At 44.0% G+C, this 115,343-nt stretch carries 94 protein-coding genes and 1 tRNA gene (1 of these 95 only partly in view); 43 read left to right on the plus strand and 52 right to left on the minus strand.

All coding sequences use genetic code 11. The features are described 5' to 3' along the window. Both FHS68_RS24160 and FHS68_RS24165 read right to left on the minus strand, forming a co-directional pair. Window positions 1-876, minus strand: partial view of an MBL fold metallo-hydrolase gene (locus tag FHS68_RS24160; protein ID WP_167276138.1) — the 5' portion only. Its footprint begins 516 nt before the window's first position; the window shows 876 of its 1,392 coding nt (coding positions 1-876); its start codon is at window positions 874-876; the stop codon falls past the left edge of the window. A 197-nt stretch (window positions 877-1,073) separates the two neighbouring features. Continuing rightward, window positions 1,074-2,459, minus strand: coding sequence for an MATE family efflux transporter (locus FHS68_RS24165; RefSeq protein ID WP_167276141.1), 1,386 nt, complete (start codon window positions 2,457-2,459; stop codon window positions 1,074-1,076). A 337-nt stretch (window positions 2,460-2,796) separates the two neighbouring features. On the opposite strand from FHS68_RS24165, the gene hflX reads away from it, so the two are divergent. The 5 genes from hflX to FHS68_RS24190 all read left to right on the plus strand — a co-directional run bounded on the left by hflX (window position 2,797) and on the right by FHS68_RS24190 (window position 8,736). After that, window positions 2,797-4,032, plus strand: a complete 1,236-nt coding sequence (gene hflX, locus FHS68_RS24170; protein WP_167276144.1) for a GTPase HflX — start codon at window positions 2,797-2,799, stop codon at window positions 4,030-4,032. A 119-nt stretch (window positions 4,033-4,151) separates the two neighbouring features. Beyond that, window positions 4,152-4,223, plus strand: a tRNA-Arg gene (locus FHS68_RS24175). Between the two features lie 184 nt (window positions 4,224-4,407). Then, window positions 4,408-4,755 carry a PadR family transcriptional regulator gene (locus FHS68_RS24180; RefSeq protein ID WP_167276147.1) on the plus strand — a complete coding sequence of 116 codons (348 nt, stop codon included), beginning with the start codon at window positions 4,408-4,410 and terminating at the stop codon, window positions 4,753-4,755. 17 nt (window positions 4,756-4,772) lie between these two features. Beyond that, on the plus strand, window positions 4,773-7,457 hold the full coding sequence (locus FHS68_RS24185) for an FtsX-like permease family protein (RefSeq protein WP_167276148.1): 2,685 nt from the start codon (window positions 4,773-4,775) through the stop codon (window positions 7,455-7,457). An 82-nt stretch (window positions 7,458-7,539) separates the two neighbouring features. Continuing rightward, entirely contained in the window at window positions 7,540-8,736 is a 1,197-nt protein-coding gene (locus FHS68_RS24190) for a L,D-transpeptidase family protein (RefSeq protein ID WP_167276150.1), read from the plus strand. Here the strand turns inward: FHS68_RS24190 and FHS68_RS24195 are convergent. The 3 genes from FHS68_RS24195 to FHS68_RS24205 all read right to left on the minus strand — a co-directional run bounded on the left by FHS68_RS24195 (window position 8,694) and on the right by FHS68_RS24205 (window position 11,692). After that, window positions 8,694-9,479: a murein L,D-transpeptidase catalytic domain family protein gene (locus FHS68_RS24195; RefSeq protein WP_167276152.1), complete on the minus strand. Its 786-nt coding sequence runs from the start codon at window positions 9,477-9,479 to the stop codon at window positions 8,694-8,696. The two genes, FHS68_RS24190 and FHS68_RS24195, sit on opposite strands and share 43 nt — an antisense overlap. 169 nt (window positions 9,480-9,648) lie before the next feature. Next, window positions 9,649-10,506 (minus strand): prephenate dehydrogenase, encoded by an 858-nt coding sequence (locus tag FHS68_RS24200; RefSeq protein WP_167276154.1) that lies wholly within the window; start codon window positions 10,504-10,506, stop codon window positions 9,649-9,651. Window positions 10,507-10,534: 28 nt separating this feature from the next. Then, window positions 10,535-11,692, minus strand: coding sequence for a pyridoxal phosphate-dependent aminotransferase (locus tag FHS68_RS24205; RefSeq protein ID WP_167276156.1), 1,158 nt, complete (start codon window positions 11,690-11,692; stop codon window positions 10,535-10,537). Window positions 11,693-11,852: 160 nt separating this feature from the next. On the opposite strand from FHS68_RS24205, the gene modA reads away from it, so the two are divergent. The 4 genes from modA to FHS68_RS24225 all read left to right on the plus strand — a co-directional run bounded on the left by modA (window position 11,853) and on the right by FHS68_RS24225 (window position 15,169). Then, a complete protein-coding gene (gene modA / locus FHS68_RS24210) occupies window positions 11,853-12,611 on the plus strand; it encodes a molybdate ABC transporter substrate-binding protein (protein WP_167276158.1) in 759 nt (252 codons plus the stop codon). Window positions 12,612-12,869: 258 nt separating this feature from the next. Continuing rightward, on the plus strand, window positions 12,870-13,544 hold the full coding sequence (modB, locus tag FHS68_RS24215; protein ID WP_167276166.1) for a molybdate ABC transporter permease subunit: 675 nt from the start codon (window positions 12,870-12,872) through the stop codon (window positions 13,542-13,544). A gap of 46 nt (window positions 13,545-13,590) precedes the next feature. Next, window positions 13,591-14,421, plus strand: coding sequence for a sulfate/molybdate ABC transporter ATP-binding protein (locus tag FHS68_RS24220; protein WP_167276167.1), 831 nt, complete (start codon window positions 13,591-13,593; stop codon window positions 14,419-14,421). 70 nt (window positions 14,422-14,491) lie between these two features. Next, window positions 14,492-15,169, plus strand: coding sequence for an SGNH/GDSL hydrolase family protein (locus FHS68_RS24225; protein ID WP_167276169.1), 678 nt, complete (start codon window positions 14,492-14,494; stop codon window positions 15,167-15,169). A 4-nt stretch (window positions 15,170-15,173) separates the two neighbouring features. Here the strand turns inward: FHS68_RS24225 and FHS68_RS24230 are convergent, their stop codons facing one another. The 4 genes from FHS68_RS24230 to thrA all read right to left on the minus strand — a co-directional run bounded on the left by FHS68_RS24230 (window position 15,174) and on the right by thrA (window position 20,017). Then, window positions 15,174-16,073 (minus strand): nucleotidyltransferase family protein, encoded by a 900-nt coding sequence (locus FHS68_RS24230; protein ID WP_167276171.1) that lies wholly within the window; start codon window positions 16,071-16,073, stop codon window positions 15,174-15,176. 129 nt (window positions 16,074-16,202) lie between these two features. Further along, window positions 16,203-16,529, minus strand: coding sequence for a HesB/IscA family protein (locus tag FHS68_RS24235; RefSeq protein ID WP_167276172.1), 327 nt, complete (start codon window positions 16,527-16,529; stop codon window positions 16,203-16,205). 78 nt (window positions 16,530-16,607) lie between these two features. Then, window positions 16,608-17,543, minus strand: coding sequence for a homoserine kinase (locus FHS68_RS24240; RefSeq protein ID WP_167276174.1), 936 nt, complete (start codon window positions 17,541-17,543; stop codon window positions 16,608-16,610). Window positions 17,544-17,560: 17 nt separating this feature from the next. Continuing rightward, a complete protein-coding gene (gene thrA / locus FHS68_RS24245) occupies window positions 17,561-20,017 on the minus strand; it encodes a bifunctional aspartate kinase/homoserine dehydrogenase I (protein ID WP_167276176.1) in 2,457 nt (818 codons plus the stop codon). Window positions 20,018-20,251: 234 nt separating this feature from the next. Between thrA and FHS68_RS26300 the strand changes: the two genes are divergently transcribed. Continuing rightward, window positions 20,252-20,407 carry a hypothetical protein gene (locus FHS68_RS26300; protein WP_208408430.1) on the plus strand — a complete coding sequence of 52 codons (156 nt, stop codon included), beginning with the start codon at window positions 20,252-20,254 and terminating at the stop codon, window positions 20,405-20,407. Here the strand turns inward: FHS68_RS26300 and FHS68_RS24255 are convergent. Next, a complete protein-coding gene (locus FHS68_RS24255; protein WP_208408432.1) occupies window positions 20,404-21,144 on the minus strand; it encodes a hypothetical protein in 741 nt (246 codons plus the stop codon). The two genes, FHS68_RS26300 and FHS68_RS24255, sit on opposite strands and share 4 nt — an antisense overlap. A 208-nt stretch (window positions 21,145-21,352) precedes the next feature. Between FHS68_RS24255 and FHS68_RS24260 the strand changes: the two genes are divergently transcribed. Next, window positions 21,353-21,595, plus strand: coding sequence for a hypothetical protein (locus FHS68_RS24260; protein WP_167276177.1), 243 nt, complete (start codon window positions 21,353-21,355; stop codon window positions 21,593-21,595). Window positions 21,596-21,598: 3 nt separating this feature from the next. On the opposite strand, the gene FHS68_RS24265 is transcribed toward FHS68_RS24260, so the two are convergent. After that, a complete protein-coding gene (locus FHS68_RS24265; RefSeq protein ID WP_167276179.1) occupies window positions 21,599-24,550 on the minus strand; it encodes an FAD-binding and (Fe-S)-binding domain-containing protein in 2,952 nt (983 codons plus the stop codon). Between the two features lie 126 nt (window positions 24,551-24,676). Here FHS68_RS24265 and FHS68_RS24270 point away from each other — a divergent pair, with 126 nt between their 5' ends. The 3 genes from FHS68_RS24270 to FHS68_RS24280 all read left to right on the plus strand — a co-directional run bounded on the left by FHS68_RS24270 (window position 24,677) and on the right by FHS68_RS24280 (window position 26,886). Beyond that, entirely contained in the window at window positions 24,677-26,134 is a 1,458-nt protein-coding gene (locus FHS68_RS24270; protein ID WP_167276182.1) for a TlpA family protein disulfide reductase, read from the plus strand. An 85-nt stretch (window positions 26,135-26,219) separates the two neighbouring features. Next, window positions 26,220-26,513 carry a type II toxin-antitoxin system HigB family toxin gene (locus FHS68_RS24275; protein ID WP_167276183.1) on the plus strand — a complete coding sequence of 98 codons (294 nt, stop codon included), beginning with the start codon at window positions 26,220-26,222 and terminating at the stop codon, window positions 26,511-26,513. A 4-nt stretch (window positions 26,514-26,517) separates the two neighbouring features. Then, window positions 26,518-26,886, plus strand: a complete 369-nt coding sequence (locus tag FHS68_RS24280) for a helix-turn-helix domain-containing protein (RefSeq protein WP_167276185.1) — start codon at window positions 26,518-26,520, stop codon at window positions 26,884-26,886. Window positions 26,887-27,000: 114 nt separating this feature from the next. On the opposite strand, the gene FHS68_RS24285 is transcribed toward FHS68_RS24280, so the two are convergent. From FHS68_RS24285 to FHS68_RS24295, 3 genes are all read right to left on the minus strand, one after another. Continuing rightward, window positions 27,001-27,576, minus strand: coding sequence for a DUF4136 domain-containing protein (locus FHS68_RS24285; protein WP_167276187.1), 576 nt, complete (start codon window positions 27,574-27,576; stop codon window positions 27,001-27,003). 208 nt (window positions 27,577-27,784) lie between these two features. Next, window positions 27,785-29,152, minus strand: coding sequence for a Gfo/Idh/MocA family protein (locus FHS68_RS24290; RefSeq protein WP_167276188.1), 1,368 nt, complete (start codon window positions 29,150-29,152; stop codon window positions 27,785-27,787). Between the two features lie 151 nt (window positions 29,153-29,303). Continuing rightward, complete coding sequence (locus FHS68_RS24295; protein ID WP_167276190.1) at window positions 29,304-30,299, minus strand: sulfite exporter TauE/SafE family protein; 996 nt, start codon at window positions 30,297-30,299, stop codon at window positions 29,304-29,306. A gap of 128 nt (window positions 30,300-30,427) precedes the next feature. On the opposite strand from FHS68_RS24295, the gene FHS68_RS24300 reads away from it, so the two are divergent. Continuing rightward, on the plus strand, window positions 30,428-30,697 hold the full coding sequence (locus FHS68_RS24300; protein ID WP_167276191.1) for a hypothetical protein: 270 nt from the start codon (window positions 30,428-30,430) through the stop codon (window positions 30,695-30,697). A gap of 58 nt (window positions 30,698-30,755) precedes the next feature. On the opposite strand, the gene FHS68_RS24305 is transcribed toward FHS68_RS24300, so the two are convergent. The 17 genes from FHS68_RS24305 to FHS68_RS24385 all read right to left on the minus strand — a co-directional run bounded on the left by FHS68_RS24305 (window position 30,756) and on the right by FHS68_RS24385 (window position 47,402). Then, on the minus strand, window positions 30,756-31,691 hold the full coding sequence (locus FHS68_RS24305) for a sugar ABC transporter substrate-binding protein (protein WP_167276193.1): 936 nt from the start codon (window positions 31,689-31,691) through the stop codon (window positions 30,756-30,758). 52 nt (window positions 31,692-31,743) lie between these two features. Continuing rightward, the gene (locus FHS68_RS24310) at window positions 31,744-32,694 is read right to left on the minus strand and encodes an ABC transporter permease (RefSeq protein ID WP_167276194.1); all 951 of its coding nucleotides are present in this window, start codon (window positions 32,692-32,694) and stop codon (window positions 31,744-31,746) included. A 31-nt stretch (window positions 32,695-32,725) separates the two neighbouring features. Further along, window positions 32,726-34,228 (minus strand): sugar ABC transporter ATP-binding protein, encoded by a 1,503-nt coding sequence (locus FHS68_RS24315; protein ID WP_167276197.1) that lies wholly within the window; start codon window positions 34,226-34,228, stop codon window positions 32,726-32,728. A gap of 71 nt (window positions 34,229-34,299) precedes the next feature. Next, window positions 34,300-35,460, minus strand: coding sequence for a Gfo/Idh/MocA family protein (locus tag FHS68_RS24320; protein WP_167276200.1), 1,161 nt, complete (start codon window positions 35,458-35,460; stop codon window positions 34,300-34,302). A gap of 60 nt (window positions 35,461-35,520) precedes the next feature. Beyond that, complete coding sequence (locus FHS68_RS24325; RefSeq protein WP_167276201.1) at window positions 35,521-36,558, minus strand: sugar phosphate isomerase/epimerase family protein; 1,038 nt, start codon at window positions 36,556-36,558, stop codon at window positions 35,521-35,523. Window positions 36,559-36,717: 159 nt separating this feature from the next. Next, window positions 36,718-37,932, minus strand: coding sequence for a hypothetical protein (locus FHS68_RS24330; protein ID WP_167276204.1), 1,215 nt, complete (start codon window positions 37,930-37,932; stop codon window positions 36,718-36,720). Between the two features lie 22 nt (window positions 37,933-37,954). Beyond that, window positions 37,955-39,022 (minus strand): aldose 1-epimerase family protein, encoded by a 1,068-nt coding sequence (locus tag FHS68_RS24335; RefSeq protein ID WP_167276206.1) that lies wholly within the window; start codon window positions 39,020-39,022, stop codon window positions 37,955-37,957. 85 nt (window positions 39,023-39,107) lie between these two features. Continuing rightward, entirely contained in the window at window positions 39,108-39,920 is an 813-nt protein-coding gene (locus FHS68_RS24340) for an alpha/beta fold hydrolase (protein ID WP_167276209.1), read from the minus strand. A 17-nt stretch (window positions 39,921-39,937) separates the two neighbouring features. Then, window positions 39,938-40,765 (minus strand): sugar phosphate isomerase/epimerase family protein, encoded by an 828-nt coding sequence (locus tag FHS68_RS24345; protein ID WP_167276212.1) that lies wholly within the window; start codon window positions 40,763-40,765, stop codon window positions 39,938-39,940. Between the two features lie 27 nt (window positions 40,766-40,792). Then, window positions 40,793-41,836 carry a ThuA domain-containing protein gene (locus tag FHS68_RS24350; RefSeq protein WP_167276214.1) on the minus strand — a complete coding sequence of 348 codons (1,044 nt, stop codon included), beginning with the start codon at window positions 41,834-41,836 and terminating at the stop codon, window positions 40,793-40,795. A 7-nt stretch (window positions 41,837-41,843) separates the two neighbouring features. After that, on the minus strand, window positions 41,844-42,695 hold the full coding sequence (locus tag FHS68_RS24355; protein ID WP_167276217.1) for a sugar phosphate isomerase/epimerase family protein: 852 nt from the start codon (window positions 42,693-42,695) through the stop codon (window positions 41,844-41,846). 101 nt (window positions 42,696-42,796) lie between these two features. Further along, on the minus strand, window positions 42,797-43,564 hold the full coding sequence (locus FHS68_RS24360; protein ID WP_167276220.1) for a 3-keto-disaccharide hydrolase: 768 nt from the start codon (window positions 43,562-43,564) through the stop codon (window positions 42,797-42,799). Between the two features lie 233 nt (window positions 43,565-43,797). Then, on the minus strand, window positions 43,798-44,352 hold the full coding sequence (locus FHS68_RS24365; protein ID WP_167276222.1) for a fasciclin domain-containing protein: 555 nt from the start codon (window positions 44,350-44,352) through the stop codon (window positions 43,798-43,800). 136 nt (window positions 44,353-44,488) lie between these two features. Next, on the minus strand, window positions 44,489-45,634 hold the full coding sequence (locus FHS68_RS24370; RefSeq protein WP_167276225.1) for a beta-1,2-mannosidase: 1,146 nt from the start codon (window positions 45,632-45,634) through the stop codon (window positions 44,489-44,491). A gap of 75 nt (window positions 45,635-45,709) precedes the next feature. Further along, the gene (locus tag FHS68_RS24375; RefSeq protein ID WP_229212048.1) at window positions 45,710-46,321 is read right to left on the minus strand and encodes a YceI family protein; all 612 of its coding nucleotides are present in this window, start codon (window positions 46,319-46,321) and stop codon (window positions 45,710-45,712) included. A gap of 99 nt (window positions 46,322-46,420) precedes the next feature. Continuing rightward, window positions 46,421-46,981, minus strand: coding sequence for an RBBP9/YdeN family alpha/beta hydrolase (locus FHS68_RS24380; RefSeq protein ID WP_167276228.1), 561 nt, complete (start codon window positions 46,979-46,981; stop codon window positions 46,421-46,423). A 40-nt stretch (window positions 46,982-47,021) separates the two neighbouring features. Next, window positions 47,022-47,402: a helix-turn-helix domain-containing protein gene (locus tag FHS68_RS24385; protein ID WP_167276232.1), complete on the minus strand. Its 381-nt coding sequence runs from the start codon at window positions 47,400-47,402 to the stop codon at window positions 47,022-47,024. 330 nt (window positions 47,403-47,732) lie between these two features. Between FHS68_RS24385 and FHS68_RS24390 the strand changes: the two genes are divergently transcribed. Both FHS68_RS24390 and FHS68_RS24395 read left to right on the plus strand, forming a co-directional pair. Continuing rightward, window positions 47,733-48,296 (plus strand): hypothetical protein, encoded by a 564-nt coding sequence (locus FHS68_RS24390; RefSeq protein WP_167276234.1) that lies wholly within the window; start codon window positions 47,733-47,735, stop codon window positions 48,294-48,296. 2 nt (window positions 48,297-48,298) lie between these two features. Further along, window positions 48,299-48,493: a hypothetical protein gene (locus FHS68_RS24395; RefSeq protein ID WP_167276237.1), complete on the plus strand. Its 195-nt coding sequence runs from the start codon at window positions 48,299-48,301 to the stop codon at window positions 48,491-48,493. Between the two features lie 681 nt (window positions 48,494-49,174). Here the strand turns inward: FHS68_RS24395 and FHS68_RS24400 are convergent. From FHS68_RS24400 to FHS68_RS24415, 4 genes are all read right to left on the minus strand, one after another. Next, a complete protein-coding gene (locus FHS68_RS24400) occupies window positions 49,175-50,263 on the minus strand; it encodes a formylglycine-generating enzyme family protein (protein ID WP_167276239.1) in 1,089 nt (362 codons plus the stop codon). 30 nt (window positions 50,264-50,293) lie between these two features. Next, a complete protein-coding gene (locus tag FHS68_RS24405) occupies window positions 50,294-51,730 on the minus strand; it encodes a phytoene desaturase family protein (RefSeq protein ID WP_167276242.1) in 1,437 nt (478 codons plus the stop codon). Between the two features lie 4 nt (window positions 51,731-51,734). Next, the gene (locus FHS68_RS24410) at window positions 51,735-53,306 is read right to left on the minus strand and encodes a sulfatase family protein (protein WP_167276245.1); all 1,572 of its coding nucleotides are present in this window, start codon (window positions 53,304-53,306) and stop codon (window positions 51,735-51,737) included. A gap of 158 nt (window positions 53,307-53,464) precedes the next feature. After that, window positions 53,465-54,028 carry a DUF4142 domain-containing protein gene (locus FHS68_RS24415; RefSeq protein ID WP_167276247.1) on the minus strand — a complete coding sequence of 188 codons (564 nt, stop codon included), beginning with the start codon at window positions 54,026-54,028 and terminating at the stop codon, window positions 53,465-53,467. Window positions 54,029-54,202: 174 nt separating this feature from the next. Between FHS68_RS24415 and FHS68_RS24420 the strand changes: the two genes are divergently transcribed. The 4 genes from FHS68_RS24420 to FHS68_RS24435 all read left to right on the plus strand — a co-directional run bounded on the left by FHS68_RS24420 (window position 54,203) and on the right by FHS68_RS24435 (window position 57,511). After that, on the plus strand, window positions 54,203-54,646 hold the full coding sequence (locus FHS68_RS24420; protein WP_167276250.1) for a response regulator: 444 nt from the start codon (window positions 54,203-54,205) through the stop codon (window positions 54,644-54,646). Between the two features lie 170 nt (window positions 54,647-54,816). Then, entirely contained in the window at window positions 54,817-55,908 is a 1,092-nt protein-coding gene (locus FHS68_RS24425) for a DNA topoisomerase IB (protein ID WP_167276252.1), read from the plus strand. 29 nt (window positions 55,909-55,937) lie between these two features. Then, a complete protein-coding gene (locus FHS68_RS24430; RefSeq protein WP_167276254.1) occupies window positions 55,938-56,906 on the plus strand; it encodes a lipid A deacylase LpxR family protein in 969 nt (322 codons plus the stop codon). A 137-nt stretch (window positions 56,907-57,043) separates the two neighbouring features. Continuing rightward, a complete protein-coding gene (locus FHS68_RS24435) occupies window positions 57,044-57,511 on the plus strand; it encodes a ferritin-like domain-containing protein (protein WP_167276257.1) in 468 nt (155 codons plus the stop codon). 85 nt (window positions 57,512-57,596) lie between these two features. Here FHS68_RS24435 and lolA1 read toward each other — a convergent pair whose 3' ends face one another. From lolA1 to FHS68_RS24450, 3 genes are all read right to left on the minus strand, one after another. Further along, window positions 57,597-58,247 (minus strand): outer membrane lipoprotein periplasmic chaperone LolA1, encoded by a 651-nt coding sequence (gene lolA1 / locus FHS68_RS24440; RefSeq protein ID WP_167276259.1) that lies wholly within the window; start codon window positions 58,245-58,247, stop codon window positions 57,597-57,599. 141 nt (window positions 58,248-58,388) lie between these two features. Further along, window positions 58,389-60,905 carry an FtsK/SpoIIIE family DNA translocase gene (locus FHS68_RS24445; protein ID WP_167276262.1) on the minus strand — a complete coding sequence of 839 codons (2,517 nt, stop codon included), beginning with the start codon at window positions 60,903-60,905 and terminating at the stop codon, window positions 58,389-58,391. Between the two features lie 38 nt (window positions 60,906-60,943). Continuing rightward, window positions 60,944-61,975 carry a quinone-dependent dihydroorotate dehydrogenase gene (locus FHS68_RS24450; protein ID WP_167276276.1) on the minus strand — a complete coding sequence of 344 codons (1,032 nt, stop codon included), beginning with the start codon at window positions 61,973-61,975 and terminating at the stop codon, window positions 60,944-60,946. A gap of 254 nt (window positions 61,976-62,229) precedes the next feature. On the opposite strand from FHS68_RS24450, the gene FHS68_RS24455 reads away from it, so the two are divergent. The 4 genes from FHS68_RS24455 (at window position 62,230) to tamL (ending at window position 73,131) form a co-directional block, all read left to right on the plus strand. Beyond that, window positions 62,230-64,656: a TonB-dependent receptor gene (locus tag FHS68_RS24455; RefSeq protein WP_310588643.1), complete on the plus strand. Its 2,427-nt coding sequence runs from the start codon at window positions 62,230-62,232 to the stop codon at window positions 64,654-64,656. 276 nt (window positions 64,657-64,932) lie between these two features. Continuing rightward, a complete protein-coding gene (locus tag FHS68_RS24460; protein WP_167276278.1) occupies window positions 64,933-65,646 on the plus strand; it encodes a hypothetical protein in 714 nt (237 codons plus the stop codon). A 128-nt stretch (window positions 65,647-65,774) separates the two neighbouring features. Beyond that, window positions 65,775-70,709: a translocation/assembly module TamB domain-containing protein gene (locus tag FHS68_RS24465; protein ID WP_167276280.1), complete on the plus strand. Its 4,935-nt coding sequence runs from the start codon at window positions 65,775-65,777 to the stop codon at window positions 70,707-70,709. After that, the gene (gene tamL / locus FHS68_RS24470) at window positions 70,699-73,131 is read left to right on the plus strand and encodes a translocation and assembly module lipoprotein TamL (RefSeq protein WP_167276294.1); all 2,433 of its coding nucleotides are present in this window, start codon (window positions 70,699-70,701) and stop codon (window positions 73,129-73,131) included. Before FHS68_RS24465 ends, tamL begins: the two co-directional genes overlap by 11 nt. 99 nt (window positions 73,132-73,230) lie before the next feature. Here the strand turns inward: tamL and FHS68_RS24475 are convergent, their stop codons facing one another. The 3 genes from FHS68_RS24475 to rsgA all read right to left on the minus strand — a co-directional run bounded on the left by FHS68_RS24475 (window position 73,231) and on the right by rsgA (window position 75,446). Next, window positions 73,231-73,926, minus strand: a complete 696-nt coding sequence (locus tag FHS68_RS24475) for a hypothetical protein (protein WP_167276297.1) — start codon at window positions 73,924-73,926, stop codon at window positions 73,231-73,233. Between the two features lie 166 nt (window positions 73,927-74,092). After that, the gene (gene mce / locus FHS68_RS24480; protein ID WP_167276299.1) at window positions 74,093-74,494 is read right to left on the minus strand and encodes a methylmalonyl-CoA epimerase; all 402 of its coding nucleotides are present in this window, start codon (window positions 74,492-74,494) and stop codon (window positions 74,093-74,095) included. A gap of 16 nt (window positions 74,495-74,510) precedes the next feature. After that, window positions 74,511-75,446: a ribosome small subunit-dependent GTPase A gene (gene rsgA, locus FHS68_RS24485; protein ID WP_167276313.1), complete on the minus strand. Its 936-nt coding sequence runs from the start codon at window positions 75,444-75,446 to the stop codon at window positions 74,511-74,513. Between the two features lie 340 nt (window positions 75,447-75,786). Between rsgA and FHS68_RS24490 the strand changes: the two genes are divergently transcribed. Further along, entirely contained in the window at window positions 75,787-77,010 is a 1,224-nt protein-coding gene (locus FHS68_RS24490) for an ROK family transcriptional regulator (protein WP_167276316.1), read from the plus strand. A 4-nt stretch (window positions 77,011-77,014) separates the two neighbouring features. Here FHS68_RS24490 and FHS68_RS24495 read toward each other — a convergent pair whose 3' ends face one another. Next, window positions 77,015-78,262 (minus strand): 3-deoxy-D-manno-octulosonic acid transferase, encoded by a 1,248-nt coding sequence (locus tag FHS68_RS24495; protein WP_167276318.1) that lies wholly within the window; start codon window positions 78,260-78,262, stop codon window positions 77,015-77,017. 212 nt (window positions 78,263-78,474) lie between these two features. On the opposite strand from FHS68_RS24495, the gene FHS68_RS24500 reads away from it, so the two are divergent. From FHS68_RS24500 to FHS68_RS24515, 4 genes are all read left to right on the plus strand, one after another. Beyond that, complete coding sequence (locus FHS68_RS24500; protein WP_167276321.1) at window positions 78,475-79,248, plus strand: hypothetical protein; 774 nt, start codon at window positions 78,475-78,477, stop codon at window positions 79,246-79,248. Between the two features lie 6 nt (window positions 79,249-79,254). Next, complete coding sequence (gene lipA / locus FHS68_RS24505; protein WP_167276323.1) at window positions 79,255-80,133, plus strand: lipoyl synthase; 879 nt, start codon at window positions 79,255-79,257, stop codon at window positions 80,131-80,133. 214 nt (window positions 80,134-80,347) lie between these two features. Then, window positions 80,348-81,628, plus strand: coding sequence for a methionine adenosyltransferase (gene metK / locus FHS68_RS24510; protein WP_167276326.1), 1,281 nt, complete (start codon window positions 80,348-80,350; stop codon window positions 81,626-81,628). A 47-nt stretch (window positions 81,629-81,675) separates the two neighbouring features. Then, window positions 81,676-82,758, plus strand: coding sequence for a fatty acid desaturase family protein (locus FHS68_RS24515; RefSeq protein ID WP_167276329.1), 1,083 nt, complete (start codon window positions 81,676-81,678; stop codon window positions 82,756-82,758). On the opposite strand, the gene FHS68_RS24520 is transcribed toward FHS68_RS24515, so the two are convergent. Both FHS68_RS24520 and FHS68_RS24525 read right to left on the minus strand, forming a co-directional pair. After that, window positions 82,755-85,871 (minus strand): efflux RND transporter permease subunit, encoded by a 3,117-nt coding sequence (locus tag FHS68_RS24520; RefSeq protein WP_167276331.1) that lies wholly within the window; start codon window positions 85,869-85,871, stop codon window positions 82,755-82,757. The genes FHS68_RS24515 and FHS68_RS24520 overlap by 4 nt on opposite strands. Before the next feature lie 52 nt (window positions 85,872-85,923). Further along, a complete protein-coding gene (locus tag FHS68_RS24525) occupies window positions 85,924-86,997 on the minus strand; it encodes an efflux RND transporter periplasmic adaptor subunit (RefSeq protein ID WP_167276334.1) in 1,074 nt (357 codons plus the stop codon). A 303-nt stretch (window positions 86,998-87,300) separates the two neighbouring features. Between FHS68_RS24525 and FHS68_RS24530 the strand changes: the two genes are divergently transcribed. The 3 genes from FHS68_RS24530 to FHS68_RS24540 are packed head-to-tail and all read left to right on the plus strand — an operon-like array spanning window position 87,301 to window position 94,688. After that, on the plus strand, window positions 87,301-93,408 hold the full coding sequence (locus tag FHS68_RS24530; protein WP_229212049.1) for an alpha-2-macroglobulin family protein: 6,108 nt from the start codon (window positions 87,301-87,303) through the stop codon (window positions 93,406-93,408). Between the two features lie 28 nt (window positions 93,409-93,436). Beyond that, window positions 93,437-94,219 (plus strand): hypothetical protein, encoded by a 783-nt coding sequence (locus FHS68_RS24535; RefSeq protein ID WP_167276339.1) that lies wholly within the window; start codon window positions 93,437-93,439, stop codon window positions 94,217-94,219. Further along, window positions 94,209-94,688, plus strand: coding sequence for a hypothetical protein (locus FHS68_RS24540; protein WP_167276342.1), 480 nt, complete (start codon window positions 94,209-94,211; stop codon window positions 94,686-94,688). The genes FHS68_RS24535 and FHS68_RS24540 overlap by 11 nt, the downstream gene beginning before the upstream one ends. A 22-nt stretch (window positions 94,689-94,710) precedes the next feature. Here the strand turns inward: FHS68_RS24540 and FHS68_RS24545 are convergent, their stop codons facing one another. Beyond that, entirely contained in the window at window positions 94,711-95,928 is a 1,218-nt protein-coding gene (locus tag FHS68_RS24545; RefSeq protein ID WP_167276343.1) for a DegT/DnrJ/EryC1/StrS family aminotransferase, read from the minus strand. A 154-nt stretch (window positions 95,929-96,082) separates the two neighbouring features. Between FHS68_RS24545 and FHS68_RS24550 the strand changes: the two genes are divergently transcribed. Further along, the gene (locus FHS68_RS24550) at window positions 96,083-97,369 is read left to right on the plus strand and encodes a hypothetical protein (RefSeq protein WP_167276346.1); all 1,287 of its coding nucleotides are present in this window, start codon (window positions 96,083-96,085) and stop codon (window positions 97,367-97,369) included. Between the two features lie 133 nt (window positions 97,370-97,502). Then, window positions 97,503-97,910 carry a DUF6855 family protein gene (locus FHS68_RS24555; RefSeq protein WP_167276348.1) on the plus strand — a complete coding sequence of 136 codons (408 nt, stop codon included), beginning with the start codon at window positions 97,503-97,505 and terminating at the stop codon, window positions 97,908-97,910. Window positions 97,911-98,009: 99 nt separating this feature from the next. On the opposite strand, the gene FHS68_RS24560 is transcribed toward FHS68_RS24555, so the two are convergent. From FHS68_RS24560 to FHS68_RS24585, 6 genes are all read right to left on the minus strand, one after another. Then, window positions 98,010-99,791, minus strand: coding sequence for a purple acid phosphatase family protein (locus tag FHS68_RS24560; protein ID WP_167276351.1), 1,782 nt, complete (start codon window positions 99,789-99,791; stop codon window positions 98,010-98,012). After that, window positions 99,788-101,146: a PhoPQ-activated pathogenicity-related family protein gene (locus tag FHS68_RS24565; RefSeq protein WP_167276354.1), complete on the minus strand. Its 1,359-nt coding sequence runs from the start codon at window positions 101,144-101,146 to the stop codon at window positions 99,788-99,790. The genes FHS68_RS24560 and FHS68_RS24565 overlap by 4 nt, the downstream gene beginning before the upstream one ends. Window positions 101,147-101,165: 19 nt before the next feature. After that, window positions 101,166-102,416 (minus strand): hypothetical protein, encoded by a 1,251-nt coding sequence (locus FHS68_RS24570; RefSeq protein WP_208408434.1) that lies wholly within the window; start codon window positions 102,414-102,416, stop codon window positions 101,166-101,168. A 161-nt stretch (window positions 102,417-102,577) separates the two neighbouring features. Then, window positions 102,578-104,221: a SusD/RagB family nutrient-binding outer membrane lipoprotein gene (locus tag FHS68_RS24575; protein WP_167276356.1), complete on the minus strand. Its 1,644-nt coding sequence runs from the start codon at window positions 104,219-104,221 to the stop codon at window positions 102,578-102,580. A gap of 37 nt (window positions 104,222-104,258) precedes the next feature. After that, a complete protein-coding gene (locus tag FHS68_RS24580) occupies window positions 104,259-107,663 on the minus strand; it encodes a SusC/RagA family TonB-linked outer membrane protein (protein ID WP_167276371.1) in 3,405 nt (1,134 codons plus the stop codon). 369 nt (window positions 107,664-108,032) lie between these two features. Continuing rightward, window positions 108,033-108,224 carry a hypothetical protein gene (locus tag FHS68_RS24585; protein WP_167276374.1) on the minus strand — a complete coding sequence of 64 codons (192 nt, stop codon included), beginning with the start codon at window positions 108,222-108,224 and terminating at the stop codon, window positions 108,033-108,035. 190 nt (window positions 108,225-108,414) lie between these two features. Between FHS68_RS24585 and FHS68_RS24590 the strand changes: the two genes are divergently transcribed. The 8 genes from FHS68_RS24590 to FHS68_RS24625 all read left to right on the plus strand — a co-directional run bounded on the left by FHS68_RS24590 (window position 108,415) and on the right by FHS68_RS24625 (window position 114,689). Beyond that, the gene (locus FHS68_RS24590; protein ID WP_167276377.1) at window positions 108,415-108,582 is read left to right on the plus strand and encodes a hypothetical protein; all 168 of its coding nucleotides are present in this window, start codon (window positions 108,415-108,417) and stop codon (window positions 108,580-108,582) included. A 110-nt stretch (window positions 108,583-108,692) separates the two neighbouring features. Continuing rightward, complete coding sequence (locus FHS68_RS24595; RefSeq protein WP_167276379.1) at window positions 108,693-109,037, plus strand: hypothetical protein; 345 nt, start codon at window positions 108,693-108,695, stop codon at window positions 109,035-109,037. 542 nt (window positions 109,038-109,579) lie between these two features. Next, a complete protein-coding gene (locus FHS68_RS24600) occupies window positions 109,580-110,233 on the plus strand; it encodes a hypothetical protein (protein WP_167276381.1) in 654 nt (217 codons plus the stop codon). A gap of 264 nt (window positions 110,234-110,497) precedes the next feature. Then, window positions 110,498-110,770 (plus strand): hypothetical protein, encoded by a 273-nt coding sequence (locus FHS68_RS24605; RefSeq protein WP_167276383.1) that lies wholly within the window; start codon window positions 110,498-110,500, stop codon window positions 110,768-110,770. A gap of 158 nt (window positions 110,771-110,928) precedes the next feature. Further along, window positions 110,929-112,344, plus strand: coding sequence for a BamA/TamA family outer membrane protein (locus FHS68_RS24610; RefSeq protein WP_167276386.1), 1,416 nt, complete (start codon window positions 110,929-110,931; stop codon window positions 112,342-112,344). Window positions 112,345-112,460: 116 nt separating this feature from the next. After that, window positions 112,461-113,057, plus strand: coding sequence for a hypothetical protein (locus tag FHS68_RS24615; RefSeq protein ID WP_167276388.1), 597 nt, complete (start codon window positions 112,461-112,463; stop codon window positions 113,055-113,057). 5 nt (window positions 113,058-113,062) lie between these two features. Further along, window positions 113,063-113,770 (plus strand): peptidylprolyl isomerase, encoded by a 708-nt coding sequence (locus FHS68_RS24620; RefSeq protein ID WP_167276391.1) that lies wholly within the window; start codon window positions 113,063-113,065, stop codon window positions 113,768-113,770. Between the two features lie 10 nt (window positions 113,771-113,780). Then, complete coding sequence (locus FHS68_RS24625) at window positions 113,781-114,689, plus strand: SDR family oxidoreductase (RefSeq protein ID WP_167276394.1); 909 nt, start codon at window positions 113,781-113,783, stop codon at window positions 114,687-114,689. Window positions 114,690-114,695: 6 nt separating this feature from the next. Here the strand turns inward: FHS68_RS24625 and FHS68_RS24630 are convergent, their stop codons facing one another. Beyond that, complete coding sequence (locus FHS68_RS24630) at window positions 114,696-115,280, minus strand: Uma2 family endonuclease (protein WP_167276396.1); 585 nt, start codon at window positions 115,278-115,280, stop codon at window positions 114,696-114,698. Window positions 115,281-115,343: the final 63 nt, after the last annotated feature.

Genomic DNA, 115,343 nt, shown 5'->3' on the forward strand with positions numbered 1-115,343 from the left:
AATTGAATTGGGGATGTAACCAGCGGCAAAATCCGAGGCATCTCTGGTATCCAGTAGTAATGCTCCGGTATTATTTGCCTTCGCTTCAAAAGCTTCGGCTGATAATGCCTGATCACCACGTTCCAAAACGTCATCAATACTTTCATATCCATCCCGGTTCATTTTAACATTCTCCGGAAAATATTGTGGGGGTTCAGGCAAGCCTGCGGTTACTTCCTTAATAAACTCTTCCCTGGACATATCCGCCCGTAATGCATAGTTGAATCGTTTTTGGTTGCCCAAAGTATCGGAAGTTTCCTTGCTCATATTTTTTCCGCAAGCCGAGCCGGCACCGTGCGCGGGAAATACAGTGATATCGTCAGGTAAGGTCATAATCTTGGAACGCAGGCTGTCAAATAGCAATCCTGCGAGATCGTCCTTCGTTAAATCGCATTTCTGCGCAAGATCCGGGCGACCTACATCTCCTATAAATAAGGTATCCCCACTGAAAAGTGCAGTTGGTTTTTTATCCTCATCAAACAGCAGATAACTTGTAGACTCCAATGTATGCCCGGGCGTATGTAATGCTTTTATCACAATGTCCCCCAATTTGAATTCCTCGCCATCCTTGGCTATATGTGCTTTGAAGCTGGTATTTGCATTAGGCCCATACACTATATCAGCGCCTGTTTTTTCTGACAAATCCAAATGTCCTGAGACAAAATCTGCATGAAAATGGGTTTCAAATACATACTTAATCTTAGCCCCAATTTTGGCCGCTTTTTGAATATACGGTTCAACTTCGCGCAACGGATCAATCACCGCCGCCTCTCCATTGGAAACAATAAAATAAGCGCCCTGAGCCAGGCATCCAGTATATATCTGTTCTATTTTCATGCAGTTTCTAACGTGTTTCGTAATATGTAAACCAAGAATATGGCATTTTTGTTTCGACCGACATCTCTACACGAGCAGTCATTAATAGTCATAAATTGTCATTCATAGCTCAAAAATATGATCTGCTATAAACTTATTGAAATCACATTTACACCCTTAACAATTTATGACTATAAATGACCACAAATGACTAAATTCTACACCTTCACCGCCTTCCAGCCACCAAGCCTGAAACGCCATATTCCCAAAGAAGCCAATGCAGACTCTGCGATAGGAACTGCCGCAAAAACACCTATCGGCCCCAGATCCAGAATGATGGCCAGCAGGTAGGCTGCAGGAATTTGAATCGTCCAAAAACAGATCAAATTCAGTACAGTCGGCGTTTTGGTGTCACCGGCTCCATTGAGCGACTGGATCACTACCATACCGTAGGCATAAAATCCATAACCAAGACATAAAACCCGAAGCGCCGTTTTTCCGGTTTCAACAACTTTTGCATTGGTACTGAACCAGCTAACAATGGTCTCAGCTCCCAAAAACATAAAAACGGACAATCCGACCAGGAAAATGAAATTGTAAAACGCACATTTCCAGACCGATGCCTCTGCCCTTTCCGGCTTTTCCGCACCCAAATTTTGACCAACCAGGGTTGCAGCAGCATTGGCCAATCCCCAGGCCGGCAATAATGTGAACATGATAACCCGGATTGCAATGGTATAACCCGCTACTACGTCGCTGCCGAACTCTGAGAGTATACGCGTCAGGAAAATCCAGCTGGCAGAACCAATCAGAAACTGAACCGTCCCTCCGGCTGCAACTTTAAGAATCACCCGGATCGTCTCCGGATTGGGCCGCAGATCTTCCCAAACAAGTCCCAGCATTTTGTTGACCCTGGTCAAGGAAAACAATTGGTAGCTTACGCCAATTGACCTGCCAATGGCCGTTGCAATAGCTGCCCCGGTTACACCCAATTCAGGAAAGGGCCCAATCCCAAAAATCAAAATCGGCCCGAGTACCATATTGAATCCATTGGCAATAATCAACGACCGCATGGCCGTGGCAGGAGACCCCGCGCCTCTTAAAGCGCCGCTCAATGAATATAACAAAACCACCACCGGGCTGCTCAGGAACTGTATTCTTGCGAAGTTGGTGCCGGTCGCGATGACCTTGTCGTCCGCGCCCATTAATCTCAGAATATCACCGGCCAGCACCGTCCCAACCACGGCAATGACAGATGAAATGGCAAGTGAAATGAGAATTACCTGACCAATTGCATGCCGCGCCTGGGCGGGATTGCCTTCACCAATGCGGCGGGCAATGGTCGCCGTAGCCGCGGTACTTAGGCCAATAGCAACGGAATACATTAAGGTAATCACGGACTCGGTAAGACCAACTGTCGCCACAGCCTCGGTACTTACTTTTGATACAAAAAAGATATCAACAACGGCAAACAATGACTCCATGACCATTTCCAGGATCATGGGAACGGAAAGTAAAAATATAGCGCGATTAATGCTTCCCTCGGTAAAACTTTCTTCGGAGCCACGAACGGCCTGACGAAGTAGTTGAAACCACTTTTTCATGGGTAAAAAAAAATTGAAATGAGTAAATAATGAAAATTTGTGACCCCGTTGGATACCCGGTTGGATCACCTAAAACAAAAACGGAAAGGAGACCGTGAAGGTCGGGGGACTAAGCTTGTAGTCCGAGTATTAAGAGCAGCATCGGCTTTCGGAATTTGCGCAAATATACAAAACGGATCTTTTAAGAATCAAACAAAAAAATGGTTTTGTTAAAACTAAATGTAATTTCACGGCTCAGGCCGGTGAACTTTTGAAGTTTGCAAACCGTTGCCACTCTACTCTTTCCCGGTTGCATTTGAATTCCGATTAAATTTTTAGTATTAAAAAAAAACAATGCATGATTGATAAAAAGAAACTGTACTCCACGGCTGAAAAACAAGAAACAGCTATTTTAGTGGCTGTTAGTACGCAAAAGCAACCCATTGAAAAAACAAAGGAATATCTGGAAGAGCTGGCTTTTCTGGCCACTACTCTTGGAGTTGAGACGGTTAAGACATTTACCCAAAACCTGGAAAGGCCCGATATCCGTACATACACTGGAAAGGGCAAACTGGAAGAGATTGTCACTTTCATAACCGCAAATCCAGTAGATATGGTCATTTATGATGATGACCTAACTACCTCGCAGGTAAGGAACCTGGAAGAAACTTTCTCTGAAATAAAAGTGATTGATAGAAGCCTGCTGATTCTAGCAATTTTTGCGATGCGGGCGCAAACTGCACAGTCTAAATTGCAGGTGGAATTGGCGCAGTACCAATATATGTATCCAAGACTAACCCGATTATGGACGCACTTAAGTCGTCAATCGGGTGCCGGCGTCGGGATGCGCGGACCAGGGGAAACTGAACTGGAAACGGATAGGCGGATCGTTAAAGACCGGATCGCATTTCTGAAAGAAAAACTGGAAAAAGTTGATAAGCAAAGTGTTACCCGGAGAAAAGAACGTGACCGATTGGTAAGGGTCGTGATTGTGGGATATACAAACGTCGGGAAATCGACGCTGATGCGCGGGCTGGCAAAAGCCGATGTTTTTGCTGAAAACAAACTATTTGCAACCGTCGACTCGACCGTAAGGAAGGTAAATATGGAAAACATCCCTTTCCTGCTGACTGATACAGTAGGGTTTATCCGTAAGCTCCCTACCATGCTGATTGAATCCTTTAAATCAACATTGGATGAAGTGCGTGAAGCGGATATTTTATTGCATGTTGTTGATATTTCGCATCCGTCTTTTGAGGAACATCTGGATGTTGTCAACAAAACGCTGGAAGAAATCGGTGCCGCAAACAAGCCTATTATTCTGGTCTTCAACAAAATCGATATCTATAATCCTTCTTTCAATGCAGACGATGAGGAAGAGGAAGATGTCCCGGTAAAGGAAACTACTTTGGAGCAATTGAAAAGAAGTTATATCGCTGACAAAGCGGATCATGTGGTTTTTATTTCGGCAGAAAACAAGGAAAATATTGACGAGTTAAAAAACACGTTATTTTCAATGGTTAAGGAAAAACACTTCTCTATTTATCCCAATTGGCTTGATCTGGGCTATACAGCAGTACAAACGGAAGAATAATCACTTGTAATTGAAATGATTTTTCGCAAGTTTTGCACCCCAATTGGGACTGCGGAGTTCAACGGATAGAGCGCGCGGCGCCCGATAGGAGTTTCCTAAACTCTAGATATGGTACAATAGACTGCGTAGTTCAACGGATAGAATAGGAGTTTCCTAAACTCTAGATATGGGTTCGATTCCCGTCGCGGTCACAAGCCAGGCATTTGCCTGGCTTTTTTTGTGCAGCGGCGGACATTTCCTGTCCGCTTTTGAACAATACTATAATTGAAGAAACAGCTTATCTGCTCACGATGGTGGTTTTTTTCTTTGGCAAAGTATTTGATATACGGAAATAGATGAAATAGATCACGATATTTATTTTTACTCGACATCGCAATGAGAAGAAGTGATTTAGGTGAATTCGAAGAAATTGTGCTGCTTACCGTAGCGGCGACGACCCCGATGGCGTATTCGGTCGCCATAGCTGAGGAACTGGAGAAAGAAACCGGCCATGCAGTCAGCACCGGTGCTGTCCACGCGGCCTTGCAGCGGCTGGAACAAAAGGGTTACCTGAGCTCTTACTTGGGCGAGGCAACGCAGGAACGTGGCGGCAGGAGAAAACGATTGTTTACAATGACAGCTTACGGGGGAAAAATCCTGAGCGACGTCCGTTCGGTGAGGAACAATTTATGGAGCCGCATTGAACCGGAGACGCTCACCAAAATAGGTCTTGATTTTTCTTAATTTCCAAAGCCACCTATATGACTCCTGACAAATCAAGTAAGCCCAATGCGCTGCCGCCTAGATGGCTGGATAAGCTTGCTTCAAAAATATGTGCGCCACATTTGCGTGAAGAATTGATCGGTGATCTTCAGGAACGCTACACCCTGCGTTTAAACCGCTACGGACGCCAAAAAGCGATTTTATTTTATGTTAAAGAAGTAATCGCGCTTCTTCAATTTTCTATTTTAAAAAGAAAACCTTCTCCATATCCTTCTCTTCCCTTATTCAGCTTTGAAATGATCAGAAACTACATCAAAATCGGCTCGCGGGTACTTTTAAAAAACAAAGGATATACATTTATCCACCTGATCGGCCTCAGTATAGGGCTTTGGGCCTGTATGATGGTCGCGACAGTGGTCATCGACAGCCTTTCTTATGACAAGCAATGGAGCCGTAGCAAAGACATTTACAGGATTGTTTCTGCAGACAAAAAAGGCGAAGGTATCGTTGAACGCATGTCTTCCTCTCACGAAGGATTGGCCCAAGAGTTGCAGAAACTCTATCCGGAAGTTCAGGCCTGGTCTATGTTCTCAAATCCGTCACGTTATTTCAAATTAAAAGGAACAGATCCGGAAGGCATAAAAACCCAGTTGCTGAGAATGGATACAACAGCATGGGGAATGCTGGATATAAAAGTATTGTCGGGCAATCCCCGACATTTTGTAGACGGAACCAACAACATTGTCCTAACCAAAAGTTACGCTGCCAAATTTTTCCCAGGGCAGGATTTGACTGGCAAAATCATTTATGATATCCCAAGTTATCAGTCAAAAGGCAATCCATATCTCATCACAGGTATCGTTGATGATTTACCTTATAATAGTCATTTACGGGCGGATGTGATCTGGGTGGAGCAAAATAAGCCAGAGGCATACGCAGCAGTAGGCTTTTATTCCTATTCTCAAAATTATGTGATGCTAAAACCCGGGACTGACATAGCGTCGTTCACATCCAGGGTTAACAAATGGTACTCGGCGGTAAATAAAGACAAGGGTGCCAAGCAAATTGAATTTCAGCCGATGGAAAGCATTTACCTGCATTCTGACTTTTCGGACGGCCAGCGGGTTAAGGGCGATGCGCGAATCATCCAGATTTTCTCGGGAACTGCATTGCTCCTTTTATTCATTGCTTGCGTCAATTTCGTCAATCTCAGCACCGCCCGGGCATTTGCGAGGCTCAAAGAAGCGGGAATGCGCAGGATATTGAGTGGCTCGCGTTATCAGCTGATCATACAATTCCTGACCGAAACATTGATCCTCTTTGCATTATCAGTCGCCGCCGCTGCCACGCTCTACTACCTTTCGCTACATTCCGTTGAAGATTTTCTGGGCCATCGGCTTGTGCAGACATTTACAACCAACCTGTCGCTGGCTGGATATGCCGTGCTTACCATTTTTGTAACCGGTTTGGTCACCGGCCTGTATCCTGCCTGGCTTATATCAGGTTTCAAACCTGCCAATACCCTGCGCGGGATCATTACCACAGCCGTGGGCCAAAATACTTTGCGAAAAAGTCTCGTGGTCCTGCAATTTTCAATTTCCATTGTAATCCTGCTTGCTACCATTGTCGTTTGGAAACAGCTAAGTCTGATGGAAAACAAGAATTTGGGTTATGATAAAAACAACCTGCTCAGCATTGGCTCTGTTTCCTGGGACGGGAAAGCCGACGCCTTCAAAACCGAGCTGCTGCGCATTCCGGGCGTTGTCCGTGCAAGCACATCGCAATGGTTGCCTACCCAAGGTGGCGGCTACATGACCAAGGAAGTCCCTGATCCGATCAATGCGGAAAGGAGAATCCAGGTTTGGTTTATAGCCGGAGATGTGGACCTGCCCGCAACATTGGGATTGAAATTAGTCAGTGGCCGAATGTTCAGCAGCAGCTTCTCAACGGATGCATTGAATGCGGACTCATTACAGCAAGCTGATTTCGCCAAATATGAGCAAAGCTCGCTGATGCAGGCGTCGTTGATGACTGCTACTGCCGCGAAATTGCTGGGCGTCAAACAATTAAATGAACAGATAGCAAGTACGAAAACAGTACCGATTGGGACGATTGCGGATTTTAACAATGAATCTTTATATGAGCCGGTTAAGCCAACATTGATCCTTGCGCACCGTTCGCCGCAATATGGCGGAATGCTTATTCGTGTTCAGCCGGGAACGGAACGTCAGGTTACTGCGTCTGTTCAGCGACTTTGGAAGCAATTTTATCCATCCAAACTATTGGATATCAATGAGGTTAATGATCTTCTATTCAAACAATATGAATCTGAAATCAAGCTTCAACAATTATTTATCTTTTTTAGCGGGCTTACCATGTTCCTGTCTGCATTAGGCATTTTTGGATTGGTGGTTCAGGCCGCCGAGCAACGTTCCAAGGAAGTGGGGATACGGAAGGTTTTGGGCGCGTCGGTTGCAGGCATCGTTGCGTTGCTTTCCAAAGATTTCCTCAAACTGGTCATGATCGCCATCGTCGTTGCTTCTCCGCTCGCCTGGCTCAGCCTGACCAAATGGCTTGAACACTATCCTTTCCGTACTGACATTAATTGGTGGATTTTCGTAGTGACAGGAATTGGCGCCTTGGCAATGACGCTGCTGACGATCAGTTTTCAGGCTTTACGTGCTGCATTGGCCGATCCGGTCAAGAGTTTGAGGAACGAATAGCACCGCGTTTTCAAAGTGAATTTCTCTTGCAAAGCATGGCACAACAATTGTATGTTGGTGGTATTACTTAAACCACGATACAATGCAAATGCTTTCAGGTCTGGGCAACGCCAGATATTTACCTCTCCTCATTCTCCTGTCGCTTGCCATTTTACAATCCTGCCGGAAAGATCCAAAGGAAATGTCTAATCAGGAACTGGCGGAAGAACTTAGTAAGAACAAGAGCTACGAGAAGCTGCTGGAATTCACCAAAAATGCGGGCATTGATACAAATAAATTTGCCTCAACAGGTGATACTGCCCCGGTTTTTGCGTTGCTGGAAGAAACAGGTTTTGGACATAAACCCACTATTCGATATACCGAAAAGGTGATCAAAGCAGACACCTCGTTGATCCGTGAGGTAGCAGAACAATTAGTGAAGGGTGAATCTGTTGAAAAGGCTTTTCAGAAACTGGAACCTGTTTTTCCGGTTTATCATAACCTTAAAATTCACTATGCCAGGCTTCTAAAAGAAAATAAAAGGGATAGTGCTGCCTATGTTGCGGAAGCTTTGAATGCTTACCGCTGGATCCACCGCCAAGCCAAAGGCGCGCCAAGATTCGTACTGGTCAACATTCGAGGGGCATATCTGACGGCGATGGATTCGGCCGGGCAACATAGATTGTCCATGCGGACTGTTGTTGGAAAAATGGATACGCCTACTCCTACCATTGATACTTATGCCACAAGCATTGTAACGCATCCTTATTGGAACGTGCCAAAAAGCATTGCAATCAAGGAAATTTTCCCAAAGGCAATGAAAGACGCTGAATATCTATCCAGAAACAAAATTGAGATTATTAATAACAAAGGCGAAGCGCTCAATCCGGAAGATATCGATTGGAAGGACTTAACTGCAGAGAAATTTCCATACCGTTTCAGGCAGGAAACGGGCGAAGACAATTCGTTGGGGTTATTGAAGGTCGAAATTAAAAATCCGCTCGCTATTTATTTGCATGATACCAATGCGAGATATCTGTTTGCAAGCGATTCGAGGTGGAGGAGTCATGGGTGCGTCAGAGTTCAAAGACCGACGGATCTAGCGAATTATATGGCTGGTACCAAATTGCTGGACAATGATTTCATGACTGAACCTGATACCGTCTCAGTTCCGCCGAAATGGCACAAGCTACAAGTCAGAATACCTGTTTTCTTGCTTTATCTGGGAGCTGATTGTAATGAAAAAGGGGAATTGCTTTACTTTCCTGATGTGTACAAAAGAGGATCTCCCAGGGTCTGACCCTGAATTTCAAGTTCAGGTAAAAGTCCTGACAAAAGAGGCGACGACTTGAAATATTTTTGGCTGGCAGAATAAATGAATAAACCTGCACCATTGTGCATCAGAGTAATCAGGTTTTTGGAATCCGCAATGGAAACAGCCGGACATCCCTGGCTTCTGCCCAGTCTGCCCGTATTTTTGATAAAATTTTCACTTACATAATCTGCTCCATGCATCACGATCGCCCGTTCCAACGCGCGGTCGTTGATTCCCTTTTCCAAACCTTCCAAACGAAGCGATAAGCCGTGCTTCCCCTGGTATGTGCCCAAAGTTTTATAAAAACCCAGGCTGGATTGAAAAGATGAATTATTATTAGAGAATTTATCAGCAAACTCCTCACCGGAATTACGTCCATGAGCCACGTAAGTGTTCAGTAAGACTTTTCTTTTGATCAAATCAATTACATAAAGTCTTTTGTTGCGGGAGGATTGGGTGAAATCAGCAATGGCCATGACGGAATTCTGCAATTTCATTTTTTGGAAGCCGTACCAGGCATAGTAAAATGCCTTTTCCGACAACCCTTGTTTTTTAAGGTTCAATGAATCGTAAAGCGCTATCCATTGTGGTTTTGCAATAGAGTCAGCCTTGATGACTGTGATGCCTTTTGAAGAAGAAAGATTGGAAAATGGATTGATCTGATGAATTCCGAAGGAAACGCTAAGCGCAATGAACGCTGCTACAAGAACCGCCTGAGCCTTTGTCATTTTTGATTGTTTAATTGAAAAATCTGCTTTCTTTCTTATGAAGGTAGGATCAAAAACAAGATGTCAGAGACGAAAGGTTAACAGCCACTTTTGCACCAATGGTTCCTAAAAGATGAAAATTAGAATGTAATTACCTAATTTTCAATTAATTAAGAAATAAAACAGTTCCTTATTTTTTTTCAATACCTGCCAGGATGCGGCCGATATCATTTGCCCGGTTCATGAAATTCAGGCTCATATCCAGGTCTTCGCTATCAATGGCTTCTTTAAATTTTTTCAGCAGTTCAATATAATCTCCCAATGCTTTTGACACATTGGTTTTATTCTGGTCAAAAATCGGGGCCCACATTTGAGGCGAACTTTTGGCTAGACGCACTGTGGAAGAAAAACCGGTGCTCGCCATATCAAAAATCGCCTTTTCATCGCGTTCCTTATCTAATACCGTCAATCCCAACGCAAAAGAACTAATGTGGCTAAGGTGTGAAACGTAAGCAAGGTGCAGGTCATGTTCCACAGGCATCATATAATGAATTTGCATCCCGCTGTCGCGCAGGAATGTTTCCACCAAACCCAGGGAATCGGGGTTGCTTTTCTCTTTATCGCAAATGATCACATTTTTGCCGGGTAGCAATTCCTTAAATGCAGCGCCCGGTCCTGAGTTTTCGGTACCAGCCATGGGATGGACCGCCACAAATTGTCCGCGTTTTGAATGTGTGTCGGCCAGTTTGCAAATCAGTTCTTTGGTTGAGCCTAAATCCATGATTGTCCGGCCTTCAGGCAAATGATCCAGCATATATGGTAGCAGGCTCGTGATAGCGTCCACAGGTGTTGCCAGCACATTGAGTTCCGAAATCTGTAACGCGGCTTCAAGGCTGACGATTTCATTCACAATACCTTTTGCAAGCGCTATTTTTTGATTTACAGAAGAGTTATCGACGCCCACAAACCTGATATTCGGGTATTTTTCCCTTAATGCCAGTGCAAATGACCCACCCAATAAACCAATACCAATAATGCTGATAACCATTTGAAAATATATCTTAATGAAAACAAGCCTAATCTTTTATCCTTTTTACCGCTTCCCAAATGCGCTCTTTTGGCATGCAGAGCGCGAGACGAATATAACGCTGTCCTTTTGGCCCAAAAATAAAGCCCGGCGCAATAAAAACATGCTTTTCAATCAAAAGTGTATTTACGAGAATTTCGGCGGATACGACCGTTTCAGGTAGCTTTCCCCAAAGGAACATTCCCTCCTGCTTTTGGTCCCAGGTGCAGCCCAATGCATTTAAAAGCGCCTCAGCCGCATCCAGTCGGCCTTGATACACTGCATTTCTCTCGGTATGCCATGCGTCTGAATTCTTCAAAGCTGTAACCGCAGCTTCCTGCATCGCCCAGAACATTCCGGAATCTACATTGCTTTTGATCGTAAGAACAGCATTGACATAAGCCTTTGAAGCCGAAAGCCAGCCTAGCCGCCAGCCAGCCATGTTGTGGGACTTGCTCATCGAATTAAGCTCAATCGCAACATCCTTTGCACCTTGGGTCGCCAGCAGACTTATAGGTGGCTTCTTGTTCAGTATCAGGCTATAAGGATTATCATGACAAAGCAAAATCTGATGTTTTTTTGCAAAAGCGACGGCATTTTCGAACAATTGTCTTGTAGCGGGCGCGCCGGTAGGCATGTGCGGGTAATTCAACCATATGATCTTGGTCCGCGGCGTTACCAGGGATTCCATCGCCTTCCAATCCGGTTGCCAGCCTTCCTGTTCAAGCAACGGATATTCTTTTACGATTGCACCAACCATTTGGCTCACTGCCCGGTACGCCGGATAGCCCAATTCTGGCACAAGTACCTCATCGCCAGGATCAAGGAAAGTTAAAGATATGTGGGTAATACCTTCTTTTGACCCCAATAACGGTAAAATTTCAGATCCCGGATCTAATTGGACACCATATGTATGCGCATAGAACCCTGCAATAGCATTGCGGAAAGCTGGTGTTCCGACATACGGCTGATAACCATGTGCCTGAGGCTTTTGCGCCGCTTCGGACAGCGCAATCAGTGTTTTCTGTGAAGGCATCATATCCGGGTTTCCGATCCCGAGATTGATCACATCATTTCCTTCTGCAATAAGCTTGCGTACTTCGGCCAGTTTGACGGAAAAATAGTATTCCGAAGTTTGCTTGGTACGTTGGGCGGTATCTATAATCATTTGTTATTGAAAGCTATTAGCTGCGGCCGTCGCACGGTAGCTATTAGCTTTTTACCGGGCCACGTTTGGCATATGCTGAAATGGGGCGCAATTTACGATAAATTCCTGTGCAGATATTTTTTGAAAGATGTGAAAGAGATGGTTTTCATTAAATTGCGATATGAACTTTCGACGCCTTCCTTTTTTACTCTTGCTGATTTTCACAGGCTGCTCAGAGCCTTCTGAAAAAATAATTATCGCTACCGCTGCCAATGTTCAGTACGTGATGAAGGAAATTCAGAGGGAATTCGAGAAAGAATCAGGTAAGCAAATTCAGATCGTGGTAGGCTCGTCCGGAAAGCTGACGACCCAGATTCGTGAAGGCGCACCGTTCGATGTTTTTGTGTCGGCAGATACAAAATATCCGCAGGAAATTTTCGATAACGGAGGCTCAGAAGACAAACCAAAAGTTTACGCATTGGGAACATTAGTACTCTGGTCTTCAACGATTCCTGAAAATGAACTTAGCCTAGAAATGCTGGCAACGGACCGATTAAAGAAAATTGCTATTCCTAACCCAAGAACAGCGCCTTACGGAGAAGCCGCAGTGCAGGTTTTAAAAGCCCGCGATCTTTTTGAAAAAACCGAAAAAAAATTGGTTTTCGGCGAAAGCATCGCACAAACCGCGCAATACATCACCTCCGGATCCGTGGAAGCAGGTTTTAACGCGTTATCCATTGTCCTATCTCCTGAAATGAAAGGCAAAGGCCACTACATAACCGTCGATTCAACCCTTTACAAATCCATCCAACAAGCCGCAATCCTCCTAAAACACAGCAAAGACTCCCCCAAAAAAGCAACCAGCGAAGCGTTTTACAAGTTTTTGTACTCCGAAAAAGCAAAAGCGATTTTCAGGAAATATGGGTATAGAAACGAATGAGTGACTGACGAGTGAATGAGTGAATTGTCATTTTGGTCACTGATCGTCATAATGTTGTCGGGGATGGTCAATTGTTGTTTTCAAAAACTATTACCAATTAAAAAAAATAAAACTTCATGACTGCAAATGACAATTTATGACTAGAAGTGACACTCAATTAAAATTCCATTCACTCATTCATTCACTCATTCACTCATTCACTCATTCAAAACTCCACTCATTAAAAATTCCACTCATTCACTCATTCAAAATTAAAAAATGGACCTCCAACCCCTCTGGCTTACTTTCCGACTGGCGACGATCACCTCCGTCATACTCCTGATCATTGCATTGCCCCTGGCTTACTGGCTTGCTTTTGGAAAGTTTAAGGGGCGGGGCATTGCAGAAGCGATTATTGGGATGCCTTTGGTTTTGCCGCCTTCTGTAATCGGGTTTTACCTGCTTTTGGCATTCAGCCCTTCCTATTGGTTTGGGGCATATATTGAGAAAATATTCGGTCTTCGACTGGTTTTTTCATTTCCTGGATTGGTGATTGCATCCGTTTTGTATAGTCTTCCATTTATGATCTACCCGATCCGGGCGGGGCTGCAATCATTGCCGCTATCACTGCGAGAAGCTTCTTACACATTGGGCAAAAGTGAATGGGACACGTTCTTCAAAGTGCTTCTTCCCAATTGCAAACCGGCCATACTGACTGCCTTCGTGCTTACATTCGCCCATACGGTTGGGGAATTCGGGGTGGTGCTGATGATTGGCGGCAACATTCCCGGCGTAACAAAAGTGGCCTCAGTCACCATTTATAATGAAGTGGAAGCGTTGAATTACACCGCCGCGAACCAATATGCGATGGTGCTTTTTGCCATAACATTCGTTATTTTGCTGATAGTATATTCTGTCAACAATAGCCTGCTTCGTGTCCGACAACCTTCTTGACCTCCATATCAGGCATTCCCTTCACACTGCTATAGGGATTTTACCGATGGAGGTTTCATTCCAGCTACCGAAAGGACATATCATGGCACTTACCGGACCATCCGGCGCAGGAAAAACGACCTTATTGAAGCAAATAGCCGGTTTGATCAATCCGGAAACTGGCAGGATTAGTTTCAACTCCACAACCTGGTTTGACTCCGATTTAAATGTAAAATTACCTACCCAGCAGCGGAACATTGGTTTTGTTTTTCAGGATTATGCTCTTTTCCCTAACATGACGGTAAGAGAAAATCTGCTCTTCGCCTTGTCAAAAGGAGAGGATCAGGGCATTGTGGCTGATCTGTTAAAAGACACCGGACTTACTCAGTTAAGCGGGAGAAAACCTTTTCAATTGTCGGGAGGGCAGCAGCAGCGTGTGGCACTGGCCCGCGCTTTGGTACTGAAACCCGATTTGCTTTTGCTGGACGAACCCTTTGCCGCATTAGACCACATCATGCGCCATCAGTTGCAGGATTTGCTTCTGAAATTTCAGCAGCGATATCAATTTTCGGTTATTATCGTTACCCACGACATTGGAGAAATTTTCCGGCTGGCCGAACAGGTGGCGGTAATGGACAATGGAAAGTTGGTGAGTTTCGGCACGCCTTATGAGGTTTATTTAAATAAAAAAACACCTTCCGGCCATCTGATCATCCACGCCGAAGTGCTTAGCTGCCAAAAGCAAAACAACATTCTGCACGTTCAGGCATTAGTTGAAAACAAGATCCGGGAATTGGAATTGCCGGTCGAAATGGAAATCCAATTGCTGCCAGGGACGCATTTCACATTGCAATACGGTACAGATTCGCCACAGATTGGCATCATTAAGACCCATTGATCCTGGTATTCACCAAGGGTAACTTCTTCGAATGATTGTCTTTTCCCCTAAAAAACCCACTAATATTTTTATGAAGCTACTTTTTAAAATATTTCAGATTGCATTTTTTGCATTACCCTTGATAGCCATGCGTGCGGATAAGCCGCTGAAAGTCGTTTTTTTCGGAGATTCCATTACTCAGGCTGGTGTAGGCCCAACCGGTTATATTACCAAAGTGAGTGAAATGTTGAGAGCAAAAGGACAGGATGCCGAATATGAGCTGATTGGGGCGGGTATCGGCGGCAACAAAGTCTACGATCTCTACCTGCGGCTTGAAGATGACGTTCTCGCCAAAAAGCCGGATGTCGTTTTTATTTATGTGGGGATCAATGACGTATGGCACAAAGCGTCTTCAGGAACAGGTACCGATGCTGATAAGTACGTAAAATTTTATGAAGCATTAATCAAGAAATTGAAAGCCCAGAACATCCGGGTGATCGTTTGCACGCCTACCGTGATTGGCGAAAGAAATGACAATTCCAATGCCCAGGACGGCGACCTCAACCAATATGCCAAACTAATCCGCGAAATCGCGAGCCGCAATAGCGTGCAACTTTGCGATCTGAGAAAGTCCTTCCAGGATTACCTGATTCAAAACAATCCTGAGAACAAAGAGAAAGGGATCTTGACTTCTGACAGAGTGCATCTTACTGATGCGGGGAACGTGTTTTTAGCAGAGAAGATGTTGGAAGCGCTGGTGCAGAAATAGGATATCAATCCCAAAGCTTCTTAGGATAATCCCCCAACACATGCAGCGCAGCCAACGAAGCCTGCACAGTCGGCTTATCTTCCGGATACGTAACTCCAAACCAATTGGAAGAAGTACGAAAAACCCGGCAATCGCCTAACCCGTTTTTGATAATATGGGTCATCACCGTGGGAATGTAGAATTCTGCTTTCGGGGTATGAATGTTTGCTCGTGAGTATGAATCGAATAAATCCTTGGTAATTGGGAACATCGTAGGTTTGAACCCCCAAAAATTCATGGAAACAGGGGTTTCGGGGGGTAGTTCCGTTTTAATATCATCCTCTTCAAAGTAAATGAGGCCGTTTTCGCCGAAGATTTTGGTTCGTTCAATGACTGATTCAAGATTATGATCTTCGCGCTCCACACAAATGCCTCTTGAAACTGTGCCGTTTTCTGATAGCGTGCGTTTAAGTTCATAACCAATCATCGCGTGCTGGTTAGGGTTCATGTCATTTTGCAGAAACGCAGACATTGTTTGGAATGCGTTAAGCCCATAAAAATCGTCAGCATTGATCACCGCAAATGGCGTGTCCGTCTGCTCCCAGGCGCATAATGTGGCGTGGCCTGTTCCCCAGGGTTTAATACGGTCTACAACACCCAGATCTTCCGGAACGTAGGATTGGACACCCTGAATCGCAAAATCAAAGTCGATCTTACCAACCAGCTTTGGCGCGAACAGCGCTTCGGCATTATCCTTAATTTCCTGACGAACAATAAATACTACCTTTCCGAAACCGCTTCGGATTGCATCAAATAAAGAATAATCGATGATAGTTTCTCCATTGGGGCCAAACTGATCCAGTTGTTTGATACCTCCGTAACGGCTGCCGATACCCGCAGCTAAAATCAAAAGAGTTGGTTTCATTCAGAATATTTTAAACAGCCTGGGCTGTCGTGTGTAAACGCCGGTAAAATAAATTCTTTCAACACTATAAAAAAAACGCGCCCTGAATTTCAGAGCGCGTCCCACAAAATAAAATATTTTTAAATTTACCTAAACCGCGAAGCTTTCACCGCACCCGCAGGTACGGGTTGCATTGGGATTGATAAACTGGAAACCCTTTCCGTTTAATCCGTCAGAGAAATCGAGCGTAGTTCCTGCGAGATACAAAAGGCTTTTTTTATCGACAATTATTTTTACTCCTTTATCCTCAAAAACCATATCATTGGGCTTGGAATCTGAGTTAAATTCCAGATTATAGGTCAATCCGGAACAGCCGCCGCCCAAAACTCCCACACGGATCTGGTAATCGTCTATGAAACCATCGGCCTGACGAAGTTCCACTATTTTGCCTTTGGCAGTATCGCTTACAGTAACCATAATTTTTATTTTTTATCTTAGACAATTAACATCTGTATCGTTTACGAAAGTTCACGGAAGAGGAAAAGAAAACCTCTTCTACTCTGCCAAAACCATCGCCCCATTTTTATTAATGGCTGAAACATGCAATCCAGCTTCAATTCCAGCTTCCGCGAACCTTTTCTGCATGGCTTCTCCGGCTTTTCGGGCATTGTCAATTCCGCGGCTCAATGCAAACATCGATGGTCCGGCACCTGAAATGCTGCATCCCAATGCACCATTGGAAATGGCCGCCTGTTTTACTTCCTTAAATTCAGGAATAAGAATGGAACGTACAGGCTCAATAATCACATCCACCATGGAACGGCCGATCAAATCGTAGTCGGCTTTCATTAATCCGGCTACCAATCCGGCCACATTACCCATCTGGGCGATCGTATTTTTCAACGAAACTTCATTGCGAAGAATAAAGCGCGCGTCCTTTGTATTGATCTCAATATCAGGGTGAACCAATGTGCAATACAGATCTTCGGGAACCGGGATCGTAAAAATATCCAGCGGAGTATAGCTTCTAATCACCACAAAACCGCCCAAAAGCGATGGCCCCACATTATCGGCATGCGCCGAACCTGAGGCGATGCGTTCCCCTTCCATGGCAAAGGGAAGCAGTTCTTCGCGGGTAAGCGGGTTACCGAGCAGTTCGTTCATCGCCACCACGCCAGCGACTGCACTGGCGGCGCTGGACCCCATTCCGCTGCCCAAAGGCATATTTTTATGAAGGATTACCTCGCATCCAAGATCCTTGATCCTCAGATGTTTCAGCAAATGCAGCATGACAACAGTTACAGCATTCTTTTCAGCATTGCGAGGCAACCTGCCTTCATCTCCAATAATACTGGTAATGACAATCCCGGGCTCGTCCCGCCTACTAAGCTCCACAACATCGCCCGGCTCCTCTATCGCAAATCCGAATATATCAAACCCACACGCAACATTGGCAACCGTAGCCGGGGCAAAAGCTTTAACTGAATTCATTTTTTCTTTAAAATCTGCTAACCTAAATAGCTGCTGATACTCATGATATCGGCAAAAACGCCGGAGGCTGTCACTTCTGCACCCGCGCCTGGGCCTTTAATCACCAGTGGACGGTCCTTATATCTTTCAGTGGTAAAGGAAACAATGTTGTCACTCCCGGATAGCGTATAAAAGGGATGCTGCGAATCAACTGATTTTAACTCGATGCTGGCTTTTCCGTTTTCCAGCGTGGCAATGTATCTCAATTTCATTCCGTTTGCCTCTGCATTGGATTGGCTTTCAGCAAAGTAGGGGTTTGAAATTTCCAGTTCCCTGAAAAAAGCGTCCACAGTGGGCGCATTCAAACAGTTACCCGGCAGAATCTGGGCAATTTTGATTTCCTCGGGTTCCAGTGGGACGCCTACCTCGCGTGCGAGAATCAGGATTTTACGACCTACATCCGCTCCGCTCAGGTCGTCCCGGGGATCTGGTTCGGTGAACCCTTTGGCCTTCGCCTCTTTTACGATATCGACAAACCTGTTCTCCGAATTGAAATTATTGAATATAAAGGATAATGTACCCGAAAGGATCGCCTCAATTTTTAGAAACTTATCTCCACTCGACATTAAGCCCTGAATAGTATTGATAATCGGCAAGCCGGCGCCAACATTGGTTTCATATAAAAACTTAACACCCCGCTGCAATGCAGTCCGCTGCAAAGAAAGATACTCAGAATACGAGCCTGAATTGGCTACTTTATTGGGGGTTACCACCGAAATACTGGCATCTAGCAGCATGTGGTAGTATTGCACAATGTCCTTGTCCGATGTACAATCCACAAAAACACTGTTGGGCAAGTTCAGCTCGATCATGCGCTGAACAAATGCTGGCAAACTTGTTTTCACTCCCTCGTCCATTACCCTCGCCAGCCAATTTTCAGGCTTGATGCCATCCGGATCGAGCAACATTTTCTTGGTATTGGAAAGACCCGCGATATTTAGGTTCAGCAGTCTTTCTTCTCTGAGATACTTGGTCTGGTTTCTTATTTGTTCGATTAAAGTACCTCCAATCAATCCTACGCCTACTATAAAAAGGTTAAGAGAGCGTGTTTCTGATTGGAAAAATACGCCGTGAATGGAGTTAAGTGCTTTGGATAAGTCACTTTTTGCAATAACGACCGAGATATTTAATTCAGAAGACCCCTGTGCCGTGGCCACTACATTAATTCCATTTTTACCCAAAACAGAAAACAGCTTGCCCGAAACGCCGGTACTCTTTTTCATACCTTCTCCCACGATCGCAATGATCGAAAGGTTTTTTTCGATTACAATGCTGTCAATATGTCCCAGGTTAATTTCTGCTGCAAATTCCTTTTCCAAAACTTCGCTGGCGCGCTGGGCGTTTTTTGGGTCAATGGAAAAACAGATCGAATGCTCGGAAGACGCCTGGGAAATAAGGATGACGCTGATCGCATTATTGGAAAGTGATGTGAACAGCCTTCCTGATATCCCTGCCACCCCAATCATCCCGCTGCCCTGAATGTTCACTAGTGCGATCTCATCAATGGAAGAAATTCCGGTGATCGCATACTCCTTACCGTTAGCGGATTTCTGAACATAAGTCCCCTCAAAATCGACATTGAATGTGTTCAGAACCTTTAATGTAATGTTCCGCGCAAAAGCAGGCTGCAAACTGGGCGGGTAAATAACTTTTGCGCCGAAATGCGACAATTCCATGGCTTCAGCATAGGAAATAGAAGGAATTGTAAAAGCATTGGCCACCTTCCGCGGGTCGGCCGTCATCATCCCATCCACATCCGTCCAGATTTCAATGGACCTCGCATCCAGCGCAGCTGCAACGATGGAAGCTGTGTAATCCGATCCGCCGCGGCCCAATGTGGTGGTCACACCTTCCGCAGTAGACGCAATAAAACCGGTGACGCATTGGAGCGCCGATGTTTTGGCAAAATATTCTAAAATCTGTTGATTGGTAATGTCAAAATTAACATCACCCATGCCGTAAGTGGCATTGGTATGGATGATCTGGCGGGCGTCACAAAACTCAGCATTCAAGCCTTTGCTTTTCAGTATCTCCGTAATCACCATCGTGGAAAGTCTTTCCCCAAAGCTCATGATCAGGTCTAATGTCCGCTCTGACAGCTCCTTAATCCAGGAAACACCTTTTAAAATGTCTTCCAATTCATTAAAAAGCCCTCTTACCGCCGCAAATGTGCTGCTTTGGTTTTTGACAGGAATTAAACCTCTTACCACTGCAAAATGACGTTCTTCAACGCCTTTGAGGAATTCGACATAGTCCGCATTTCCGGCAGACGCCATTTTCCCGATTTCGATCAGGCGATTGGTAACGCCGCCCATCGCTGAAAACACGACCGCAAACCGCTCTCCCTTTTCCAGGTTTTCTTCAAGAATCCTAATAACTGTTTTAATGCTGTCAACCGACCCGACAGAGGTACCGCCAAATTTAAGAACCTTCATTGCGTGCTAATATTCGAATATGCGATATAACGGCCAGAACCGCCGTTTTTTTTGAATTGGGTGCAAATATAGTAATTCAAATGCCTGGTATTTCAAAGATCTTGACATCAAAGGCAAGGTGCAGTCCACCGACGGGAATCTTCCCGGGACGAGCATTCTGATCAAAGGTACCAGCCGCGCACTAAAATTGAAGTCTCGCTGGAAAAGGATGCCACGCAGTTCAACGAGATTGTGGTGACAGCATTAGGTATCGCGCGTGAGAAAAAAGCCCTGGGATATGCGGGCCGGGAAGTAAGTGGTAAAACATTAATTGGCATTTCATTCAATACCAATACGGCATTCGAAAGCCCTTTCCGGACACCTGAACGGCAAAATGAATGTATTTTTTAAAAAGCGATGCCTAAGCCGGCACCTACATTGACGACGCCAATAAAACGCTTCTCACTTACTTTTTCTGAAAAATCAAGCGTACCTCTCACTGCACGGATCGTTACATCCTTAATTTCGGCCTCAGCGCCTATTACATCCCCACTTAATTGAAAATATAAGTGGCCCGACAATGGAACCCTCAAACTCGCGCCGCCTGCAAGTCCATAAGCACTCGTTGAAGCCGGTTTCAAATCGACTGTAATGGGCTCACCGCCCGCTTCGGATGTCCCTATCAGGTTTACGGAAGGCGAATTAGCCCAAACTTTACCACCCTGCGCGTGCAATTCGATCTGGACTCGATTAAAATTGATATATAAGGCCGGCCCAATCATTAATGCGGCCAACTTCCATCTCGAAACACTACTTTGCCAATTATAGGTTTCGCCAAGCACTTGCGCGTAAGAATTTGCCTTGTCAATAATTGGCTGGGAATTTGTTTTATTATAATTCATACTTCCCGAAGCCCGTAAGCCGATCCACCTTGCAATACGGACATCAAAATTCGCCTGACCGAAATAGCCGGATCCGGTTAATCCTGCAAAGGGGTCATCAAGTTTTTCCCGGGCGAGTTCACCAACCGGCAAACTATATCCGCCTGTGACCGAAAAAAAACCTCTGGTATTCTGTGCCTGGATTTGTGAATGGACTAATAAAAAAGTGAAGATCAGTAGCGCCTGCTTTGTCAGGGAAATTTTCATGAATATGGCTTTGAACTTGTGGTGAGCTGGGGTTTGGAACGAATTTCCAATTATGCTAACATCAAACATAGCCGTTTTATTACATTTATTACAAACGACTTGGTTTGGGGAAATTTTATCAACACAATGTTATATAAATGACCTGAAATGACTGCTTTTATCATTGGTACAAAAATGGTAGGTCTATCAAAAATTAAATTATTGAACCATGAACAGTCAGGAAACGGATAAGGAAGCGAAAGCAACGAAAAATACCAAAAACGTGTGGAAGTGGATCTTGGGTGTTGGCATTGTATTGATGCTGATAGCCTTCTGGGGAGGGTTTTTCAATCACAAAGAAAATTTCAAAGAAGCGGAGAATCCTGCGGAAACCAGTACGGAAAACAATGCCGCAGTAGTGGATTCTATTGCTTCCGATACGATTAATCAGGGCGTTCGCGATACTCAGTAAGCGTTACTGCGCTAACGCATTCCATAATATTTCAACAGGATGTAATGCTTTACGTCCTGTTCCATCTTTGATTTGGTGACGACAACTGGTTCCCGAAGCGCCAATAATTACTTCCTCAGGTTGCTGTCGAATAGTCGGAAACAATACCAACTCGCCGATTTGCATGGAGACGTCATAATGCTCAACCTCGTAACCGAAAGAACCCGCCATTCCGCAACAGCCCGACGGGATTAATTGAACCTGATAGTTTTCGGGAAGAGATAAGGCTTTTTTGGAGGCCGTTAGTGTAGACAATGCTTTTTGATGACAATGTCCGTGCAGCTTAATAAGCTGCTTTTTTTGTGTAAAAACAGTTTTATTGATGCGTTTTTCGTCAATTTCCCGCGCTATAAATTCTTCAAACAACAGCGCATTTTCAGAAATCCTTTGAGCATCGTCCCGTAGATTTTCAGGAACGAGATCAATGTACTCATCGCGAAAAGATAGGATAGCCGATGGTTCAATGCCGATTAATGGCATGTTGTAAGTTATTTTATCTTTTAAAAGACTTACATTTTTGATGGCCAGTTTTTGCGCTTCTTTCACAAATCCCTTAGATAGATATGACCGTCCGGACTCTCTGTGTTCAGGGATAATCACCTCATAACCCAATGCTTCCAGCAATTCCACCGCCTTTTTTCCAACCTCCACATCATTGTAATTAGTAAACTCGTCGCAAAAAAGATAGACTTGCTTGCTTGCATTAATTGCGCTTTTCTTCCTGTTTTCCCACCATTGTTTTAGGGTCTGGCTACGCAGCATAGGCATCGTACGATCCGGGTGAAAGCCTACAATCTTATTAGCAATTTTCCGCAAAAAAGGATTTCCAAAGACACCATTGAATGCCCAGGGTGCAATGGACGCGAGTTTCATTTGTTTGGAAAAATTGGCTATAAGCTTGCTTCTGAGCGGTATGCCGTGGGTTTCATAGTATTGCTGGGTGAACTCAGCCTTCATTTTGCCAATATCCACACTCGATGGACATTCGGACTTGCAGCCTTTGCAGGATAAACACAGATCCAGCACTTCCTTCACCATTTCCTGATTGACGCCGATATGTTCCTTTTTATTGGCAGGAGTTAAATATTGTCTCAAAATATTGGCCCTGGCCCTGGTGGTATCACGCTCCCTGCGTGTTGCCATGTAGCTCGGGCACATGGTTCCGCCGGTCAGTTCTGTTTTACGGCAATCGCCTGATCCACTGCATTTTTCGGCTAATCTCAACATACCTTCCTGTCTGGAAAAATCAAAAATAGTTTGGATCTCAGGTTGGTTTTTGTCCTGCTGATAGCGTAGAAATTCATTCATTGGCGGGGTATCGACGATCTTATTGGCATTAAAAATGCTTTCCGGATCCCAGATTCGCTTTACCTGCCTGAACATTTCATACACTTCCTCCCCCATCATAAAAGGAATAAATTCTCCTCTTAACCGTCCATCGCCATGTTCACCCGAAAGCGCACCATTGTATTTTTTCACAAGCTTTGCAGTATCTGCTAAAACATCTCTGAATTGCTGCTTGCCTTCGCTGGTTTTGAGATTAATCATCGGCTCGACGTGCAATTCTCCCGCTCCTGCGTGTGCATAGTATGATGCGTGCAAACCATAGCTTTTTAGAAGTGCTGCCAATTCTTCAATGTAAGCAGGCAAGTCTTCCACCGCCACCGCGCAATCCTCGATCAGGTTCACCGGCTGCGTGTCGCCCGGCAGGTTGCGGATCAATCCTAAACCTGCCTTTCTGATATCCCAGGCTTTGGTTGCGTCACTGCCAAATAATAAGGGATAAGCATAGCCAAGATTTTTTGACCTTAATTCGAAGATGAGGGCCGCAGCCTGAGCTTCTACTTCCGCATCTGAATCCCCCCAAAACTCGACCATCAGCAATGCAGCCGGATCACCCTGCATGAAAAAGCGGTTTTGAGAATAAATCGTGTGGTTTTTGGTAAAATCCATGATGTACCGGTCCACCAGCTCGGAGGCTTTGGGATGATATTGCATTGCCACCTGATTCGCCAATAAGGATTCGGCTAATGAATTGGCATGGACGCAAATTACGCCCACCGATGCAGGAGGCACGTCCACCAATGCTAATTTCGCCTCTGTCACAAAACACAATGTCCCTTCCGAACCTGCAATCAGGTTACAAAGATTGATTTCGCCCTTTTCAAAATTACTGACCAAAGCATCCAGTGCGTAGCCCGAATTTCTTCGTGTTACGGATGGTTTCGGGAATTGCTTTTTGATTAATTCCTGATCAACCGGATTCGAAATCAGCCCAAACATACCAGCCAATACCGCCTGCTCGCGCTGTCCTTTTATTTGTTTTTCCGAGACCTTATTCGTGTACTCGCCAATATTTTGGTTATTAAAGACTGTTTCGGAGCCATCGGAAAGTAAAGCGGTTACTTCCAGCAAATGATCGCGGGTGGTACCCCAGGTGATGGAATGCAAACCGCAGGAATTGTTCCCGATCATCCCTCCGATCATTGCCCTGCTAGCTGTTGAAGTTTCCGGGCCAAACAGAAGGCCATATTGCGCCAGATGTTTATTGAGATCATCCCTGATTACACCCGGCTGAACCCTTACCCACTTTTCTACCGCATTGACTTCCAGTATTTTATTAAAGTGTTTGGATATATCCACCACAATTCCGCTCCCAACCACCTGCCCTGCCAGCGATGTTCCAGCGGCGCGTGGGATAAGGGTCACTTTGTTGCTCCGGGCAAATTCAATCAATGTTTTAATATCCGCACTCGTCCTGGGTAGCGCCACTGCCAAAGGCATTTCCTGATATACCGACGCATCGGTCGCATAAATGGACTTTTGAGCTGCATGCAAAGTGGAATTATCATAATAAAGCTCTCCGTGAAACCGGGAACGCAAACCATTGAACTGAAACGGGGACACGAGGCTCATTTGAAATGATGCAAGTATTAAAAAGCGAAGTTAATGTAAGCAAAGAAACCAATAAGAAACGATGTACGTATATTGGCACAGTTTTTACTCTTTTTACAGAGACCTATTATTCACATAGATACAAAAATGAAAAAAGCAGCACTACTGATAATGATGTTCGCCAGCTTTCTGGTAAAAGCCCAAAACACTGCCACTATAACGCTTACAACTTCAAAACAAGGCCCTGTAACCGCTACTCTTGTCCAGGAAGATGTTCATTTCCACCCCAATCTGGGCATCGGTCTGGCGGATATTGAATTGAAGCCGGTCGTATCGGTGGATTTCAAAGAAAAGACCTCCGAGAAGTCCGTTATCCAGCTCACTGAACCCAAAATGATGCGCCTGCAATATGGCGGCGGCGCCATCAACAAAACCTGGATGCTTTTTCTGCAACCAGGCGACGATCTCACCGCGAATTTCGCAGAGAACGCCGATGTAACTTTCACGGGAAAGAACGCCAACTATCAGACCTTTCTGAAAAACTATTTTCTTGAAAATCAATACCAGTATCTCCCGGTTTTCGGCTATAAACCGTCTCAGATCGATAACAAGAGTGTCGTGCAACAAAGCGACAGCTTGAAAAAAGTACGCTTGGAAGCCTTTGAAAAATTTAAAGCAGCCAATCCTGCGGTTCCTGCTTTCGAAGCATACGTGACGGCTACAACGATCACCGAACCTGCACTTACCCGCCGGGCGATCCAGGAAAAAATCATGCGTCGCAATCGGGTGGTAATGCTGGATGCAACCCAGCGAAAAGAATTGGATGATGCTACATTGGCTGATTTTAAGATTCTGGCAGATGATGCGTTGTTAAGTCAGGCTTACCGGGATGAATTGCGCAACTGGGCGTTGATCCCCTCAACCCGAAAATTTCCGCTGCGATCACAATCCAGGTATGAAATAGGTCCGGAAGCGTTGAAAGATGTGTATGCATTCAGTAAAGAGAAATTGGCAGCTTATCCAAAGCAAAGGGAATATTTGCTTACCTACTGGCTTAATTATGCGGCTACTGCCATTCCTACCGTGGAAACGAGTAAAGCGCTTTTGGAAGATTATAAGTCCACTTTTCCTCAATCGGCCAATGCGGAATACATTACAAAGCTCATTCAGACGAAAGAATCGCTTCAACCTGGCAGTGCAGTTGCCGATGTAACACTATTGAATGTGGATAGCTCGGCCATAACAGTCGCATCGTTGCAGGGAAAACCAGTTTGCATGGTTTTCTCATTCAGCATTGGTCAGCATGAACCCGGCTTAAAGGCATTGGAAGACAAGTATGCGGGTAAAGTTTCTTTTGTCTATGTTTCGGTAGCACCCGGAATTTCTTTGGGCACCTGGAAGCAATATTCCAAAGACAGGCCAAATGCAAAACATCTCTGGGCTTCTGATGAAAATATCGAATTACTTAAAGATAAATACGCCATTGACATTCGGTATCCTTATTTAGTTATAAATCCCACAGGTAAACTAGTGAACCGCTGGATTGCCCAGGAATTTCCTGATAATAAGGCATTGGATATGGAATTGTCGAAAGCTACGATGTAGCAAAACATATCAAATATAGGCAGGAAAAGTTGTCGCAATGACAACTTTTCCTGCCTATATTTGTTTCAATAAATACACACGCAAAATGAATGTAATCAGCTTTAAGAAGTTAAGGGAATTTTATGAAGTTCACCCCGACTCTAAAATTTATTTAACGTCCTGGTTTAAAACAGTGCGAAAAGCCAATTGGAAGGATTTCAATGCGGTAAAAGTTGATTTCAACAGTGTGGATTTAGTCGGTGATAGTCGTCTAATTTTTAATATTAAAGGAAATCATTACCGTTTGATTGCGAGGGTAAATTTTGAATATGGAAGATTGATGATTAAATGGCTCGGCACACATGCAGAATATGATAAAATAGATGCAGTTAAGATATAATCTTATGGAAATTAAAATAATTGAAACGGAAGAGGAGTATAACATTGCAATTGAACGTATTGACCAGTTATTTGATGCATTGAAAGGCAGCAAGGAAGCGAGTGAATTGGATCTTCTGACTTTGCTGGTCAACAAGTATGAGGAGGAAAATTATCCGATTGAAGAGCCTGACCCAGTTGAATATATTAAAATTAGGATGGAGGAAATGGGCTTGAAAGCTTCTGATCTGATTCCTTTCATGGGTAATAAAGGAAATGTCTCGAAGGTCTTAAGCCGCAAACGTGGTTTGTCGATTGATATGATACGTAATCTTCACAAGGGACTTGGTTTCCCCTTAGATATTTTGATACAAGGCGCTGTTGCGAAGCCCTAGCTTCATTCTAACTATTAAAAAGGCCGGCGGCCGGAACAAGTAGCAAATTTTCTGACTTGTTCCGGCCGTCGGCCTTTGAATAAACGGTACCAAGCAGGAGCTTCGTACCAGCTTTTACTTCCTGCTATACGTATCCAGAGTAGCTTCGGGGAATGTTCTCAGGATATCGGACATGGTATTTTTTACCATTGATTCGCGGTCATCCTTTTTAGTCGGCGCTTTTACTTTGCCTGATGCCCATCCCTGCCAGATCATACGGTCGCTGTTTTTCTGATAAATATTCAGGATAAAACGGCTTTCCTGGTAATTGTAGGTCGAAATATTGTTTCCACCACCATACCACCACATATATGGCGAGTATGAATTATTGGACCTAACTTGCTGACGGTCTTTCACATCTGTCATAAACCTAACAATAATCTCTGGATTCTGTTTATCCATTTTATAGCCTTTAGATTCCATCACTTCCACAACTGCATCACCCAATCTTCTCCTGTTCAATTCACTTCCCAAAAGAGGATCAGTTTCCATGTTATGCTCTGATTCTACCTTAAAAGTTTTGAATTGTTTAAGATTCACAGATGAATCGTAATCGTAACTGACCTGAAGGGCCTGGCTACAAGCCATTATGAGAACTCCCGCCACTACCGACACACCGGCGGATTTCATCAACTTCATTATGTTTTTCATTTCTGTTTGAACGTTTGGTTAGACAATTTATCTGACAGTTTCCGAGGGTATATGGTTTAAATATTCGGAAAACAACTATTAAACTACTAAACAAATAAAGTTGGTATATCGATCCGGAAATTTCCTCTTTAAACAAATACGCGCCCGGGGTTTCCGGACGCGATTCACTGGGATTTATACGGGGACCACAAGCTTTTTGCTACTTAATCTAAACTTTTTTATAGTCGGGATGTTTGTATGAAGCACGGTAAGGACGAGCTAAAAGGCCATTAGCCTCTCTGTCACCAACAATTTCGCGTTTTACCGGATCATAAACAATAGGTCTGCCGGTTTTCATTGAGAGATTTGCAAGAATACAGCTTGCCGTAGAAATATGTCCTTCTTCAATGTCCGCAACCGGTTTGCTGCTGTTGTCGATTGCACTTAAAAAGTCGAGCATATGCAGACGGGTCGCGGGAGCCGCATTCAATTCTATGGCTTTTTCTTTCAAATCTTCAGGATATTTTTCTTTTTCAAAGACCACATCTTTATGGATTTTTTCACCTTTTCCCTGGGGTATAAAATCATAAGCCATAGTACTTGCCCAAAGGGTGCCTTTTTCACCATAAAGTGTAAAAGACCATGGGTAATCAGGGTTATTGGGCGTTCCCCAGGTCCGGTGCTGCCAAACGCAATTCAGCTCCGGATATTCGAAAATGGCCGATTGGGTATCTGATATATTAGATTTTCCCTCTTTTTGGACATAAATCCCTCCTGTTGAACTGATTTTAGTCGGCCAGCCTAATTTCAGCATCCAGCGCACGGTGTCAAACATGTGAACGCACATATCTCCAGTAATCCCATTTCCATATTCCATAAATGTTCGCCACCAACGCACATGTGGTATACCATCATAGGGCCTGAGCGGCGCCGGGCCGGTCCATTTTTCGTAATCCAAAAAATCCGGAACTGCTTCGACAGGCGGATTTCCGTTGTTTCTCATATGATAATAACAGCACATTTCGACGTGGGAGATTTTGCCTAATAAACCTGCGTCCACAATGTTTTTCTTCGCATCGATCAGGTGGGGCGTACTTTTTCTTTGCGTACCGACCTGAACCACTTTCTTATATTTTCGGGCGGCGGCAACCATTGCTTCACCCTCCATAACATCAACACTGATTGGCTTTTGTACATAAACATGGGCTCCCGCTTTCACCGCATCGATCATTTGCAAGGCGTGCCAATGGTCGGGTGTGCCAATCAATACAATGTCCAGCTCATTTTCCGAGAGTAGCTTTTGATAATCACCATAAAGCTTAGGAACTTTGCCAGATTTCTGCCGCTGACTTACGAGCTTCCCAGCTTCATTCAATTGATTTTTATCCACATCACAAAGAGCAATAACCTCAACCGGAGCCACTTGTATCAACCGAAACAAATCACTTTTACCGTACCAGCCTGTTCCTATTAAGCCTACCCTGAGTGGATTAGCCGGATTGATTAGGTCCATGCCTCGCGCACCAAAAGTAGAAAGCGCCAACGCTGCTGTGGCTCCGTGAAGAAACGTGCGACGATTGATATTGAAAGTGTTCATTTTGAAAAAGCCAGTTGGTTAGAAAATAAAAAAGCGTTCACCGATGCGAACGCTTATAGAAAGGAAGTTTTTGAGCATGTTTACTTTGAATGCCTTTGATTTAGGCAGCAACTTTTAATCTTAGTTGATCCTAAGGTTTCATTGGACACTGTTATTTTGGATCTGCCTCTCGTTTGAGTTTAGCCAGGTACATAAACAACCCAAGTCCGGCAATAAGCGTTGCTGCACACATCAGGATCTGGTTGACACTGGGCTTGATTACGATCATCGCGCCGATGAACTGTACAATCAGGATGATATATAGAATCCTGGCGATTCCTTCGCGGGGGAGCTTGGTGATTACAAAAGCCCCTAACGGAGCAAAAAAGACGACTATCGGGACGCAGGCGATCCATAATTCAAACGATTCCTGACTAAAATCTTTGAGAATGATGACGTGAAGGAAGAAACCCAGCAAAGTTTCAATTGTCATAATGATAACCGAGGAAGGCGTCGCTACTTTTTCGCTAACCCTATAATAAATGGTCATCAGGCAAAAAGTGAAAATATTAATACCTGTTCCAAAAATAGAGGAGATTATACCACCGATGAGACCGAAGATGGCTAAACGCAACTGATCTTTCGAGTTAAAATGCTGGATAGATTCAAATACATACCTTTTCGGACGGCTGTTTTCCCGCCAGAGCGCAATGCCAAAACTGAGCCATAGGGATACAAAAAACAACTTCGCCATGACCGGTGAGATTAGTGGAACGACGTAGAATGTTCCAAAAACCAACCCACAAATGCCTCCTAATGTCACAAATCTGATATAATTCCATTCTACCTTAACCCGTAACCCAATGATGAGGAGCGACGCAGAAGTCATTCCAATGCTCTGGATCGCAAATGCGAAGTTGCGGGCAACAGGAGGTGGTATTTTGAGCAGTAATGTAAAGACAGGGTACGCTATGGCCGCACTTCCTTCCGGACTGGAACCCGCGATGAAAGATCCGAAGACCATTGTGAGCATAGCAGCCCATTTTTTCTCAAGGAATTGTAGGTCGGGATATGCTGAAACGTAATAGAACCAACCGCTTAAAACGGTTATCAGGAAAATAAGATAAAGAACGGGTATACGTCTTGGGTTTTGGGGGGAGCCTGCCATTTAATAATTGCCGTGGATTTGGGTTATTTTATTGATCCTGCAAAAGTCAAAAATACTTACAATAGCATAACTTTACGGTTTATTATCCGTACCGTAACTCCATTTATAAACCTTAAAAATTAAAAGCAATGCCAAACATTGAAAGTAGCGAAGAGATTGTTGGTAACCAACAATCCATATTGGGAAACCAGGATACTATTTTGGAAAACCAGAATTTTTTGAAAGATAATCAAGGATCGATCCTTGAAAATCAAAAAATAATCACGGACAACCAACAGGCTATTCTGACCAACCAGGAAACGATTGTTAAAAATCAGGAATCCATCCTGAACAACCAGAACAACCTGGAACTGATCCTTAAAAACCAGGAAAAAATCCTGGCCCTGCTAGAAAAGTAGGTTTGCTGAAATGCCCGTTAAAGTGCCTGCTTGGTAAGAGCGGGCATTTTTTTAACATCTACTTCAAAAACGCCCCAACATTCTCCTTCGTCACCAACTGAAAAGGTATAAGAACCTCCTTATCAAACGCCTCCTTCTTTGCGGCTTTGACAGCTGTCTCAATGGCCTTACCACCTTGTTCGGTCGCGTTTTGAAAAATAGTCGCATCCAAAGATCCCTTTTTGACTGCCTGCAACGCATCGGGGATCGCGTCGACGCTTACGACCAGGACTTTCCCTTTTAAACCCGCTGCTTCCAATGCCTTAACAGCTCCCATTCCCATTTCATCATTGTGGGCGAAGATTGCATTGATCTGATTTCCATAGGATTGGATCCAGTTTTCAGTCAGGGACATTGCTTTCGCACGGTCCCATTCTCCGGTTTGTTCTGCCAAAAGTTTTAAGCCGGGATTGGCCTTCAGAATTTCTTTCGCACCATTATCTCTTTTGATTTGCGCAGCCTGACCCATAAATCCATGCATCATGAGGATATTTCCCTTTCCTCTTAGTTTTTCGGAAATGTATTTCATTGCAATGCGGGCAGATTCAGTGTCGTCCGAACCTACGAATGCCGTTGGTTTCGCGCTGGTTTCCGAATTAACATTAATGATTGGGATTTTCGCATCCATGGCCAATTTTACGGCTGGCGAACTTGCTTCCACTTCGCAGGGATTCATGATGATCGCATCCACGCCTTGCGCGATAAAACTCTCCACCTGTTCAACCTGTTTCAAGGCCGAACGTTCAGCGTCAACCGTTATCAATTCAACATTCAACTCCTTTGCTTTTGCCTCCATTTCATCGCTCACATTCACGATGAATTCGTTTTGCATGCTCAGCATCGTAGCCCCGATCAAGAGTTTTTTTTCCGAACCTGCTTCCGATTCGCTTGTTTTTGATTGGTTGCAGCCAAGTAAAAGTGAGCCTGCAAGTAGGATATAAGATGTAAGTTTCATAGGTGTTTGGCTGTCAGCTTTCGGCCGTCGGCTTTCGATTTTGATTTATTCTTTATGTTCCTGTTTTTCCTGCGCTGTCTAAAACAACTGCTCCAATAATAATAACACCCATTACCACCTGCTGATAGTAAGATGTTACGTTCAAAAGATCAAGGCTATTGCTGATTACGCCAATCAGTAAGGCGCCCATGAGTGTGCCAGTCATCGTACCGGTTCCACCGGAAGTGCTGGTTCCACCGATAATTGCAGCGGCAATTGCATCCAGTTCAAACCCTGCCCCGGCATTCGGCTGACCCGTGGTAATCCTGGATGTAAGTAAAATCCCTCCCACCGCCGAAAGCAGCCCGCAAATGCTATACACCCACATTTTGACCCTGCTCACATTAATTCCGGAAGCACGAGCAGCGGGTTCGTTACCTCCGACCGCATACATATATCTTCCAAGGACAGTTTTATTCAGAATTATGGCACAAATGATAAATGCCAAAACCAGTATGACAATTGGAAATGGAATACCCAAAATATTACCACCGCCGATAAAATTAAAGGAATCCGACAAATTGGAAATGGGTCGGCCCTTACTAAGAATTAATGCCAGGCCCCGTCCGATCGTCATCGTACCCAAAGTCACGATAAATGGCGGCACCTTACTTTTTGTAATGACAAGTCCGTTGAATGCACCGAGCAACAATCCAGCTCCAAGTCCTGCAAACAATGGCACCGCCAACGGATAAGTATCCGGATGTGCAAACAGAGCCGCTACCACGCCGGTGATGGCAACCATCGAACCCAATGACAGGTCAATTCCACCTGTGATGATGACAAATGTCACCCCAAACGCAAGCAACGCATTGATAGAAACCTGCGTGCCAATGATCAAAAGATTGGATAAGGTAAAAAATCTGGGTGTACTCAATGCAAGAGCCAGGCAGATCAGTACGAATGCCAGAAAAATGCCGTAACGGCTTATATTGGGGTATCGGGAGTTAAGGTTCACTTCCATAGAAAGAGGTTTTTACTTCGGCTTTCTTCCGTCAGGCAACTGCGTATTTCATGATCAATTCCTGCGTCGCTTCCTGTTTTGAAAGCAATGCGGTTGGCTTTCCTTTCGATAAAACCAAAATCCGGTCGCACATACCCAGGATTTCAGGTAATTCTGACGAAATCATGATGATTGCAATACCTTCTTTTGCAAGGCCGCGGATGAGTTTATATATTTCAAATTTTGCGCCCACATCGACTCCCCGCGTCGGTTCATCAAGAATAATAATGCTTGGTGAAGCCAAAAGCACTTTCCCAATGACCACTTTCTGCTGATTTCCCCCACTCAGATTCACAACCTTCTGATCGGCTCCCGAAGTTTTAATTTTCAGGTCCAATATCATCTGGTCTGTCGCATACAGCTCGCTTTCTTCGCTGATAAAAAATCTTTTTTTATGTTTTGCCAAGCTCGACAATGTAATGTTCTCTTTTACAGACATTTGGGGAATGAATCCGAGCCGCTTCCTGTCCTCACTTACATAACCGATGCCTTGCCTTAAAGCCTCTTGTGGGGAATTAATGTCTTTTTTATGTCCGGATATCTGAATTTCTCCACTATCCAATGTGTCCAATCCGAATATAGCCCTCGCAATCTCTGTTCTGCCAGCACCCATCAATCCCGCAAGCCCCAGAATCTCGCCTGCCCGGACCTCAAAACTGATTCCTGAAAACTTTCCTTTTTTATTTAAATTATTGACAGATAACACCTTCTTGCCAAAACCATTTATCTTCTCCGGAAACATCTGATCGATTTCCCTGCCGACCATCATTGCAATCAGCGAATTTCTGTCCAATTCTGCTGCGGCCTTCGTAGCAATATATTTTCCGTCGCGGAGAACGGTAATGGTGTCCGAGATCTCAAAGATTTCGTCCATTTTATGAGAAATGTAAATGATGCTGACGCTCTTTTCCCGGAGATTACGGATAATGTCAAAGAGCGTAGATACCTCTTTATCAGAAATTGCAGAGGTTGGCTCGTCCATGATAATCACTTTGGCATCATTGGAAATGGCTTTTGCAATCTCAACCATCTGCATTTGGGCAATGCTCAGGTTTCTCATTTGGGTGTCCGCCGCAATGTTAACACCCAATTGTTGCATCAGCTCACTTGCCTTCCGGTTAATCGTCGAATCATTTAACCAGCCCGAAAACAACCCTTTTTTACCAGAATTTTCCCTTTCTCGACCCAAAAATATATTCTGTGCAACTGTCAGTTCTGGAACAATCAGGATTTCCTGATGGATCATGGAAATCCCTTTTTTCTGGATATGGTGGACATTGAAATCCTTAATGCTTTCACCTTCAAACAAGACTTCCCCCGAATCAGGTGCCATTAACCCAATCAGGATTTTCATAAAAGTTGACTTCCCAGCTCCGTTCTCCCCCATCAATGCATGCACCTCTCCCCGTTTCAGATTGAACTGGACATTGTCCAATGCTTTCACACCGGAAAAAGATTTGGAAAGTTGATTGACCCGCAGAATAAACTCAGACATATTTTTTCTATTGAAAAAAGGCCCTAGCGCAATGCTGGGGCCTCTAAATATCCGTCGGCTTAAGCCGACGGTCAATTCTCCCAGGTTACTCCTGTGTCTTTCCAACTTTTTGATGCTGCTGAATCCAGTACTGCTTCACACACTTTCTGGGTTTCATAGGCATCTTTGAATGTGGGTAGGCAGGGTTCACCAGTTTCCAGACTTTCGAAAAAATCAGCGGCCTGGTGAATGAATGAATGTTCATAACCAATGCTGGTACCCGGTATCCACCATCTTTTCATATAAGGCTGATCAGCATCTGTTACCAAAATCGATCTCCATCCCCGAACAATCGACTCATCGCTGTGGTCGAAGTATTCCAGGCGGTTCAGATCATGCAGGTCCCATTTGATAGAAGCATGCTCGCCATTTATTTCAAATGTATAAAGTGCTTTATGGCCACGGGCGTAGCGTGTAGATTCAAAAAGCCCCAGAGAACCATTATCAAAATGGCAATGAAAAATACAAGCGTCATCAATACCCACTTTCTGGACCTGCCCACTTTCAGAATGGACACGCTCCTTGATAAATGTTTCGGTTACAGCCGAAACATCTTTGATACCTCCATTAATCCACATGGCGGTATCAATACAATGCGCTAATAAGTCTCCCGTTACACCAGAACCAGCAGCATCCACATCCAGGCGCCAGGTCGCAGTACCTCCCTGAGGAACATCCGGATTGATTGTCCAGTCCTGCAAAAAATTAGCACGATAATGGAAAATTCTGCCCAGCTTACCTGAATCAACAATTTGTTTAGCCAAAGTAACAGCCGGAACACGACGGTAATTATACCAAACTGTATTTTGAACCCCTGCTTTCTCTATGGCATCCACCATTGTTTTGGCTTCTTCCAGTGTTCTGGCAAGCGGCTTTTCACAAAGGATCATTTTGCCAGCAGCAGCCGCAGCAATTGCAATTTCAGCGTGAGTGTCATTGGGCGTACAAATGTCCACCGCGTCGATATCGTCGCGTTCAATGATCTTTTTCCAATCCGTTTCAACGGATGCATAACCCCACTGCTCCGCGAAAGCTTTCACTTTCTCTTCATTGCGGGAGCAAACTGCCTGTAATACAGGGCGATATTCCAATTCAGGAAAAAAATCGCCTATTCTTTTATATCCATTGGAATGCGTCCGGCCCATAAGCCCGGTCCCAATCAATGCAATTCTGATTAATTTTTTTTCTGCCATGATCTTTTTTCAATTTCCGTCGGCTTAAGCCGGCGGCAAATGGTGAATGATGATGATTATTTAAATCTCCTGATACCAGCCGTGTGCTTTGCGGACATTGATCAACGCTGCCAGGATATCATTCCAGGTTTGCTGATTGTACATTACTTCGTTCGGGAACATGCAGCCGTCCCAGCAAATGTGGCCGAATGCTTTGGTGAGATTTCCATTTTCGTCTCGCAGCCAATATCCGGCGTCATGGGTAATGTCTAGCTTTCCGTTAGGATCCGTAGCCAGACAGTGGCGGCCCGTTTTGTCGTGCGAACCTGTTCCATGAACCGTTCCGTCATTTTGTGCGACATGGAAATCGATTGTCCAGGGACGCAATGCCGCTGTCATTGTTTTAAGGGCTTCGTCCAATGCGGGGCGGTCATTCCATTCAAAATCAACTGGGAGTACGCGGTCCTCGGGACGGTTATAACCCAGCAGATACAGGAATGTATGCGACATATCGGCCTGAAAACCCATATTTGGGCGATCCACGGCTTCCATAGTATCGATCATGGTTCGCCAGCTATGCATACCTCCCCAGCAGATTTCACCTTCAGCAGCCAGTTTCTCGCCATAATCAGCGGCTACATCACAGGCTCTTCTGAATGTCTCAGCGATTAGCTTGGTATTGCCGGCAGGGTCCAACGCCCATGTTTCCGGCTTGCTCGCAGAGTCGATACGCACAATACCATTGGGACGAATACCATGTTCTCTCAGTTTTTGACCAAAAATGCATGATTTGCGTACCATTTCCACGAAGGTATCGCGCTCGTCCTTACTACCCATCGCGGGCCCGCCCCAGATGGGTGCAACCAGACTTCCTACTTCGAGATTCAGTCCGTTTAATTTGTCTACCAGACTTTTGATACCATCATCACTCATATCCAAGTCGATATGCGGGTCAAAAAGGCCGAGATCGACACCATCAAATTTCACACCGTCTACCTCAGCAGCAGCGGTTTTTTCCAGCATGGTGTCAAAAGAAATCACAGGCTCAGAATCAGAACCTTTTCCCACAATACCAGGCCATGTAGCATTGTGAAGTTTGGGATAATTATTTTCAGGCATGGGTTAAGAGGTTTTGGTTAGTAGCTGGGAGCTAAGCTGTTGGCTGTTAGCTGTTAGCTGTTAGCCATTAGCTTGGTTTAGAAATTAAAATAAGAATCCTAAAAATGTATTTATCTTAAAGAAAGCAAAAAAAGCTAAAAGCTAACAGCTAATAGCTCCCTACAACACCAGATCCGGATTCCCCGGTCCAAAATGCTTTAAAATCACAATCGGGTCCGTTTTAGATGGGTTGCTGATTACGACTCCTTCGGTGGCAGCCTTTTCGCTTATAAAGAATTCATCGTGAGTCAATTGTCCGTAGCGGATCAGGGCAGGGGTTTCAATATCCCACTCTCCAAATTTGCCGTGGCCTTGCATTACGATGATACCGTAGGCTGCGGCATCTTTGATGGTTACTGTTTTTCCTGGGAACACAGTCAGCTCTTTCGCGCTGAATGCTTCGTTCAGATAGCAAACCCATTTTTCACTGTAACCTTCTGCTTCCATTTCGGCGTCATCCTTTACCGATTTTGGACGCATAAAACGGGTTTCCAGCAAATTTGGGTTTACATTCAAATCCCAGTCGATCACCTCCATTAATTGATCATAATCACCTTTACGGTTCTCGGGGGTACCATTCCAAAGCAATTCCTCAGGAACAATCGCCTCATTCACGAGAGATTGGTACATTGCAAAAACGTCGGATGCTTTTTGTGGCTCGTAGGTACACAAGCTTCCGGGTGCGTGGAGCATGCCTGGGGGAACGTCCCAGCCCGTGCCGGGTTCGAGCCGGAAAGCAGACGAGAAATTCGTGATCTTATTATCGCCTTTGTTGAAATTCATCAGACATTCCTTGATCTGCTCCTTCGTTGTTCCGGGTGTAATTCCAAAGAAAGTATAGGGAAAATCCCCTCCGTGGTTATTAAGTTGTGGCGGGAAATAATAAGCCTCAGGTTTACCATTTTGGCCAATTAATGCCGCGTGCTCATCATTGTGGTGAATGTGGTGCGGAAGTGGGCCCATATTGTCAAAGAACTTGGAGTACATCGGCCAGCTTTGATATTCGTCCCAAAGACGATCGCCGATCAATGCACCTTTCAGCTCATCGACTGCATCTTTCAGTAAGATTTGCTGTTCGCCATTTCCATCGTCGTAAACAATAGCACTTAATCCTTCATTTTCGCCAGTCAAAGGGCCATTTTTTGCAGGAGTTGTGGATGACAACCAACGTTCGTCGATCCCGCCACGCACGCCACCCAGCACATAATAATCGTCCGGATGTAATTTAATCCTGCGGCCTGGAACACAGAATGAACGCGGAACCCAGGTAGGCGCCAAACGTAAAATCCCTTTTCCCTGCTCTAACGCCTTCTCGGCTATACTTGAAAGTCCCATTTGTTGTTTAAAAAAATAAATTTTATAAAAAATATTCGTCGATTGCTTCTTTCTCGGTCATTACCGTCAATTCCAAATCATATTTCCGCGTTTCTTCGGGTTTGATAAAGATTAATGTTCCGTCTTTCCTTGCTTTCCCCTGGCCCGAGAGCGGATGCGTGCAGGGTTCAAGGCCCGTAACATATTCCCCTTTGCCCCAATGCTGCCAGTTTGCAAGCCAGGGTAACTGTTCTTTTTTAAATTTCAGGCCGACAGCCAAACCTATTTTTTCATTATAAAGTCCGCAAACGCTTTCGCCAAAAATATCTGCATCTATATCGATCAATGCCACTTCTTCGCCACTCCCAAGGTGATCATCCAAAGGTGCGGGACACTTTTTGAAATCATTTCCTTCTTTAAATATCCTGGCATTTTCTGCACCATGCCGCGGATACCATTTGCCTTTCCAAAGAATATCCGTTCCTTCGTCCGCCAGCGGCCAGCCGAAATTGAAATGGTACAGCAGCATATGCGGTGTCGCAGTATTGGCCTTATTTATCACCTCATCATGAATGTAAATCGTCGGCTTCCCCAATGTCGCCGAAATAGTCCTTCGCAATTCCAGGCTCGGCCCAAATGGTTTTGTTTCGCGAATGATGCCGGTAATACTCATTTCCAGCTTTCCGGATCTCAAATCGGGTTGAATGATGGATACGATTTCCGCGGGTGAGTTACCAATCAATCCGTGCAAACCTCTGTCGCCAAATTCGTCGGACTCGGGACCGCCTGCATGGGAAAGTCCGCAAGTAGTTAGTAACCCTCCGCCAAATGTCCTTAGCCAGTCGATCCCCTTATCTGAAAACGGTTGCGGATATGTTACGCCTCCATGACTGATCCAGGCCAGACTATGTTGATTATAAAATGCCTCCGCAATGTCCATCGCCCTGTCGATCACCACTTTAAACCGCAAACCCGTTCCCGTATTGATCCAGGCAATGCGTGTGCCTCGTCCAGCTCCATTATCCAGTACGGAGGTTTCGATTCCACCGACCTGAGCATGATTGGATATTTTGTAAACCCAATCTGTTATTTTTGAATTGGTAGGCTCCATTATTTTGTTTTAACCAAAATTACCTAATCCTTAAAAGGTAAAAATCACCTTACTTTAATGTCTTTGATCTGGAAATGCATTCAATTCAGACCGACGGCACATTCGTAAGCCAGATACGCACCCGTTCATTGAAATCTTCCGTATCTTCAAAATGGAATGCATGACCCAATTTGTCGTAAAGAAAAAGCTCTGATCCTGGGATTCCATTTGCAACTTCTTCGGCCATCCAAACCGGTGTGAAAATGTCCTCCCTGCCGCCAATGACCAATGTTGGTTTGTTAATTTTACCCAAATCCGGCAATGCATTGTGATTGATGCAAGCAGCAGCCTGTCCCTCCAATCCATGTAAAGGTTGTGGAAATGGATTCACCGCATCCTGCTTTCTCCCGGTTTCCAGTTCCGCATGCTTTTCAGCATTGTCCCAGGTTGCTTTGGAAAAAATCAAAAGTTGCATGTACAGGCTGAATTCTTCTGGGCGGAATCGCGCCTTACTATTCATAATATGTTGAAAAAGTCCTTTGGCATAATGGTCACACCTTGCCCACGGACACATCAAAACCAAAGATTTCACTTTATTCGGGTGACGGATTGCCAGCTGTTGCGCAATGGTACTGCCCATTGAACAGCCAATTACACTTACATTTTCAAGACCGAGAAAATCCAGCAAACCGGCATAATCGTCCGCCATTTGTTCCGAAGAATAAGGTCCCGCAGGTTTATCAGTCTGCCCAACCCCGCGATTATCGCCAATAATGCAGCGAAAATGGCGTTGCCAATCGGCTACATGCACATCCCAAACCGTCCCGGGCGCCGTAATGCCCATAATCAACAGCAAAGGCTCGCCAGAACCGCATTCTTCGTAGTAAAAGTTGATTCCGTTGGTTTGGATCGTGGGCATTGGGAAAAGCTGTTAGCTTATTTTAGTGCTGGAATCAAATCCTCCTGAATCCATTTTCCATCATGAAGCGTCACAAAATCGGGATCTTCCAATGCTTCTTCTCCTTCATCTTCACAAATGATCCATCCGCTATAATTGATATCTTTTAGCCACTGCGTCACGCCAAGAAGGTCCACTTTACCCTTTCCCATTAATGCAAATTCTGGTTCACCGTTCCAATCCTTGAAATGAACGTGGTTGATCAGGGACTGATATTCCTTCATTTTGGTTAGTGGGTCCATACCACCGTTGATAATGTGGCCCACATCCGGCGTCCAGCCGGTAACTGCCGAATCCAGCGATTCGAGGACAATTTTATAATCCTCTTCGGTGCGGATGATAGAAGTGTGGGGAGAATTGGGATGGTAGCTGCACGGAACACCTTTGTCGGCTGCCCTTTTCGAAACCGCATTCACAATATTGACCAGCCTTTTCTGCCTTTCGGTCAAGTGATGTCTCCCTGATGGAATTTGCACAGTATTTAAAACTGCGCCTGGAAAGCGTTGTAATACTTTAATTGCATGGTCGGCCACTTCGCGTTCCCTTTCCGTTTCTCCCTCTTCGTTCCAATCTAATGCAAGGGCCAAGGCCGCCAGCTCTATTCCTTGTTCTTTTAATTTCTCTTCCAACTTGTCCGGATCGATCAAATCGCCCATCCAGGTGAATATTGGCTGTATTCCTGTAAAACCAGCTTTTGAAATAACCTCAATCATATGCCCCAGACGACCCTGATGGGTATGTCCGCTGCCACTCATAAACCAGGTATATACCTCGGAGCCAAAGCGAAATGGAATTTGTACTGACATTTACTTTTTATGAAATTTTGAAAAAACTTACTTTCCCTTCTTTTTGACGATCTCGCCCGGCATGATCAGCGCATCCCAACCCGCGAGATCGGATGGTTTTACATTCGCTTTATAGCCGCTGAAATTGAATGTGGTCGGTTTGTAAGGTCCTACAAACGCAATATCATTGCCTGGTTTGATCTCCTTTTCCATTCCCATACTCCAAAACATCGCATTGACCACCATTCGGCGGAAACCTTCATTCAGTATGTCTTCGGAAGCTCCATGTGTAGTTGTAAAAGTGCGGCCGGTTTTGCCCGAGCCTATTTTGTAATCGTGAATCCAGGCAACCGGCAGCAGTTCCTTGGTTTTGTCCGGCTCCGACGTTGCGGTCATGCCATTCAGCACTTCGCCTCTCGCGAGTACCGTTCCTTTGGGGTAAGTGGTGTAACCTCCCGATTGTACCCACATATCCTTCACGCCCAGCATGATAGGATGCTGGGCCTCAGAAGGTTCGATAAGGATTTTTGAACTTTGTTTGTGATTGGTACCGTAATGTGACACCCAGGTTTCACCCAGCACATATTCTCCAAAACCATCCTTCCAATCGGTTTTGGGGCCTTTATAGTCCCAGCCGTAATGTTCCCATTTGGGATCATTTTTGATGTCAAAAGCATGCGTAGATGTTCGAAAGGCCACAATAGGGCCGCCGCGTTTGACATAATTGTCAATGTGCTGCATTTCTTTATCCTCAAAATGGGCAAATCGCATGAACATGACCAGCAGGTCTGCTTTTTCCAATATATCCAGTCCTTTCAGATTGGAACCGCCCGGTAAAATATGATCTGTGCTATCCAATGCATACACGACCGTACAATTAAACCCATATTTCTTTGCCAGGATCCGAGCCAGTGCAGGAAGGGATTCTTCGCCGCGGTACTCATGGTCGGTAGCTATAAAAACGATATTTTTCCCGACGCCCGGCCCTTTATCACCCTTGTAAATGACCCTGTATTTGCTTGCTTCCTGAGCAATCGCATTCATGCTCAGCATTAAAAGCATTGCAAAGAGTAGTCGGAAGATTGTTTTCATATTAAGATTATAACCCATGCTTCAAACCCATTTCCCTTATAAACTTGTATCCATTTTCTGCGATATCCCATGGATCATTAAACTCCCGCCAGACGCCAATTGCATTAGCGAAACCAGGATCATTTCTTGAAAAAGCTTCGATGGTTAACCAGCCATCATATTGAATAGCAGCCAAAGAGGAAAATGCATCGTCCCAGAGTACCTGACCGGCGCCAGGAGTTCCGCGGTCGTTTTCACTGATGTGCACATGGGCTAATACAGGAGCAATGGTCTGCAATGCGGTCGTGTATTTTTTCTCTTCAATATTGGAATGATGGGTATCAAACATTGCCCGCACATTGGGGTGATCAGCCGCTTTCACCAACTTCAAAAGCTGCTCCATCGTATTGCACAGATAACATTCGAAACGATTGAGGGCTTCCAGCGCAAAGGTAATGTTCGCCTGAGCGGCGTAATCAGCCGCGGCATTCAAAACTTCCCCGGCCAATGCATATTCCTGATCTTCCGGTGGCCTGTTTACAAAAACAGTGTGACCCGAATGAAAAGGCCCGCAAATAATCTTTGAATTGAGTTCATGTGCGCGATCAACGGCCCATTTAATCTTATCCAGCGCTTTCTGGCGAACGTCTGCCGATTCACTTACCGGATTATCCTCTTTTCCAAGCGTCATTACGGCTGTGGTTTCAAGGCCAAGATCTTTGGTATAATTACCCATCCGCAGATATGCCGCAGATTCCTGGGGACCCAGGTAAAATTCTACACCATCATAACCAATGCCCTTCAATCTTTCGATAATCGGAAAAAGATCATTCGAAACCGCTGCCGTCCAGGCAAGCACGTTAAATCCAATTTTGTTCATTGTTGCTGGCGTATTGCTATGAGCATTTTAGCTGCGGCCGCCGCTCGGTTAGCGATTAGCTAGGGCCGACGCTCAGTTAGCCTTTTTAGCTATTATAGTAATTACAGTTGTTTGATCCGAAGGTCTTTGTATTCCACTTTCATGGGTGGACCTACATGGACTTGTACGCCTAAAAGTCCTTTTTTGGCACCATTTACCGTATCATTGTCGGTTACGTCGCTCATGAGGACGTCGTTGATATAATGCTGAAGGTGATTTCCTTTTACTACAAGGCGGAATGTATTCCAATCTTCACTCTTGATCAGGGTTTTCAGGGAATCGGAGCTTCCAAGTGAGCCGGTTACTTCAAAACCTGTCCATGCGTTGGCTTTGACATTGGCACGAATTGCTTCGGGTGTTTTTTCGCCTGTGTACTCTTTGATGGTTGTTTTTTGGCCGCGGTAAGCCAATGTAGTACGCTTGCGCTCTTCGTAATTTTGGCCGGTATAGTTGATTTTCCCATCAATATCAGCCTGGTAGCCTTTTAATGCGAAAGGAACGTCAGTAAGCCTCTCACTTCTGTAATTGATACCGGAATTACCGTCTTTCGCAATTTTGAAAGATCCTTTAAATTCAAAATCGGCGGGTTCGCCACCTTTCCAGATAATGAAAGAATTGGTTTTGAGCAGTGTTTCGGGGGTTATTGTGCCTACCAGGCTACCGTTCTCCACGCGCCAGTATTTGGGATCTCCATCCCAGCCATCCAATGTTTTACCGTCAAAGATGGATTTAAACCCTTTTTCTTTCTTTTGGGCTATGCTGGCGCCCTGGAAACCGAACGTCAGCAATGCTGCCAGGACCAATCCGGCTTTGATAAATCTGGAATTCATCTTTGTTTTATTTACAGGTTTAGTGATGTACTAGATAATCGTTACCCTTAACACAAGGAATCTTTTTAAGGTTAATACTCTTAAAAAAGAAGAAAATAATATCCAAAAATTCCTAAAAATATCTGGCCGACTATCCTGTACTGACCTGCACTCCACAAAAAAAGCGGGAAGGCCTGAGCCATCCCGCTAACTAACAACCACTTCACAATCCAACTTCACTTATTTTTACCAGATTATGGCATTAAAACTTTGTCAACCACGTGGATCACACCATTTGATTGGTATACATCGGCGATTGTTACTTTGGCCTTGTTTCCTTTTGAATCTGTAACCATCAGGTCTTTTCCACTCATTGAAAACGTAAGTTCTGCACCCTGTACCGTTTTAGCCATTGTTTTTCCTTTTCCGTCTTCAATCATTTTCATCACTGATTTTGAATCAATTTTTCCAGGAATAACATGGTAAGTCAATACTGATGTAAGCATTGCTTTGTTTTCTGGTTTCAGCAAGTTGTCCACCGTACCTGCTGGTAATGCTGCAAATGCTGCATTAACAGGTGCAAAAACGGTAAATGGTCCTGCGCCTGACAATGTTTCAACCAATCCTGCCGCTTTTACTGCTGCAACAAGCGTGGTGTGGTCTTTGGAATTGACCGCGTTTTCAATAATGTTTTTGGATGGATACATTTCGGCACCGCCTACCATCACAGTTTTATCCTGCGCAATAGCACTGAATGTTGCCATTAGAGCAACAACTAATAAGCTCGTAAATTTGATCGACTTTCTCATAGGTAAATATTTTGTTTTTATTTACCTATCTACGTAAAGATTGGGTCTTTAGATCGAAATTTTAATATATATATCGGTTGGAGGCCTCCGAATAAATGGTTACAAAACAAGCGCTTTGCACTAGAGATGCCAGCATTCAAGGAAGCGGGTCGCCAGCGGTTTTTTGTTTGGGATCGTAAATAGCTACACCCACCCTTGAATCGGCGCATCCGTAGTATAGCAACCATTTCTTTTTGAAGTACACCATACCTTCAATAAAAACGGTCCCAGCTACATATTGGCCGCTCTTTTCGAATGATTCCATGGGACGGAAGAAAGGAACATCCAGCCTCGCCAGCAATTTGGTAGGATTATTTTTGTCGAAAAGAACCTGGCCGGCGCAGTAACTATTGGGCGTAAATCTTTTGTCGCCATCTTCGCCTTTGTCGTTTTTACCGTTATATAAGAGCACAATGCCTTTTTCGGTAACGATAGCCGGAGGGCCGCATTCTGTGAGGTTGCTGTCAAAATAGCCTTTGCGAGGCGATATCAAATTGACCAGATCTTGATTTTTATCTACAACCGGCTCCCAATTGATCAGGTCAGTGGATGTTGCCACATTCACATTGGCTTCTCCAAAATACAGCCAATACTTACCATTTATTTTTGCAATAACCTGTTTGTCATTGACGAGTTTCGTCACAATCGAGCCCGATTTAGACCATATTTCATTGAATTTTCCATTGTATGCCTTCGTGAAGGCGGGCCCATGCTTTTCCCATTTTAATAAGTCGCGGGACGTGGCGATGCCCAATCTTGCCTTATCCTGGTTCCATTGGGTGTAAATGATCACATATAAGCCATCTTCTGTCACAGCCACACGCGGGTCTTCGCAGCCTCCCGGCCATTCATTGGCTTTCTGACCATCTTCGTCAGGAAACAACACAGGTTCTTTCTTTCTTTTAAAAGTAATACCATCCTCACTTTCAGCATATCCCAACCGGGATGTGCGCTTTCCAATAGCTCTTCCCGCTTTGTCCTCTGCCCTGTAAAGCACCACAATCTTCCCGTTTTTCATGGTAGCTGCGGGATTGAATGTATCATTGGATTCCCAGTCAATCTGCCTCTTGTTCATTGGACAGAAAAAGGTGGACGTGGAATCGGGAGAGATTACCGGATTGACATCTGCGGGACGCTTAAAGCCGCCGAAAGTCCAGTCAGGAAGCTTATTTTCGGTTTGTGCATGCGCCTTGCCGCAAAGGGTGAATGCGATGATCAGCAATCCGGTAATGAAATTTTTCATAGAAATTTTTGAGTTATCAAAAAATCCGGTCTGAATCGTCAGACCGGATTGGATTTGCAATTACTAAAACTGGTGTTATTTATTGGCTACCAGATTTACGTCTAGCGTAAAATCATTTTCAATTGCCTTATCACCAAGGTTTTCAAAGAAATTAGCTGACCTGAATTTAATGTCGTATTTCGTACGATCTATCACAACTTTTGCGTTGGCAGTTACTTTTTTCGCATCGGATGTTACTGTAGCAGGAAACTTAACTTCCTGTGTAATGCCTTTGATCGTCAATTTTCCTGTTACATCATACGCATTGCCACCTTTTGGTGTTACGGATGAAATAACCAGTTTCGCCTGTGGATGCTTTTCAACAGAAAAGAAATCGTCGCTTTTAAGGTGGCCGGTCAATTTGCCATTCATTTCTTTATCAGTAACATCAGTTACTACCAAAGATTTCACATCGGCTACAAAACTTCCGCCTTTCAATTTATCGCCGTCTACAATCAGAGATCCGCTTTCGACAACCACCGTGCCTGCGTGAGTTCCGGTCACTTTTTTGGCTCCCCAAACTATTGTGCTGCTTTTTGCATCAATAGCCAGCGTTTTATCTGCCGCCTTCGTCTTACCTGGTCCGCCAGCAATAGCAGCGGCATTGAATAACAAGCCGGCCACCACGAATACAAACATTTTTTTCATAAACATCTTCATTGATTAAATTGTGGAAAGAATTTTTTGTAAGATAAACAGATAACCTAAATTAAAGAACCGCATTGCACGCTTGTACGAGAATTTTTACTATTTCGTTGCTTCCTGGGGCAGACGTTCGAAGCTGCCAAGCTGTCCCAGGATTTCTTTTCCTTCCTGCCAGTCTTCAAGTCCGGAAACTGCATTAATATGTCCTTTTTTACCAATGTTGATAAATTCACTTCCCCAGTTGCTCGCAAATACTTTCGAGCGGCTGATACTGGCGTAAATGTCATTGGTACTTGCCACCACAATACTTTCAAACGGAAAAGACCACACCGGTATTGGTGTAAAGTTTACAACAAAATTGAGTCTTTTCGATAATTCTGCATCGGCAGGTGCTACGAGTAAAGCTCCTTTTATTAGTTCTGAGGAATGTTCTTGCGCCCAATGCGCGACGGTAATGCAGCCCAGGCTGTGCGCAATCAGGATCGTCGGCTCTTCCAATTCACTGATTTGCTTCTGTAATTGCGACACCCATTCTTCTTTGACAGGCCAGTCCCAGTTTACCTGCTGTACCCTACTGAAAAGTTGAGGATACTGTTTTTCCCAGATCGTCTGCCAATGCTGCGGACCAGAACTAGCCAAACCGGGAACAGTCAGAAAATGCATGCTATTTGACAAATTTCTAATACTCTATAAAGTTACTAGATTAATTCTTTTTGAGAAAGTAATTTGCCTTTAATCTTTCATTTTCCTCTTTAAGTAATTTGATTACCTCATTCTTACTTTCGAGAAGCTCGGTCAATAACCGACAGTCCATTTTACTTCCCGGCTCATTGGAAACCGGCCATTTTACTAAATTGGGAGCATCCTTCATGTTGATATCCCGAGGAACTAACTGGCTTATGTCGACCGCAAATAATTCAGAAAGCCGAAGCAGATAGTGGACTTTGAATGTAGTTTGATCACTTTCCCACTGGCTGTAAGTACTTTGTCCGATTCCTAAATAGTCGGCAACTTCCTGTTGAGAGAGGCGGTTTTTTTCTCTTAATTGACGTAATCTGGTTCCGAAAGTCATGTATAGTGTCATGTTATAGTGGCGGGTAAAACTTACCGCAATTCTAATAAAACTTATTGTTGTTGAAGCAATAGTTGGAGATTTTTTTAAGGAGGTTTGCAAAGTCGATTTAGTTTTTGGCAACACCGCACAAAATTTTACCCTTCGGCGAACTACATAATGAAAAACAACTTTATCAAGCTTGCTACCTTTGCCCTCTGTCTTTCCATTTTAGTTGTTATGAGCTGCTCCAAAACTAATGAAGACCTTATTAGTCAGGTCAATAGCCCTTATCTTGAAAGCTAACACTGAGATACCAAATCTTCGACAGGTTGATGAGAATTATGCTGCCTTCCAGTTTTTTTGAAATCAAAAGAATATTTATCCATAACCAATAATTTGGAAAATGTTCAAATTGAAGGTATTCAGGCCATTGAGTATCCATCAAATTTTGAAGGCCTGATCATTCACCTTAATTCAAGTGAAGGAATGACAAGGGATATCATGATCGTATTGAATACTAAAAATGTCGATCAAGTATATCCATTTTTAAGATTGCATAATTTGACTTCATCATTTCCAAACAAGAATATTTCTTACTCAGGCGAGGTTAAATGGGTGAATAGGTATGGTGAGATCCTGAACAAAACGATCATTGAAAAAAACCAGATCAAAACACTAGGTATATTTGACTCGGGCAAAAATTCAAAATTCTATCCCGGAGTTACCTGTAGCTGGAAATGCTCAGATCAAGCATTTAACTCTTATTATCAGGCTTATAAGAAGCAATGTGAAAAAGATTGGTTATGCGATACTGCCTGCGACTTGGTTGGAACATACTCAATTAATTACATCTTCAATGCTGTCAAACAATGTTTCACTTGTGGTATTCAACAACCGCAATATTTAACAGGAAATAAAATGTGACAATGGAAAAGCTAACAATAAAAAACAAAGTCTTGCTTCTTATTGCGGGAATGCTGGTAGCATTTATTGGCATCGACCTAGTTCTCGCGTCCGAGAAATTTAGAGCATTGGGGTATGTACTTGCATTTGTAGGAGTAATTACCAAATTTTCTTCTATCGCACTACTAATTCTTCATGGTAAATTCACCAAATCTTAAACTGTTTGAACTGTCTCTTACCACCGATAGCTGACAGCGACAGTTCAAATAACTTACCTCCTTTCGTCACGCACCGAAAACCCAATTGTTGCTCCCATTCGTCACTCCGCCTTTCGTGCGAGTGCATCTCTGTAACGGATGCAATAATCAATATTATACCGCAATGAAAGTATGGGAATTCGATGATACGGCTACCTTTAGAGCTCTTATTATTTGCTTTATGGCAAAAAGCTAGTCAGCTGCTCCGATTGCGGCTGTGTCAGTAACATTTAGATGGAACCGGAAAGGAAATAATTGTCAAACAAGCGCGCCAAGCAGTTTAGGATATTGCTTTAATGGCTACCGCTCCCGCAAAATCTTCAACTCTTAAAGTGATGCTCAACAAAAGTTTAATCAAATTCCTCAATTGGGCAATGGTTATCACTGCAATAATCTATGTGTTGCTGTGGAAAGAATTCGGTGATTTTATGTCGAAGGGGGCGGCGCTGTATATCCTCGGATTGATATTTCTATTTGCAGTTACAAAAATATTTATTTTTTAAAAGCAGGATTGGATCAATAACTTCTATCAAATCCGCAAACAGCTGCCTTGGTTGATCATTGTTATCATCGGCATACTCATTCACTATTTCTTCATAAGAACACCATGAAAAAATATTGATCGATATAAAATATGTATCCTTATTTTTTAGCCATCACGCACCGAAAACCCAAATTATTACTCCCACTCGTCACCTCCCCTTTTCCCCTGCTGCCTGCTTTGTAACGAATGCAATAATCGTCACTGCATAAAAATGAGCCGCCGCGCTGAACGCGTTTTACGGCTCCCGGCTCGTCAGGATCGTAGCTATCAGAAGGGCCTTTGGGATTGTCCCCCGTACTTTTTGCATAATAATCCGGGCGAAAAAGATCTTCGCACCATTCCCACACATTCCCATCCATATCATATAAGCCATACGGATTGGCGGGAAAAGTCTTAACCGGAGCTGCTGCCAGGTAGCCGTCTTCTTTTGTGTTTTTATCCGGAAAACTGCCCTGATAAATGTTAGCGACCCACTTATTGCCCGGTTTGAGTTCGTCGCCCCAATAGTAGGTATGATTTCCTTTTCCACCCTGGGCAGCGAATTCCCATTCGGCCTCGGTAGGCAGCCTTTTACCAGCCCATTTGGCGTAAGCAGCCGCATCCTCGTAAGAGACATGGGTTACGGGAAAATTTTCCCTTCCTTTTATTGTGCTCGACGGACCTTCGGGGTGTGCCCAGCTGGCGCCAGGTTCATAAGTCCACCATTGCAGCGGATTTTCCAGAGAAACGCGGGTTGGCGTGGGGGTAAAAACCGCAGATCCGGGAACAAGTTTATCCGCGGGAACACCTGGATAGTCGGCAGGATTTAATGGTCTTTCTGCAACCGTCTTGTATTGGGTAGCTTTTACAAATGCCTCAAATTCCCCATTGGTTACTTCATGGTCATCCATATAAAAGCCATTGACGGATACTTCGTGCATGGGCCGCGAATCAGGAAATTCATCAGCTCCCATCAGAAACTTACCTCCGTTTATCCAAACCATGCCGGCTGTGTCGCCCTTACCTTCTACAACATAGCTTGCATTTTTAATTGCAGATGCTCTCGACGGAATCCCATCAGCAATGCAATGTGCAAGGCTGTCCGCGGTCCTTTCTTCGGCAGTCTGTTTTTTTTCACAACTGACACTAGCAAAGGCAATTAACGCAATAAAATATATTCCTAAAAAATGCTTTAATGAAAATTTCATAACACAACTATTAAACCTTCTTGTATAAAATCAACTTTTTATGATGGCAAATACGTCGCTCAGCACCTGTTTCGCTGCGTGGTATCCGCACATGCCATGCACGCCGCCGCCCGGAGGTGTTGAAGAAGAACATAAATAAATGTCCTTCGCAGAGGTACGGTAAGGGGATATACTTAAAACCGGCCTCGAATACAGCTGGAAAATATCCTGTATGCCACCATTAATGTCCCCGCCTACATAATTTGGGTTATAAGCTTCCATTTCGCTGGTATTCATCGTGTGTTTTTCCCTGATTAAATCCCTGAAGCCAGGCGCAAATCGCTCCACCTGATTTTCTATTCCGGTCGTCATGTCAATTGTCGAGCCGTGCGGAACATGGCAATATGCCCAGGCAGTATGTTTTCCTGCGGGAGCGCGGCCAGGATCAAATACACTTTGCTGTGCGAGTAACATAAATGGCTTATCCCCTTGCCTGCCTTCCGAGATACCCTTCTCGTAATCCACAATTTCCTCCAACGTATTACCCAAATGCACAGTCGCGGCATCCTGACATTCCCTGGACGTGAATGGTATCACACCATCCAGCGCCCAATCAATCTTGAAAACACCCATTCCGTAGCGGTATTTTTCTAATCTGCTCTTGTAAGAACTGCTTAGCTTGCTACCTGCCATTTTCAGCAATTGCCTGGGGGTAATGTCTGCTAAAACCACCTTTGCCGGAGGCAGCTGATCCAGGGATTCTACCTGAAAATCAGTAATAATTTTGCCGCCCAGTGATTGAAAATATGCTGCAAGTGCATTCGCGATCGACTGACTTCCACCTTTGGGAATAGGCCAGCCATTCAAATGGGCCGAGGCCATCAGCATAATGCCGAATGCCGCCGTGGCCACGTTTTGCAAAGGCTGTATGGCATGCGCGGCCATTCCTGCCCATAACCCTCTCGCTTCCCTTGTCTGAAATCTCTTCGCGGCCCATGTTGCGGAAGGAAGTGCTTTCATTCCAAACTTTGCCATTTCGATTGGCTTTTCCGGCCAGACAAACGGTCCCAGCAAGCTGGGTAATAAACCTGGAATATCGCCAACAAGTGGCCCCATAAAGTCCCGGTAGGCCGATGCATCCTTCCCCAATCCCAGCGCGGTATTTTCGAGCGATTTTTCAAGAATTGCCACCTTTCCGTCATCAAAAGGATGGGCGGCCGCGAACTTTGGCTGTATAAATTCCAGTCCGAAATCTTTTAAGGGCAGGCTTTTAAAAAAGGGCGAAAGCAATGCCATCGGATGAACAGCGGAGCAAACATCATGCACATATCCTGGCAATGTTAATTCCTGAGAGCGCATTCCTCCACCCACTGTTGATTTCCCCTCTACAATCAAAACAGAAAGCCCGGCGCGTTGCAGCGTGATTGCGGCTGCCAATCCGTTCGGGCCAGAGCCGATTACAATCGCATCATATTCTGATTTATCCACCCGATTATTTTTTTGCAGAAGCCAGAATTTTCAAAGCTTCTTCATCTTTATATTCCGTCATCAAAATTTTCAGCTTCCCTTTCAAGTCTGCTGTGAGCTTCTCCGTGCCTTTGGCCCCGTATATGTTGGCTACCTCGGTAGGGTCCTTTTGTAAGTCAAACAACTCCCAAGAATCGGCGCCGCCATAAAAGTAGGCTAGCTTATACCGACTGGTACGAAGGCCAAAATGCGGATAAACGTGATGTGGCTGGGGGAATTCGTAATAATGGTAGTACGCTTCCTTGCGCCACGGAATCTGTGCTGTTTGCGTGCCTTTTAAAAGCGGCAAAAACGATTTTCCCTGCATATCCGTCGGCGTTTTGGCCCCAGCAATATTCAAAACAGTCGGAGCCCAATCAATGTTCAGAATCAGGTCTGACACTTTGATGCCTGGTTTGATCACACCCGGATATCTGATCACGAAAGGCGTTTTAAGGGATTCTTCGTAGATAAACCGCTTGTCGAACCAGCCATGTTCCCCCAAATAAAAACCCTGGTCGGAGGCATAAATGACGACCGTATTTTTTGCAAGACCGCTTTGATCCAGATATTCCAGTAGCTTACCAATATTCCTGTCCAGGGAATTCGCCACTGAAAAGTAATCCCTCAGATAACGCTGGTATTTCCATTCAATCAACGCTTTACCTGTTAGTTTTTTATCCGTGTACTCTTTTGTGATTTTATCATAATAGGCTTTGAAAATCTTCTTCTGCTCTGTATTAAAACGATTATAAGTCCCGTCTTTTTCGTAATCCAAATCTACTTTCAAATCCTGCTTCAAACGCATGGTTTTATCAATCGTCATATCCTGCGCCAAAGCCGCAGACCGACCTTTATAATCATCATAGAAATTAGCTGGTAGTGGAAAGTTGACGTTGTCATAAGCGCCAAGATCCTGCAGATCGGGCAGCCATTCACGGTGGGTAGCTTTATGCCCAACAATCAGGAAAAACGGTTTGGAATTATCCCGCTTAGCAAGCCATTCCGTGGAAAATTGTGTGATGAGATCGGAGACATAGCCGGTGTGGCGTGTGGTATCATTCGGCTGGCCGATGAAATCCGGATTGTAGTAGTTACCCTGGCCCGGGAGTACTTTCCAATAGTCAAAGCCTGCCGGTAGGCTGTTTAAATGCATTTTACCAATCCAGGCAGTCTGGTAGCCACTTTTGCGAAGTGTTTCGGACAAAAGCGTTTGGTTAGTATCAAACCTTGTATTGTCATTTCGCTTATATCCATTGGTATGGCTATATTTTCCGGTGAGCAAAGTGGCCCGGCTCGGGCCGCAGATGGAATTGGTGACGAGATTATTGGTTAGGAGTGCTCCTTCTCTTGCAATGCGGTCAATGTGAGGGGTTTTTACAATTTTATTTCCATAAGCCCCAATTCCCTGATAGGCGTGATCATCCGAGAAAATAAATATAATGTTAGGCCGCTGCGGCGTTTGCGCAAAGGATGAAAACGCAGTAATGCACAGTAACAACAACCCGAAATAACCGGAACATATCTTGAAATTATGAGTATAAAAATGGAGGATCATGAACTACTCTATAAAATTGGTAGACAAAATAAACCGATCAAGAATTATTAAGCAAACATTTCATTGGATAACTTAGGAATAAAGGTGAGAATGTCCTTGTACACAAAAGGCCGGAGCTTGCTATGCAAACCCCGGCCCTCTTACTAATTATCCAATTATTATTTTTTTGCGTCATGAATGGCTTCGGCCATTTCCAGATGATGTTTCAAAGTTGGCACTTTACCAGCAGCCCAGGTTTTGACATCTGCATCTTTTGCGTCTTTGGCAGCTTCCTCGAATTCGCTGATATCCTTTTTATGGTCATCAACCATAAATGAGATATAGGCCTTATCAAATTCTTCGCCTTTTTTGGCAGCAAGGTCATCGTAATCCTTTTGTCTTGCGTCGCTCAGTGCCATCGGCAAAGTAATGCTCTTTTTTCCCGCCAGTGCTTTAAGCTCGTCATTGGCTTTCCCATGTTCTTTGCTCATGGTCTCTCCAAACTTTTTCACATCGGCACTTGCTGCATTGGATTGAGCCAGTTCACCAAGCTTCACTTCCATCATGCCGCCATCTGCGGCAGCTACTGCAAATTCCGAATCGTCTTCCAACTTGGTTTCATCGAGCGTTTCTTCATTTTGCTCTTCCGCAACCTCCTTGGAATCTTCTGCCTTGTTATTGTTACAGGAAGAAAATGCCATCATGGCCGCAAGCGCCAGTGTACTTAATGTTATCTTTTTCATAATTATTTTCATTTTTTTGTGTATTATTCTCCATATGTTGTAAAAAGCATGCCACAGCCAGCCATGAAGAATAATTTATTCTTGAAAAAAGATGTATTAATTTTGTTTTGAGTCTGTCATCCCACCGGATGCATTAACTTTGATCTAATTCATTAGACCCCCCTTAAACCTATAATGAGTACCGGTAAAACCTTTCAGATTCTCCTGGCCGACGATGACGACGATGATACCTTTTTATTTCAGGAAGCATTGGAACAGCTGCCTGTTCCGATGAATTTGCAGATCGCAGACAATGGCGTGGAATTGATAAATATGCTCGATGGCGAAGTTGCCAAGCCCGACCTTATTTTTCTGGATATGAATATGCCAGTTAAAAATGGTCTTGAATGTCTCACGGAAATCCGCTCTACGCCTGGCTTCGAAGAAACCCCTATCATCATCTTATCCACTTCGGTGGCTCAATATCTTTGGGAATCGGCTTACAAAGCTGGTGCGAACCTTTACATTCAAAAACCTACGAGCTTCGACGGTCTGGTGGATATTTTAAAGAAATGTCTTTTTCAAAAATTGGAACGCAGCGAGACCTTCAGTGTAGAAAAATTTTTGATCACCAATTAGCCGGCTAAAAGCCAACCCGGGATTAGCCTCCGTTTTTAACATTTGCATCAAAATGAGTACATACTTCCTCAGACGTATTTGGAAAAGAAATATGCTGGGGTTTTTTCATGGACTTTTTAATTGGTATTACTTTATTATAAAACTCCGGCACACAGTTTAATGTAAACCACATGTCGGTAGCCGTTGGAACGTTAACAGAAGAGCCTGTTATCACAGCCAGACAGTTTAAAAAGCTCAAAAAAGATCCCCGCCTCACTGCCGAAGCAGCAGGCTTGAATTATATACAATCAGGTGACGCTCCCGGATTTTTCCGAAAAGGCAAATCGCCCCGTTTTTTCTACGTAGATAGGGCAGGTATTCGCCTGACAGACAAGCAGGTCATCAACAGAATAAAGGCTCTGGTACTTCCGCCTGCCTGGAAAGAAGTATGGATCAGCTCCGATCCCAACACGCATTTGCAGGCAACTGGTATTGACGACGCGGGCCGGAAACAATATCGCTATCATCCGCATTGGAACCTGATCCGTAATCAAACCAAATATTACAAACTGCTTACTTTTTCAGAAGCGCTCCCATCACTGCGCGAACATGTGGAGCAGGATCTCAGAAAAAGGGATCTGGACTTGCAAAAATCGGTTGCATTGGTGATCAAGCTGATGGATAAGACTTGTATCCGGGTAGGTAACCAGCAATACAAAATTAAGCACGGCTCGTCGGGCATTACTACATTGGACTCGCGCTGTGCTACCGTTAGCGGAAGCCGTATCCGGTTTATCTTTACGGGTAAAAAAGGCATTAAGCAGGATATAACGCTCAAAGATACCCAGCTGGCCAGGCTTGTGAAGCAATACAAGGAGCTCCCGGGTAAAAGGCTTTTTCAATACACCACTGAAACAGGAAGATGTTCGCTAAATGCAAGGCAGGTGAATGATTATATCCGGGAACATACCGGGGAGCATTTTTCCGCCAAAGATTTCAGAACGTGGATGGGAACCGTTACTGCATTTGAATACTTGAGTACGCAGGAAAAATTCCAGTCGCAGCGGCAGTTCACGCGGATTGTGAATACCTGTCTGGATGTTGTCGCTGCGCATTTAGGAAACACAAGGGCCGTTTGCAAAAAATACTATGTACATCCTGCCGTTTTTAGGGCTTATGAAAATGGAAAGATCCAGCGGTTCCTGAATAAACCCACCGAAGAGCAGAAATTTTTTTCAACCAGCGAACAGTATGTCAAATCGCTGCTGGCTCATCAGGTCTAAGGATTCACGGATTTCGTATGTAGGTTACTATGAGCCGACCGATACCTGGCATTTTCCTATTCTTGCTGCTTTCACTGTCCCTATCTGCGCAACGGATAGATCAAACAGCTTCCTTTCGAAACGTGGTCGGTAACAATTACATCCGGTTTCATTACGACAATGATTTTGTTGGAAAAACTGATTACTACTATACACAGGGTTATAGTTTCGAAATTGTCGCACCTGCTTTAAGGAAGAATCCTGTCAATAAGCTCTTGGTGAAGCTTAATAACTCCTATTCCAAATACGGGCTGACTTTTGAACATTACGGTTTCACGCCGACAAGCATTAAAAGCAATGTAATCCTCTACAACGACCGGCCCTTTGCTGGTTGTATTATGTTAAAGTCCTTTCGGATTTCTGTCGATACTGTGCAAAAAGCCCGGTTAACTTCTGTAATAAGCACCGGGATGATTGGCCCCGCGGCATTTGCAAGCCGAATGCAAAGCACCATTCATAAATGGACAGGGGACCAGGATCCAAAAGGGTGGCAGTATCAGATTCGCAATGACTTAATTCTCAATTACGAGCTCAATTATGAGAAGCTAATCTATAAATATGCTAACTTATTTGAGCTCAATACCAATACTCAATTGCGATTAGGCACCTTATCCGACAAGCTGCAAGCGGGCTTGACGCTCAAACTCGGAAATATCAATTCTATTTTCAGCCGGTCGGAAAAACCGTTTTCCAGGAATTTTCAGATTTACATTTATAACCAGCCCCTTGTCAGTCTGGTCGGCTACGACGCTGCTTTGAGCGGTGGGTTGTTCAGCCGCAATAGTCCGTACACCTTGTCTTCTTCACAGATAAACCGAGTCACGTTCCAGGACAACTTTGGCCTTGTTGTGCATTGCTGGCGATTATATATCGAGTATTACCAATCCTTTCTGACCAAGGAATTCAAAACCGGCTGGGACCATCGCTGGGGCGGTGTGAAAATTGGTTTTGCCATTTAAGTTCGGGTAAAAACGGCTACATATACGATTGAATCCTTTCCTCAACCTTGATCAAATCCGGTTTATGACATAATGGCACAGGATTTTAATCCGTCACGCAAAGGATTAAAAAATCACAAACCTTAAAACTGAATAGCATGGAAACCAATGAAAATTTAGTAGAGGTCTTGAATGACCTGATCAAAATTAACAACGATCGTATCGATGGATACGAAAAGGCAATTGTTGAAGTCGAAGATATGGATGTTGACCTGAAAGGTATCTTTCAAAAAATGGCCAACGAAAGCCGTGAAAATATAAATGAGTTAAGCGCTGAGATAAGGACGCTTGGTGGAGACGTAGCAACAGGAACCACTAATTCGGGTAAAATTTATCGCGTTTGGATGGACATCAAAGCTACTTTCACTGGCCATGACAGGACTTCTGTACTGGAAAGCTGCGAATACGGTGAAGATGCTGCCCAGGAAGCTTATGATGATGCATTGGCTACTGACACAGATCTGCCTGTAAACATCAGACAAATCATCGCAAATCAGAAAGCGGGATTATTGGAATCGCATAACCTGATTAAGAAATACCGTGATTTGCACCAGGCGGTTAACTAATACATTCTCACACGAACAAATACTATCAAAAAAGGGCTGAAATCGATCGATTTCAGCCCTTTTTTTCGTCAAATCTCAACTTCTATTATCGAAGATCAACAACTTCTACTCCCGGATATTGTTTTGCATTGAAAGCAAAAAAGCTATCGGAAACAGTCACATCAGGCTGAAACTGTTCAACTTTATAAACCACTTCCTGACCATTCTTCTGAAATATTTTCCAGCTGTTGATTGACCTATCAGCCTTATTTACTTCAATTTCAACTTTATCCACCTGACTGCTTTTATTCGTGGAGGTAAGCTGAACCACTTCCAGATTTTTGCTACCCTCTTTTTTGTCCTTCAAAAAGATAGACTTAAACCCTTTTTTGTAAGCGGAGTAAATTTTAGTTGGATCCAAATCACCACCAGCGGTAGGATCTGAATCTTGCAGGTTAACCTCATTGGTTTCCTTAATATAAGTCGCCATTAGTTTTCCATCATTGAAAATTTCCTGACCCGCCATTTTAAGCCTGAATTTCATGCCTTTCACAGTCGCCTCTCCTTTCAATGATTTTTCACCCTTTGGCGTGTACGTGAATATGGCTTTGAATGATTTGATCTGCTGATATTTCTTACTCATCGCTTCGAGGATTGCCGACGATTTTTTATCTCCCTGCGCATTTGAGGAAAACGAAGTCAGCAAAGCAATCATCACTATCGCAATCGTAAACGTACTTTTTTTGAAATTTTCCATATTAAACATTTAGCTTTTTAGTGAGTTAAGTAAATAAGGGATACGTAATTTGATATACGTTACAAAATTTAGACCAACAGTCCATAGGAAGGTTTAACGGCATTGTTTCACAGGAAACGGGAAAGGTAAATCGTAGGAGCATTAACTCACACCCATCACACGGAGGTGTTCCTCTAATCCGCTCAGATCGTGGAACATGACATCGCGGGCTTTGCTTCCAGTGAATGGTCCCACCACACCAAGGATTTCAAGCTGGTCCATGATCCGGCCGGCGCGGTTGTAACCCAGTTTCATCTTGCGCTGGATGAGGGAAGTGCTTCCCTGCTGATGCGTGACGATCAGGCGTGCGGCGTCGGGTAATAAAGTGTCAAAATCGTCCGGGTTGAGGTCTGCCTTTCCTTCGGTTGCATCTTCCCCTTCATATTCCGGCAGCGCATAAGCCTCATCGTATCCGCGCTGAGAACCAATGTATTCGCAAACATCTTCTATTTCGCGGGTATCAATAAACGGACATTGCAAACGGATCACTTCCGAATTAATCGCCAGCAACATATCTCCCTGACCTACCAATTGCTCTGCACCACCCATGTCCAGAATAGTTCGGGAGTCAATGCTGGATGTTACGCGGAAGGATAACCTGGCCGGAAAGTTGGCCTTGATCAACCCGGTAATTACCTTAACAGAAGGTCTTTGCGTCGCAACCACCAGGTGAATTCCAACAGCGCGGGCAAGTTGGGCCAACCGGGCAATGGGTGTTTCCACTTCTTTCCCCGCCGTCATCATCAGGTCAGCGAGCTCATCAATGACGAGTACAATGTAAGGAAGGAACCGGTGGCCTTTTTCGGGATTAAGTCTTCTTTGGGCAAATTTTGCATTGTATTCTTTCAGATTCCTGACAGCCGCTTCTTTGAGCAGGTCGTAACGGGAATCCATTTCAATACAAAGCGAATTGAGGGTAAAAATCACCTTTTTGGTATCGGTAATAATGGCCTCCTCGGCATTGGGAAGTTTGGCGAGAAAATGTCTTTCCAATTTGTTGAAAAGCGTCAATTCCACCTTTTTAGGATCTACCAATACAAATTTCAGCTCAGCGGGATGTTTTTTGTAGATCAAAGAGGCCAGGATTACATTCAAACCAACCGATTTTCCCTGCCCGGTCGCACCGGCCATTAATAAGTGGGGCATCTTGGCAAGATCCACAATGTGGATTTCATTGGAAATGGTTTTGCCTAAGACGATTGGCAGATCATAATTGGATTTCTGAAAACGCTCATTGGCGAGTACGGAACGCACAAAAACAGTTTCCCGGTTTTTATTTGGTACTTCAATCCCAATCGTTCCGCGTCCTGGCATGGGTGCGATGATACGGATACCCAATGCGGCCAAACTCAGTGCAATATCTCCTTCCAGGTTTTTAATCTTCGAAATCCTTACACCTGCCTCTGGAATGATCTCGTAAAGCGTAACCGTTGGCCCGATCGTAGCCTTGATCTTCGAAATGTTGATCCCATAACTGCCGAGCGTATCTACAATTTTTGTCTTATTTCCTTCCAGCTCCTCATGAGTTACTTTTTCATGCTGATTCTCGATTACCTCATTCAGAAGGTCAATGGTCGGAAAGCGGTACGTAGGTAAATCGAGCGTCGGGTCGTACTGACCAAATTCCCTTAAAATCGAGGTACTAATGCCTTCATCCTCATATTCCTCTTCGACCGGCTCGCTCAGCTGCGTGGTATCCTCCACTTCCAGCTCTAATTTTGTGTCCGCAGACATAACCGGCGGAGAGACAGCGAGTACCGGAGGTGCATAAATCGCCTGGCCGTTTTTTAAATCTTTCCCGGGATCTTCTGTCCTCGCTGGCAGCGGTTTCACTTCCTCTAAAATTAGGTCGTCATAAGTATCATCCACAACAGAAACAAAATCGCTTTTGAGATCGGCAGGTTTTTTTGCGACTTCCTCACCTAAGTCGCTTATTTCTTCTTTTATTCCGTAAGCTTCTTGCCGGGCGGCATTTTTAAGCTGCCACGATTCATAGGCAGAGCGGGCATCGTAAAAGAAGACGGCAAAGACAAACAGCGCAAATATGATCGGGATAACACTTCCCCATTTGAGCCAATTGAATAAAAATATATTGGTAATGTAACCTATTCCCCCTGAAACAAAACTCAGATTGTTTTCAGTATTGCTCATCATTACCACATAACCCATAAGCACGCTGATCCAAATAGTGAAGAAAACTACCTCTTTGGTTGTTCTTATCAGCGGAAGAAATTCCTTTCCAAATGCCATTTTCCAGCCTGCGACAATGGGTACGAGCGGAAGCAATAGTGCCCCGACACCAAACCATCTGTAAATGAAAAAATGGGAGAGTACTGCACCGAGTACGCCAAACAGGTTCCGCGTTTGTCGGCCTGCATCGCGAACAGAAAGTTCTCCTATACCGTCGATTACGCTCTGGTCGGAAAGGCCGGTAATGATGTAGGATAAAAAAGCGATTTCGAGAAAGATGCCGAGCAGAATAAAGAAGATACCCCACGCCAAGGTATTTTTCGGACTGGAAAACAGCTGTTCCCAATCGAAAGATAAACTAAAACGGGAACCCGTCGCTTCTTCTGCTTTTTGGCGCGGTGTGTTTCCTCTCGGCTTATTGACTGACATTTATTCGACTCTGGGATGCGTGAATGCTGAGTTTTACTTTACTTCTTTACCAGGGCCTTGCAAATTTTCCTGGCCAGGCCTGGTCCCTCATAAATAAATCCGGTGTAGACCTGAATAAGGCTGGCACCTGCTTTTCTTTTTTCCAAAGCGCCTTCCGGGGATGAAATACCACCCACTCCGATGACTGGAAATGCGTGACTTGATTTTTCGCAAAGGTAACGAATTACTTCCGTCGACCGATGCGCCAGTGGTGCTCCGCTCAGGCCACCCGCCCCAGATTTTTCAGCTTCCGACTTGCCGGTTTTCAGATTATCTCTGCTGATTGTCGTGTTAGTTGCGATAACGCCAGCAATTCCGGTTTGTTTGATGATATCAATGATGTCGTCCAGTTGGCTAAACGTCAGATCCGGCGCAATCTTTAAAAATATGGGTTTTGGACTAAACTTTTCTTTATTCTTTTTCTGAAGTTCCTCAAGCAACGCAGTTAGTGGAGCCTTTTCCTGCAAATCACGCAATCCTGGCGTATTTGGCGAGCTGACATTGACTACAAAATAGTCGACTACATCAAACAACTCCCGAAAACAGATCAGATAATCGTCTAATGCGCGATCATTGGGGGTATCTTTATTTTTACCGATGTTCCCTCCTACTAAAATTTCGGATTTGCGACTTGCCAACTTCGCTGCGGCTACCGCAGCTCCTTTATTGTTGAACCCCATCCTGTTGATCAGCGCTTTATCTTCCTTTAACCTGAAAAGCCTGGGTTTATCATTGCCTGGCTGCGGACGGGGCGTCACCGTTCCTATTTCAATAAACCCAAATCCCAATGCTTCAAGCTCGTCTACCATTTCCGCATTTTTATCAAATCCGGCCGCCAGCCCGACAGGATTTCTGAACCGCAGCCCCGCTATTTCCTGCACCAGGTCAGGATGTTCGAAAGTATATATCGATCTTAGTAATTGTGGGACAAATGGAATTTTAAAGGCCATTTGCAGGATCTCTACCGCAAAGTAGTGGATGCGTTCGGCGTCAAAGAGAAAGAGTATGGGAGAAATGAGAATCTTGTACATCCTGCAAATGTATCATCTTTGGCAGGACGGGGAGGAAGGGGGAAGGGATTTTATTTTTCCCCTCAGACTTTTATTAATCCAATCTTAATTTTTTCATACTTTTATATAATTGTTTTGTTAACGGGTACGTTACCAATTTTGTGGCAGCCTGGTTTTCCCGAATCCGTTGTGAAAGCGAAGTTCAACAAGTCAAAACACCCGATTAATCGACTAATTCAACTCCATTCCTAATAAAAATCAATAAACCTATCCCTGTGAAAAACGTCCGATTCCTAAATATAATCACCCTTATCACACTTTGCCACACTGTTTTTGCTTTTCCCAATAATTATACTTTTCCCGTAAATATTACAAAAACACCTGTTACCGACGGAGGTAAGCTGATTGGTAAAGTTGTCGAATCTCCTGCCAATACGGTTGTTAGTTTTGCCACGGTTGCCTTGCTGGCTTCCAGGGATTCTACACTCGCAAACGGTGTTGTTGCAGATGAAAATGGCGTTTTCACCATTACCAATGTTTCTCCCGGAAATTACATTCTCAGAGTAACCAATATGGGCTACCAAACCCGCGTCGTCGCAAATGTGAAAGTGGCAGCCGAGGGTAACCTGGTCGATTTGGGAAATATCGTTCTGGTAGCCGAAGCGCAAAAGCTGAGCGAGGTGCTTGTAAAGGGTGAGAGAAGCATGATCGTGGATGATATTGATAAGAAAATGGTCACCATTGGAAAGGACTTGCTCGCGAACAGTAACAATGTGAGCGACCTGCTTGAAAAAATACCCGCCGTTTCCCTGGATGAAAATGGTAACCCACAGGTTCGTGGGAAAGGCAATGTGGTGGTGCTGATTGACGGAAAACCATCCAACCTTTACGGTAGCGACCTGCCTACCATCCTGCAATCGTTTCCAGCCAATTTGATCGAACGAATTGACGTGATGACTACGCCTTCTGCCAAATATGAAGGCGAAGGAGCATCCGGCGTGATCGATATCATTACTAAAAAATCGAAAATACGCGGTACCAATGGCGGAATGCGGCTGAGCCTTGGAAATAAGAATAATCACAATGCATCCGGGAACCTGAATTATCGCGCAGGAAAATTTGGCCTTAATGCTTCTCTAAGCGGGAATACAAGGGCTATGACCTGGAAACGGACATTAAGCCGTGACAATTTTATTTCTGAAAACACGTCACACCTTGAACAATCCGGCAAAGGTGGGAACAACGGAAATAATACATTTGGCAGGGTAGGAATGAATTATGATATCAATGAAAAAAATTCATTGGAACTGGGCATGAATTATTCCAGAGACAATAGCCGCAACAACAGCAATCTGCTCAATGAAACCAGCCTAGTGCCTGGTGTGGTTTCCGAAAGTTTCAGGCGGATTAATAGAGGTAAGGGCAACGGAAATAATGTGAACTTCAATTTTGATTACCGCAAAAAGTTTGCTGACAAAGACCATCAATTCAATTTCACATCGAGCTATTCGCTGGGCGGCTCGGACGGCGAATCTTATTATATGCAGGAAAGTGCAATTGACAGCCTAATGCGAAGCCAGCAAAACCTTCGCCATAGCAACCGCAAGTCCCTATTCCTGAACACAGATTACACCTGGCCGATCACGCCAAAATCAACATTGGAAGTAGGTCTTCGTTCGCGTATGAGTTCCAATGACAATACCAATTCCTTCTACAATATGAACAGGGAAACGGGTTCTTATGAATTTGATCAGAACATCAGCAATGTGTTCGCATACAGCGACGCCACCTACACGGGCCTTATGACCTTTTCGCAAAAAACGGATCTGTGGGGAATGCGAGCGGGGCTACGGGTAACGGATTATAACCAGAATATCGATCAGATCAGCATTGGACGTGAATTTGGCGTTCATTTTCTGACACTAGTGCCTTCCCTGGCGCTTACCCGCAAGCTGGGTGAGTCGTCGCAGATGAAACTCAATTATAGCCGCCGCGTGCAGCGCCCGGAAGCAGATTGGCTGAACCCATACACGGACGTTTCTGATCCAAGAAATGTAAAATCAGGAAATCCGAATTTGCGGCCTGAGTTTACCCATAAAGCCGAGATGGGTTATTCCAATTACGAGTCCTCAGGTGGTTTTGGGCCATCTTTGTTTATGGATTACTCCAATAATGCCATTACCCAGATCCGCACCATCGACGAGAGCGGTATTTCTCTGACTAGATATGATAATGTGGGCCGCGAGCTTGCTTATGGACTTGAAACTGATTTCTCCCAGAAAATCGGGGAAGTATTGAAAATCAATGGAAGTGGCAGATTTTTTCGTAGCGAAGTTGTTTCAACGCTAGCTCAGATCAATAACCGCACATGGAGCTATTCAGGAAATTTGAATGCTTTTATCACATTGCCCGCAGATTTCCGTGTTTCGGCTTATGTCAATTATGAAGGTCCCAGGGCAATTGCGCAGGGAACCCGGGAGGGAGTTTTTATCGCCAATATGGGTATCAGAAAAGATTTTTTGGAAAAAAAGGCCACAATATCTTTTAATGTACAGGACATCTTTTTGTCGCGTGCCTACAAAAGCCAGCTGAACACGGCTACCTATTCACAAAATTCTTACTGGCAGCAAACCAACCGCCTGGTTAACCTTACATTTCAATACAGGTTTGGTAAAATATCCGCAGGCGGAAACGACGCCTAAGTATAGTACTTTACGCGGCGTTATAAAAGGAAGGGTGAAATATCACGCTTCCTTTTTCATTTTTCAGGATATCAGGAAACATCCAAGTCTCAACAACCACGCCAGATTACTCGTAATGGTCATTAATGGAATGGTTTTTGCAAACAAATGTTAAGCAGGGCCGGATTTATCCAGCTTATTTAAACCAAAGACATATTTGCTGATCTAAAAATTGAAGAAATAACTTTCCTTCGCATAGAATCTGTAAATCGTTTAAAACAATAACATTTGATTGATATGAAAAAATCACTGATACTTTGGGCCTTCATGCTGCTTGTTTCTGTCCATACTTTTGGTCAGAAAATCCCTGCCGATTCCATTTTTGACAATTACTATAAGGCAACAGGCGGAAAAGCGCTTTGGGATGCTGTTAAGACTTATAATCTCAAAAGAAGTTATACCGCATCTTCCGCAACCCCATATGATGCCAATGTCACGGTATCCATTTCTGAGCAATCCATTTATAAATCCAAAACCATTATGAAACGAAGTTTTGTGTATACCGTCAAAGGTAACACGGGCTGGATTAAAGTGCCGATCGGACAGAAAATGGATGTGAAAGACCTTAGCCAGGCGGAGCAGACAAGCATGCGTTTTGAAATGTATGAGAATCTTGCTCCATTTATAGATTATAAAAACCGGGGACTCATTGCAACAACCGTCGGTGCGGAAACGCTGAATGGTGTGCAGGTAAACCAGGTCGAACTGCAGGGAAGAGGAATTAAGTATAATCTGTGGTTTGATGCAAAAAGCGGTTTGTTAGTACGCCAAAAGGAAACATTGGCCGGTGTTGAAACCACAACAGATATGTCGGGTTATGCTAAATCCGCTTATGGAATTTCCTATCCTGCTCAATTGGTAGAACTTAACAGTGTGGATAAAAAACCTGTAAATATTAAATCAGAAGTGGCAATTAATCAGTCGGTGAATGTGGAGTTATTCAAACGATAACAAGGTAAGCCTTCTCTGAACAATTGTTTCTGGATAGTTGAATTTGCAAAAGTTTGACTATCCAGATTTTTAACGATCAAGCGAACAAATCACCTGTTACTCAACGCAAACAGGACTAATAATAGGGAATGAAGAAAGCACTAAAAGTCTTGGCAATTGTAGTTTTGACCGTTTTAATCCTGGTCGGCGTATTGATTTGGGGATTACAAACACCGTTTGGACAAAATTTTTTAACATCACAGGCCAACTCTTTTTTACGCAAAAAACTCAAAACCAATGTGAACATTGAAAGAGTCCGGTTCGATATTCCGGATTGGATCTTGCTGGAAGGTGTTTACTTTGAAGATACCCACGGAGATACACTTGTAGCAGGGAAGCGGTTGTACGTCGACCTGGATATGTATAGCTTGATAAAAGGCAATATTGGCATTAATAAGATAGAACTCGAAGGCGTCAATGCCAACCTCAACAGGGTACTTCCTGATACCGTCTTCAATTTTCAGTTTATAATCGATGCATTTGCTGGCTCTGATACCGCTGCGGTTGAAACTGATACCAGTACTGCTCCATTGGAAATGCGGCTCGACCAAATCGCGCTGAAAAATGTAAGACTCTCCTACCGCGATGCAGTTACCGGTATGGACGCCAATGCGAACATTGATTCGGCGACCGTTAAGTTTGATAAATTCAATCCCTCCCTTTCGCAATATCATCTTTCTGATTTAGCACTGCTCAATAGCCAGGTGAAGTTAAAAATGTACCCTGCTCTTAAAACAGCATCAGCCGGTTCACCCCCGCCCAATCCTGCTGATTCGCTGGATTTGAAAGTGGGTGATATTAATGTGCAACAATTCAAATGGCAGTTCGATGACGAAGTTTCGGGCTTAAAAAATGGGGTTACAGTTGGAAAGCTGGCTGGGCATGTAAATAAGATATTCTTGGAAAGCCAGCAAGTCGATGTGAAGAACATTGCGCTGGAGAATATGTCGCTTTATGCGGAATTTGCTAAAAAAGCTAAGGCAGAAGCCAAAAAAGATACAAGTACCACGGAACCTGATGCGCCGGGCTGGAATGTGAAAGTGGGCGACATTAAGCTGGTCAATAACGATATCCGTTACGACGACTTCAACACGCCGGCGCAACCAAAAGGATTGGACTTCGCGCATTTAAATGTTAAAGATCTGAACATTGATTTACAGCAATTCATTTTCTCGCCCGAAGTGATTGCAGGAGCTCTGAAATCAGGATCATTCAATGAAAAAAGCGGGTTCAAATTACAGGAGTTTCGCACCAACTTTGCGTATGGTGAACGGGAAACATACCTCAGAAATCTTTTTGTAAAAACCCCCAATACCCTATTGCGCGACGAGTTGAGCCTGAAATATAGAAACCTGGATGAACTCACGAAGGATATTGCCAAAGTTAGGATCAAACTTAACCTGACCGATAGCCGAATTGCATTTGCCGATATTCTATTATTGGTACCAGATCTAGCTAAAACTCCTCCGTTCGACTCAGAACCAAATGGTGCGGTGAAAGGCTCAGGCCAGATATCAGGGTCAGTTGACAATATGCTCATTTCGAAAGCGCAGTTCAGCATGCTGGACGGTACTGTGTTGAATGCAAATGGACGCATATCGGGATTGCCGAATGCTGATAAGCTTGCAATGGACCTGAACATCAACGAGATATCCTCGACCAAAGAGGACTTGTTAAAAATGCTTCCCGACAGCGCGGTACCTGCCTCGATTGAGCTTCCGGAAAAAATCAAGATTACGGGAAAAGTGAAAGGTTCCATGGAAAACCTGACGCTATCTACGACAATCAATACATCATTCGGGGTAGGTACTTTTTCGGGAAGCCTCAAAAATATTACGGACAGCATTCGCGCACAATATAACGGTACACTTGCTTTTAATGACTTCGATCTGGGTAAGCTGATGAAGCAACCGCCTCAGGAAATGGGCAAACTTACTTTGCGCACCGACCTGGAAGGTATAGGTTACGCACCAAAAACAATGGTGGCCCGTCTGGATGGAACAGTTCAAAGTGCTGATATTAAGGGTTATATCTACAAAAACCTGACGTTGCAGGGCAATGTGGATCACGGAATGGCCGACATTAAGGCGGACATGGCCGATCCCAATATTGATGTAAACCTCACAGCACAGGCCGATCTTTCCAAAGAATTTCCCTCTGTAAAAGCCGACGTTAAAATTGATAACGTAGACCTGACCGCATTGAATTTGTACGCAGACTCCATGCAGGTGAAAGGAAACATCAAGGTGGATATGCCATCAACCAATCCTGAAAATCCATTGGGAACGGTGAATATCAACGATTTGATACTGACACATCACCGCAAGCCGATCGCACTCGACAGTATCAGTATGGCGCTGACGGATTCAAGCGGAGAAAGGCAAGCGACCATTGATTCGCCCTTTTTGAAAGCCAAAATGGAAGGCAATTATGTGTACACTGAAATCGCGGACGCATTGTTAACCGAAGTAGGCAAACATTTCAAAGCGCCAAATCTTACTTACAAGGAAGTGACCAAGCCTGTCAATTTCACATTGGACGCTACGGTAACCAATCATCCGCTTTTCCAGATGTTTGCGCCGCAGCTGAAAGAAATGAATGCAATCCAATTCCACGCGCAGCTGGATAACCAGAAAGATTCCTCCATTGTTGCGAGATTGAGCATTCCAATGGTGGATTACGACAGTATCCGCACAGAGCGCGTCTCAGTCAATTTTAGCAATGTAGAAGAAAATGCTTCATTGAACGCTGCGGTTGGTTTGGTGAATACGGGTGGTTTCAGGATTCAGAATGCATCACTGCAAAGTAAAATTGTCAATAATGATGTCAAATTCGATTTCGTTGTAAAAGATTCCGTGCAAACCGAGCGGCATATTGTTAAAGGAGATCTCGCCATTGCAAATAACCAGTACCGCCTCAACCTCCGTGATGACTTACTGCTGAATTATAGTAAATGGGAGACCGATACGGCAGGATACATCCAATACGCACCTGATAGTTTATATGTAAAAGATTTTGTGATCAGTAACCAGGGCCAATCATTAAAAATCAACAGTACTTCAACAGCTCCGAACAGTCCGTTGGATATTGCTATGGCCAACATTTCAATCGGCCCGCTGATCGAAATCGCTACCCGCGATTCGACAATGGCAAGTGGGATATTGAATGGAAAAGTTTTGCTGAGTAATTACATGACCGCTCCAATTTATACGGGCGAATTGACAATCGACAGTCTTGCTGTAACCAAAATTCCCGTTGGGAACTTGTCCATTAACTCAACCAATGAAACCGAAAATCTAATCCGGGTAGCGATGAAGTTGGTGAATGGCGAGAATGATATGAGCGTCACGGGTAGCTACAACCTGAAATCGGACAGCCCAATGGATTTCAATCTGAACCTCAAAAAACTTAGCGCGCAGACGATAGAAGCATTCAGCTTTGGCGAACTCAAACGGGCGCAGGGAAATATGACGGGCGACATTGCCATTACCGGCTCGACAGACAGTCCCAAATTGAATGGAGCTGTCAATTTCAACGATTTTGCTTTTACGCCGACTCAATTAGGCTCACGGTATTCACTGGCAAATCAGAAGATCCAGTTCAATAACCAGACGATCAACTTCAACGACTTCATCATTGCCGATTCCCTAAACCAGCAGATGAAGATCGACGGGACTGTAAGCATTGCCAATATTCCTGATGTTGGATACAACCTCAAGATCTCGGGTAAGAATTTCAATGTCCTCAATTCCACCCAAAAACAGAACGAACTATTTTTCGGTAACGCGAATATTGATGCCAACCTTAACGTAAAGGGCCAGGGCAGCAAGTCGGTGATTGATGGAAACATCAAAGTGGATCCCGGCAGCAACATCACATTTGTAATGCCCAATGATGCCACCGAGGCTGGTGATGCGTCAAAAGGGATTATTGAATTTGTGGATATGAGCGATTCAACGCAGCTAGCAAAAGTCGATTCCATTGCCAATGCCAATATTATAGTAGATTTTGCGTCACAGATTGATCTGGAAATTGCGGTTGATGATAAGTCTGAATTCAAAGTGGTTATCGATGAACTGAATGGCGATAATATTCGGCTTAAAGGCAATGCACAGCTTAATACGGGCATCGCGCCAAATGGACAGCTGTTCCTACTAGGCTCCTATGACCTTACAGAAGGCTCCTACGACCTGACTTTGCAGATCCTAAAAAGGCAATTTGAAATACAAAAGGGAAGTACATTGCTCTGGACGGGCGATCCGATGAAGGCGGATTTGAACATTACCGCCGCCTATCCGGTGATGGTTGATCCCGGTTCTATTGCTTCCAAGTTTCAGGGAGCGAGTAAAATACCTGTTGAAGTGCAGATTGTGATCACAGGGAATCTGACGACCCCTAACATTACTTTTAACATTGTTCTTCCGAAAGAGCAAATGGACGAGCAGGTGAGAAGCAATATTACCAGCCAGACGTTCTGGGAAGATATGCAGAACAACCCGTCTGAAATGAACAAACAGGCATTTGCGCTTTTGATCACCAATAAATTTATTACCAATCAGTCATCTCCTGGGTTTAATCTCGGTTCCAGTGCAGAAGCCGTTGCGCGTCAGAGCGTGAGCCAATTATTGACTGACCAGCTTAACAATCTGGCGTCAGACCTCATTAAGGGTGTTGATCTTAACATAGGCCTTAACTCCACAGCGGACCAAACAACCGGTGCAAGGACAGACCTTAACCTTGGATTAAGCAAGGCATTTTTGAACAACCGTTTAAAGGTATCAGTGGGTAAAAACTTTGAACTGGAAAGCCAGAGCAATTCCGCGAGTTCCACAGAAGTGTTCGACAACATTGCACTCGATTATTCCATTACAAAAGATGGCAGATATCTTTTCCGTGGGTACCGCAAAAATCAATATCAATCCATATTGGAAGGTTTTATCATTGAAACCGGGGTTAGTTTTATCATTACAGCGGATTACGATCTTTTCCGCGAAATTTTTCAAAAGCAGCGAAATGAAGAATAGTTTATTGGTATTACTGGTTTCGTGCGCATTGTTGACTGGCTGCTCCGTCAATAAATACATTCCTGCAGGTCAAAGCTTGTATGTAGGTAACAAAGTCAATGTGCAGGCTGACAGCATTTCTAAGCCGAATGTTTCTGGTGTGGCTGATCAGTTGGAAGGAATTATAAAGCCGCCGCCAAACAAAACTTTGTTTGGGTTTGCGTGGAAAGTTTGGTTTTATTATTGGATCGGCGAACCGAAACGGGAAGGGGGATTGAAAAGCTGGTTCCGGAACAAACTCGGTGAGCCTCCGCGATTTGCATCACAGCGTGTAGTTGATATCAATGCATCCAATATGGTTTCGTTTCTGGACAATGAAGGTTACTATCGGTCTTCGGTGAAGGGGAAACTGATCCAGAGCAAAAAGGAAAGCCGGCGGACTGCGACAGCCGAATTTGATGCCTATGTCATGCCTAGATATGTGATCAATGAGATTACTTATGTAGTACCCGACAGTTCGCTTTTCAACAGAGACCTGGTCCTTTCCAAGAAAGATACTTATCTGAAAAAAGGGGATCCAATGCGGCTGGATGTCATTTCTTCCGAGAGAAACCGTATTGACAATGAATTAAAAGGTAAAGGTTACTACTATTTCAATCCGGACTATCTGATCATTAAGGTTGATTCTACCATTGGGAGAGCGGATTCCACGCTGGGGCCTCAGCAGGTGAACCTATTCCTGGAAGTGAAAAAAGAAACGGCACAAAACTACCTGAAACAGTATTTTATCAATCGTATCTATGTTAATACAGGAACGGATGAAAACAAATCTGCGGACTCATCTTACAGCCAGCCTTTGCGACGCGGGCTGGATATCAAGGATCCGGGGAAATTATATAAACGGCGCATCTTCTACGATGCAATAGGTTTCCGCCGGGGTTCAATGTACACGAACACGACGCACGACATCTCACTGCAGCGGCTTGTCAACCTTCAAAATTTCAAATTTGTAAGAAACCGTTTCGAAATTGTCCCCAGGTCCGATTCCGCTTTGCTGGATGTGTATTATGATTTGGAGCCGTTGAAGAAGAAATCTATTCAAACCCAACTTACTGCTAGCACCAAATCCAGTAACCTTGGCGGTTCGCAATTAGACCTTACATGGAGGAACAGGAATTCTTTCAAAGGAGCAGAGATGTTGTCAATCAGCCCTTATTTTGGGTTTGACGTGCAGCTGGGAGGAGGTACTTCCAACGCCCGCAGGACGGGAAATGAATATATTCGTTACGGAGCAAGGGCTGATCTTTCCTTTCCTAGATTTGTTATCCCATTTTTAAGGATTCGTCCTGAAAAAAGTCAGGTATTGCCAAAGACAATACTATCGCTGGTCTTTGAAAACAGGATACAAAGAAACTTTTACACTTTGAGATCCATTCGAGGAGACTGGTCTTACAACTGGCGAAAAAACCAAGAGGTGGAGCATACCCTAACGCCCATCTCCATCAACTTCGTTGAACCACGTAAAGTCAATTTGGAGCTCCTGGCAGACATTGCAGATGATCCCAACGTAAATCCTTTGGATCTTGACCGAATTTACAAAACGGTAGATCAAAAATACTTTTTAGCCGGGTCTAATTATACAATTTCTTATCGCCCCATTCCAAGGCCTTTTAGCCGAAATCAGTTTGCATTATCTGGAGGGATCGATTATGGTGGTAACTTACTCAGCCTTTTTGCCAAAAGACCTCTTCCACCTGACGATACATTACCCAAAGAATTCTTGCGGGTCCCTGTTTTTCAATACATTAAGCTAGATGGCGATATAAGGTACTACAGGACTATCACACCAGGTATTAAGTGGGCTAACCGTTTGCTATTAGGAGCAATCAGGCCTTATGGCAATTCTAAAACTATGCAAACGCCATTGTTTAAACAGTATTTTGGAGGGGGAAGCACTGGTATCAGAGCTTTCAGAGCACGCGCCCTCGGTCCTGGCGCTTACCCTCCTGATACTGCAAGGATTAGTTTACTTGGCTACCAACAGTTTGCCGATATAAGAATGGAATTCAACAGCGAGCTTCGCTTCCAATTCACAAAAATAATAAATGGTGCTGCTTTTGTGGATGCTGGAAATATTTGGGCTTTTGGCGATTCTTTGCGTGCAGGGTATGATTCAAGAGGACTGATAAGTAGAGGATTTCTTAGACAATTGGCGGTCGGAGGTGGTATTGGTTTACGTCTGGATTTCTCGTTCCTAATTTTCCGGCTAGATTTGGCAACTCCATTTAGAAAACCTTGGTACAAAGGGCTTGCAGATCCTGATAATCCCGATGATCCAACCAAGAATAAAAATCCGTGGGTATTCAATGAAATTAACTTTGGAAGCAAGGCTTGGAGAAAGGAGAATTTGATATTAAATATTGCGGTCGGATTACCGTTTTAAGATTATTAAGTTTTCCTCGCATTTGTAATTATCTGAGCTACTATTAGTGACTTTGGGTCTCAATAGTAGCTCAGATTTTTTACTGACTCACCTTAAATATTACCACCACCGTCTCCAATTGACATTGATAACTTGCATAGTTTTGCCAGGGATGGTTACTGTGGCAGCTAATGTGAGAAGTCCTTGTGCGTTTATGCTCAATTGTGTAATTTTCACTTGTCCTTGCATTGTTCCGCCGCCGACATTACAGCTGCTACATTCCCAGTGTGCTAGTTCGGTTATAAATCCATCCTGATCATGGGATGTTGGGACCCAATGTGTTGCCTGACCATAAGCAGCGGACATCAAAACAAGCTTTACAGGCCTTGGATCTGTCCAGTAATGGATTTGACCATTATATATAGATACTGTATAGCCCTGAACAAGATACTTAATCCCATTATGAATAAAAGTAAACCCCATCAAAAGCCCTAGAGCGCTCGGAACGATCACTAGCGGCCAACTATCGGTTGGGTCTGCCTTCGCAAAACCCACCAAATCGCCATTAGAGCTGCCTGATGGCGTAAATAGTGCACCGGTTCGTCCAGCTAAAACGTATGGGTTGCCATTATCAATAGCAGGATAACTAGGAAGGACAAAATTCACATCTCCACCACTCGTACCACCGGTTCCGGGATCGTCTGGTTCGATATAATTCGGGTCTGAAATGTTTGATCGAGATAATGCTGAGATCTCGGCCGCAGGTAAAGCATTCTGCTTTCTTCCATTGGATTGCGGGTTATCCGAAACAATCATCGGATTGACACGATAAAAGGAAGCAAAAAATTACGCAGGCAGGTAAGACTAGTTTGTACATTCTGAATTCATTTTAGTTTGGCCTTAATCTAAAATGCTCCGCACAAATTCTGCCTTGTGTTTATCCAAAGTAGGATATCATTTATCAGGCGGTCAAATATTAGCGTCATTTAATCTCCTGACATAACTCAATCAATATCCCATTTGTATTTTTTGGATGCAGAAAGCAAACGAGTTTGTTATCCGCGCCCTTTTTTGGAGATTCTCCTAACAATGTGAAACCCTCTGCTTGTAAGCGACTCATTTCTAAAACAATATCTTCAACTTCAAAAGCAATGTGATGAAACCCCTCGCCTTTTTTTTCAATGAAGCTGGCAATCACGCTATCTGATGATGTGGCTTCCAGCAATTCTATCTTTGTTTGATTGATTTGGAAAAAGGACGTAGATACCTTTTCCGATTCCACTATTTCCCGTTTATAAGGACCCGATTGAAACAATGCAGAAAACAGCTTTTCTGCATTTTCGAGCTCTTTTACGGCAATGCCAATATGTTCAACATTCATCATGTGCTTTGGAATTGGGTTACCTGCGATTGTCCTGCCCTCCTACCATACTCAAATAACTTTCATACCGGCTCAATGCAATCTGACCTTCCTCAACCCCTGACTTCACCGCACAGCCTGGTTCGTTGATATGCTGACAATTATTGAAACGGCAATGATTAAGCAATTCCCGCATTTCAGGGAAGTAGTGGCTGATTTCTTCCGGCTTCGTATCGGCAAGACCTAATTCTTTAATCCCAGGTGAGTCGATTATGTAGGTATCCGGTTCCAATTCGAACATTTCCGCAAATGTGGTGGTATGCACCCCTTTGTTTGCGAAAGTGGAAACTTCCTGCGTTTTGATGTCCAGATTTGGCGCGATTGCATTGACTAATGTCGACTTACCTACGCCCGAATGTCCCGAAAGGAGTGAAACCTTCCCACGTAGCAATTCAGCGAAATCTTCTAATCCCTCATCCAGCACCGCCGTCACAGCCATGCATTGGTAACCCAGTCCTTCATATAATTCCATTAGCTCAGACTGAAAGTCTTTCATGTCATCATTCAAAAGATCCTGTTTATTAAATATCAGAATTCCAGGAATGCGAAAGGATTCAATAGCCACTAAAAACCGGTCGATAAAGCCAAGGGAAGTTCTTGGAAAAACAAGGGTAGCGATCAGGATTGCCTGGTCCACATTGGCCGCAATCAAATGGGCATGCGATGCCTTATGGACCGACTGCCGGACGACATAATTCTCACGCGGAAGAATTTCGTGGATGATCCCAAAATTTTGAACATCATCCTCAATCTCAAAATTCACATAATCTCCCACTGCAATCGGGTTTGTCACTTTCAACCCCAAAGCCTTGAATTTACCTTTCAAACGGCATTGCCAGATATGAGCATCCCGGGTATCCCTCACCTCATACCATGAACCGGTAGATCGCAGCACCAATCCTCTAATCAAGCTCATCTATAACTTTTTTATGCAATTAGTAAAATTTACGGGAGTTTCACAGAAGTGGTCAATAATTTATGAGTTAAGGTTAAAATGCCGTCAATATTATCAAGTAGTTTTTCAAAACTGCTGGTTTTACTTCATAAACCCGAATTGTCTTAATCCGCCAAGGATAGTATTGTCAAATTCCCTTCAAACGCTATTATCGTAACTCCATTCATCGACTTAAAGGGAGGTATTAATAATAATATTTTTTAATATAACTGGGCTTTTTAGCACTTTTTCCATACATTAGTAACCTGAGATTGCAAAGAATATTAAGAACGCCACCACACAAGATACCCCCTCTCCAATAATGGACTTAGTCGCTGAAGAATCAAATTCGGTCATTGATATCCGAAAGAACCGCATCAGAAGTCATTTGTTGCTTCACTTATATCAATCCGGAGACACTTCCATTAATCGTATGGCAAGGCTCTTTCACGCAAGTATCCCCTCAGCTACTGGCATTGTGAATGATCTTATGCGCGAAGGCTGGATTACGGAAACGGGCACCGGTCCGGCAAGAGCGGGCAGGCCACCCGTTCTCTATGGTTTGAACGCGAAAAAGTACCTGACGTTAATCATGGACATCAACAGGCATGATACGCAACTGGTGATTTTCGATCTCCACAATCAGCTGATTGTCAAGCTCAAAATCGACATTCGACTGGACGATTCTTCCACTTTCCTAGACGCACTTTTTGCGGCTACGGAAGATTTTTTGAAGTCAAATAACATAAGTCTTGGCAAATTATGGGGTATCGGTGTCTCTATGCCGGGCCTTATCAATACCTCCAAAGGCATCAATCTCACCTACCCGAACCTCACCCCGTCGGGTGTACCGCTGGTTTCTTATCTCAAAAAGTATTTTCAGCTGCCCATATGTCTCTTTAATGACACCAAAGCAACTACTATTGGCGAACACCGTTTCGGTTTTGCTGTTAACAAGTCGCAAGTACTTACCATTAATATAGACTGGGGAGTTGGTCTGGGGATTATTATTAATGGTGAGGTTTTCAACGGCGCTTCCGGCTTTGCGGGTGAATTAGGGCATATCCAGGTGAAACCAGACGGCTTACTCTGCCACTGCGGTAAAGTAGGTTGCCTCGACACCATCACCTCGGCCATTGCATTAATTCGGCAAGCCAAAGAGGGCATCAGGAGCGGCAGGGCCACCATCTTGACCCAAATTGTGAACGACAACCTGGATTTGCTGGAAACTTCGCATATCATTGAAGCTGTTCACGCGGGAGATGAATTTTCCATCGATTTGCTGAGTAAGGTGGGAACGGAACTTGGTAAAGGATTGGCAACCGCGGTGCATTTGTTTAACCCGGAGGTCATCATCGTAGGCGGTTTGCTGGCAGAAGCCGGACCATTTATTTCCAATCCAATTGAGCAGGCGATTAATAAGTATTGTCTTTCAGATTTTAAAAATTCATTATCGATACATATTTCCAAATTAGGTTCAAAGGCACGATTGCTGGGTACCCAGGCCCACTTATTTGAACATCTGATCGCGAAGGAATTCCCTTGAATCGCTACATCAATTCTTTAACCTTATCCATTATTTTCTCCGTCGCGCCCGTACCGGACAGGACATAATCCCTGCTTACTTTTCCAGCTTCATTTTTGGCGGGATGGTGCTCTATCCATTGGTTCAGTATTTCAAAAGCAGCCGTGGAATCGGGCACCGCGACAGCTCCTTTAATGCTTAACAGATCAACTGCTTCCTGGAAACGGTGATAACCCTTATCTCCAAAAATAATAGGGAGGCCGAATGTCGCAGCTTCCAGGATATTGTGCAGGCCAGCGCCAAAAGAACCTCCAATGTAAGCCACATCGCCGTAACGATACAAGGATGATAGCATGCCAATGTTATCAATGACCAGATAATCGGCTCGTGCTGCTTGGTTTGCCTGCATTTCAGAATATAGAAGTGTTTTGCCCTTCAGCTCATTTCTCCAACTTTCAATCTGATCTTTTTTGATCTCGTGCGGCGCGATAATGGCTTTGCATTTTCCCTGCAATTGATTCAAAACAGGAATCAGCACCAGCATATCTTGCTCCCACACTGAACCAGCGATGAGGCAAAACTGCCCATCTTTAAAATGTGCTATTTCAGGAAAATCCCGGGCTTGGATTGCGATACTTTTGACGCGGTCAAACCTCGTGTCACCTGCAATCGTGGAAGTAATCCCGACCGCTTTTAACAAATCTACTGACTCCTGGTTTTGAACAAAGATATGATCGAAGCGTTTAAGCATTTTGATAGAGAACGCCCCATAAAACTTAAAAAATGATTGTTTTGCCCAGAATATTGACGAGAATGATAGAACAATGCAATTGTTCTTTTTCAATTCAAGCAGATAGTTGTGCCAGAATTCGTACTTAATGAAAAAAGCTATTTTGGGTTTGACAATTGCAACAAATCTTCTGGCATTGGATGTAGTATCAAAAGGCAGATAACAGATATAGTCCGCTCCCGTATAATCCTTCCTGATTTCATAACCTGAGGGGGAAAAAAAAGTCAGTAGGATAAAATGATCTGGATATAGGCTTCGATAGGCTTCCATAACCGGCCTTCCCTGTTCAAATTCACCCAAAGACGCAGCATGAAACCAAGCTACCGGGCGGGTGACGGGTAACTCGCGGAATGTAGTATCAAGTTTCAGAAAAAGCCCTTTTCGTCCCTCGACACTAAGTTTCGCTTTGGAATTGAACGGAGCTGCAAATTTTAGAAGGGAAGCGAAAAGGGATATTGCTGTTTGATAGATGAATTCAACCAAAGGATTCTGATTAAAAGGATATTATGAAAAAAGATATTTGAAAACGACAATGGGCCATAACTCTGGCAGGCTTTTTTGTTTCTTTTTTCGTTTAAAGAACATAAATGTACAAAAAACCGTTAAAGTCGTGGAGGCATACAAATGCTTCGGCTATTATTTTGTACTTTCACTTTCTATAAAACACATACCTGGTCACTGAGATTTCACCTAAAATGATGCGTGTAAAACTTTTACTTTCTGTATCTATTCTGTTCGCAATATCGACAGATATATACGCTCAACGCAAAGGAGCTAAGATTGAGGAAAATGAGGAGAGTTATAAAACATTCACCTCAGTAGGTATCTCAACAAATACAAACTCGGGCATTCTGGGCGGAGCAGTTTTCCGTCAGTCTTCTGCCCTGCCTTCCAAGCTATTTGGGAAAAACCAATACCGCTATCTTGCCCTTGAACTTGTTAACGTAAAACATCCTAAGGAGCTCTCAACCCAGGATTTTGTGACAGGCGCGAGGCTGGTATACGGAAAACAGAACTATCTGTTTGTTTTGAGACCGGAGTATGGCCGTGAGCTTACGTTATTTAACAGACATGAGGATGAAGGAATATCGATCAGCGGCATCATCGCTGCTGGGCCTTCACTGGGTTTGGAAAAACCTTATATGGTTCAGTTCCAAACCTCCGATGGGCGTGTTGTTACCGAACCTTTTGATCCTATTAAACATGCCGGAAGTTCTCAGACAACGGGAATTGTAGGCGCTGGAAGCTTTTTTCAAGGATTTGGCCAAACCAAAATTGTCCCTGGCCTGCACATTAAGACGGCAATGAGTTTTGAATTAAGCGCATTCAGAGAAAATGTTACCGGCGTAGAAATTGGTTTTATTGCTGAGGCATTTACCAGAAAGGTTGATATCATGGCTTTCGCCGAAAACAGGAGTTTCTATACATCCGGATATCTTACACTTTATTTCGGAAGCAAGAAAAAATAGTTTGTTATGATTGAATTACCAGTTATTCCATCGGAGCGTAAAAAAAGGCCCGATTGGTTAAGAGTAAAGCTTCCCGCCGGACCAGAGTTTCGAAAAGTGCGACAATTGGTCGATAATTATAAACTGCATACAATTTGCGAAAGTGGCAATTGCCCGAATATGGGTGAATGCTGGGGTGCAGGCACTGCTACCTTTATGATTTTAGGAAATGTGTGCACGAGAAGCTGCAGTTTTTGTGCTGTTGCAACAGGTCGTCCAAATGAATATGATGTGGATGAACCAAGGCGTGTGGCAGAAGCAATCAAGCTCATGCAAGTAAAACATGCAGTGATCACATCGGTAAACAGAGATGAACTGAAAGATAGAGGCGCTGAGATTTGGTATCAGACCGTCAGGCAAGTTAAAGAAAATACGCCTGAAACAACCATTGAAACGCTTATTCCCGATGTGAAAAACAATTGGGATGCTTTAATACATATGATTGAAGCAGGGCAGGAAGTAGTATCCCATAATATGGAAACAGTAGAACGTTTATACCGTGCGGTACGCCCTCAGGCTAAGTATGAAAGAAGCCTTGAACAGGTCAAAAGAACAAAGGAATTTGGTCAGCGCACTAAATCCGGTATTATGCTCGGTTTGGGAGAAACACAGGCAGAGGTTTATAAAGCGATGGACCATCTGGCTGAGAACGGACTTGATATCTTAACCCTTGGACAGTATTTGCAGCCAACCAAAATGCACCATGAAGTGATCGAATGGATCACCCCGGCCATGTTTGACAATTATCGCGAGGAAGGACTTAGAAGAGGCCTAAAATATGTAGAATCGGGCCCATTGGTACGATCCAGCTATCACGCGGAACGACATGTGAATGTTCCGATCTGAAATTGAATTGCCTAAAATGCAAACCCTGCTTAAAATGATTAAGCGGGGTTTTATATTTAGATGTACGCACTGTTCATTTCAGGATAGTAGGTACAATAACTTTTTGAGCCATTTTTATTTGGTTGTTGACTTAAAAAAATTCAATTTTGTTTTTTAAATCATACGCAGCCAGCATAGTTGCCGACGGGATTAACTTCTAACAATTTCAACATTTATGCCATACTTATTCACCTCGGAGTCCGTATCTGAAGGACATCCGGACAAGGTAGCAGATCAAATATCAGATGCGCTGATTGACAATTTTTTAGCTTGGGATACTAATAGTAAAGTAGCCTGCGAAACACTGGTAACAACGGGACAAGTAGTTTTGGCTGGCGAAGTAAAGACCAGCACCTATCTGGATGTACAGAAAATAACACGTGAAGTCATCAAGAGAATAGGATATATCAAAAGTGAATACATGTTCGAAGCGAATTCCTGCGGAATTCTCTCAGCCATACATGATCAGAGTGCGGATATTAATCAGGGTGTAGACAGGGCGGTAGTGTCTGAAAGCTTTGAAGATAAGGCAAATGCGCAGGGAGCGGGTGACCAGGGAATGATGTTTGGATATGCTACCAGGGAAACGGAAAATTATATGCCACTGGCATTAGACCTGGCCCACAAGATCCTGCAGGAAATGTCGTACATACGCAATAACGAGTCAGCCTTGATTCCCTATTTGCGTCCAGATGCAAAGTCACAAGTGACGATAGAATATAGCGACGATAACGTCCCTTTGCGAATCGATACTATCGTTGTTTCCACACAACATGACGATTTTGATGAAGAGGCAACAATGCTGGCGAAGATCAAACAGGATATTATCAACATTGTAATTCCGCGCGTTCAAGCCAAGCTTACTCCTGCAATACAAAAGCTTTTTACTGGCGATATTACATTTCACATCAATCCAACCGGCAAATTCGTGATCGGTGGGCCACATGGTGACACTGGACTTACGGGCAGGAAGATTATTGTAGATACTTATGGCGGAAAAGGAGCGCACGGCGGTGGTGCTTTTTCAGGGAAAGATCCATCCAAAGTAGATCGGTCTGCTGCTTATGCAACCAGACATATTGCTAAAAATATGGTTGCCTCCGGCCTTTGCGACGAAGTGCTTGTTCAGGTATCGTATGCGATTGGCGTTGCACAACCATGCGGATTGTATGTGAATACTTACGGCACTTCCAAGGTTGCTGATAATGATGGTGTTATCGCCTCTAAAATCAACGAGATTTTTGACCTGCGCCCTTACGCAATTGAGCAACGTCTCAAATTGCGCAATCCAATGTACTCCGAGACCGCTGCGTATGGCCATATGGGTAGGAAAAACGAAACGGTGACTAAATCTTTCAAAGGAGCAAATGGTGAGGAAAAAGAATTGGAGGTGGAATTATTTACCTGGGAGAAACTTGATTTTGTAGATGCGATCAAGGATAAGTTCTCAATCTGAAACTAATAATCCATTTAGTTTTCCATTACGCAGCACTTATTTTCTATATGGAATACCAAAAGATTAAATTCACAAATATCGAAAAAAGTACTTTTTTCCCAGTACTTAGACAGCGTGTAGATCAGTATTTTTCTAATAACAATCTTTGCAAATCAGGCGGACAGAAAATCATTTATAAGGCTTTCTTTATGTTAAGCCTATATCTTATCCCCTACGGAATGATCCTTTCCGGCTATTTCGCTAATGCCTCTATGCTCGGGTTGACAGTGATTATGGGTTTCGGAGTCGCAGGTGTTGGAATGTCGGTCATGCACGACGCGATCCATGGGTCATTGGCCACATCCAATATTCTCAACAAGTTTTTTGGCGCATCTATATATCTCCTCGGAGGCAATGCATACAACTGGGAAGTGCAGCACAACAGATTACACCACACCTACACCAACATTCACGAAGTTGATGAGGACATTACAGGTAAATTTCTGTTGCGACTATCCTACCAGGAAAAACAAAAATACATTCACCGTTTTCAGCATATCTATGCATTCTTTCTGTACAGCCTGATGACATTGTCGTTTTTGTGGAAGGACTTCAAAGAAATCTCTTTGTTTAACAGAATGTCTAAATCGGGGATGACTAAGCCCTTTCCGAAAACTGAATTGATCCGGTTAATCCTGACAAAAATAGCGTACGTGATGTTTATCTGCGTGATACCACTCTATTTTACATCTCTCACGTTTGGACAGTGGTTAATTGGGTTTTTAGTGATGCATGGAGTTGCAGGGATGATTCTAAGTACTGTTTTTCAAATGGCCCACGTAGTGGAAGGAGTAGATCAGCCTATGCCCAGCACATCTGGCAGCATTGAAAATGCCTGGGCAGTACATCAATTACAAACCACATCCAATTTCGCCGGAAAGAACCGATTTTTGTCCTGGTACATTGGAGGCCTGGATTATCAGATTGAACACCATTTGTTTCCTTCCATTTCCCACATTCACTACGATGCCTTATCCCCAATCGTGAGGGCCACAGCGATGGAATTTGGCCTGGATTACAATGCCAAAACGGGCTTTACCAATGCATTGGGGTCGCATGTGCGCATGCTCAGGAATATGGGGACCGCCTAAACATGCTCCTGCTCCTCTTCCAATTCACTTTCTCTGGCTACCCTATCAATCATTCTCATTTTCTCAAAGTTTTTAGGTCTTGAGAAGAATGTATAGATCGCTGGAATTACGTACAGAGTCAGTACGAGTGAGAACAGTAATCCTCCCATAATCACAATCCCCATCGACATCCGGCTTTTTCCTGCCGAACCCAGAGCCATTGCGATTGGTAAGGCTCCCAGAATGGTCGCCAGGCTTGTCATTAAAATGGGCCTGAAACGTAGCGTTGCTGCTTCGAGTGCCGCTTCCTGAATACTTCTTCCCTGTTCTCGCAGTTGATTGGCAAATTCCACAATCAGAATCCCATTTTTAGTCACCAATCCAATCAGCATGATCATTCCGATCTGACTGAAAATATTTAAGGTCTGATCGAAATACCATAGTGAGAAAACAGCGCCGCCAATTGCAAGCGGAACCGTGAACATAATAATAAAAGGATCAATGAAGCTTTCAAACTGCGCCGCGAGGATAAAATAGATTAATATTAGCGCCAAGAAAAACGAGAACATGGTATTGGAAGAGCTTTCCGCGTAATCCCTGGAAGAACCACTTAGTGCAGTCTGAATGGTTTCGTCATTCAACTTATCCCTGATCCTATCCATGGCAGCAATTCCGTCACCAATTGTCTTGCCGGGTGCCAACGCTGCCTGAATAGTAGCACTCATATACCGGTTATAGTGAAAAAGCTGCGGCGGGCTGCTTTCTTCATCCGCTCGCACAATGTTGTCCAGCTGCGCCAGATTTCCTGAACTCGTTTTCACAAACATACTTTTCAAATCCAGTGGTTCGTCGCGGTTACCCCTGTCGTACTGACCTATAACCTGATATTGCCTGCCATTCATCGTAAAATATCCAAAGCGCTGGCCAGCAAATGCCAGCTGCATGGTCTGGGCGACGTCCTGTACCGAAACGCCAAGCGATTTCGCCTTTTCACGGTCAATGGCAATCTGTATTTCAGGTTTACTGAATTTCAGATTAACATCCGTAATTGCAAATGTTGGATCATTGGAAACCTCCTCCATGAATTTGGGCAGGTACTCCCTTAATCTTTCGAAATCGGGCGCCTGAATAACATATTGAATGGGCAAGCCGCCCCTGGAATCAACAGAGATGGTTTGCTGCTGGACTACAAATGATTTTGCGTCTGGCATCTGCTTTAATTTCTGATTGATATGATCGGCTATTTCCTGCTGAGTCTCTTTTCGGAGTGTTTTATCAACAAGCGCTATCCTGCCACTTCCTGTGTTTGCAGCACCCAGTCCTGAATTCCCGGGAGAAGTAATCAGCATTAATCCTTTTCGGCCCGGCATGGAATCCATCAGCATTTGTCCCACATTCTGAACATACCTATCCGTAAATTCAAACGATGATCCCTCGGGAGCCGTCATATTGATCCTAAACCAGTTCCGGTCATCCAAGGGAGCAAGTTCCGATTGGAGGTCTTTTCCAAAAAACCAGATCATTCCAACCGTAATCGCCACCAAAGGGATCGCTACCCAACGCATCTTTAAAAATTTGCCTAATGCACTTCCGTAACTCTCGGTGATCATCACAAAAAACGGCTCGGTTTTTTCGTAAAACCAGCTTTTCTTAGGTGTCTTGCGAACAAGGTAGGCATTCAGCATCGGCGTCAATGTGAGCGACACAAAAGCAGAGATCAAAACTGCCGTGGAGATCACGATACCAAACTCCCTGAATAGTTTCCCGACAAAACCTTCCATGAAAATAACGGGCAGGAACACGGATGCAAGCGTGATAGAAGTTGATAAAACCGCAAATATGATCTCATTGGCCCCTTTTATCGCCGCCTCAATTGGCCCCATGCCCTGTTCTATCTTCTTAAAAATATTCTCGGTAACCACAATCCCGTCATCCACAACAAGCCCCGTCGCCAAAACGATTGCCAGCAGTGTGAGCACATTAATAGAAAAACCCATGACATACATCACAAAGAAAGTACCGATCAGCGACACCGGGATGTCAATCAAGGGACGGAAGGCAATCAGCCAGTCTCGGAAAAACAGGTAGATAATAAGGACAACCAATATGATGGCAATGAGCAATGTTTCGCCCACCTCTTCAATAGATCTTTCAACAAAAATGGTGTTGTCGATCAGTGTATCAAGCTGGTAATCTTTTGGAAGTTCCTTTTTAATGGCCGCCATCCGCTTGTTTACTTCTTCTGCTATGTCCAGATAATTAGCGCCTGGCATCGGCGAAATCGCAAGCCCGATCATGGGCACATTGTCCAGCCGTAGGATCGTCTCCTCATTTTCCGGACCCAGAATAGCGTAACCGATGTCTTTTAAGTGGATTGTTTGCGTGACCGAACTCTTGATGATCATTTCATTAAAATCTTCCTCAGTGCGGAACCGACCGATTGTTTTAACAGTAAGTTCCGTATTGTCACCTGCGATTTTTCCACTCGGTAATTCTACATTCTCCTTATCCAGCGCAATTTTTACGTCCTGGGTAGTAATTCCCAGGGAAGCCATTTTAATTGGGTCCATCCAGATCCGCATGGCATATTTTTTCTGACCGAAAATCCTGATCTCGCTCACCCCCTCGATCGTCTGCAGGCGCTGGGCAATCACATTTTCGGCATAGTCACTCACTTCAAGGTGCGATCTCGTATCACTTTTAAAAGTCAATACAATGATAGGCTCAGAATTTGCGTCGGCTTTGGCAACGACGGGCGGGCCGTCGATATCTAACGGCAATGTCCGCGATGCGGAACCTACTTTGTCCCTGACATCATTGGCCGCGCGCTCCATATCCACCCCAATGTCAAATTCAACCGTGATCTGGCTGGTACCCTGGCTGCTGGTAGAATTGATCGACTTGATTCCCTCAATACTGTTCAGCTGCTTTTCGAGCGGTTCTGTGATCTGGGATTCAATAATGTCTGCGTTGGCGCCGGTATAGCTTGTGCGAATGGAAACGACGGGCGGGTCAATGGAGGGAAACTCCCTCATTCCCAGGAACTTATAGCCAAGAAAGCCAAACAATATGATCAGCAGGTTCATGACGATTGCCAGGACCGGTCGCTTGATAGATAGCGTTGAAATACTCATATAAGGAAATGATTTGCTGAAATCCGATTGGACAATAATGCGATTCTGCTTCTCAATTCACCTTAACAGCCGCATTGGCCTTAATGGCAATAATTCCCGAGGTAATCAATGAGTCCCCAAGCTGTAAACCTTCAATCACCTGGATCTTCTTATCCGTACGAAGGCCTGTCGTCACCATTACTTCCTGCGCCTTGCCATTTTTGACAATAAAAACTTTTTTTCCCTTCAAAACTGGGACGATCGCCTCGGTAGGGATCATCATGGCCGCTTTGTTGGCATCCAGATCAGCGAGTACTTTTACAAACATGCCTGGTACAAACCTTCCGGTAGGGTTCTGCGCGATAGCCCTAACCCGCAAGGTTCTGAGATTTTCATCCACCTTTGGGTCGACTGCCAGGATTTTTGCATTATAGGTGGAAGGATCTCCGTCAAGGTTAAATTTTACCACATTCCCGATCCGTATGTTGGGTGTGTATTTTTCAGGAACAGTGAAATCAATTTTGACCGGATTGCTTTGCACAATGGTGACAATGGGCGTACCCGGTGCCATATATGCACCTTCGCTAATGTATTTAAGTCCTATCCTCCCGCTAAATGGCGCTCTAACCTCCGTTCTTGACAATTGAGCTTCAAGGATTTCCTTTTCAGCGTCCAGTATCCTGATGTTGTTAGAAGTAATATCATATTCTTCCAGATTAATCGCCTCCACATTTAACAACTTTTTCTGGCGCGCCTCCACTTTCCGGCTAAGCTCCTGATTATAAATCACTTTTTGCAGCTGCGCCCTTAATTCCCGGTCGTTGATCTTTGCAATAAGCTGCCCCTTGTTCACATAAGCTCCTTCCTGAATGTCGAGCTTAATTAGTTTGCCGGTTGATTCTGACATCAGGTTTACCTCCTCATTGGGCAGCACTGTTCCGGACGCAAAAATTTGATTCTCAATAGTTTCTTTACCTACAACATATACATTCACAGGCACCGCGCTTCCTCCCGGAGCTTTGGCGCTTTTGCCATCTGCGCCTTTTTTCCCCTCAGGGTTTTTATCATTGCCTGGCTTGGAAAACACAAATAATTTCCCAATGATCAGCACAATGATGACTACTCCTACCAGCATTATCGTACGCATAAGATGACCTTAAAATAAATTTCGTTCAATAAGAATACTATTTTATCATATTTCCAGAAATGCTCTTTTTAAAGATACTTCATATTGCACAAAGCGACAATTAGTTACTTTTATACTTTTCGGCTGGGTGCCGATTTGCACTAATCTATCCGCATTTCCAGCCTCCGTTGGGTAATCGGTCTGAGAAACATTGTTTCTTTCGTCTATATTTATTTCATTATAAATACCCTGCCGCTTTTTCTAATGAAGATATCAGCACCGCGCCTTTATTACTTTCTCACACTATTTATTCTCTCGTTGACTATGAATACTCAGGGTCAAAATGTTGTCAAAACTTATGATGCGCAATGGAAAGCCGTGGAAGCCTTCCAGGGAAAGGTGCTTTCTAAATCGGCCCTGGAAGAAGTAAAAAAGATCTACCAATTGGCTAAAAAGGAAAAACAAGAAGCCCAACTCATCAAGGCTGCCGTTTACATGATCATTGTACAGGGTGAAAATCGGGAAGATAATGGGGTAATAGCTATCCGTGAGCTAGAAGCCGAGCTGGCCAGTAGCACCGAACCTGCGGCAAGGGCCATCCTTAGCAGCCTGGTTGCAGACCAATATTATTTTTATTATCAAACAGTCCGCTGGCAGTTATACGACCGCACGGCGACTGTGGGTTACGTGAAAAGTGATATAAGTACCTGGGGTACGGAAGATTTTCATGCAAAAATTGCTGAGTTATACCTTGCTTCCATTCAAAACGAAAGCTTACTCCAAAAGACAAAACTGGCACCCTTTGAAGCAATTATCACCGAAGGAAATACGAGGCCTTTGCGCCCGACTTTATTCGATCTGCTCACTCATAATGCATTAAAATATTTTACTTCTGATGAAAGGGAAATTACAAAGCCTTCGTACGCATTTGAGATCAATACAGCGTCTGCATTTGACCCTGCTGCTGATTTTATTTATAGAAAATTTGAAATGAAAGATTCCACCTCGCTCGAATTTTTCGCAATTCAGCTCTACCAGAAATTAATCGCCTTTCATCTTAATGATCCAAAACCGGATGCATTGATTGATATTGACCTGCAAAGAATTCAATATATAAATAGCAAGTCTGTTCATCCGGACAAGGATCAGCTTTATCTCACGGCAATAAATCATGTGGCAGAACAGTATCAAAAAACGCCGGCAGCCGCACAGGCCTGGTATCTTCTGGCCGCCTACTACCAGAAACGTGGAGAGTTATTTAAGGTTGGCAGAGACTCGGTTCATCAATTTGAAAAGATAAAAGCTGTTGAAATATGCGAAAAAATCCTAAAAGAAAACCCGGAAACAGAAGGTGGTATCAATGCTTACAACCTAATAACTACCATTCGGCAGAAGGCACTTCAATTTTCTGCGGAGAATGTCAATGTTGTCGACAAGCCATTTCTTGCTTTTGTGGAGTTTAAAAACTTCACCAAGCTGTATCTGAGACTTGTGAAAGCAACTGACGAAATCCATATTAGTAAACGAAAAAATAGCATTGACGATACTTGGCGGATCCTGGCGAAAGCACCGGTTTTGAGGTCCTGGTCACAGGATTTGCCAGATACGAAAGATTATCAGCAACATGGTGTTGAGATAAAAGTAGATGGTTTGCCAGTGGGTGAATACGTGCTGTTGGCGAGTTCAACTGGCAACTTCAATGAAAGCAAAGCGATTATGGGTTCTCGCATGCTGTATGTGAGCAACGTCAGTTATGTTCGGAAAGAGAATGATTTTTTTGTTTTGGACAGGGATACCGGCCAGCCGCTGGGTGGCGCAAAGGTCCAGGTGTGGAACCAGATGTATGATTACGCTTCGCATAATTACAAGGAACGAAAGGGGAATTTGTACATCACGGACCAGAATGGGCACTTTAATAATAAAGTAGAAGTCGCCAACGAAAAAGTGGAAGGCCAGTCTCTGGAAATTACCTATAATCAGGACAGGTTGTTTATGAAGGAGCCTGTCGACACTTACTATAATCTGATCGACGTCGATAGCGGGGAAACCGGAGAGTCTGATAATAATGCCATTTATCTCTTCACCGACCGGAGCCTTTACCGCCCCGGACAGACTGTTTTCTATAAAGGAATCGCACGAAAAGGTAATACTGTTTCGACAGATCAAACGCGGAAAATTCAAGTCGTCCTGCAAAATGTTAACAACGAATCCGTTGAGGAGACGACGAAGAATGTCAATGAATACGGGAGTTTTTCGGGTTCATTTGTGCTTCCGCAAGGTACGCTGAACGGCCAGTTTTCTATTGAGGCAGATCTTGAGCATGCCATTTATTTCCGCGTGGAAGAATATAAGAGACCTAAGTTCTCTGTCGAATTTGACACATTGAAAACTTCTTACAAACTCAATGATACCATTAAAGTCACCGGCATAGCGACAGCCTACGCAGGAAATACCATTGACGGCGCAAAAGTATCTTACCGGGTTGTTCGTAAAGAACGAATCATTTATTCCTGGTTTTACCGCGATCGGTATCCTGTCTCGAGAATTCCAATGGAAATCGCTCATGGAGAGAGCATTACGGATGTTTCCGGCCGGTTTTCTGTCACTTTCGAAGCCATTCCAGACAAGCAGACTGATAAAAAACTCGAACCGATTTTCGATTACACCATTCACGCCGATGTGACGGATTCCAATGGCGAAACCAGAAGTGCGGAGACGAATGTTTCGGTAGGATACAAATCCATTTTATTAAAAGCGGACATTCCCGAAAAGGTTGCGGCCGACAGTCTCAAAAATCTATCGGTCCGCACAGAAAACATGAATGGGAAATTTGTATCGTCCGATATTACGGTTAAAATATTCAGTCTAATTCCTGAAAAAAGATTGATCCGCAAACGCTACTGGGAACGTCCTGACTTATTTGTAATGACTAACACGGAATTCATAGCAAATTTCCCGCATGATGAATACGATAAAGAAACGGAAATAGAAAGCTGGCCGGAACAGAATTTAATCTCACAACAAACCACACGACTTTCTGAAAATCAAAAATTCCCGCTGGCAGGCGTCAGGTTTACGCCGGGTTTTTATAAAATTCAAATCACAACAAAAGACGAAAACGGGGACGAAATAAAGGATTTGAAATACATTGAACTTACAAACCCCGAAAGCAACAGACTGTTACGGCCCCAATATTTGTATACAGAAGGCAGCTCCTCCATTGAACCGGGCGAAAAAACGAGTATCCAACTGGCAACTTCGGCCGACCATATCTTTGTAATAAGCAATTCCACCAAAATGCCAAACCCAAAGGCGTACTCATTTCTGGAATTAAATGATCAGAAAAAAACCCTGGATTCCTCTGCTACCGAAGCCGACCGGGGCGGATATGGGGTATCCTATGTATTCATAAAACATAACCGCATTCACCAGCATCAGGAAGTGATCCAGGTTCCGTGGACGAATAAGGACTTGAAAATTAGTTACGAAACATTCCGGGATAAGACATTGCCGGGAAGTAAGGAGCAATGGAAAATCAAGATCTCGGGATATAAAAAAGACAAAGTTGCAGCGGAAATGCTGGCAAGTATGTATGATGCGTCGCTCGATCAACTTTACACGCATCAATGGACAAAACCTGATCCGTGGCCGGTTTTATCTGGGATACCACCGTGGAATGGCAATGAAAATTTTGAATCCAAAGACGCTGACATACTCGACCTTGCATTCGGTTCTTACAAAAGTTTTGAGAAGAGGTATGATGAGTTGCTGAGCACTTACTCCATGATGAATAACCGTTTAGCTCGCGGCGGTGGACGGAATGTGAGGTATAAAAGAAGTATGGTAGGAAGTGCAACTGAGACCAAACGGGATCAGGAAGGATTAGCCAGCCCGGCCGCTGCCCCTATGATGATGATGGATTTGGATCAATCGGCTTTGAATGAAGTCACAAAGGTTGGTGATGGTGATCAAGATAAAAAGGAACAATCTTCGCAAAGCACTAATAAGCGAGCTGGGAAGGGAGTAACAATCCGCAAAAACTTCAATGAAACCGCATTCTTCTACCCGGACCTGAAAACCGATGCAGACGGATCCATCATATTTTCATTCACGCTCCCGGAAGCACTTACCCGTTGGAAGTATCAGGCGCTGGCGCATACGAAAGAACTGGCCATTGGATACAGTTCCAAAGAGATCATTACCCAAAAGGAATTAATGTTGCAGCCCAATGCACCCCGTTTTCTTCGAGAAGGCGACCATATCACATTTCCAGCCAAGATCGTAAACCTTTCGAATCGTGCATTAAAAGGAATGATATCTCTTCAACTGTTTGATACAGAGACAAATCAGCGTGTTGATGATTTATTCAAAAATGGAAAGCCAGAGAATCCATTTGACATCCCGGCTGGACAGAGTATGACCGTTGGATTCCCAATTGAAATTCCAAAAGACTTTACTAAAACACTTACCTGGCGGATCGTCGCCAAATCAGAAGCATTGTCGGACGGCGAAGAGAACATTCTGCCCATTTTGTCCAACCGAATGCTGGTAACCGAAAGCATGCCAATTTCAATGCGCGGGACTGGAAGTAAAGACTTTAAATTTGAAAAGCTGCTGCATTCAGCGAATTCGAATACGCTGAAAAATAAGTCGTTAACAGTGGAATATACCAGTAACCCTGCCTGGTACGCGATCCAATCGTTGCCATTCCTGATGGAATATCCCTACGACTGTGCCGAGCAAACCTGGAACCGTTATTACGCCAATTCACTTGCTGCGTATATAGTTGGGAGTTCGCCGCGTATTGGAAAAGTTTTCGAAAGCTGGAAAATTGTCGATACCACAGCATTGCTGAGTAATCTGGCGAAAAATCAGGAACTGAAATCAGTCCTTTTGGAAGAAACGCCTTGGGTACTGGCCGCCAAAACCGAGGCGCAGCAGAAAAGGAACATTGCATTGCTTTTTGATATGGTCAGAATGGGTAATGAATTGAATGCTGCTTTGGATAAATTAATCCAGTTACAAAGCGCAAATGGCGGTTTCGTCTGGTTCAAAGGCGGCCCGGACGATCGCTACATGACGCAATATATTATCTCGGGTATTGGGCATCTAAAAAAAGTGAATGCATTGCAAAAAGATCAGGAAGAACGGATCAATGCGATCCTGAAAACTGCCTTTCCTTATCTGGATAAAAGGATCAGGGAAGATTATAATCTGCTCGTGAAATCAAAAAGCAATCTCAAAACATATGTTCCCGGGCCGATTCAGATTCATTATTTGTACATGCGAAGCTTTTTCCCTGAGGTACCCATTGCCGCAACTTCGCTCCCAGCCTATCAGTATTTTAAGGAAAGATCGAAGCTTACCTGGATTAACCAACCCAAATATCTGCAAGGCTTAACCGCATTGGAACTTCATCGCGGCAACGACAAGACCGTCCCAAAGGCTATTCTCAAATCGTTGAAAGAAACGGCTGTCGTTACCGAAGAAATGGGAATGTACTGGAAAACCGCCCAAAGAGGCTGGTGGTGGCATGAGGCACCCATTGAGCGTCAGGCATTGCTGATTGAGGCTTTTCAGGAAATTGAGAATGACCCCAAAACAGTCGATGATCTTAAAACCTGGTTGCTCAAAAACAAGCAGGTCAGCAATTGGGAGAGTACGAAAGCCACAGCCGAGGCTTGCTATGCATTACTTTTGAAAGGATCCGATTGGCTTTCACAGGAGCCCGAGGTGACAATTAACCTTGGAAGTACGGTTTTGAAAGCATCCGGGAATTCAACCGAGGCGGGCACAGGTTACTTTAAGAAAATCATCGAGGCTGAACAAATTAGCGCTTCCATGGGAAATGTAAAGATTCAAGTCAGCGATCCAATTAGCCTTTCCTTTCCACCATGTCCGGCACCAACCGGCTCGGGCGAACCCACTTGGGGCCTGCCCGGCTGGGGCTCCATCTACTGGCAATATTTTGAGGATTTGGATAAAATCACCTCAGCCGAAACACATTTAAAACTATCCAAAAAGCTCTTTATCGAAAAAAATACGGACAATGGCCCTTTGCTCTCGCCAATAAATGAAGGAGATGTTGTAAAGATCGGCGATAAAATCAAGGTCCGCATTGAACTTCGGGTCGACAGGGATATGGAATATGTTCACATGAAAGATACGCGTGCATCGGGTCTGGAACCGGTAAATGTGCTGAGCGGATTCAAATGGCAGGGCGGTCTGGGTTACTATGAAAGCACGAAGGATGCAAGCACAAATTTCTTTTTCAGCAATTTAAGCAAAGGCACTTATGTGTTCGAATATCCGCTATTCGTAGCCCACGAAGGCGATTTCAGCAACGGGATTACGAGTATTCAATGCATGTACGCGCCTGAGTTTTCGGCGCATAGTAAAGGGGTGAGGGTGAAAGTAAATGGGAGGAAATGATGATCTCTAAAATTCTTATCTTTAACCCGTGGAAAACATTGGCTTTTTAGAAATAAAAATAACCGGATCGAAAGGGAATCTTGATCTGTCTCCTGATAATTACGATATCAGAGAGATTATTTCTGTACTTGAGAATGCTGAAAATCTTTTATATCCTGCTGACAAAAACAATAGACCTACTATCAGTTACAAAATTGAGGAAGGATCAGTAAAGCACGTATTTAGAACTTCTATTCAATTCATAATCGGTTTCAATGCCGTGATCGGCCAGATCAATCAAATCCGGAACATCGATTTTCTCGATGTATCAACAGCCAAGGCTTTTGAAAATATTCAGGATATTGCCCTTAAACATGATTATGTCTTTGATATCAAAACCTCGCTTGAAAATTCGAATGAAGTGAGATTAGATAAGCAGACCAACTTTGTGAGGACAGAGTCCATCTGGGTCGATGCGGAGTTCTATTTTTATGGAAAACTCACCAATGCAGGTGGCAAGGATAAGGCGAACATTCATATCTACACGGAGAATATGGGGACATTAAGAATACAGACCCCAATTAGCTTTTTGGAACATTACAATGAAAATTTACTATATAAGACTTTCGGAATCAGAGCATTAGGCAAACAAAATTCCGAGACTGGCCAAATCGACACTTCAACCTTGAAATTTGTTGAATTAGTAGATTATCATCCGGGATATGATGAAGAATATCTAAATAACTTAATTAGTAAAGCTTCTAAAAGTTGGTCCGACATCGGGGACAAAGATCAATGGCTTAGAGAAATAAGGGGTAGCTATGAAACATAAGGGAGTATTTTGCGATACAAGCTTTTTCATCCGCTTGCTGGATGCAAAAGATCCGTTGCATTACAATGCCAGAGGATACTTTAAATATTTTGCAGAAAATGACTATGCTCTGTTGATAAGTACCATTGCAATTGCCGAATATTGCGTTGGCGGCAGCCTCCAGGAATTACCTTTGAGAAATTTACAAATTATTCCTTTCAATCTGGATCATGCGCAAAGAACTGGTGAATTTGCACGAATCATTTTCGCGAAGAAAGGCGAATTATATATTAAAGAAAGGAAGATAATTCCCAACGATACGAAGTTATTCGCGCAAGCGGATTCTGAAAAGAATGCTGATTTTTTTATATCCTCAGATAGCGAAAGTATAAAAATCTATACCCTCCTGAGAAAAGAATCGAATCCTAAATTCCAATTTATCGATCTCAGTACTCCTTACAATGAAACATTCGGAATTTTAGCAATTTGATTCGTTTTATCTAAAAGGTTTACTACGCATTGACCGCCGCCTGAATCTTCAAAATGGCCTCTACAAACAATTCCATATCCTTCTTTTCGCCTAACATGGCATGTTGCAAAATCCAAACAGCATCGGTATTGCAGGCTTGCTCGGCAACCGGGCAGCAAACTTCGCTGTAATCTGCCGTTTCAGGAATGGCGTAGCACATGAAGTTTTTTTTCTGGAAAAGTGGCTGTTTGTAAAGCGGGTGTGGGTATCCTTTGAAACTGGGCACACCCTCAGCGGCCAACATCTCAGCAAAAGTATTTTTGGGCAGGCCTCCAAACTTGGAAGCGTCGTATTTAAATATGTAGATATGATAGCAATGCCTCGTGATCTCTTCGCCTCGGCTTAAAGGCGTAATTCCTTCCACTTCGGCCAGTAACTGGTTCAGATATAGACCGTTTTCATTCCGCTTGCAGGTTTGCGCTTCCAGCCTTTTGAGTTGTTCCGAAAGTAATACCGCCTGCATTTGCGTGATCCTGTAATTGCAGCCCGGATTATAATGGTCGTACCATTGTCCGCCCTCAATCCTACCCACATTACGCAGCGAGCGCATCATTGCATACAGTTCGTCATCATCCGTAATCACAATCCCGCCTTCACCCGACGTGAGATTTTTGGAAGATTGAAAACTGAAACTGCCCACATCGCCAATAGAACCCAACTTTTTCCCTTTATACTCTGCACCATGTCCGTGCGCCGCATCTTCAACCACCTTCAATCCGTGGCGTCTGGCAATGTCCATGATCGCATCCATGTCGCAGGCAAGTCCCCCAAAATGAACCGGGACGATCACTTTCGTACGGTCGGTGATAGCCGCTTCAATCGCAGCAGGACTTATATTGTAGGTGTCCGGATCAATATCCACAAACACAGGCACACAATTGCATTCGATGACCGACGAAGCGGTGGTGATGAAGGTATAGGGTGGCACAATGACTTCGTCGCCCGGCTTCACACCACAGGCAATCAGCGCGAGGCGAAGAGAAACCGAACCATTGACGCAGGTAATGGCGTATTTACTCCCGCAGTAATCGGCAAACGCCTTTTCAAATTTCGCTACTTCATCCCCGCAATCCGGATTTCCCCACTTCCCACTCTGCACGATCGCAGCCACTGCATCGACTTCGTTCTGGTCATAAACCGGCCAGTTGAATGATTTGGTAATCGTCTTTGCCCCTCCGTTAATTGCCAGATTTCGGTCCATATGCATTTTTGAACATTAATAAATCGCTGATTGTGGTATGCAGATTGATACTCTTAAAAATCTTTTTCAGGCTATTTCATTTGATCCGCTAGGCCGTTTATAGCCTTTTTCCCCGAACAATAAGTATTTATTCCACAAACCCTTACCAGTTCAAATGAACAACAAATCATTTCTTTATAATCTGTTGATTGCCGGAATGTCCCTGGCAACCGCCTGGGCAATCAGGGGCCAGTTCGGACATGAACAAGGTGCTGCCTGGGCTGGCGGGATTGGCGGGTTAGCCGTTGTCCTCCTGGCGAGAAGAACCGATTGGTATGCAAAAGCTTTCCAGCTCACATTGGCCTCAGCGGCGGGATGGGGCATTGGCGGTATTATCAGCTATGGAAAAGTGGTGGGTTATGCGCGCGGCCTCGAATTTGGGAATGTGTATTATGGTTTGCTGATGCTGTTTCTGATTGGGAGTTTGTTCGGGCTTGTAGGAGGCGGGTTATTTGGGCTAACGCTGGCGTCAAGTCATGAAAAACCGGTCAAATGGGCGCAGCTAATCACTGAAATGACGGCTGGCGCAATCATTTTTTACTATCTGTTGATCGAAGAAATCGGCTGGCTTATGACGCCCCCAAGATCGGAAGCCTGGGCAGCCGGGTTTGGGATGACCGTCGCGATGTTCTGGTATATGATCAGGAACAAGCAATACGCCGCGATCCGGGTGGCTATTTTTGCCGGGTTAGGTGGAGGTTTTGGTTTTGCTTTCGGTAATTTTTTGCAGGTAATGGGCAGTGTTTCAGGCATTAAATTCAATTTCTGGAATGTCATGGAATATTCCATCGGCTTCTTTGGAGGCATTGGAATGGCCTACGGAACATTTACAAGCGAATGGGAGAAATCGGAGGATTCAGTTTCAAAGAACAACCTCATCGCCCCGATACTGATTCTGACACTTATTATCCCGTTTATTGTCTGGGATCAATCATTCGAAACCGAGCGTCTTGTTGACACCATCAAATCTTTCAATCCCAATTCCGACGGCCCGGCCATTACCAAATATGTCCAATGGGCGGCATTGCTGCTGGTTCTTATATTCAGCGGTTTCACGCTATATTACTTTTATTTCAAAAAAGCAGGTCAACTGATCAACTTAACAGCTGAGCAACTGCGCCCGTTTTTCTTTGCAAATCTTGGGCTCTACACAATTTATAGCATTCTGATTACCTGCGCATTCATGAGCCTTTACCGCATTGAGCAATATTTGTATATTCTGAATATCCTGGTCATTGGCTTTCTGCTCAACAAGTTTGAAGTTACCTTTTCGAATCGCAGACTAAACATCAGCCGCTGGGTTATTAATTTTATCTTCATCCTGGCTTTTTTCGCGATTTTGACTGCGGTGGCGGTTAGTTCACATGGAGAGTTGAAGGGGGCTAACAGTCGGTTTGAGTGATTTGTTTTCCTTGTTTGAGGCTTCAAGGCTTCTGCGGGTTTTAAACTACGACCAACTGTGCCGGCTTGCGTAGTTTTTTAAGAATACGTGCTTATAACAACAGTTCTTAAACTATAAACTTAAATACCATCTCATGGTAACCGAACAAGGAACGAAAGAGGATCCATGGCTTCTGAAAACGCCACCGTTATCTTCTGAATTTACGATGTATAAAGATGTGAAGGACGGGAAGGAAATCTTGGTATGTACGGTTGGTAAAACAATCCTTCATTACGATTACCGTTGCCTGCAGGACTTACAGGATATGCTCAAAAAGCACGGAGACTGGATGGAACTCGGAAGCGCGGATGAACAAAAACCTGCGAAAGAGGGCACGGTCGAGGCTTGGGGAAGGTCTGAATCCAATCCTGTCCGCGGCTGGTATGGTTTGAAAAAAGGGTTTCGCGGGCGATTTGGTATGTATGTACCCCCACTCATGGAAAAGCTCGGATTAGCGGAGGTGACGCATGACCCCAAAGGAAATAAAATGCGGGTTGTGTAGTGCGTTTGGGTTGTGCCGGTCTGAGACCGGCGGACGCGGGCTCGTAGCTGTAAAACTACGACCAACTGTTCGAACGTCAGACCCGATAGTTGCCTTACCTTATTTATTAATCACCAACTCATCCTTGAGATTCCCCTCAGGATCAAAGCATCTATAAAACAAACTATTTCCTTTGATCGAAATGTGCTGGTAAAGAGGCCCGTTTCTGTAACGTTTGACTGCATAATCCTCCTCGGTCCATATTTCCTGCTTCCCCGAAATGCTGATCGACATGGTGTATATCGTGCCCTCAGCCGGTGTCACGACAGCTTTCCCATTGTACATTGGTTTGGTCCTGAGGTAATAATGCATATGACCATTCATGACCATATCCACATGGTACTTATCAAATAGCGTACACCATTCGCGCATAATCTCGTCATAAGGCTCTTCGACATTGTACGGCGGAAAATGGAACATCGCGAATTTCCACTTGGCTTTACTGCTCTTTAACTTTTCTTCCACCCAAGCACTTTGCTTTGGAACGGACAACGTCGGATCCAGCATCAGAAACAGCGCGTCCTGATAATTAAAAGCATAAGTCATTTCCGAAGGTTGTCCCGCCGGACCATTCTCAGGCAGACTGAACATTTCCTTGTACATCCACGCGCCCAGCCCATCCTGACTATCGTGATTACCCGGAACGGGCATCAATGGTCGGGTCGTAAATGTCGGGCTGCTGTAATCCCACAACTGGTCCCAATCATCGCGGTGCAATCCTGTACTCACCAAATCTCCTGCAATGGAAAAGAAAGCGGTTTCGGGATGCCGTTTTAATGATTTTTTCGCCATGTCTCCCCAGATCGGAGAGTAATGTGTATCGCCAAACCAGATGAAGGAAAAATCACGGTTCGTTGCAGAAGCGGTTTGATATGATACCGGCGGCGACCATTTCCCCAGGTCACTTCCCAGTGCATAATGATAAATTTTGCCGGGTTGCAGATTTTTGAGTTTGGCTGTGAAGCGATTTATATACCTATCATTTTGCAAGAGACGGTCCTCCATTTTGAACACCGAAGCATCATTATAAAGGGTATCCTTTGTATCAGGTATCCAGTACTTGATTTTTCCAGCAGCCACACTCGGGTTCGTTCTCCATTGAACGTTCACCGAAGTCTGAGGATCGTCGCTCCATGTGAGGAGTACTTGATCCGGATCTTTTAATGAAGGCGTAGCGGTTTTCCGGAAAGCTTGTACCAAATGTGCCTCCCTGGCCCGGCCGCGAACGGTTGTGAACAAAACCTGGCCTTTCAATTGATCCGGAACTTCCTCGATAACAAGCCCGTCCCAATCGTGGTAAGTGAATGCACCAACTTCCAAGGTATCCAAACCATACTCGGCCGGGATTACATTTTTAATGTCCAGCTTGTCACTTTTGTTTTGCGGGGCCATACTGATAAAATAGACCGGCCTGTGCTTATCAAATCCGTTGATACCCAATCCAATTGATCCTTTATCAAAATCCTTTTGCCATACTTCGTAAGTATATTCCTCATTCTTAACCCGCATGGAAGTTTTTTTGAACCCGCTTTTTTCCAGCCAGAAAGGCGGCGTTTTTTGCTCAACATCCCGCATGAGCGAGACAGTCACAGGCACATTGGCATCAAAGGTCCAGAAACGCGTGGCAAGCACTTTTTTATCTTCATCACTCAAAAATCCAAGAAGGTATGCTTCTGAAATGGTGTCCAGCTGAGCAGGCGTAAGCATTTTGTAAAGCCTGGTAACGGCGTTATCCACAACTTCCTTTACCGTCGATCCGGAAGGGGCTGCTTTTTCCTTTTGGCAAGAAAGCATCGTGCAACCCAGCAGCAAGCCAGAAAACAGGAAAATATTGAGTCTCATAAAAGCGATTTGCTGTCAGTCAAAAAGACCCTCGTGCTTTCCGTATAGTAATCGCCTTTGGGTGTTTTGTATTTCAAATCCACATAAAACGCACGGAAGCCGCTGACGGGGAATGTGGCAGATACCTTTACAGAAGATTTATTCTTAATACCCAAACTCTTGCTTGTCCATTTATCATCCCTTAAATCCTGGTCAGCAGAGTTGGCCGACCATAAGATCACATCCTCCAAAACATTAGCGGTCGCCTGAATGTCAAGTTTGACACTGTTCTCAGCAATGGATTGTGTCCATTTGCATTCATTATAAGGCTTTTTATCTACCGTAGCACCAAAAAATGCGCTTAATGCTTCCATCGCTTGTTTTCCGTCACCCAGATCGTGACCGGCGTTCGGAACATAATGCAGCATATTGTCACCCGGGATTTTACTTAGGTAATTTTTAATATTATCCACCACCCAATACTCATCATTGGTACCCATAAATATCATTTTGGGCATAGTAAGTTTTTCACGGTATGAGAATGGATCGATCATCGTTGTAATGGCTTCCCCTTCCGGTGAGCCAGTGGATTGCGGGATACCGAGTTTCACGTAATCCTCAATCTGGACACTGTAATCGCCCCAGGATTTGATCTGATAGTCGAGACTAATGGGCATGTTCAGGATATCAATGACCATGGGCGCAATGGCTTCTACCCTTTTATCGCTGGCACCGGTGAGCCAGGTTGTCCAGCCGCGTTTAGACGCGCCCGTTACCACAAAGCGGTTGACGGTATGGTTAAGTTTTTGTTTCGAAAATTCCTGAACCGCGTCCATCGCTTTTACCGCACTCTTCACCATTGGGAAAAGCAAAGGCCAGCTGTAATCCTTGTCTTTTTTGAAATTATGCAGCGTATAGGAGATCAGGGCATCTTCTGTAAGGTCATCATAAAATGGCTGATTGGGGGTTTGTTTCAGCAATACTACAATAGCCTTGTTCGTGGAAGCTACCTTGCCCAGGGAATTGTACATATCATCCTCATTTTTACTATTCCATTCAGGTAACCCATTCCTATTATGTCCTCCTGTTATAAAAAGCAGTGCATCGTCGTGCTTGTTTTCTTTGGGCACCATAATGGTCAACTGGTGCGTCCAGGTAAATTCACGCCATTTTTGAGAAGTTAGCAGCACATTATAATAAGTGACATCCCCAATGACAAAGGAATCTTTGGCTTCCCATTTAAATGTTTTATCGCCGTTGGCAAGATAACTGTCCAAAGCCGTTTCGGGGGTGATTTTCTGGGCTTTTAACCCTGAAACAAATACACATTGGATCAATAAAAACTTAATTCCAGAGTTGATGATCTTCAAAAGCATAAATGATGATTGGGTAAGGTTACTTATTGGACTCGGGTTTTGGACTTTCATTCACTAATTTCAGCGCCTGCTCCATGTAAATTTCACCTGTCATTTCACCCAGGCTCGTGCGGCTTACATAATCGTATCTTTTGAAACTGGTAAAATCAACTTTGGTTAGCATATAGCCAAATGCGTCATTGGTAAGTCCAAACAAAAATGGCTGTTTGGTATTCATATGCCGTTTGACATAATAGCCAATATTGGGCAATGCTTCGCCCGGAACGGTGAGAATTTGGGCTGTGCCGATATTCAGGAGATTAAGCTGGGTAGCAATCCTATTTTCTCCCGCCATTTCATTTTTAATGGGAGATTTTTGGAGGATATAACGCATAATCTCTGAGTCTACCGGAAATTCAATTTTCTTCGCAACGCAATACAACGCGGGATTTTCCTGAATTGCAGCATCTTTAACAATCCCCAAAGCTTCATCGGCCAGCAATTCCCCGATTCGTTTGCATTCGTTCCAATCGCTAGCCTCTTTTCCATTTTCCTGCCGATTATCTGCGGTGACCATTCCGCCCTGTGCACCGTTCATGAAAAGCGCTACGCCGCCGCCTTGAGATTCAATGCGGTCATATAGCGGCCCGCAAAGATCCGGACTGAGAATGCCCCTACCCGATCCGATCACTTCCGGGTGAACTGCATAATTGACCAATGTGGCAATCGGATTGCCTTTTTTAGGACCAGACGTAGCTATGGCCTGGATGACGCCGCATCTTGGATCGTATAGCTGATCTGCATAATAGTTGTAGGCAATTTTCCCTTTTGCCTCACCAACCGCGATTTTCAATGAAGCATCTTCCAGCTTCCCTATCGCCTCATTGACAGCGTCAGCGATCTTTTCTACACAATCATCCAAATATTTCAAGTCGGCAAACGATTCTCCTTTTTCGTTTGGAAAACCATAAGCATCGGGCCCGCTGTGTGTATGTGTCGCACCGATCAGAATGTTTTCAGGTGGGATACCTTTGATCAATGCCCTCGATTTGTTGCCCAAAGCGGCCGGCCAGCCCAGGTTATCAATATTCACAATAGCGACCCGCACATTGCCTTTTTCCAGCACTAATGCGCGAACAGATAATTCCCCATTCTTTTCAGTTGATTTTTTTGGTGTACCAATCCCCCCAGAGACGGGTAGTAACGGATTGGGTGTGATGATCCTGAATGCTGCTCCTGCTTTGAAATGCCCGACGGCGAGTTGCTGAGCAAAAACCTGTTGTGTTGTCAAAATTTGACAGATGCCCAGGAAAAAACAGACGAATACAAGTTTAATGTTCACTTGAAAAGGGTTTAATTATTCTTTTAAATTCTCTTTGGTAAAAATAAACCGGAACTGTCGGTACAATCGGACAGCCCCGGTTTCAAATACTTCACCTTATTCAAAAATTACTACCATGGTTTGCCGGTACCCTGCACAAGCCATTGTTTCGACCAAGCACTATTTCCTTTATCTGCCTGCGAATAATTGGTTATTTCCAATTTGCTCACAGCACTTTCAGCATTGGTTTTATTAATGCGAAGCTCGTCCTGCATATAATAAAAACGCACTGGTAATACTTCCCTTTTGGCAGCAGGTCCAGCTTTCAGTTCTGGAAATCCTGTCCTTCTGAAATCAAACCAGGCCTCGGTTGCCGCTGTCCAACTGGCAATCCATTTCTGTTCAAGGACTTGCTTCGCTGTTTTATCAAACACAACACCTGGCTGTCCAATGTAAGCAGAGTAATTTCCTCCCACAGTCCAAGTTTCTAGGGATGCTTTCACACCCGCTTCATACTGGTCTTTGGCAACGCCTGCCGCCCAGCCTTTCAACGAAGCTTCCGCCAAGATAAAATGAACTTCCGCAGCCGAAATCAGCCTTGCTTTTAACAAAGGGCCTTTTGCGGCTTTGTAAATATTGTTCAGAAACGAAACGTGCGGATTAAAAGAGGTTTGTCCTGGCGTTGGATTAAGGTTGTATGCCGATGGCAATGCAGAGAAACTCGGTGGCAACCCTACATATTCAGGATCGGTATCCACCACTGCATTTTTAACTTTATCTGTAGACAAAATCCGCTTTCCATCCACAATTTTATCGGTTCCGGCGGGCGCAGTCGGGTCTACAACCAGCGGAATTTCCACTTTATTTGCCCAGATTCCTAATCTTGGATCTTTCAATACCTGAAGTTTTTCTACCAATGTAGCGGCCATTTTGATCCGGCGATAATTACTTCCGCTCGCATCGATCACTGCATTGGCAGGCCATGCATCTGCCTCGCTGTTACCTGGAAATGCCATCGTTGCGTCTTCCGCACTGGCTGTGATGATTGGATATTGCGCAGCATTGGCAACAATTTTCTCAATTCCTGCCTTTGCTATATCTGGTTTTTTGGATGATAATCGCATATAGTAGCGCAGCAGCAGTGAATTAGCCATTTTCCTCCATTTGGTAGGATCACCGCCATAATAAACGTCTACATTGTCAACAATTCCTTCGTAATCTGCTTTGGGTTTAGAAAGCAATGTATTTGCTTTTTCAAGGTCGGCGATGACACCGGCGTAGATTTGTTCTTGCGGATCGAAAGCGGGTAGGATGTTCTCAGTACCGCCCGTTTCGCCTTTCAATGCATTGGTATAAGGCGCGTCGCCCCATAAGTCGGTGATAAGGCCAAAAACAAAGGACTTCATCACAAGTGAAACGCCCTGGTGAAACTCGAAATTAAGCTCGACCGAGCGGCTGTAAAACAGCTCATTGTTTCTCAGGATGTCGTAGTATCCGTTCCAGCTTTGGTTACCGCCCCAGTCATAATCATTATGCCCGCTCGACCACGCATCTTTCTGCGTATGTTGAACCACACCAGCAATGTCCTGGTAACCCAGGTTCACGTAACTTTTCGCTGCTTCGGTCAGTATCGTAGGCATCACTAAATTGGGGTTAACGCTCTCCGGACCTACACCGTTAGGGTTCTCGTTGAGTTCTGTCAGATCTTTACAAGAGAAGATCAACGTCGTCAGCAACAACGGGAATATGATGGAATTTTTGATTAGTTTTTTCATGAGTTTATTTATATAAAATAGACTATGTTGTTCTTAATTAAAATGTTAAACCCAATTTGAAACCAATAGGCATTACCCAGGGCGTTACATTGTAGCGCTCAATCCCTTGTTTAAACTGAGTACCCGCCTGCGCACCGGATTCCTGCTGGAATGCCATTTCTGGATCGATACCGATCTTGGCTTTTGTCCACAAAATAATGTTACGGCTATATACAGCGACGTTCGCATTCTGCAAACCAATGCGTTTCACGAATGCACTTGGAAGATCGTAACCCAATGAAACTTCACGCATTTTGATAAACGATGCATCGAATGTGGCTGCTCTTGTGAAATCCCATGGATAGTTGTCGCCGTAAGGAATGTATTTGGTACCAGCTGCGCCAAGGTTTTCAACATAGCTTACGATTTCTCCTTCACCATTGTATTCAGCAATTACGCCCGGGTTGAAAACGGCATAGTCATAAGTATTTCCACCATATTCAAAAGGAAACCCGCCGTACTCCTTGGTAGGGCCACCCACGATGTTGAATTTATTGCCTTTGATCACCACCTTATCATTATTTACCAGGTAGTTCCTCAGCTCATCCCCAGTCATTCCGTTTGGATTGATCAGGTTATCCAGGAAGCGTTGTGATTTCAAATCCGACTCGCCGTAGCGGTAAGTTTGTGATACAAAGTCACCGCCATTTCTCCAGTCAAAAGTCATATTCAGGCTGAAACCTTTGTAGGACAGCGAAGTTTGCATACCCAGGATAAAATCAGGGTTGAAGTTTCCGATCTTGTTCCGAGTATTGGAAGCGCTGATGCTTTGCCATGAACCGTTTTCGTCCAGGATTGGATAACCGTAATAAGGTGATGCTTTGTCCTCCACCGTCACGATTTCCGAATCATACAAATCACCGATCTGCTCGCCCACATAAGTCCAGGCACCTCCTTTGGCATCTCTCCAAAGTGTATAGAAATCAAGCCCGTCTGAAAGTGATTTGATCGTTGTGCGGTTTCTTGACCAGTTGGCATTGATATCCCATCTCCATCCGTCTTTTGCAATGGGGGTTCCACCCAATGTCAGTTCAAGACCTTTGCTCACCAAAAGACCCGCATTGATGTTTTTTGAGGTAAATCCGCTGGATCCCGGAAGAGTCGTTGGGATGATCTGGTTGCGGTTTTCAACCTGATAGTAAGTTGCCGCAAACCGCAATTTGTTGCTGAACAAATTCAGGTCTAAGCCATATTCGTAAGAAGTTGCGATTTCTGGTTTCAAATCAGGAAGCAGGATCTGCCCGGACTTGCTTAGCCGGGTTATACCATCCCAAGCGCCCGAATTGCCCAATGTGGCCAGCAAGCTATATGGATTGGTATCATTACCAACCTGTGCCGCGCCACCTCTTAATTTAAGTAGGCTGATCGCATTGTTCATGTTAAACATTTCGCTCAGAATCAAGCTCAAAGAAGCCGATGGATAGAAATAAGACCTGTTGGCTTTTGGAAGCGTACTCGACCAGTCATTACGTGCCGTAAGATCCAGATAAACCATGTCCTTGAATCCTAAGTTGGCTAATCCGTAAACGCTGAAAACCGCGCGTTCGGACTTGTAGTTACCAAAGCTCAGGCTGGCAGGCGCAATGTTGGAAATGTTGAATAAGCCGGGAATGATCAGCCCTGTACCGTTTTTGGTAGCAGAACTAACATCTGTATTTTTTTGATAACGCGTGTTACCGCCACCCGAAATCGATACGCTGAAATCGCTGATGTCCCTTTTATAAGTTGCCAGGAAATCCGCATTACGTTCGAATCTAGACAGGTTAATAATACCATAAGCACCACGGCTGTCATTCGTATAGCTATTACCGATCTTCGTTTCGCGTTCTTCACGGTAGGTATCCAAAGAATATCTTCCCATCAAGCTCAAATGCGGCGTGATCTGCCAGTCGGCTTTGAGGTTACCAAAAACACGGTCACGGACAAAACCATTGTTTACCTCGTAAGCAAGGAAATAAGGGTTGTTATAGTCACCAGGGCCTTGTGATAATTGTTGCAAACCTTCCTGGCCCGGTACCCAATAGTTCCTCAGGTCTCTGATATCAATATGGGGAGAAACGGCATAAGCCCATTGCAATGGATTGGCACCTCTGTTTGTAGCCGGTCGGTTATTTGAATTGTTTCGGCTAAAATCAATGTTGGAGCTTAACGTTACTTTTTTGCTCAGCTTAACGGATGAATTCAGGTTAAGAGAGTTACGGAAGAGGTCAGAATTTGGAATGATACCTCTATTTGACATATTGGAATATGACAAACGGTAGCTCATCAAATCCGTTGAATTGGCGATGGAAACACCATTCGTAGTGGTTATACCGGTCCGCACAAAGTTTTTCACATTATCGGGGTGCGATACCAGTTCTGTTGCAATTGGATTACCCTGCGCATCTTTAGGGCTGTTCCATTGGATTGCTTTATAACCCTTGTCAAGCTCAGGTCCGACACCTCCGGCTGACCCTTCATCGATCATCAGCACGCCACCCGGATAGGGATTGTTATCAGGGGTAAAAGGAAGAATACCCGTTGCAAACTTGGAATGCATGTTCAGGTATTTATAAGGTCTGTCAAAAACCGTATTGGAATTAACAGAAACGGTCATTTTTTTGGATTTGCTTCCGCTTTTTGTGGTGATTAACACAACACCATGTCCTGCGCGTGAACCATATAATGCCGCCGCATTCGGTCCTTTCAGGATGGAAACGCTTTCCACATCGTCGGGGTTAATGCTCGAAATCGCATTACCGTAATCCACCCGGTTGTCATTACCGATCTGGCTGATGTTGTTCAATGTATTAGTAATAGGAACCCCATCCACTACGAAAAGTGGTTGATTATCATTACTTAATGAAGTAGCCCCGCGAATGATCATGCTAACGGATGACCCTGTACCGCCGGTAGAACTGATCGTCACACCCGGAACTTTTCCCGCCAGTGAGTTCAGCACGTTTTCCTGCGCTACGCGGCTGATTTCTTTCCCATCTACTTCTCCAACTGAGTAACCCAGCGAGCGTTTTTCGCGGGAGATACCGAGGGCCGTCACGACTGCTTCATTCAATGTTTCCGCTCCTTCGGCCAGTAAAATGTCAATAACCGACTGATTGCCGACTGTTACTTCCTGGCTTTCATGACCAATGTAGGAGAACACAAGGACTGCTTTGCCGCTTTCGTCAACAGCGATGGAATAATTTCCGGCCGCGTCCGAGCTCGTTCCGATCTGAGTGCCTTTCAAGACAACATTAACCCCAGGCATCGCCGTGCCATCCGATTTGGCGGTGATCCTTCCTTTAATCGTCCTGTCCAGAGCAGGCTTAGCAAAAGCATTTGAAAATTCCGGCCTGACCATCAGCGCCGCAACCAGCAGACACAGGAGTATCCGCCGCAGATTAGTAATAGAATTTGGATCCATAATTTTTGAATTTAAGGTGATTGTCACTTGCCATGATACTTCGAAAGAGCTTGTTAAAAAAGAAATCCTATATAACTAGTGTCTAAAATATGACGGAGAAAATGATCAAAGCCTTGGATCGCTTTCGGATTCAACCCAATTTTTTGAGAACCGTTTACATTACTTGGCGTTTGGGCTTATGGACTATTGTAAGACGGTTAATTTGTTTTTAAGCTATTAGCTGCTAGCTATTAGCTGTTAGCTTTTTTTTATGGGTAAATGCTTTTTTAGAGCACTAAACCGGCAGCATTTCATTAAGAATCGCCGACATATACAATTAGCTACTACCAAAAAGAGCTAACCGCGCGGCGGCCGCAGCTAATAGCTTCTTCATCCTTCCGACGATTTCCCATTCGAGCTGCTCTCCTTCAACAGCTGATTAAAGTAAATCTCCAAGGCATCGGAGTACTGCTGCTGTTCTTTTTCACTGGAAATGCCTTCCAAAAGTTCAGACAGTTCTTCTCCCGAGAGTTTGTTGCTGATCAGTTTATTAATCAATTTTTCAGCCCGGGAAAGTGACATATAGTTAGCTGGTTTAGTCTGCACTGGATACGTGAGATGCAGATTAAAGGGCTATTGCAGATGGATGTTTTTTTATTGATGCAGGATTCTAGCTTTTTTGGGAGGGAGAAAAAATAATTTGAAAAATAAGTGACCGATGGAGAAGGGGTACGTCTAAATAGAAATATCTCGTCACCAATCCCATTTATTTATGAAACACACATTACTGTTATCCCTGCTCTTTATCACATTATCCACCTTCAAAACTATCGCACAGACCAAACCCTTTCCCAATCCTGAAGACTCGGCCAAGATCGCACAGGCAATGTCTTTTCTGCAAGCCCAGGACCGTAACCTTCAAATATGTGGGTGCATTTGAATATCGGCAGGTTGGAGCTACTAATGTTCTTGATCGGGTATCGCTATCCGAAGGCCAGGCGGTTTTCCGATTATATAAGACTTCAAAGCGTAGAAGGCAAAGAATTTTGCTTGCCTTACGAAGAACTTACCCTAGTGACACCATTCAATTATCTACGTTTGGATGTTGGGCAAGTTGAAAGGAAAAGAATACTTTGTGGCATTGATAAACTGAGCAATGCTCAGTTTATCAAAATAAGGAAAAATTCCGAAGCTCCAATCTTTGAAGTTAGTTATAATATTACCCCAGTGGTTCTGGATAGTATATTGACTACCGCAATGGATTCAAGTGGCATACTGAAACTCCAAGATTTGGAAGGCGAATTGAGAGGAAATGTCATTGCTCATGCCATCAGCAAAGGATATTCCATTCATTTCGACGATTATCGAGGGGTTTATTATTGGGTAATAAATTGAAAATATATAGGAAACGTTTCTAAACACGGAGCGTTTCCTATTGTACCATCCCAATATTAAAATAATATTTGGGTTGCCTTCGGCTGTCATGGAGGCGAGTTTAAGTAATTGAAATCAAAAATGGAATTTTGTAATTACCGATAAGCCGCAAGTGGAAATATGACCAAAAATTGAAATAGAAACCCAACTTTATCTTATTATTGCCTGAATTTATATAAAGCAGTTATCATTTCGATAAAAACACCTAAATCCGATTATGTTGCCACGAGATCAAAATGCTCATATTTGTTCGGTAAAGCAATTAACAATCGACAAACTAAAAACCTTATGCCTTTCTCATGAAACAAAAGCAGTAATTAAAAAACATTACCCAATTAGTTCATTCCACACATATCATTAAAACACATTCATGAAAAATTCATTTACACACATGCGTAACTTTTTCAAATTAATTATTCTCTCACTTATAATTCATTCCAATACAATCCCCAATCTCCTTGCATAAGGCAAATTAGTTGAGGGATACATGATTACCAATCAAAGTGATACCAATTCGAGGATTGATCAGAGATGAAGGCTGGACGAAAAGTCCGGAGAGTATCGAATTCAAAGTTAAGAATGGGCCGTTACAGACATTCTCGGCAGATGATACGAAAGGATTTGGGATACTTTCTACTAATGAAATATATAAAAGTAAGAGGATAGCACTGTTGAATATTACATCCAGCCAAGTTTATATTACAGCGCCATCGTTAGAAGCAAGAGACTCCGCTCAGGTATTTTTACAGGAGATTGTGACGGGTAACAAGGCCATATTGTTTGAGTTTCTAAACCTATCAGAACAACCTCACTATTTTATCGAGAAGGATAAGTTATTGAAAGAATTATACAACTACTCATTTTACAAATCGATTGACGACAGGACATATCTCCTGGTGTATGACGACTACAAAAAACAGCTAGCTCAATTCTGTGGAGACAATGAAGGATTCAAAGCCCCAATACCGCCCTATCAAAGAAAACAATTAAAACAATACATTGAAAATTATAATAATTTGTCTCCGGAGGAGCGCAAAATATATAAGCCTAAAAATAACAGATTAACATTCGACTTTGACCTGAATGCTAGTTTTGAAAATTGGAACCAGCCTCCGTTCGTGATTGAAAACAAATTTACTTATGGCATATGGAATTAGGACATTTCGCCAATTTCAACTGGGCAATTTCTAAGTCCAAACTATTTACCCAACCCAGAATCAGCCTGCATTACTTCATGGATTTGACTTTGCACCGGTAGCTTAGCAGTTGTAGCTAAGTAGCAAATGGAAATGCTACGAAAAATTGAAATAGAAATCCAACTTTAACTTATTATTACCTGAATTTATTAGAATCTAAGTCAATATGCGGACAGAATGGCACGCTGGAATCGAAAATTGCCACTCAATATAACCCACACTTAAATGCAAAACTGGATTTTTAGCACAATTATTCCAATTGCAATGATTGTAACTTCTGTGGCTGTCTTCAAGCCGACGGAATTTCGTCAGACGGTCAAAGTTTTAAATCGCGTTCTGATGTATTTGCTCACTTACACATTGCTGATCTACTTTCTCGACGTTGAGGATGTAATAACTACCACTTGGGCGTATAATACACTTGTCTTCTTCTTTTTTGTCTATTTAGCTATTGTGATAACGCTTAACCTGATGGATTGGATTACAAAGAGGGATTGATCATATCGTTCTAAGTATAGATCATGACTAGGAATAAATCCGCAGGTTGTACAGCGGCAGCCACTATTTTGATAAATAACAGGTCAACAAGCATCTTTGGCAAATTTTCACCATATTCCGTCAAAAAATCGTTACGATAAGGAACCTGGGAGCCAAGAATGAAGTGCTATAAAGAGATTTACTTTCTATTATTTTTTCTAACCATTGCCGGATTCGCTTGTTCTCAAACGGTTATCACCGACTCAACCGGTTATGTGACCATTGGGGAAATCCTTGTGGAAGGCAATCATAAAACGCGTTCAGGCATTATCCTGCGGGAAATGGCGATCAGGACGGGCGATACGCTTACTACTGAAAGCCTGAAAGAAAAACTGGAAATAGACCGCCGCAAAGTCGTTAATACCAACTTATTCGTGACGGTTGATCTGCTGACCCAGGCCAGCCTCGATTCTACTCACACCGATATCCGCATCGTCGTCAAAGAGCGATGGTATTTTATCTTTCTACCCGTTTTTCAGCTCGCCGACCGTAATTTCAATGAATGGTGGTACGAAAGAAAGCGGGATTTGTCGCGTACGACTTTCGGCGTCTACCTCAGCTACGGGAATGTTACCGGACGTGCCGATAAACTGCGATTTCTGGCTGAATTCGGTTTCATCCCAAAATTTGAACTGGCTTATACCCTACCATATCTGGATAAGGCGAAGAAAACCGGAGTCACCATTGGCACCTCTTACTCCATTAACAAAACCACTGCATTCAGGACCTGGCGGGATAAGCTGCAATACTTTAATAGTGAAGACATTAACCGGAAAAGATTTACCAGCTATGTGAGTTTTACACGCCGCAATAAATACTATACTTTTCATTCATTGGACCTGAGGTGGAGTTACAGCAAAATTTCTGACACCATTTCCGTGCTTAACCCCAATTATCTTCTTAACAACCGGAAAGAGCAAAAATACTTTCAACTTACTTACACATTCAGCTACGACAGAAGGGATAATGTACAATACGCGCTGTCCGGGCAGACGCTTGGATTGCAGGTTTCCAAAACCGGGCTGCTGCCCTCTGACGATGTTAACCTGCTCTATTTTTACGGCTCTTACCGAAAATACATTCCACTTAGTAAAAAATTGTTTTTCAATACGGGCTTTCGGGGACGAGCTTCATTCCCCAAACGACAGCCCTATCTGCAGACGATCGGCCTCGGCTATCGCAATGATCTGGTGAGGGGATATGAGCTGTATGTGGTTGACGGACAGAGTTATGGACTCATCAAGAACGAATTAAAATACCGGCTGTTCTCCATCCAGAAACACCTTTCGTTTATACCTGTGAGGCAGTTCAATACAATTCCGCTGGCTATGTATATCAATACTTTTGCGGATGCCGGATATGTCAAAAACAACTATCCTGAGTTCAGCAACACACGTTTGGGCAATAAGATGCTCTACGGCGCAGGGGCCGGGCTGGACGTAGTTACCTTTTACAATATTGTCGCACGGTTCAATCTAACGCTCAATGCAAAAGGGGAACAACGGTTTTTCTTTAATGTTGCGAGGGAATTTTGAGGCATTTTCAAACTACAGAAATATCTTTAAATTGCGATATACATGACTTTTTTGAAGAAGGCATAACTATTTTACAAAACGAGAAACCTAACTGAATGAAAATAATTTATACTCGCATGAAACGTCTCCATACGTGGGTATCCGCGCTCCTGATCGCTGTCGCGGTGAGTAGTTGTGATACCAAAACCAATGAAAAAACGGAAACCGCAACACCCGATTCGGTCATCCTGCCTGCACCCGCCTCCAATGATTTGAACAGCAATCAATCGGCATTGCTGAATACGATCATGGGGCAATCCAACGAATCGGAGGGAGGCATTTTAAGGGGCGTTTCCTTTGGAGACCCGGTCAGCAAAGTAAAAGCTTCCGAAACCTTTGAAATGTTTGAGGAAACTACTGAGCATCTGGGTTATACGTCCGAAACAGCTCAGCTTGAAACTATTGATGTCCAGTACTTTTTCACTGCCGATAAAAAGGTTAACAAGATTACAGTGGATGTGTACCTGAACAGTCCGGAAGCTACAAAACAACTGTGGAATGCTGGTAAACAGCACTTTACGGAAACTTACGCTGCCCCAAAAGAGGAAGGAAAAAAAATCATGTGGACCAATAAATCTGTCCGGATTAATATGGAGGATGTTTCGGTAGGGAAGGATTATGGGCTCAAATTCCAGTTTTTTCCTGGTGATAAAAATGTACTAGCCGCAAACTAAAAGTTATGAAAAACCACAAATCGATATTACTGACTGTCTTATGCCTGATTTCTGTCAGTGTTTTTGCGCAGAAGAAATCTAAAAAAGATGAGGTTGTTATTGTTGAGACAAATATGGGTACGATGCGATTTATCCTGTTTGAGGAAACACCAAAACACAAAGCCAACTTTCTTAAACTGGCAGGTGACAAATTTTATGACGGCCTGCTTTTTCACAGGGTTATAGATGATTTTATGATCCAGGGTGGCGATCCTGAGTCGAAAAATGCCAAACCTGACGAAATGCTTGGAAAAGGGGAGAATGGTTACCGAGTACCTGCAGAGTTCAATGCTAAACTTTTTCATCAGAAAGGGGCGCTTGCTGCTGCAAGGGACAATAATCCCGCAAAAGAATCGAGTGGCTGCCAGTTTTACATTGTCGACGGCAGAAAATGGAGTAAAACTGATCTGCAAAAGCAAGAAGCCCGCGCAGCCAGAAAACTGACTGACGATCAGAAAAAAGTTTACGAAACCATCGGCGGAACCCCGCATCTGGATGGTGCATATACTGTTTTTGGTCAGCTGATCGATGGTATGGAAGTGGTTGAGAAAATTGCTTCGGTCGATTTAGACGAACGGAACCGGCCGGAAAAAGATGTTTCTATGAAGGTTTCAGTGAAAAAAATGAAGAAGAAGAAAATCACTAAAAAATACGGCTGGAATTACAAAGCCTGAATTGTCTGCATTGGAAAAGAAAAAAGCATTAATAACCGGTTCCAATGGCCTTTTGGGACAAAAATTAGTGGAATTGCTAATTGGAAAGCCTGATTTTGAAATCATTGCGACTGCGGTAGGCGCCAATCGGCTTCCTTTGAAGGAGGGTTATCGATACCTGGAAATGGATATCACCAATCCATACCAAGTCGAGGAAGTGATTCAATCTGTCCGGCCCGATGTACTGATCCACACGGCTGCCATGACCAATGTTGATCAATGCGAGATCGAAAAGGAAGGTTGCTGGAAACTGAATGTAACGGCGGTTGAAAACCTGATCGCGGCTTGCAAAAAGTATCATGTATTCCTGCAACATTTATCCACCGACTTTATATTCGATGGAACATCAGGCCCTTATGCAGAGGAAGATCTTCCAAATCCGATCAGTTTTTATGGTTGGAGTAAATATGCCGCAGAAAAGGCGGTTATGCATTCTGGAATCGACTGGGCTATCACACGTACCGTTTTGGTTTACGGCATTGCGCACGATATGAGCCGCAGCAATATTATTCTTTGGGTTAAAAAATCATTGGAAGAGACAAGGTCAATTAAAGTAGTAACCGATCAGTTCAGGACACCGACTTTGGCGGAGGACCTGGCAATGGGTTGCTTCCTGATTGCAGATCAAAGGGCAAAAGGCATCTTTCACATTTCCGGAAAGGATTTCCTTACCCCTTATGAAATGGCAGTTATGACGGCCAATTATTTTGAGTTAAATGTTACTCTGATCTCCCCAACCGACGCTTCCAGCTTTACGCAACCCGCCCGCAGGCCACCAAGAACCGGTTTTGATCTAAGCAAATCAAAACAGGTTCTCGGGTACGAACCACGTTCTTTCGAAGAAGGAATTGCAATTCTGGCCGGGCAAATGGGGCTTTAGTGTCAATTATGACTTTTCAATTGCGGCCAGGTCTAATAAAAAACCTGGAAACAAAGGTTCTCCCGAAAGTTGAATGTTCAGACTATTGAATTCCTGGATATTTTGATTAGGAGCATACACATAGGCCTTCTGTTCAAAACGGTCAATCAACCAGCCTAATTGGCATCCATTTTCAATGTACTCCGTCATTTTATCTTTTAGATATTTCAAATCATCAGATTTTGACCGCACTTCAATGATGAAATCAGGGCAAATTGGTGCAAATCTTTCTTTCTCTTCCCTGGAAAGTGCATCCCATTTTTCTCTTGGTACCCAGGAAACATCTGGTGATCTTACTGCACCATTCGGCAATGTAAAGCCTGTCGAAGAATCAAATAATTTTCCCAAAATCTGACGGCCTTGAAGCCATACGCCCAATTCGATCAGAATATCAGAATTAAAACTTCCTGTAAAACTTCCAGTTGGAGACATAAAAATAATATTGCCGTCACGATCCCTCTCGAAGTTAAGCATATCGTTCATCCGGCAAAACCGGAAGAACTCCTCCTCGCTCATAATGTCCCCTACCTTGAAAGTCACTAACGTATTCATAAAATAATGAAGATTCCTTTTTGGAAGTTTTTCAGAAAGCAATTTACCAATTAATGACAGGTT

Source organism: Dyadobacter arcticus (assembly GCF_011762185.1).
GTDB classification, from domain to species: Bacteria; Bacteroidota; Bacteroidia; order Cytophagales; family Spirosomataceae; genus Dyadobacter; species Dyadobacter arcticus.

Coding starts and splice junctions, on each gene's coding strand:
- hflX (WP_167276144.1), top strand. CDS start 2,797: ATGATTGATAAAAAGAAACTGTACTCCACGGCTGAAAAACAAGAAACA.
- FHS68_RS24345 (WP_167276212.1), bottom strand. CDS start 40,765: ATGTCAGTACAAATTCCATTTCGCTTTGGCTCCGAGGTATATACCTGG.
- FHS68_RS24355 (WP_167276217.1), bottom strand. CDS start 42,695: ATGAACAAAATTGGATTTAACGTGCTTGCCTGGACGGCAGCGGTTTCG.
- FHS68_RS24330 (WP_167276204.1), bottom strand. CDS start 37,932: ATGGGACTTTCAAGTATAGCCGAGAAGGCGTTAGAGCAGGGAAAAGGG.
- mce (WP_167276299.1), bottom strand. CDS start 74,494: ATGATGAATGTTGAACATATTGGCATTGCCGTAAAAGAGCTCGAAAAT.
- thrA (WP_167276176.1), bottom strand. CDS start 20,017: ATGAAGGTTCTTAAATTTGGCGGTACCTCTGTCGGGTCGGTTGACAGC.
- FHS68_RS24560 (WP_167276351.1), bottom strand. CDS start 99,791: ATGAGACTCAATATTTTCCTGTTTTCTGGCTTGCTGCTGGGTTGCACG.
- FHS68_RS24445 (WP_167276262.1), bottom strand. CDS start 60,905: ATGTCAGTCAATAAGCCGAGAGGAAACACACCGCGCCAAAAAGCAGAA.
- modA (WP_167276158.1), top strand. CDS start 11,853: ATGAACTTTCGACGCCTTCCTTTTTTACTCTTGCTGATTTTCACAGGC.
- FHS68_RS24205 (WP_167276156.1), bottom strand. CDS start 11,692: ATGATTATAGATACCGCCCAACGTACCAAGCAAACTTCGGAATACTAT.
- FHS68_RS24255 (WP_208408432.1), bottom strand. CDS start 21,144: ATGAAAATTTCCCTGACAAAGCAGGCGCTACTGATCTTCACTTTTTTA.
- FHS68_RS24275 (WP_167276183.1), top strand. CDS start 26,220: ATGAATGTAATCAGCTTTAAGAAGTTAAGGGAATTTTATGAAGTTCAC.
- FHS68_RS24415 (WP_167276247.1), bottom strand. CDS start 54,028: ATGAAAAAGATAACATTAAGTACACTGGCGCTTGCGGCCATGATGGCA.
- FHS68_RS24375 (WP_229212048.1), bottom strand. CDS start 46,321: ATGAAAAAAATGTTTGTATTCGTGGTGGCCGGCTTGTTATTCAATGCC.
- FHS68_RS24435 (WP_167276257.1), top strand. CDS start 57,044: ATGGAAACCAATGAAAATTTAGTAGAGGTCTTGAATGACCTGATCAAA.
- FHS68_RS24475 (WP_167276297.1), bottom strand. CDS start 73,926: ATGATTGTTTCGGATAACCCGCAATCCAATGGAAGAAAGCAGAATGCT.
- FHS68_RS24630 (WP_167276396.1), bottom strand. CDS start 115,280: ATGAATACGTTAGTGACTTTCAAGGTAGGGGACATTATGAGCGAGGAG.
- FHS68_RS24515 (WP_167276329.1), top strand. CDS start 81,676: ATGGAATACCAAAAGATTAAATTCACAAATATCGAAAAAAGTACTTTT.
- FHS68_RS24280 (WP_167276185.1), top strand. CDS start 26,518: ATGGAAATTAAAATAATTGAAACGGAAGAGGAGTATAACATTGCAATT.
- FHS68_RS24525 (WP_167276334.1), bottom strand. CDS start 86,997: ATGCGTACGATAATGCTGGTAGGAGTAGTCATCATTGTGCTGATCATT.
- FHS68_RS24340 (WP_167276209.1), bottom strand. CDS start 39,920: ATGCCCACGATCCAAACCAACGGAATCAACTTTTACTACGAAGAATGC.
- rsgA (WP_167276313.1), bottom strand. CDS start 75,446: ATGAGCTTGATTAGAGGATTGGTGCTGCGATCTACCGGTTCATGGTAT.
- FHS68_RS24310 (WP_167276194.1), bottom strand. CDS start 32,694: ATGGAAGTGAACCTTAACTCCCGATACCCCAATATAAGCCGTTACGGC.
- FHS68_RS24465 (WP_167276280.1), top strand. CDS start 65,775: ATGAAGAAAGCACTAAAAGTCTTGGCAATTGTAGTTTTGACCGTTTTA.
- FHS68_RS24235 (WP_167276172.1), bottom strand. CDS start 16,529: ATGGTTACTGTAAGCGATACTGCCAAAGGCAAAATAGTGGAACTTCGT.
- FHS68_RS24610 (WP_167276386.1), top strand. CDS start 110,929: ATGAAGTGCTATAAAGAGATTTACTTTCTATTATTTTTTCTAACCATT.
- FHS68_RS24590 (WP_167276377.1), top strand. CDS start 108,415: ATGAAACACACATTACTGTTATCCCTGCTCTTTATCACATTATCCACC.
- FHS68_RS24395 (WP_167276237.1), top strand. CDS start 48,299: ATGGAAAAGCTAACAATAAAAAACAAAGTCTTGCTTCTTATTGCGGGA.
- FHS68_RS24605 (WP_167276383.1), top strand. CDS start 110,498: ATGCAAAACTGGATTTTTAGCACAATTATTCCAATTGCAATGATTGTA.
- FHS68_RS24315 (WP_167276197.1), bottom strand. CDS start 34,228: ATGTCTGAGTTTATTCTGCGGGTCAATCAACTTTCCAAATCTTTTTCC.
- FHS68_RS24270 (WP_167276182.1), top strand. CDS start 24,677: ATGAAAAAAGCAGCACTACTGATAATGATGTTCGCCAGCTTTCTGGTA.
- FHS68_RS24520 (WP_167276331.1), bottom strand. CDS start 85,871: ATGAGTATTTCAACGCTATCTATCAAGCGACCGGTCCTGGCAATCGTC.
- FHS68_RS24580 (WP_167276371.1), bottom strand. CDS start 107,663: ATGGATCCAAATTCTATTACTAATCTGCGGCGGATACTCCTGTGTCTG.
- FHS68_RS24240 (WP_167276174.1), bottom strand. CDS start 17,543: ATGAATTCAGTTAAAGCTTTTGCCCCGGCTACGGTTGCCAATGTTGCG.
- FHS68_RS24585 (WP_167276374.1), bottom strand. CDS start 108,224: ATGTCACTTTCCCGGGCTGAAAAATTGATTAATAAACTGATCAGCAAC.
- FHS68_RS24555 (WP_167276348.1), top strand. CDS start 97,503: ATGGTAACCGAACAAGGAACGAAAGAGGATCCATGGCTTCTGAAAACG.
- FHS68_RS24335 (WP_167276206.1), bottom strand. CDS start 39,022: ATGGAGCCTACCAATTCAAAAATAACAGATTGGGTTTACAAAATATCC.
- FHS68_RS24365 (WP_167276222.1), bottom strand. CDS start 44,352: ATGAGAAAGTCGATCAAATTTACGAGCTTATTAGTTGTTGCTCTAATG.
- FHS68_RS24430 (WP_167276254.1), top strand. CDS start 55,938: ATGAGCCGACCGATACCTGGCATTTTCCTATTCTTGCTGCTTTCACTG.
- FHS68_RS24225 (WP_167276169.1), top strand. CDS start 14,492: ATGAAGCTACTTTTTAAAATATTTCAGATTGCATTTTTTGCATTACCC.
- FHS68_RS24200 (WP_167276154.1), bottom strand. CDS start 10,506: ATGGTTATCAGCATTATTGGTATTGGTTTATTGGGTGGGTCATTTGCA.
- modB (WP_167276166.1), top strand. CDS start 12,870: ATGGACCTCCAACCCCTCTGGCTTACTTTCCGACTGGCGACGATCACC.
- FHS68_RS24265 (WP_167276179.1), bottom strand. CDS start 24,550: ATGAGCCTCGTGTCCCCGTTTCAGTTCAATGGTTTGCGTTCCCGGTTT.
- FHS68_RS24380 (WP_167276228.1), bottom strand. CDS start 46,981: ATGCATTTTCTGACTGTTCCCGGTTTGGCTAGTTCTGGTCCGCAGCAT.
- FHS68_RS24185 (WP_167276148.1), top strand. CDS start 4,773: ATGACTCCTGACAAATCAAGTAAGCCCAATGCGCTGCCGCCTAGATGG.
- FHS68_RS24285 (WP_167276187.1), bottom strand. CDS start 27,576: ATGAAAAACATAATGAAGTTGATGAAATCCGCCGGTGTGTCGGTAGTG.
- FHS68_RS24620 (WP_167276391.1), top strand. CDS start 113,063: ATGAAAAACCACAAATCGATATTACTGACTGTCTTATGCCTGATTTCT.
- FHS68_RS24260 (WP_167276177.1), top strand. CDS start 21,353: ATGAACAGTCAGGAAACGGATAAGGAAGCGAAAGCAACGAAAAATACC.
- FHS68_RS24325 (WP_167276201.1), bottom strand. CDS start 36,558: ATGCCTGAAAATAATTATCCCAAACTTCACAATGCTACATGGCCTGGT.
- FHS68_RS24180 (WP_167276147.1), top strand. CDS start 4,408: ATGAGAAGAAGTGATTTAGGTGAATTCGAAGAAATTGTGCTGCTTACC.
- FHS68_RS24410 (WP_167276245.1), bottom strand. CDS start 53,306: ATGATCCTCCATTTTTATACTCATAATTTCAAGATATGTTCCGGTTAT.
- FHS68_RS24425 (WP_167276252.1), top strand. CDS start 54,817: ATGTCGGTAGCCGTTGGAACGTTAACAGAAGAGCCTGTTATCACAGCC.
- FHS68_RS24220 (WP_167276167.1), top strand. CDS start 13,591: ATGGAGGTTTCATTCCAGCTACCGAAAGGACATATCATGGCACTTACC.
- FHS68_RS24300 (WP_167276191.1), top strand. CDS start 30,428: ATGCCAAACATTGAAAGTAGCGAAGAGATTGTTGGTAACCAACAATCC.
- FHS68_RS24500 (WP_167276321.1), top strand. CDS start 78,475: ATGATGCGTGTAAAACTTTTACTTTCTGTATCTATTCTGTTCGCAATA.
- FHS68_RS24385 (WP_167276232.1), bottom strand. CDS start 47,402: ATGACACTATACATGACTTTCGGAACCAGATTACGTCAATTAAGAGAA.
- FHS68_RS24545 (WP_167276343.1), bottom strand. CDS start 95,928: ATGGACCGAAATCTGGCAATTAACGGAGGGGCAAAGACGATTACCAAA.
- tamL (WP_167276294.1), top strand. CDS start 70,699: ATGAAGAATAGTTTATTGGTATTACTGGTTTCGTGCGCATTGTTGACT.
- FHS68_RS24490 (WP_167276316.1), top strand. CDS start 75,787: ATGGACTTAGTCGCTGAAGAATCAAATTCGGTCATTGATATCCGAAAG.
- FHS68_RS24195 (WP_167276152.1), bottom strand. CDS start 9,479: ATGACAAAGGCTCAGGCGGTTCTTGTAGCAGCGTTCATTGCGCTTAGC.
- FHS68_RS24230 (WP_167276171.1), bottom strand. CDS start 16,073: ATGAAACCAACTCTTTTGATTTTAGCTGCGGGTATCGGCAGCCGTTAC.
- FHS68_RS24550 (WP_167276346.1), top strand. CDS start 96,083: ATGAACAACAAATCATTTCTTTATAATCTGTTGATTGCCGGAATGTCC.
- FHS68_RS24450 (WP_167276276.1), bottom strand. CDS start 61,975: ATGTACAAGATTCTCATTTCTCCCATACTCTTTCTCTTTGACGCCGAA.
- FHS68_RS24190 (WP_167276150.1), top strand. CDS start 7,540: ATGCAAATGCTTTCAGGTCTGGGCAACGCCAGATATTTACCTCTCCTC.
- FHS68_RS24615 (WP_167276388.1), top strand. CDS start 112,461: ATGAAACGTCTCCATACGTGGGTATCCGCGCTCCTGATCGCTGTCGCG.
- FHS68_RS24575 (WP_167276356.1), bottom strand. CDS start 104,221: ATGAAAAAACTAATCAAAAATTCCATCATATTCCCGTTGTTGCTGACG.
- FHS68_RS24165 (WP_167276141.1), bottom strand. CDS start 2,459: ATGAAAAAGTGGTTTCAACTACTTCGTCAGGCCGTTCGTGGCTCCGAA.
- lolA1 (WP_167276259.1), bottom strand. CDS start 58,247: ATGGAAAATTTCAAAAAAAGTACGTTTACGATTGCGATAGTGATGATT.
- FHS68_RS24400 (WP_167276239.1), bottom strand. CDS start 50,263: ATGAAATTTTCATTAAAGCATTTTTTAGGAATATATTTTATTGCGTTA.
- FHS68_RS24460 (WP_167276278.1), top strand. CDS start 64,933: ATGAAAAAATCACTGATACTTTGGGCCTTCATGCTGCTTGTTTCTGTC.
- FHS68_RS24370 (WP_167276225.1), bottom strand. CDS start 45,634: ATGAAAAATTTCATTACCGGATTGCTGATCATCGCATTCACCCTTTGC.
- FHS68_RS24320 (WP_167276200.1), bottom strand. CDS start 35,460: ATGGCAGAAAAAAAATTAATCAGAATTGCATTGATTGGGACCGGGCTT.
- FHS68_RS24420 (WP_167276250.1), top strand. CDS start 54,203: ATGAGTACCGGTAAAACCTTTCAGATTCTCCTGGCCGACGATGACGAC.
- FHS68_RS24540 (WP_167276342.1), top strand. CDS start 94,209: ATGAAACATAAGGGAGTATTTTGCGATACAAGCTTTTTCATCCGCTTG.
- FHS68_RS24530 (WP_229212049.1), top strand. CDS start 87,301: ATGAATACTCAGGGTCAAAATGTTGTCAAAACTTATGATGCGCAATGG.
- FHS68_RS24305 (WP_167276193.1), bottom strand. CDS start 31,691: ATGAAACTTACATCTTATATCCTACTTGCAGGCTCACTTTTACTTGGC.
- metK (WP_167276326.1), top strand. CDS start 80,348: ATGCCATACTTATTCACCTCGGAGTCCGTATCTGAAGGACATCCGGAC.
- FHS68_RS24350 (WP_167276214.1), bottom strand. CDS start 41,836: ATGAAAACAATCTTCCGACTACTCTTTGCAATGCTTTTAATGCTGAGC.
- FHS68_RS24290 (WP_167276188.1), bottom strand. CDS start 29,152: ATGAACACTTTCAATATCAATCGTCGCACGTTTCTTCACGGAGCCACA.
- lipA (WP_167276323.1), top strand. CDS start 79,255: ATGATTGAATTACCAGTTATTCCATCGGAGCGTAAAAAAAGGCCCGAT.
- FHS68_RS24360 (WP_167276220.1), bottom strand. CDS start 43,564: ATGAATTCCAGATTTATCAAAGCCGGATTGGTCCTGGCAGCATTGCTG.
- FHS68_RS24565 (WP_167276354.1), bottom strand. CDS start 101,146: ATGCTTTTGAAGATCATCAACTCTGGAATTAAGTTTTTATTGATCCAA.
- FHS68_RS24295 (WP_167276190.1), bottom strand. CDS start 30,299: ATGGCAGGCTCCCCCCAAAACCCAAGACGTATACCCGTTCTTTATCTT.